Source organism: Micromonospora citrea (assembly GCF_900090315.1).
GTDB classification, from domain to species: Bacteria; Actinomycetota; Actinomycetes; order Mycobacteriales; family Micromonosporaceae; genus Micromonospora; species Micromonospora citrea.
The window spans coordinates 5114390-5227271 of the sequence record NZ_FMHZ01000002.1; the positions used below are offsets into that span (position 1 = coordinate 5114390).

General features: G+C 74.6%; 98 protein-coding genes, 1 tRNA gene, 1 other RNA gene, 5 pseudogenes and 1 riboswitch (2 of these 106 cut by a window edge). Of the genes and pseudogenes, 50 read left to right on the forward strand and 55 right to left on the reverse strand.

Going from position 1 to position 112882, the window contains the following annotated elements; translation table 11 throughout:
• Window positions 1–2147, forward strand: the 3' portion of a protein-coding gene (locus tag GA0070606_RS23480; protein ID WP_245724779.1) for a prolyl oligopeptidase family serine peptidase. It extends 10 nt beyond the left edge of the window; 2147 of the gene's 2157 nt are visible here — the last part of the coding sequence; its start codon lies off the left edge, out of view; its stop codon occupies window positions 2145–2147.
• An 18-nt stretch (window positions 2148–2165) separates the two neighbouring features.
• Here GA0070606_RS23480 and GA0070606_RS23485 read toward each other — a convergent pair whose 3' ends face one another.
• Both GA0070606_RS23485 and GA0070606_RS23490 read right to left on the reverse strand, forming a co-directional pair.
• Window positions 2166–3077 carry a L,D-transpeptidase gene (locus GA0070606_RS23485; RefSeq protein ID WP_091104291.1) on the reverse strand — a complete coding sequence of 304 codons (912 nt, stop codon included), beginning with the start codon at window positions 3075–3077 and terminating at the stop codon, window positions 2166–2168.
• Window positions 3078–3246: 169 nt separating this feature from the next.
• A complete protein-coding gene (locus GA0070606_RS23490; protein WP_091104294.1) occupies window positions 3247–4695 on the reverse strand; it encodes an alpha-amylase in 1449 nt (482 codons plus the stop codon).
• Window positions 4696–4984: 289 nt separating this feature from the next.
• On the opposite strand from GA0070606_RS23490, the gene GA0070606_RS23495 reads away from it, so the two are divergent.
• Both GA0070606_RS23495 and GA0070606_RS23500 read left to right on the forward strand, forming a co-directional pair.
• Window positions 4985–6919: a hypothetical protein gene (locus GA0070606_RS23495; protein WP_245724780.1), complete on the forward strand. Its 1935-nt coding sequence runs from the start codon at window positions 4985–4987 to the stop codon at window positions 6917–6919.
• Window positions 6916–8367: pseudogene (locus tag GA0070606_RS23500) on the forward strand (NADH-ubiquinone oxidoreductase-F iron-sulfur binding region domain-containing protein); the annotation flags it as partial. The gene GA0070606_RS23495 and the pseudogene GA0070606_RS23500, both read left to right, overlap by 4 nt.
• Window positions 8368–8520: 153 nt before the next feature.
• Here the strand turns inward: GA0070606_RS23500 and serS are convergent.
• From serS to GA0070606_RS23525, 5 genes and pseudogenes are all read right to left on the reverse strand, one after another.
• Complete coding sequence (serS, locus tag GA0070606_RS23505; RefSeq protein ID WP_091104297.1) at window positions 8521–9807, reverse strand: serine--tRNA ligase; 1287 nt, start codon at window positions 9805–9807, stop codon at window positions 8521–8523.
• 204 nt (window positions 9808–10011) lie between these two features.
• Window positions 10012–11088, reverse strand: coding sequence for a DNA polymerase III subunit beta family protein (locus GA0070606_RS23510; protein WP_091108080.1), 1077 nt, complete (start codon window positions 11086–11088; stop codon window positions 10012–10014).
• A 69-nt stretch (window positions 11089–11157) separates the two neighbouring features.
• Window positions 11158–12339 (reverse strand): saccharopine dehydrogenase family protein, encoded by a 1182-nt coding sequence (locus GA0070606_RS23515; RefSeq protein WP_091104299.1) that lies wholly within the window; start codon window positions 12337–12339, stop codon window positions 11158–11160.
• 77 nt (window positions 12340–12416) lie between these two features.
• Complete coding sequence (locus GA0070606_RS23520) at window positions 12417–13586, reverse strand: zinc-dependent alcohol dehydrogenase (RefSeq protein ID WP_091104302.1); 1170 nt, start codon at window positions 13584–13586, stop codon at window positions 12417–12419.
• Window positions 13583–14003 (reverse strand): annotated as a pseudogene (locus GA0070606_RS23525) (hypothetical protein). The gene GA0070606_RS23520 and the pseudogene GA0070606_RS23525 overlap by 4 nt, the downstream one beginning before the upstream one ends.
• A gap of 147 nt (window positions 14004–14150) precedes the next feature.
• On the opposite strand from GA0070606_RS23525, the gene GA0070606_RS23530 reads away from it, so the two are divergent.
• Window positions 14151–17144, forward strand: coding sequence for a winged helix-turn-helix domain-containing protein (locus GA0070606_RS23530; RefSeq protein WP_425413066.1), 2994 nt, complete (start codon window positions 14151–14153; stop codon window positions 17142–17144).
• Window positions 17145–17258: 114 nt separating this feature from the next.
• On the opposite strand, the gene GA0070606_RS23535 is transcribed toward GA0070606_RS23530, so the two are convergent.
• Window positions 17259–17807 carry a DsbA family protein gene (locus GA0070606_RS23535; protein ID WP_091104307.1) on the reverse strand — a complete coding sequence of 183 codons (549 nt, stop codon included), beginning with the start codon at window positions 17805–17807 and terminating at the stop codon, window positions 17259–17261.
• 101 nt (window positions 17808–17908) lie between these two features.
• On the reverse strand, window positions 17909–18595 hold the full coding sequence (locus GA0070606_RS23540) for a BON domain-containing protein (protein ID WP_091104310.1): 687 nt from the start codon (window positions 18593–18595) through the stop codon (window positions 17909–17911).
• Between the two features lie 287 nt (window positions 18596–18882).
• Here GA0070606_RS23540 and GA0070606_RS23545 point away from each other — a divergent pair, with 287 nt between their 5' ends.
• The gene (locus GA0070606_RS23545) at window positions 18883–21576 is read left to right on the forward strand and encodes a cellulose binding domain-containing protein (RefSeq protein ID WP_091104312.1); all 2694 of its coding nucleotides are present in this window, start codon (window positions 18883–18885) and stop codon (window positions 21574–21576) included.
• 83 nt (window positions 21577–21659) lie between these two features.
• On the opposite strand, the gene GA0070606_RS23550 is transcribed toward GA0070606_RS23545, so the two are convergent.
• Window positions 21660–22052, reverse strand: a complete 393-nt coding sequence (locus GA0070606_RS23550; protein ID WP_091104315.1) for a hypothetical protein — start codon at window positions 22050–22052, stop codon at window positions 21660–21662.
• A 157-nt stretch (window positions 22053–22209) separates the two neighbouring features.
• The gene (locus GA0070606_RS32655) at window positions 22210–22356 is read right to left on the reverse strand and encodes a hypothetical protein (RefSeq protein WP_176737397.1); all 147 of its coding nucleotides are present in this window, start codon (window positions 22354–22356) and stop codon (window positions 22210–22212) included.
• A gap of 328 nt (window positions 22357–22684) precedes the next feature.
• On the opposite strand from GA0070606_RS32655, the gene GA0070606_RS23555 reads away from it, so the two are divergent.
• Window positions 22685–23047 (forward strand): STAS domain-containing protein, encoded by a 363-nt coding sequence (locus tag GA0070606_RS23555; RefSeq protein ID WP_091104318.1) that lies wholly within the window; start codon window positions 22685–22687, stop codon window positions 23045–23047.
• A 21-nt stretch (window positions 23048–23068) separates the two neighbouring features.
• Here GA0070606_RS23555 and surE read toward each other — a convergent pair whose 3' ends face one another.
• Complete coding sequence (surE, locus tag GA0070606_RS23560; protein WP_091104320.1) at window positions 23069–23893, reverse strand: 5'/3'-nucleotidase SurE; 825 nt, start codon at window positions 23891–23893, stop codon at window positions 23069–23071.
• Entirely contained in the window at window positions 23890–24867 is a 978-nt protein-coding gene (locus GA0070606_RS23565; protein ID WP_176737398.1) for a 1-phosphofructokinase family hexose kinase, read from the reverse strand. The genes surE and GA0070606_RS23565 overlap by 4 nt, the downstream gene beginning before the upstream one ends.
• 184 nt (window positions 24868–25051) lie before the next feature.
• Here GA0070606_RS23565 and GA0070606_RS23570 point away from each other — a divergent pair, with 184 nt between their 5' ends.
• Window positions 25052–25510 (forward strand): SRPBCC family protein, encoded by a 459-nt coding sequence (locus GA0070606_RS23570; RefSeq protein ID WP_091104322.1) that lies wholly within the window; start codon window positions 25052–25054, stop codon window positions 25508–25510.
• 143 nt (window positions 25511–25653) lie between these two features.
• Here the strand turns inward: GA0070606_RS23570 and GA0070606_RS23575 are convergent, their stop codons facing one another.
• The 4 genes from GA0070606_RS23575 to GA0070606_RS23590 all read right to left on the reverse strand — a co-directional run bounded on the left by GA0070606_RS23575 (window position 25654) and on the right by GA0070606_RS23590 (window position 31224).
• Complete coding sequence (locus GA0070606_RS23575; protein WP_176737399.1) at window positions 25654–26721, reverse strand: coiled-coil domain-containing protein; 1068 nt, start codon at window positions 26719–26721, stop codon at window positions 25654–25656.
• A 13-nt stretch (window positions 26722–26734) separates the two neighbouring features.
• Window positions 26735–26866: riboswitch (cyclic di-AMP (ydaO/yuaA leader) on the reverse strand.
• A 153-nt stretch (window positions 26867–27019) separates the two neighbouring features.
• A complete protein-coding gene (locus GA0070606_RS23580) occupies window positions 27020–27937 on the reverse strand; it encodes a cation diffusion facilitator family transporter (RefSeq protein WP_091104328.1) in 918 nt (305 codons plus the stop codon).
• An 89-nt stretch (window positions 27938–28026) separates the two neighbouring features.
• On the reverse strand, window positions 28027–30144 hold the full coding sequence (locus GA0070606_RS23585) for a HelD family protein (RefSeq protein ID WP_091104332.1): 2118 nt from the start codon (window positions 30142–30144) through the stop codon (window positions 28027–28029).
• A 150-nt stretch (window positions 30145–30294) separates the two neighbouring features.
• Window positions 30295–31224 carry an alpha/beta fold hydrolase gene (locus GA0070606_RS23590; protein ID WP_091108084.1) on the reverse strand — a complete coding sequence of 310 codons (930 nt, stop codon included), beginning with the start codon at window positions 31222–31224 and terminating at the stop codon, window positions 30295–30297.
• A gap of 147 nt (window positions 31225–31371) precedes the next feature.
• Between GA0070606_RS23590 and GA0070606_RS23595 the strand changes: the two genes are divergently transcribed.
• Window positions 31372–32001 carry a carbonic anhydrase gene (locus GA0070606_RS23595; protein ID WP_091104335.1) on the forward strand — a complete coding sequence of 210 codons (630 nt, stop codon included), beginning with the start codon at window positions 31372–31374 and terminating at the stop codon, window positions 31999–32001.
• 164 nt (window positions 32002–32165) lie between these two features.
• On the opposite strand, the gene GA0070606_RS23600 is transcribed toward GA0070606_RS23595, so the two are convergent.
• A complete protein-coding gene (locus GA0070606_RS23600) occupies window positions 32166–32495 on the reverse strand; it encodes a hypothetical protein (protein WP_091104338.1) in 330 nt (109 codons plus the stop codon).
• Between the two features lie 307 nt (window positions 32496–32802).
• Between GA0070606_RS23600 and GA0070606_RS23605 the strand changes: the two genes are divergently transcribed.
• Together GA0070606_RS23605 and GA0070606_RS23610 are read left to right on the forward strand one after the other, a co-directional pair.
• Complete coding sequence (locus GA0070606_RS23605) at window positions 32803–33294, forward strand: DUF3145 domain-containing protein (protein WP_091104340.1); 492 nt, start codon at window positions 32803–32805, stop codon at window positions 33292–33294.
• A gap of 74 nt (window positions 33295–33368) precedes the next feature.
• A complete protein-coding gene (locus tag GA0070606_RS23610) occupies window positions 33369–35105 on the forward strand; it encodes a glycoside hydrolase family 3 protein (RefSeq protein WP_091104343.1) in 1737 nt (578 codons plus the stop codon).
• Window positions 35106–35191: 86 nt separating this feature from the next.
• On the opposite strand, the gene GA0070606_RS23615 is transcribed toward GA0070606_RS23610, so the two are convergent.
• Window positions 35192–36103 carry a helix-turn-helix domain-containing protein gene (locus tag GA0070606_RS23615; protein ID WP_091104345.1) on the reverse strand — a complete coding sequence of 304 codons (912 nt, stop codon included), beginning with the start codon at window positions 36101–36103 and terminating at the stop codon, window positions 35192–35194.
• A gap of 89 nt (window positions 36104–36192) precedes the next feature.
• Here GA0070606_RS23615 and GA0070606_RS23620 point away from each other — a divergent pair, with 89 nt between their 5' ends.
• Window positions 36193–36411, forward strand: coding sequence for a hypothetical protein (locus tag GA0070606_RS23620; RefSeq protein WP_091104347.1), 219 nt, complete (start codon window positions 36193–36195; stop codon window positions 36409–36411).
• Window positions 36412–36465: 54 nt separating this feature from the next.
• On the opposite strand, the gene GA0070606_RS23625 is transcribed toward GA0070606_RS23620, so the two are convergent.
• The 8 genes from GA0070606_RS23625 to GA0070606_RS23660 form a co-directional block, all read right to left on the reverse strand.
• Window positions 36466–37902 carry an acyl-CoA carboxylase subunit beta gene (locus GA0070606_RS23625; RefSeq protein WP_425413067.1) on the reverse strand — a complete coding sequence of 479 codons (1437 nt, stop codon included), beginning with the start codon at window positions 37900–37902 and terminating at the stop codon, window positions 36466–36468.
• A 10-nt stretch (window positions 37903–37912) separates the two neighbouring features.
• Window positions 37913–39139 (reverse strand): beta-ketoacyl-ACP synthase II, encoded by a 1227-nt coding sequence (fabF, locus tag GA0070606_RS23630; protein ID WP_091104351.1) that lies wholly within the window; start codon window positions 39137–39139, stop codon window positions 37913–37915.
• 2 nt (window positions 39140–39141) lie between these two features.
• Window positions 39142–39381 (reverse strand): acyl carrier protein, encoded by a 240-nt coding sequence (locus GA0070606_RS23635; RefSeq protein WP_007072348.1) that lies wholly within the window; start codon window positions 39379–39381, stop codon window positions 39142–39144.
• A gap of 83 nt (window positions 39382–39464) precedes the next feature.
• Entirely contained in the window at window positions 39465–40409 is a 945-nt protein-coding gene (locus GA0070606_RS23640; RefSeq protein WP_091104352.1) for a beta-ketoacyl-ACP synthase III, read from the reverse strand.
• On the reverse strand, window positions 40406–41575 hold the full coding sequence (locus GA0070606_RS23645; protein WP_091104353.1) for an acyltransferase domain-containing protein: 1170 nt from the start codon (window positions 41573–41575) through the stop codon (window positions 40406–40408). The genes GA0070606_RS23640 and GA0070606_RS23645 overlap by 4 nt, the downstream gene beginning before the upstream one ends.
• 78 nt (window positions 41576–41653) lie before the next feature.
• Window positions 41654–42973 (reverse strand): PucR family transcriptional regulator, encoded by a 1320-nt coding sequence (locus tag GA0070606_RS23650; RefSeq protein WP_425413068.1) that lies wholly within the window; start codon window positions 42971–42973, stop codon window positions 41654–41656.
• A gap of 90 nt (window positions 42974–43063) precedes the next feature.
• Complete coding sequence (locus GA0070606_RS23655) at window positions 43064–43732, reverse strand: response regulator (protein WP_091104355.1); 669 nt, start codon at window positions 43730–43732, stop codon at window positions 43064–43066.
• Between the two features lie 16 nt (window positions 43733–43748).
• Window positions 43749–44939, reverse strand: coding sequence for a sensor histidine kinase (locus GA0070606_RS23660; RefSeq protein WP_091104356.1), 1191 nt, complete (start codon window positions 44937–44939; stop codon window positions 43749–43751).
• Between the two features lie 346 nt (window positions 44940–45285).
• Here GA0070606_RS23660 and GA0070606_RS23665 point away from each other — a divergent pair, with 346 nt between their 5' ends.
• Window positions 45286–45627 carry a hypothetical protein gene (locus GA0070606_RS23665; RefSeq protein ID WP_091104357.1) on the forward strand — a complete coding sequence of 114 codons (342 nt, stop codon included), beginning with the start codon at window positions 45286–45288 and terminating at the stop codon, window positions 45625–45627.
• 200 nt (window positions 45628–45827) lie between these two features.
• On the opposite strand, the gene GA0070606_RS23670 is transcribed toward GA0070606_RS23665, so the two are convergent.
• Window positions 45828–46475 carry a hypothetical protein gene (locus tag GA0070606_RS23670; protein WP_091108085.1) on the reverse strand — a complete coding sequence of 216 codons (648 nt, stop codon included), beginning with the start codon at window positions 46473–46475 and terminating at the stop codon, window positions 45828–45830.
• 246 nt (window positions 46476–46721) lie between these two features.
• Here GA0070606_RS23670 and GA0070606_RS23675 point away from each other — a divergent pair, with 246 nt between their 5' ends.
• Window positions 46722–47321, forward strand: coding sequence for a copper resistance CopC family protein (locus tag GA0070606_RS23675; RefSeq protein WP_245724781.1), 600 nt, complete (start codon window positions 46722–46724; stop codon window positions 47319–47321).
• Between the two features lie 168 nt (window positions 47322–47489).
• On the opposite strand, the gene gltX is transcribed toward GA0070606_RS23675, so the two are convergent.
• The 3 genes from gltX to GA0070606_RS23690 are packed head-to-tail and all read right to left on the reverse strand — an operon-like array spanning window position 47490 to window position 51555.
• Window positions 47490–48899, reverse strand: a complete 1410-nt coding sequence (gene gltX / locus GA0070606_RS23680) for a glutamate--tRNA ligase (protein WP_091104365.1) — start codon at window positions 48897–48899, stop codon at window positions 47490–47492.
• Window positions 48900–48949: 50 nt separating this feature from the next.
• Window positions 48950–50227 carry an MFS transporter gene (locus GA0070606_RS23685; protein WP_091104366.1) on the reverse strand — a complete coding sequence of 426 codons (1278 nt, stop codon included), beginning with the start codon at window positions 50225–50227 and terminating at the stop codon, window positions 48950–48952.
• On the reverse strand, window positions 50224–51555 hold the full coding sequence (locus GA0070606_RS23690; RefSeq protein ID WP_245724782.1) for a GH1 family beta-glucosidase: 1332 nt from the start codon (window positions 51553–51555) through the stop codon (window positions 50224–50226). Before GA0070606_RS23690 ends, GA0070606_RS23685 begins: the two co-directional genes overlap by 4 nt.
• A gap of 186 nt (window positions 51556–51741) precedes the next feature.
• Here GA0070606_RS23690 and GA0070606_RS23695 point away from each other — a divergent pair, with 186 nt between their 5' ends.
• The gene (locus tag GA0070606_RS23695) at window positions 51742–52188 is read left to right on the forward strand and encodes an SRPBCC family protein (protein ID WP_091104367.1); all 447 of its coding nucleotides are present in this window, start codon (window positions 51742–51744) and stop codon (window positions 52186–52188) included.
• 149 nt (window positions 52189–52337) lie between these two features.
• Entirely contained in the window at window positions 52338–53039 is a 702-nt protein-coding gene (locus tag GA0070606_RS23700) for an MBL fold metallo-hydrolase (protein WP_091104369.1), read from the forward strand.
• Window positions 53040–53112: 73 nt separating this feature from the next.
• On the opposite strand, the gene aceE is transcribed toward GA0070606_RS23700, so the two are convergent.
• Entirely contained in the window at window positions 53113–55857 is a 2745-nt protein-coding gene (gene aceE / locus GA0070606_RS23705) for a pyruvate dehydrogenase (acetyl-transferring), homodimeric type (protein ID WP_091104372.1), read from the reverse strand.
• 294 nt (window positions 55858–56151) lie between these two features.
• Between aceE and GA0070606_RS23710 the strand changes: the two genes are divergently transcribed.
• Window positions 56152–56556, forward strand: a complete 405-nt coding sequence (locus GA0070606_RS23710) for a YjbQ family protein (RefSeq protein WP_091104373.1) — start codon at window positions 56152–56154, stop codon at window positions 56554–56556.
• A gap of 43 nt (window positions 56557–56599) precedes the next feature.
• Here GA0070606_RS23710 and GA0070606_RS23715 read toward each other — a convergent pair whose 3' ends face one another.
• The 5 genes from GA0070606_RS23715 to GA0070606_RS23735 form a co-directional block, all read right to left on the reverse strand.
• Window positions 56600–58273: an alkaline phosphatase D family protein gene (locus GA0070606_RS23715; RefSeq protein ID WP_091104375.1), complete on the reverse strand. Its 1674-nt coding sequence runs from the start codon at window positions 58271–58273 to the stop codon at window positions 56600–56602.
• Window positions 58274–58446: 173 nt separating this feature from the next.
• Window positions 58447–59244, reverse strand: coding sequence for an ABC transporter permease subunit (locus GA0070606_RS23720; RefSeq protein ID WP_245724783.1), 798 nt, complete (start codon window positions 59242–59244; stop codon window positions 58447–58449).
• Window positions 59231–60142: an ABC transporter ATP-binding protein gene (locus tag GA0070606_RS23725; RefSeq protein ID WP_091104377.1), complete on the reverse strand. Its 912-nt coding sequence runs from the start codon at window positions 60140–60142 to the stop codon at window positions 59231–59233. Before GA0070606_RS23725 ends, GA0070606_RS23720 begins: the two co-directional genes overlap by 14 nt.
• Entirely contained in the window at window positions 60135–60614 is a 480-nt protein-coding gene (locus tag GA0070606_RS23730; protein WP_091104379.1) for a GbsR/MarR family transcriptional regulator, read from the reverse strand. The genes GA0070606_RS23725 and GA0070606_RS23730 overlap by 8 nt, the downstream gene beginning before the upstream one ends.
• Window positions 60615–60786: 172 nt before the next feature.
• A complete protein-coding gene (locus GA0070606_RS23735; RefSeq protein ID WP_091104381.1) occupies window positions 60787–61374 on the reverse strand; it encodes an NADPH-dependent FMN reductase in 588 nt (195 codons plus the stop codon).
• A gap of 94 nt (window positions 61375–61468) precedes the next feature.
• On the opposite strand from GA0070606_RS23735, the gene GA0070606_RS23740 reads away from it, so the two are divergent.
• The 5 genes from GA0070606_RS23740 to GA0070606_RS23760 all read left to right on the forward strand — a co-directional run bounded on the left by GA0070606_RS23740 (window position 61469) and on the right by GA0070606_RS23760 (window position 65741).
• Window positions 61469–61951 carry a MarR family winged helix-turn-helix transcriptional regulator gene (locus GA0070606_RS23740; protein WP_091104384.1) on the forward strand — a complete coding sequence of 161 codons (483 nt, stop codon included), beginning with the start codon at window positions 61469–61471 and terminating at the stop codon, window positions 61949–61951.
• A 51-nt stretch (window positions 61952–62002) separates the two neighbouring features.
• Window positions 62003–64492, forward strand: coding sequence for a transketolase C-terminal domain-containing protein (locus GA0070606_RS23745; protein WP_091104386.1), 2490 nt, complete (start codon window positions 62003–62005; stop codon window positions 64490–64492).
• 110 nt (window positions 64493–64602) lie between these two features.
• On the forward strand, window positions 64603–65040 hold the full coding sequence (locus GA0070606_RS23750; RefSeq protein WP_091104388.1) for a DUF3052 domain-containing protein: 438 nt from the start codon (window positions 64603–64605) through the stop codon (window positions 65038–65040).
• An 83-nt stretch (window positions 65041–65123) separates the two neighbouring features.
• Entirely contained in the window at window positions 65124–65591 is a 468-nt protein-coding gene (locus tag GA0070606_RS23755; protein WP_091104391.1) for a peroxiredoxin, read from the forward strand.
• A gap of 78 nt (window positions 65592–65669) precedes the next feature.
• Window positions 65670–65741 (forward strand) — tRNA-Val (locus tag GA0070606_RS23760).
• A 268-nt stretch (window positions 65742–66009) separates the two neighbouring features.
• Here the strand turns inward: GA0070606_RS23760 and GA0070606_RS23765 are convergent.
• The 4 genes from GA0070606_RS23765 to GA0070606_RS32660 form a co-directional block, all read right to left on the reverse strand.
• The gene (locus tag GA0070606_RS23765; protein ID WP_176737400.1) at window positions 66010–67140 is read right to left on the reverse strand and encodes an ankyrin repeat domain-containing protein; all 1131 of its coding nucleotides are present in this window, start codon (window positions 67138–67140) and stop codon (window positions 66010–66012) included.
• Window positions 67141–67311: 171 nt separating this feature from the next.
• Window positions 67312–68202, reverse strand: coding sequence for a hypothetical protein (locus GA0070606_RS33465; protein WP_245724784.1), 891 nt, complete (start codon window positions 68200–68202; stop codon window positions 67312–67314).
• 144 nt (window positions 68203–68346) lie between these two features.
• Window positions 68347–68916, reverse strand: a complete 570-nt coding sequence (locus tag GA0070606_RS23775) for a DoxX family protein (protein ID WP_091104395.1) — start codon at window positions 68914–68916, stop codon at window positions 68347–68349.
• Between the two features lie 335 nt (window positions 68917–69251).
• Window positions 69252–70124 (reverse strand): hypothetical protein, encoded by an 873-nt coding sequence (locus GA0070606_RS32660; protein ID WP_176737401.1) that lies wholly within the window; start codon window positions 70122–70124, stop codon window positions 69252–69254.
• A 136-nt stretch (window positions 70125–70260) separates the two neighbouring features.
• Here GA0070606_RS32660 and GA0070606_RS23785 point away from each other — a divergent pair, with 136 nt between their 5' ends.
• Complete coding sequence (locus tag GA0070606_RS23785; protein ID WP_176737402.1) at window positions 70261–72129, forward strand: sigma-70 family RNA polymerase sigma factor; 1869 nt, start codon at window positions 70261–70263, stop codon at window positions 72127–72129.
• Between the two features lie 97 nt (window positions 72130–72226).
• On the forward strand, window positions 72227–73024 hold the full coding sequence (locus tag GA0070606_RS23790; protein ID WP_091104403.1) for an alpha/beta fold hydrolase: 798 nt from the start codon (window positions 72227–72229) through the stop codon (window positions 73022–73024).
• 79 nt (window positions 73025–73103) lie between these two features.
• Here GA0070606_RS23790 and GA0070606_RS23795 read toward each other — a convergent pair whose 3' ends face one another.
• Window positions 73104–73862, reverse strand: a complete 759-nt coding sequence (locus GA0070606_RS23795; RefSeq protein WP_091104406.1) for a hypothetical protein — start codon at window positions 73860–73862, stop codon at window positions 73104–73106.
• Window positions 73863–73978: 116 nt separating this feature from the next.
• Window positions 73979–74719 (reverse strand): SDR family NAD(P)-dependent oxidoreductase, encoded by a 741-nt coding sequence (locus GA0070606_RS23800; protein ID WP_091104409.1) that lies wholly within the window; start codon window positions 74717–74719, stop codon window positions 73979–73981.
• A 252-nt stretch (window positions 74720–74971) separates the two neighbouring features.
• Between GA0070606_RS23800 and GA0070606_RS23805 the strand changes: the two genes are divergently transcribed.
• The gene (locus tag GA0070606_RS23805; protein ID WP_091104411.1) at window positions 74972–76117 is read left to right on the forward strand and encodes a polysaccharide pyruvyl transferase family protein; all 1146 of its coding nucleotides are present in this window, start codon (window positions 74972–74974) and stop codon (window positions 76115–76117) included.
• A gap of 6 nt (window positions 76118–76123) precedes the next feature.
• Here the strand turns inward: GA0070606_RS23805 and GA0070606_RS23810 are convergent, their stop codons facing one another.
• Window positions 76124–76330 (reverse strand): hypothetical protein, encoded by a 207-nt coding sequence (locus GA0070606_RS23810; RefSeq protein WP_091104414.1) that lies wholly within the window; start codon window positions 76328–76330, stop codon window positions 76124–76126.
• Between the two features lie 83 nt (window positions 76331–76413).
• Here GA0070606_RS23810 and GA0070606_RS23815 point away from each other — a divergent pair, with 83 nt between their 5' ends.
• Window positions 76414–76935, forward strand: a complete 522-nt coding sequence (locus GA0070606_RS23815; RefSeq protein ID WP_091104418.1) for a DinB family protein — start codon at window positions 76414–76416, stop codon at window positions 76933–76935.
• 44 nt (window positions 76936–76979) lie between these two features.
• On the opposite strand, the gene GA0070606_RS23820 is transcribed toward GA0070606_RS23815, so the two are convergent.
• Both GA0070606_RS23820 and GA0070606_RS23825 read right to left on the reverse strand, forming a co-directional pair.
• Window positions 76980–77852 (reverse strand): carbohydrate kinase family protein, encoded by an 873-nt coding sequence (locus tag GA0070606_RS23820; RefSeq protein ID WP_091104420.1) that lies wholly within the window; start codon window positions 77850–77852, stop codon window positions 76980–76982.
• Between the two features lie 93 nt (window positions 77853–77945).
• The gene (locus tag GA0070606_RS23825) at window positions 77946–80129 is read right to left on the reverse strand and encodes a N,N-dimethylformamidase beta subunit family domain-containing protein (RefSeq protein WP_091104423.1); all 2184 of its coding nucleotides are present in this window, start codon (window positions 80127–80129) and stop codon (window positions 77946–77948) included.
• 232 nt (window positions 80130–80361) lie between these two features.
• Between GA0070606_RS23825 and GA0070606_RS34060 the strand changes: the two are divergent.
• From GA0070606_RS34060 to GA0070606_RS34065, 3 genes and pseudogenes are all read left to right on the forward strand, one after another.
• Window positions 80362–80896 (forward strand): annotated as a pseudogene (locus GA0070606_RS34060) (ATP-dependent helicase); the annotation flags it as partial.
• Between the two features lie 77 nt (window positions 80897–80973).
• Window positions 80974–83730: pseudogene (locus GA0070606_RS23830) on the forward strand (DEAD/DEAH box helicase); the annotation flags it as partial.
• Complete coding sequence (locus GA0070606_RS34065; protein WP_091104428.1) at window positions 83727–84782, forward strand: SWIM zinc finger family protein; 1056 nt, start codon at window positions 83727–83729, stop codon at window positions 84780–84782. The pseudogene GA0070606_RS23830 and the gene GA0070606_RS34065, both read left to right, overlap by 4 nt.
• 37 nt (window positions 84783–84819) lie before the next feature.
• Here the strand turns inward: GA0070606_RS34065 and GA0070606_RS23840 are convergent, their stop codons facing one another.
• Window positions 84820–85077, reverse strand: a complete 258-nt coding sequence (locus tag GA0070606_RS23840; RefSeq protein WP_091104431.1) for a DUF3040 domain-containing protein — start codon at window positions 85075–85077, stop codon at window positions 84820–84822.
• A gap of 453 nt (window positions 85078–85530) precedes the next feature.
• On the opposite strand from GA0070606_RS23840, the gene GA0070606_RS23845 reads away from it, so the two are divergent.
• From GA0070606_RS23845 to GA0070606_RS23875, 7 genes are all read left to right on the forward strand, one after another.
• A complete protein-coding gene (locus GA0070606_RS23845) occupies window positions 85531–87579 on the forward strand; it encodes a DUF1800 domain-containing protein (RefSeq protein ID WP_091104433.1) in 2049 nt (682 codons plus the stop codon).
• A gap of 20 nt (window positions 87580–87599) precedes the next feature.
• Window positions 87600–88967, forward strand: a complete 1368-nt coding sequence (locus GA0070606_RS23850) for a DUF1501 domain-containing protein (protein ID WP_245724785.1) — start codon at window positions 87600–87602, stop codon at window positions 88965–88967.
• A complete protein-coding gene (locus tag GA0070606_RS23855) occupies window positions 88964–90385 on the forward strand; it encodes a ferredoxin reductase family protein (protein ID WP_091104438.1) in 1422 nt (473 codons plus the stop codon). Before GA0070606_RS23850 ends, GA0070606_RS23855 begins: the two co-directional genes overlap by 4 nt.
• Before the next feature lie 9 nt (window positions 90386–90394).
• Entirely contained in the window at window positions 90395–90985 is a 591-nt protein-coding gene (locus GA0070606_RS23860) for an FMN-binding protein (RefSeq protein WP_091104440.1), read from the forward strand.
• Window positions 90986–91193: 208 nt separating this feature from the next.
• Window positions 91194–91940, forward strand: coding sequence for an FAD:protein FMN transferase (locus GA0070606_RS23865; protein WP_091104443.1), 747 nt, complete (start codon window positions 91194–91196; stop codon window positions 91938–91940).
• Window positions 91941–92079: 139 nt separating this feature from the next.
• Window positions 92080–93072 carry a GlxA family transcriptional regulator gene (locus GA0070606_RS23870; RefSeq protein ID WP_176737403.1) on the forward strand — a complete coding sequence of 331 codons (993 nt, stop codon included), beginning with the start codon at window positions 92080–92082 and terminating at the stop codon, window positions 93070–93072.
• A complete protein-coding gene (locus GA0070606_RS23875; protein WP_091104448.1) occupies window positions 93065–93862 on the forward strand; it encodes a DJ-1/PfpI family protein in 798 nt (265 codons plus the stop codon). Before GA0070606_RS23870 ends, GA0070606_RS23875 begins: the two co-directional genes overlap by 8 nt.
• 315 nt (window positions 93863–94177) lie before the next feature.
• Here the strand turns inward: GA0070606_RS23875 and GA0070606_RS23880 are convergent, their stop codons facing one another.
• Complete coding sequence (locus GA0070606_RS23880; RefSeq protein WP_091104451.1) at window positions 94178–94849, reverse strand: bifunctional DNA primase/polymerase; 672 nt, start codon at window positions 94847–94849, stop codon at window positions 94178–94180.
• A gap of 241 nt (window positions 94850–95090) precedes the next feature.
• Here GA0070606_RS23880 and GA0070606_RS23885 point away from each other — a divergent pair, with 241 nt between their 5' ends.
• The 7 genes from GA0070606_RS23885 (at window position 95091) to mctP (ending at window position 102026) form a co-directional block, all read left to right on the forward strand.
• Complete coding sequence (locus GA0070606_RS23885) at window positions 95091–96320, forward strand: helix-turn-helix domain-containing protein (RefSeq protein WP_091104454.1); 1230 nt, start codon at window positions 95091–95093, stop codon at window positions 96318–96320.
• Between the two features lie 16 nt (window positions 96321–96336).
• The gene (locus tag GA0070606_RS23890; protein ID WP_091104456.1) at window positions 96337–96909 is read left to right on the forward strand and encodes a flavoprotein; all 573 of its coding nucleotides are present in this window, start codon (window positions 96337–96339) and stop codon (window positions 96907–96909) included.
• A 229-nt stretch (window positions 96910–97138) separates the two neighbouring features.
• Window positions 97139–97969, forward strand: coding sequence for a Nif3-like dinuclear metal center hexameric protein (locus GA0070606_RS23895; RefSeq protein WP_176737572.1), 831 nt, complete (start codon window positions 97139–97141; stop codon window positions 97967–97969).
• Window positions 97966–98703 (forward strand): zinc ribbon domain-containing protein, encoded by a 738-nt coding sequence (locus tag GA0070606_RS23900; RefSeq protein WP_091104462.1) that lies wholly within the window; start codon window positions 97966–97968, stop codon window positions 98701–98703. Before GA0070606_RS23895 ends, GA0070606_RS23900 begins: the two co-directional genes overlap by 4 nt.
• A 3-nt stretch (window positions 98704–98706) precedes the next feature.
• Window positions 98707–99930 (forward strand): bifunctional RNase H/acid phosphatase, encoded by a 1224-nt coding sequence (locus tag GA0070606_RS23905; RefSeq protein WP_091104465.1) that lies wholly within the window; start codon window positions 98707–98709, stop codon window positions 99928–99930.
• A gap of 198 nt (window positions 99931–100128) precedes the next feature.
• Window positions 100129–100371, forward strand: a complete 243-nt coding sequence (locus GA0070606_RS23910; RefSeq protein ID WP_091104467.1) for a DUF3311 domain-containing protein — start codon at window positions 100129–100131, stop codon at window positions 100369–100371.
• A complete protein-coding gene (mctP, locus tag GA0070606_RS23915; protein ID WP_091104469.1) occupies window positions 100371–102026 on the forward strand; it encodes a monocarboxylate uptake permease MctP in 1656 nt (551 codons plus the stop codon). Before GA0070606_RS23910 ends, mctP begins: the two co-directional genes overlap by 1 nt.
• 104 nt (window positions 102027–102130) lie before the next feature.
• Here mctP and GA0070606_RS23920 read toward each other — a convergent pair whose 3' ends face one another.
• Entirely contained in the window at window positions 102131–102892 is a 762-nt protein-coding gene (locus GA0070606_RS23920; RefSeq protein ID WP_091104473.1) for a sulfite exporter TauE/SafE family protein, read from the reverse strand.
• Between the two features lie 268 nt (window positions 102893–103160).
• Between GA0070606_RS23920 and rnpB the strand changes: the two genes are divergently transcribed.
• The 3 genes from rnpB (at window position 103161) to GA0070606_RS23935 (ending at window position 105283) form a co-directional block, all read left to right on the forward strand.
• Window positions 103161–103577, forward strand: an RNA gene (gene rnpB / locus GA0070606_RS23925) — RNase P RNA component class A.
• Between the two features lie 996 nt (window positions 103578–104573).
• The gene (locus tag GA0070606_RS23930; protein WP_091104476.1) at window positions 104574–104900 is read left to right on the forward strand and encodes a hypothetical protein; all 327 of its coding nucleotides are present in this window, start codon (window positions 104574–104576) and stop codon (window positions 104898–104900) included.
• A 32-nt stretch (window positions 104901–104932) separates the two neighbouring features.
• Window positions 104933–105283, forward strand: a complete 351-nt coding sequence (locus GA0070606_RS23935; RefSeq protein ID WP_091104479.1) for a hypothetical protein — start codon at window positions 104933–104935, stop codon at window positions 105281–105283.
• A gap of 399 nt (window positions 105284–105682) precedes the next feature.
• Here GA0070606_RS23935 and GA0070606_RS34070 read toward each other — a convergent pair whose 3' ends face one another.
• Both GA0070606_RS34070 and GA0070606_RS23940 read right to left on the reverse strand, forming a co-directional pair.
• Window positions 105683–105913 (reverse strand): hypothetical protein, encoded by a 231-nt coding sequence (locus GA0070606_RS34070; protein ID WP_218106174.1) that lies wholly within the window; start codon window positions 105911–105913, stop codon window positions 105683–105685.
• Window positions 105914–106015: 102 nt separating this feature from the next.
• A pseudogene (locus GA0070606_RS23940) lies at window positions 106016–106768 on the reverse strand (aminoglycoside phosphotransferase family protein); the annotation flags it as partial.
• 150 nt (window positions 106769–106918) lie between these two features.
• Between GA0070606_RS23940 and GA0070606_RS23945 the strand changes: the two are divergent.
• Window positions 106919–107326 carry an Imm32 family immunity protein gene (locus tag GA0070606_RS23945; RefSeq protein WP_141721782.1) on the forward strand — a complete coding sequence of 136 codons (408 nt, stop codon included), beginning with the start codon at window positions 106919–106921 and terminating at the stop codon, window positions 107324–107326.
• Between the two features lie 85 nt (window positions 107327–107411).
• Here GA0070606_RS23945 and GA0070606_RS23950 read toward each other — a convergent pair whose 3' ends face one another.
• Window positions 107412–107762 (reverse strand): hypothetical protein, encoded by a 351-nt coding sequence (locus GA0070606_RS23950; protein WP_091104486.1) that lies wholly within the window; start codon window positions 107760–107762, stop codon window positions 107412–107414.
• 173 nt (window positions 107763–107935) lie between these two features.
• Here GA0070606_RS23950 and GA0070606_RS23955 point away from each other — a divergent pair, with 173 nt between their 5' ends.
• Both GA0070606_RS23955 and GA0070606_RS23960 read left to right on the forward strand, forming a co-directional pair.
• The gene (locus GA0070606_RS23955; RefSeq protein ID WP_176737404.1) at window positions 107936–109297 is read left to right on the forward strand and encodes a DUF7507 domain-containing protein; all 1362 of its coding nucleotides are present in this window, start codon (window positions 107936–107938) and stop codon (window positions 109295–109297) included.
• Window positions 109298–109530: 233 nt separating this feature from the next.
• On the forward strand, window positions 109531–110397 hold the full coding sequence (locus GA0070606_RS23960) for an AraC family transcriptional regulator (protein ID WP_091104492.1): 867 nt from the start codon (window positions 109531–109533) through the stop codon (window positions 110395–110397).
• On the opposite strand, the gene GA0070606_RS23965 is transcribed toward GA0070606_RS23960, so the two are convergent.
• The 3 genes from GA0070606_RS23965 to GA0070606_RS23975 form a co-directional block, all read right to left on the reverse strand.
• Window positions 110387–111292, reverse strand: a complete 906-nt coding sequence (locus GA0070606_RS23965; protein WP_245724786.1) for a nucleotidyltransferase domain-containing protein — start codon at window positions 111290–111292, stop codon at window positions 110387–110389. The genes GA0070606_RS23960 and GA0070606_RS23965 overlap by 11 nt on opposite strands.
• Window positions 111285–111782 carry an NUDIX hydrolase gene (locus tag GA0070606_RS23970; RefSeq protein ID WP_091104494.1) on the reverse strand — a complete coding sequence of 166 codons (498 nt, stop codon included), beginning with the start codon at window positions 111780–111782 and terminating at the stop codon, window positions 111285–111287. The genes GA0070606_RS23965 and GA0070606_RS23970 overlap by 8 nt, the downstream gene beginning before the upstream one ends.
• Window positions 111783–111958: 176 nt before the next feature.
• Window positions 111959–112402, reverse strand: coding sequence for a hypothetical protein (locus tag GA0070606_RS23975; RefSeq protein WP_141721784.1), 444 nt, complete (start codon window positions 112400–112402; stop codon window positions 111959–111961).
• A gap of 191 nt (window positions 112403–112593) precedes the next feature.
• Here GA0070606_RS23975 and GA0070606_RS23980 point away from each other — a divergent pair, with 191 nt between their 5' ends.
• Both GA0070606_RS23980 and GA0070606_RS23985 read left to right on the forward strand, forming a co-directional pair.
• Window positions 112594–112797 (forward strand): hypothetical protein, encoded by a 204-nt coding sequence (locus GA0070606_RS23980; RefSeq protein ID WP_091108094.1) that lies wholly within the window; start codon window positions 112594–112596, stop codon window positions 112795–112797.
• Window positions 112798–112873: 76 nt separating this feature from the next.
• A protein-coding gene (locus GA0070606_RS23985) for a hypothetical protein (protein ID WP_091104500.1) crosses the window boundary here: on the forward strand, window positions 112874–112882 show its start. It continues 858 nt past the right edge of the window; 9 of the gene's 867 nt are visible here — the first part of the coding sequence; the start codon lies at window positions 112874–112876; the stop codon falls past the right edge of the window.

Consider the following 112882-nt stretch of genomic DNA (forward strand, 5'->3'; position numbering starts at 1 on the left):
AGCGCGACGACCCGTACCTCTGGCTGGAAGATCTCGACGGCGCGGACGCCGCGCGGTGGGTGCGGGACCGCAACGCGGAGACCGTGGCCGCCCTGACCGGCGGAGAGGGGTTCGCCGCGCTGCGGGCCGAGCTTCGGCGGGTGCTCGACGCGGAGGACCGCATCCCCTACCCCGGGTGGCGCGGAGACCACCGCTACTACAACTTCTGGACCGACGCGGCGCACCCGCGCGGGGTCTGGCGGCGGACGACCCTCGACCAGTACCGCCGGGCGGAGCCGGAGTGGGACGTGCTGCTCGACCTGGACGCGCTGGCCGCCGAGGAGGGCGAGAACTGGGTCTGGGGCGGGGCGACGGTGCTGCGGCCGGGCTACGGGCGCTGCCTGGTGAGCCTCTCCCGGGGCGGGGGCGACGCGGTCGTGGTGCGGGAGTTCGACCTCGACCGTCGCGCCTTCGTCGCGGACGGCTTCACGCTGCCGGAGGCGAAGAGCGACGTCGGCTGGATCGACGCCGACCACATCTACGTCGCCACCGACTTCGGCCCCGGGTCGCTCACCTCCTCCGGGTATCCCCGCCTGGTCAAGCGGTGGCGGCGGGGCACGCCGCTGGCTGAGGCCGAGATCGTCCACGAGGGGCACGCCGACGACGTCGCCGTCTGGGCCTCGCACGACCCGACGCCCGGCTTCGAACGCGACTTCGTGGGTCGGAGGCTGGACTTCTTCCGATCCGAGCGACACCTGCTGACCGGTACGGGCGAGCGGATCCTGATCGCCGTGCCGGAGGACGCCGAGTGGGACGTGCACCGGGAGTGGCTGCTGGTCCGGCCGCGCTCGCCGTGGCGGGTCGGCGGGGTGGAGCACCCCGCGGGCGCCCTGTTGGCGACCCGGTTCGACGCGTTCCTCGCCGGCGGGCGGGAGCTGACGGTGCTCTTCCGCCCCGACGACCGTACGGCGCTGAGCGACCACTTCTGGACCCGCCACCACCTGATCCTGGCCACCCTCGTCGACGTGCGGAGCCGGCTGGAGGTGCTGACGCCCGACGGGGCGGGCTGGCGGCGGGAACCCCTGCCCGGGGTGCCGGAGTTCGACCACAGCGAGGTCGTGGACACCGACCCGGACAACGACGACGCCTACCTGCTCGCCTCGGAGGGGTTCCTCCAGCCGGCGACGCTGCGGCTCGGGCAGGTCGGCGGCGCGGTCGAGACGCTCAGGCGCGCGCCGGCGTCCTTCGACGCGGACGGCCTGGCGGTGCGGCAGTTCTTCGCCGCCTCGGCCGACGGCACCCGGGTGCCGTACTTCGTGGTGGGGGACCCGGACGCGCCCGCCGCTCCGACGCTGCTCACCGGCTACGGCGGGTTCGAGATTCCCCTGACCCCGCACTACAGCGGGGTCATCGGGCGGGGCTGGCTGGCCCGGGGCGGCACCTATGTGGTGGCGAACATCCGGGGCGGCGGGGAGTACGGCCCCGGGTGGCACCGGGCCGCGCTGCGGGAGAACCGGCCCCGGGCGTACGAGGACTTCGCGGCGGTGGCGGCGGACCTGGTGGCCCGGGGCATCACCACGCCGGAGCGGCTCGGTATCTCCGGCGGCAGTAACGGCGGCCTGCTGATGGGGGTGATGCTGACCCGCCACCCGTCGCTGTTCGGGGCGGTCGTCGCGCACGTGCCGGTGCTGGACATGCGGCGCTACCACCGGCTGCTGGCGGGCGCCTCGTGGATGGCCGAGTACGGCGACCCGGACGTGCCGGCCGACTGGGAGTTCCTGCGCCGGTACTCGCCCTACCACAACGTCGACGGCGACCGGCCGTACCCGCCGATCCTGCTCGTCACCTCGACCCGCGACGACCGGGTGCACCCCGGGCACGCCCGCAAGATGGCGGCCCGGCTGCGCGAACACGGCCACGAGGTGGCCTACTACGAGAACGTCGAGGGCGGGCACGGCGCGGCGGCGAACAACGAGCAGCGCGCCTTCGTCTGGGCGCTGACCCTGGAGTTCCTCTGGCGCAGGCTGGCCGTGCCGGCGCACGCCGTGCCGCGCCAGGCCGCCCCGGCCGACCCGGCCCGGCTCGCGGACGGGCCGGCTGTCGTGGCCGAACCGCCGGGCACCGGGCCGGCTGTCGTGGCCGAACCGCCGGGCAGCGCGCCGGCGTAGGCCGGTCGGCGGCGCCCGTCAGGCGGTCGGCGGCGGGGCGGGCAGCTCGTCGACCACCACCACCTCGGTGCCCGGGCGCACCTCGGCCAGCAGTTCCCGCTGCCCGCTCTTCGTCAGCCGGATGCAGCCGTTGGTGGTGTTCTCGCCCAGCTCGCCGTCGTGGTACCAGCTGTGTATGCCGATGTGCGCGCCGCGCAGGCCGGGCGGCACCGAGTCGGGGTCGTCGGGCACCGAGCCGAGGGCGAAGATGTCCACGCCCCCGTACACGCTCTCCGGGGGCGGGGTGCGGCCGAGGACGAAGGTCCGGCCCAGCGGGGTCTCCTGGCCGCGCTGGCCGAGGCTGACCTCCCAGGTGCGCACGGCCCGGCCGGACCGGTACCAGGTCAGCCGGTGCGCCCTGCGCTCGACCACGATCTGGTCGCGCAGCGCGACGGTGGTGAAGCCGCCGGGCGGCAGCCAGGCGAGGGTGCGGTTGGCCGAGGGGAGCAGCACCGCCGTCCAGCCGGCGCGCCGCTGGGCGATCGGCATGGTCAGCTCGACGCCGTTGATGGTGGGGGCGAGGAAGGCCAGCGGCCGGCCGCCGGGGGCGGTGTAGGCGGCGATCCGGCGGGTCGGATGCAGGCCCTCGGTCAGCGGCGTGGTGTCGAGGGCGCCCGGGTCGGCGGGGAACCCCTTGGGCGCCGGGTCGTAGTCGACCACCGGTAGGTCGTCGGGCGCGGGCGCGGCGACGGGCACCCGCTCCGGGGTGGGGGCCGCGCCGGTCGGGCTCGCGGCGGTCGGCGCGGGCGGACCGACGACCGGCGGCGCGGGGGGCGCGCCGTCCGGGGTCAGCGTCCAGCCGGTGACCCCGGCGGCGAGCAGCAGCAGGGGTACGCCGACGGCGGCGACCAGCCGGCCGGCCCGTCGCGTGGTGATTCGGTCAAAGTGCACAAATTCACTATAACGGGTATAGAACGCGTGAAGCGCCCGTCCCGGCCGGAAGGTCGGCCGGGACGGGCGTCCGTGGGGGTGGGGCGGCGTCCCGGGCACGTGCCGGGCGGAGCGCCAGCCGAACGCGCGGAGGGCGAGGCCTCGGCCCGGGCGCGTGCCGGGGCGGACTTCAGCTCAGGCGCGCTCCGGCGTGGATGGCGATCGCGTCGTGGGCGGGCACGTCCGCCGCGAACCAGCCGTTGCCGTCCACGGTGATCACCGGCCCGCTGCACGTGCCGTTGCCGAAGGTGCCGTGGATGACGTCGCAGTAGCGGCCGGCCGGCAGCCCGGTGTAGTAGGACCGGCCGGTGATCGCGTAATCCTCGTCGTTGACGGTCAGGTAGCCCCTGCCGGCCCGGCTGAAGGCGATGTGGTTGTTGCCGTTGTCGTACCAGTTGGCGACGCCGGCGCCCTCCGTGGCGTTGCGGAAGCCGACCATGTTGGCGATCGCCGGCCAGCGGTGCTCGCACTCCCAGCCGGAGTAGCAGGTGGCGTCGAGGGTCCGGCCCGAGCCGTCCTGCGGCGGGCCCTGGTCGCGCTGGCTGAAGGTGTAGCTCGACATGACCGTCGGGGAGCCGTACGGCCAGCCGAGCATGAACGCGTTGGCCAACGCGTAGACGCCCCGGTCGCGGTAGGTCAGGACGCCGCCCACGTCGCGCTGGGTGTCGTGGTTGTCCACGAAGACCGCGGCCGAGCCGCTGGGCAGGTGCCCCCAGCCCTCGCCGAAGTTGCGCAGGTAGGCGAGCTTCTCGGAGCGGAAGACCCGGGCCAGGTCCTTGCCGTAGCGGAACTCGTGCACGTCGCCGTTGCCGGTGTACTCACCCGGCTGGATCGGCTCGCCGGCGCCGTGGATGACCTCCTGCACAACGTACGCCGAGCGGGACAGCTTGCCCTTGATGGCGGCGATGTCGGCGGCCGGCATGTGCTTGCTGGCGTCCATCCGGAAGCCGTCGACGCCGAGCGAGAGCAGGTCGTTGAGGTAGCCGGCGATCCGCGTGCGGACGTAGTCCGACTCGGTCTTCAGGTCGGCGAGGTTGACCAGCTCGCAGTTCTGCACCTCCCACCGGTCGTTGTAGTTGGCGATGTCGTCGCCGCCGTTGCGGCCGCAGTGGTGGAAGTCCTGCGTCTGGTAGATCCCGGGGTAGTTGTAGTGCCCGTACGACGAGCCGGCCCAGCCGGTGCCGCCGTTGTCCTGGCCGGACATGTGGTTGACGACCGCGTCGACGACGACCTTGACGCCGGCGGCGTGGCAGGCGTCGACCATGGACTTGAACTGGGCGCGGGTGCCCTTGCGGGACTCGATCCGGTAGCTGACCGGCTGGTAGGCCACCCACCACTGCGAGCCGCGGACGTGCTCCTGCGGCGGGGAGACCTGGACCCAGCCGTAGCCCTTCGGGCCGAGGGTGGTGCGGCACTCGGACGCCACCGAGGTCCAGTTCCACTCGAAGAGGTTGGCGATGACCTTCTTGCTGCCGGCCGGCGCCGCGGCGGCCGGGGGTGCCGTCGCGGTGACGGGGACGATCAGGCTCGCGATCACGCCGAGGGCGGTGATCGCCGACAGACGCCGACGTCTCTGCATCGGGGACTCCTGACGGGGGTGTGGGGGACGGGTGGCGGTGCGGGCCGGGGGAGCCCGTTGCCGGGGTCTTGCATCCCGGCCTGAAAATTTCTGAAAGGTTACAAGCGTGTTGCAGCGGCTGTCAACGCATGGACATGCGTCACTGCAAGTGGCGCCACGACGGGCGTCCGGGCCGCCGGGCACGCGCGCGACGGCCGGGCGGTTCGACGCCGGTACGCGGAATTTCCGCGCGCCGGTGATCCGGCCGCCGCGTCGGTCCGTACTGGAGGGGGACGAGGGTCGGCCGGCGGTGCGCCGCCGCGAGACGATCGAGGAGCAGATGGCCCGGGCACAGCAGAACAGCAAGGCGGCCACCGTCCGGACCAGCAGCACCAGCCGGGGGGCCCGCACCCGCTCCCGGTCCGCGCTGGCCCTGCTGGGCGTCTCCGCGCTCGCCGCCGCGTGGGCCGGCACCATGCTCACCGGCGTCGGCCCCACGGCGTACGCGTACGGCTTCTTCTTCACCGAGTTCTTCGCGGGCGTGATCGCCCTGGTGGCGCTGAGCCTCACCGTGATGCTGGGGCTGCTCGCCACCGACCGGCTGGTCCTGCTGATCCGGCACCGGGTGCTGCTCCAGTCCGCGCACCGGGCCACCGGCGTCCTCGGCGTGGCCGGGCTGGCGTTCCACGTGCTCACCAAGGTCGCCACGGGTCGGGCGGCGAGCACCGACGCGGTGGTGCCCTTCGTCGGCGGGCGGGGGCTCTACGTCGGGCTCGGCACGGTGGCCGCGCTGCTTATGGTGAGCGTCCTCTGGACCGGCGTCGTCCGGGCCCGCTTCGCCGGCGTCGGTCCGAAGTGGCTGTGGCGGACACTGCACTCCGCCGCGTACCTCTCCTGGCCCTTCGCCATCCTGCACGGCCTCAACGCCGGGCGACCGGCCAGCGCGTGGGTGAGCCTGAGCTACCTCGCCTGTGTCCTGCTGGTCGTGCTCGCGCTGCTGGTCCGGCTCTCGGTGAGCCTCGGCCGGCGCAGCCGGGAACGGCACCAGGCCGCCGCCCTGAACGCGGCGCTGGCCGGCGGCCCGGCCGAGGACGCCCCGAGCCGGGCGCTGCTCAGGGGCCTGTTGCGGCGCGGTGCGGAGAAGCAGGACCGCCGGGGCTGGGCGGAGGCCACGGCCGCCGGCACCTGGCCGGCGTCGGCCGGGCGACGGCGCGACCCGGACCGGTTCGTCGTGCCGGTCGGGCGACGGCGCGACCCGGACCGGTTCGTCGTGCCGGTCGGGCGACGGCGCGACCCGGAGCGGTTCGTCGTGCCGGTCGTGCCCGAGGCCGGCACGCTCCACGAGCCGCTACGCCCCGGCCGTCGCCTGGCGGAGCCGGCGGCCGGGCGCGACGGGGCCCGGTCCCGCCGCCGCGCCGTGGAGCCGGCGACCGGACGGCGCCCCGTCGAGGAGCGGGAGCCCGTCGTGGCGCGCCCGCCCGGGCGGGGCCTGGACGAGCGGGAGCGCGTGACCGCGCGGCGGGGGACGGAAGAGCGGGAGCGCGTGGTGGCGCGGCGGGGCGTGGCGGAGGAGCGGGAGCGCGTGGTGGCGCGGCGGGGCGTGGCGGAGGAGCGGGAGCGCGTGGTGGCGCGGCGGGGCGTGGCGGAGGAGCGGGAGCGCGTGGTGGCGCGGCGGGGCGTGGCGGAGGAGCGGGAGCGCGTGGTGGCGCGGCGGGGTGTGGCGGAGGCCGCCTCGACCGGCCGGCGCCGCCGGTCCGCCGAGGACGGTCGCCGCCTGGCCGAGGCGGCGTCGGTCGGCCGCTACTCCGCCCCGACCGGTGGCGAGAGCCCCGAGGAGCCCTGGGACAGCCCGCTCCGCTGGGCGGGCAGCACGCCGGTCTCCGCCGGCTCCGTCTCGGCCGAGCCGGTCTCCGCTGGTCCCGTCTTGCCCGGGCAGGTCTCCGCCGGCCCTGCCTCCGCCGGATCGGTCTTCGGCGGGTCGGTCTTCGCCGGGGCGCGCGGCGCCAGGGGTCGACACAGCGTCGAGGACGAGCCGGACGTCGAGCCGGACTACTGGCGACCCCCGGCCCGGTACGTCCCCGAGGACGTCCCGCCGCCCGCCGACGACACCCCGACCCTGGTCGACCTCGCCTCCCGGCGGGCACGCCGGGCCGCCGGCGAGGGCCGGGCCGGGCGCCGACGCCGCGCCACCGCCGACGCCGTCGACGGGGCGTACTGGGCGGGGCTGCGGGGTGAGGCGAGGTGACGCGTACGACCGTGCCCCCGGTGGCCTGCCTCGGCGAGCCCCGGCTCACGGCGGGCTTCGCCGAGTTCGGACGGCTCGACCTGCCCGCTCACGAGGAGGTGCACGGGCCGCTCGGGCCGATGGAGCCGGCCGACCTGCTCCGGCTCGCCGAGGGCGCCCAGCTCAGGGGCAAGGGAGGGGCGGGATTCCCGTTCGCCAGGAAGCTCCGCGCGGTGCTGGAGTCCTGCGAGCGGCAGGACCTCCCGGCTGTGGTGGTGGTCAACGCCACCGAGGGCGAGCCGGCGAGCTGGAAGGACAAGGTGCTGCTCACCCGGGCCCCGCACCTGATCCTCGACGGCGCGGCGCTGGCCGCGTACGCGCTGGACGCCGACGAGATCGTCGTGGGCGTGGCCGACGACGGGGTGGGCCACGGCTCCCTGACCGAGGCGCTCCGGGAGCGTCGCATGCCGGTGCCCACCAGCATCGTCACCGTGCCGCACCGGTTCATCTCCGGCGAGGGCGGCGCACTGGTCAACGGGATCAACGGCCTGCCGCACATCCCGCCGGGCACCAAGAGACGGTCCAGCGACTCCGGCGTCGGCGGCCTGCCCACGCTGCTGTCCAACGCCGAGACGTACGCCCAGCTCGCGGTCGCCGCCCGGCTCGGCCCGTACGAGTACGCGGCGCTCGGCACCGACGACGAGCCCGGAACGGTGCTGCTGACCGTCACCGGCGCGGCGGGACGGCCGGCGGTGGTGGAGTGCGCCGCCGGCACCGGGCTGCGGGAGATCCTCGACCTGTGCGAGGTGCCGGACGGGCCGGGCGTCCTGACCGGCGGCTACCACGGCAGGTGGGTCACGCGGGAGGCGGCGGACCGGGCGGAGATCTCCCGCGGCGGGCTGGCCGCCGTGGGCGGCACCCTCGGCGCGGGAATCCTCGTCCCGCTCGGCGCGGACACCTGCCCGCTCGGCGAGGCCGCCCAGGTGGTGCGCTACCTGGCCGGCGAGTCGGCCGGCCAGTGCGGGCCGTGCCGGAGGGGCCTGCCCGACCTGGCCCGCGCGGTCGACCTGGCGGTGGCCGGTAGCGCCCCGGTGGAGGTGGTCCGCGCCGCCGCCGGCGACGTGCGGGGCCGGGGCGCGTGCAGCCACCCCGACGGCACGGCGAGGTTCGCGCTCTCCGCGATGGAGGTCTTCGCCGAGGACCTGCGGCTGCACACCACCGGGGACGGCTGCGGCCGGCGGGTGAGGGGCGTGCTGGGCCTGCCCGGCGCGCCCGACCCCGACCCGCAGCGGCTCACCCTCGACTGGTCCCGCTGCGACGGGCACGGGCTCTGCGCGCACGTCGTGCCGGACTTCATCCGGCTCGACGCCAACGGCTACCCCGCCTTCCCGCCCACCCCCGTGCCGACGTGGCTGCGGCAGGGCGCGCTGAAGGCGGTCAAGGTCTGCCCGGAACTGGCCCTGCGCCTGACCCCCCCGACTGACCCCGCCCTGCCCGCCCCGCCCATCGGCCGCGATCTTGCACTTGATGCCCCGACGAAAGCCGCGTTCCACGCGAATCGGGGGCCGAAAGTGCAAGATCGCCGGGCGGTGCGGCGGGGGGCGGGGTGGGGGCGGGTGGGGTCAGCGGAGGGGGGTGAGGCGGTCGGTGCCCAGGCGGTCGCGGAGGACCTCCGGTACCAGCACCGAGCCGTCGGGCTGCTGGAACTGCTCCAGGATGGCCGGGAGGAGTCGGCTGGTGGCCAGCGCCGACCCGTTGAGGGTGTGCACGAAGCGGGTCTGCTTGCCGCCCGGCTCGCGGTAGCGGATGGCCGCCCGGCGCGCCTGGTAGTCGCCGCCCCAGGAGACCGACGAGACCTCCTTGTACTTGCCGGTGCTCGGCATCCAGACCTCGATGTCGAGGGTCTTGCGCATCGCGGCGCTGGCGTCGCCGGCCGAGAGCAGGCTGCGCTGGTAGTGCAGGCCCAGCCCCTCGACCAGGCTCTCCGCGTGGCCGACCATCTGCTCCAGCGCGGCGTCGGCCTGCTCCGGCAGGGTGAACTGGAAGATCTCCACCTTGTTGAACTGGTGGCCGCGCACCGTGCCGCGCTCGTCGGAGTGCGAGCCGGCGGCCTCGCGCCGGTAGCAGGGCGTGTAGGCGAACACCTTCAGCGGCAGCTTCGTGGTGTCGAGGATCTCGTCCTGGTAGGCGCCGAGGATGGCCGTCTCGGCGGTCGGCAGCAGGAACTGCCCGCGCGGCGCGGACTGCTTGTCCAGGTGGTAGACGTCGTCGTAGAACTTCGGGAACTGCCCGGCGGCGAAGCCGGCCGTGTCCAGCAGCAGGTGCGGCGGGAGCAGGAACTCGTAACCGGCCTCGATGTTCCGCTCGATCAGCCAGTTGACCAGCGCCCACTCCAGCCGGGCGCCCATGCCCGTGTACATCCAGAAGCCGGAGCCGCCGAGCTTGACCCCGCGTTCGTGGTCGACCAGGCCGAGCGCGCGGCTCAGCTCCACGTGGTCGCGGACCTTCTCGATCACCGGCGGCTCGCCGAAGGTCTTGACGACCCGGTTGGCCTCCTTGCCGCCGGCCACGACGTCGTCGGCGGGCAGGTTGGGCAGCTCGCTCATCCGGGCGCGCAGCCGGGCCTGCACCTCGTCGAGCTGACTCTCCAGCTCGGCGAGCTGCTTGCGCTCCGCCTCCGGGGCGGTGACCTGCGGCTCGGTGCCGGCCCGCTTCGCCTGCGCGTACGCGCGCGCCTCGGCCTTGCGGCGCTGCCGCTCGGCGTCGATCTCGCTGATCAGGGCGCGGCGTTCCTGGTCGAGCCGCTGGATCTCGTCCAGGGCCCGGGTGACCTCGGCGGGATCCAGTCGCTTCGCCAGCGCGGTCGCCACCGCCTCGCGATCCTTCCGGATCAACTCCATGTCGAGCATGCTGCTCCGTACGCCTCCGTCCGGACGTCTGGTGGACCCACCGATGCTACCGTCGCGGCCCGTCGCGCCCCGGCCCGGTCCGGGCGACGCCCGCAGCCCGGGCCCGGCCCGCCCGGCGGTGGCCGCCACGCACCGGGCCGCACCGGGCCCAGGCCGCACCGAGCTCAGGTCGCACCCGGGCCCAGGTCGCACCGGAGGGCGGGCTCAGAGCCGGATCGGCATCAGGATCGAGAAGGCGTCGGCGTCGTCGGGGCGGCGCACGGCCAGCGGCGCGATGGGGCCGTCCAACTCCAGCAGCAACTGGCCCGGGCCGGCGGCGTCGAGGGCCTGGAGCAGGTACCCGCCGTTGACGCCGACCCGGAACGCGTCCTCCTCGCCAGGCAGCTCGTCCGCCCCGAACAGCCGCACCCCGCCCCTTCCGTCCGGCCCGAGCACCGTCACCGCCAGCGGCGCGCCGTCGTGCCGACGGGTGACGACGGGGGCGTCCGCGCTGGTGAGGGCCGAGCGCAGGGCGGCGGCGTCGACGGTCAGCCGGTGCGTCGGCGCGTCGTCGGGCGCCGACGGCAGCAGCCGGCGATAGTCCGGGAAGTCGTACGGCAGGGCGGCGGCGTCGACCGTCCGGCCGGCGACGGAGACCGCGATCGTCCCGCCGGCCACGGTCAGCCGCGCCTCGGGGGTGATCCCCGCGCCCGTGTCGAGCAGGGCCCGCGCCTCGTCGACGAAGGCGACCGGGGCGAGCACCCGCACCGCCGGTCCGTCGACCCGGCCCGCCGCCCGGCCCAGCGCCATCCGGTGCCGGTCGGTCGCCACCAGCCGTACGCCGTCGCCGTCGACGTCGAGCAGCACGCCGGTCAGCACCGGCAGGTCGGGGTCGGTGCCGACGGCGAAGCGGACCGCGTCCACGGCGGCGGCCAGGTCGGCGCGGGACAACACGATGCGGGTGGTCATGGGAAGCTCCTCGGAGTCGACAAGCGTACGGATCCGGGAGAGCTCGCGACGGGCGTCGGCGAGGCCGTCCTCCAGCCGGCGCAGGTGCGCGTCCAGCAGGCGGTGCACCTCCACCGGCTCCGACCGCAGCGCGGCGGCGATCTCGGCCACGGGCATGCCGATCCGGCGCAGCCCCGCCACCAGCCGGGCGGGCGCCACCTGGTCGCCGGTGTACCAGCGGTAGCCGGTGGCCGGGTCGACCAGGGCCGGCGTCAGCACCCCGGCCGAGTCGTAGAACCGCAGGGCGCTCACGGTCAGCCCGCTGGCCCGGGCCAGCTCGCCGATGCTGCGCAGGTCGCTCTCCACGGCGGTGATCCTGTCGTCTCAACCTGGTCGAGGGTCAAGCCGCCGACCGGGGCCCGTTCAGCGCGGGCCGTCCAGCACCCGGAAGGTCATGCCCGCCCGGACCAGCCGGTCCAGCAGCGCGTCGCCCATCGCGGTCACCGGGGTCACCTGGCCCGAGGTGGCCGGCAGCTCGTCGGTGGCCAGGCAGAGCGCCGACTCGGCGAGCATCTTCGCCGTCTCGTCGTAGCCGGGGTCGCCGCCGGCCACCTCGGTGAGCACCCGCCGGCCGCCGCCGGTGCCGACGAACCGGACCCGGAACCACGACTTCGCCCGCTGTTGCGGCGTCGGCCCCTGCCCGGCGGTGAGCCGGCCGAACAGCCAGCGCCGGGCCGGCGGCACCCGCACCAGGCCGACCAGGCCGCCCAGCCCGGCCCCGGCGGCCAGCACGGTCGGCAGCCGCTTGACGGCGGCGAAATGCCGGTAGCGGAAGTCGGGGCCGTACTCGGGGCGGGCGGCGGCCGAGCGGCGGACCACCTGCGGGTCGATGGTCGGCAACGGCACGGCCCACATGCCCAGCTCCTTCGACCGGGCGAGGCGACCGGGCACCGCGCGGACCCGCCGTCCGGTCGGCCGCGGCTCGACCCGCCGCCGCTCGCGCGCCGCCCGGGACGTCTCGGCCCGGCGGGAGAGGGCGAGCAGCGCCGAATGGTACGTGCCGGCGGAGAACCGCCCGCCCGCCCGCACGAAGCCGTCGACCGTGACCGGCCCGTCGGCCGGCAGGTGCCTGAGCGTGAACCAGACGCCCAGGTCGTGCGGGACCGAGTCGAAGCCGCAGGCGTGCACCAGCCGCGCCCCGGTGCGCACCGCCTCGGCGTGGTGGCGCACGTACATCAGGTCGACGAACTCCGGTTCGCCGGTGATGTCCAGGTAGTCGGTGCCGGCGCGGGCGCACGCGGCGACCAGCGGCTCGCCGTGGTGGACGTACGGGCCGACGGTGGTGGCCACCACCCGCGCGCTCTGCGCGACCGCCCGCAGCGAAGCGGGGTCGGTGACGTCGGCGGTGAGCAGGGGCAGCCCGGCCAGCGCCGGGTCGACCGCGGCCAGCCGGTCCCGGACGGCGGCCAGCCTGTCGGGGTTGCGCCCGGCGAGGGCCCAGCGCAGCCCGGGCGGGGCGGTGCGGGCCAGGTATTCGGCGGTCAGCCCACCGGTGAACCCGGTGGCCCCGAACAGGACGATGTCGTACGCCCGCTGCTCACGCATCCGCCGAGTCTGCCACCCGCGAGGGCGGCCCGCAGGAGTCGCGGAGGCACCGGTCACCCGGGCGGGCGTCGGCGTCCTCACCCCGGGGCGTCGGGGGTGAGGACGACGCGGACGCAGCCGTCGGCGCGGTCCCGGAACAGCGCGTACCCCTCGGCGCCCCGGTCCAGCGGCAGCCGGTGGGTGGCCAGGTGCTCGGTGCGCAGCTCGTCGCGGGCCATCCGCTCCAGCAGCATCGGGATGTAGCGCTGCCCGTGCTGCCGCGCGCCCCGCACGGTGAGCCCCTTGTTGGTCACCGTACCGAGCGGGAACGCGTCCACGACCCCGGTGAACTCCCCGAGCAGGAAGACCGAGCCGCCCTTGCGGCAGGCGTGCACCGCCTCGCGGACGGCGGCCGGCCGTTCCGCGCCGCCGGTGAGCCGGTCCGCCAGCGACCGAGGGCCGGACCCGTCCCAGGCCGCCCCGACCGCCTCCACGCAGACGTCCGGCCCCCGCCCGCCGGTGCGCTCGCGCAGCTCGGTGGGGACGTCGGCGAGTCGGTGGTCGATCGTCTCCGCCCCCGCGTACCGCTGCGCCATCCGCAGCCGGTCGTCCTCGGCGTCGACGACGATGACCCGCTCCGCGCCGAGCAGCCGGGCCGCCCGTGCGGTGAGCTGACCGACCGCGCCCGCGCCCCAGACCGCCACCACGTCGCCGGGGCGCACCCCGCCGAGGTCCGCGCCCATCCAACCGGCCGGTGCGGCGTCCGAGGCGAACAGGGCCCGGTCGTCGCTGACCGGCTCCGGCACGGTGAACGCGCCCACGTCCGCGTACGGCACGCGGACGTACTCGGCGTGGCTGCCGGCGAAGCCGCCCATCGCCCGGGGCTGGCCGAACGCCCCGCCCGTCGGGTGGCCCCAGACCGCCTCGGCGAGCGCCGGGTCAGCGCTGCCGTTGTCGCAGCAGGAGGGCAGCTCCCGCCGGCAGTACCAGCAGGAACCGCAGGAGACCGAGGAGCAGACCACCACCCGGTCGCCGACCCGGTGCCGGCGCACCTCCGGGCCGACCTCGACCACCTCGCCGAGGAACTCGTGCCCGAGCACGTCGCCGACGGCCAGGAACGGCACCCGCCCGGCGAGCAGCGGCAGGTCGCCGCCGCAGGTGGCGCTCTGCCGGACCCGGACGATCACGTCGTGGCCGTTGCGCAGCTCCGGGTCGGGCACCTCGCGTACCGCCAGCTCGCCGGCGCCCGCCCAGCACAGCGCCCTCATCGCGGCGGGTCGACCGGCCGGTCGACGGCGGAGCGGTCGGCGCGCAGCACCTCGCCGGTCTCGGCGAGCTGCTTGGCCTCCCGCAGCGCCCGGCGGATCAGCAGCCCCGGATCGTCGCCGACGAGGTGGGCGGCGAGCCCGGCGGGGGTCGCGCCGGGCAGCGGCCGGGCGGCCAGCTCGGTGCCCCGGCACCCGGGCGCCGGGCGCAGCTCCACCTGCACCGCGCCGCCGAGCCGGCGCAGCGGCTCCGGCCAGCACCTCGCCGGGCGCGCGGTCGACGGTCACCACCTGCCAGCGCGCGGGCCGCGGGTCGGCACCGGCCGCACGGGGCCGGGCCGCCCGGCGTACGGCCAACGCCCGCACCGCCGCCGCCCCGGCCGCCGCGCCGAGGGCGAGCCCGGCCCCGGCCGTCCCCACGATCCGTCCCACCGGTCCCTCCGTCCCCGTGCGCGCACCGCCGTCCTCCGTTCCGCGCGGCGCCGGAGCGCGCCGTCGCGCGCGGCCGGTCGCCCACGTGCCACCAGGGTCGCCGGGGCCGGGGTGAAGCCGGCTCCCCCCGAAGGGGTGAACCGGCCCCGGCCGGGTAACCGCCCGCCGCAGGGCCTGGGGGAGTGGACGCGTCCGTGGGGGTGGGGCCGGATGCCGGAGCAGGTACGGAACACCGGGGTCGTCGCGGTCACGGGCGGTCCGCTGCTGGCGTCCCGGCTGGCCCCGGCCGCGCCGCCGGAGCCGCTGGTGCTGCGGCCCCGGCTGCTGCGGGCGTTGGACGCGGGGACGGCCGGCCCGGTCACCCTGGTCCGCGCCCCGGCGGGCTGGGGCAAGACGACGCTGCTCGCCTCCTGGTTCCGGGCGGCCGGCGAGGCCGGCGCGCACCGGGGCCGGGTGGGGGAGGGACCGGTGACCGCCGCGGCCGAGGGCGCCCGGGACGCCGGCGCGGCCGGCGCGAGCCCGGGCGACTTCGGCGCGGCGGACGGGCCGGCGGACCGCGCCCGGCCCCAGGCGGCCTGGGTGTCGGTGGAGAGCGGCGACGACGGGGACCGGCTCTGGTCCTACCTGGCCGCGGCGCTGCGCGCGGCCACCGAACCCGCAGCCGACGCCCCGGGCCCGCCCGTGCCCGGCGGGTCACCCCGACCCGACCAGCTGGAGGTGCTGGCCGCGGCCCTCGCCGCGCGGGAGCGGCCGGTCCTGCTCGTCCTGGACGACCTGCACCGGATCACCGACCCGGCGGCGCTGACCGGGCTGGACTTCCTGCTGCGCCACGCCGAGCAGCGGCTGCGGTTGGTGGCCGGCGCGCGTGGCGGGCTGCCGCTGGCCGTGCACCGGCTGCGGCTGGCCGGCGAGCTGACCGAGATCGGCCCCGACGAGCTGGCCTTCACCGGCGACGAGGTCGCCGACCTGCTGGCCGCGCACGGGGTGACGCTGCCGGCGGCCGGGGTGCGCCGGCTCCGGGAGCGTACGGGCGGCTGGCCGGCGGCCCTCCGGCTCGCGGCGCTGGCGCTGCGGGGCCAGCCCGACCCGGCCCGCTGGGCCGAGCAGTTCGGCGGCGACCAGCCGGACGTCGCCGGCTACCTGCGCGAGGAGGTGCTCGCCGGGCTGGACCCGGAGTCCCGGGACGTGCTGCGCCGCTCCGCCGTCGCCGACGCCGTCTGCGCCGGGCTGGTCGACGCGCTCACCGGGCGCGCCGACGGCGAGCAGGCGCTGGCCGGCCTGGCGGGCGACGGCGGGCTGCTCCGCCGCGACGAGGGCCGCCCGCCCTGGTACCGCTGCCAACCGCTGCTGGCCGAGCTGCTCCGCGCCGAGCTGGGCCGGCTGCCCGCCGACGAGCTGCGCGACCTGCACCTGCGGGCGGCCGGCTGGTACGCCGGGAACGGGCGCCCCGCCGACGGCCTGCGGCACGCGCTGGCCGGCGGGGACTGGGACCGGGCCACCGAACTCTTCGTCGCCCACTGGCCGGAGCTGGTCCCGTACGACCGGGACGAGCCTGGAGGGCCGGCGCCCGCGTCCCCGCCGGCCGAGGCCGTGCGACGCGACCCGGAGCTCGCGCTCGCCTGCGCGGCCGAGCGGGCCCGGGCCGGGGACGCCGGCGCGGCCGCCGGTCACGTGGACAGCGCCGTGGCCGCCGCCCGGTCGCTGCCGGCGCCGCGACGCGACCGGTTCCGGCGGCTGGCCGCCGCGCTGGAGGTCACGCTGGCCCGGCTGGCCGGCGACCCGGCGGCGGTACGCGCCGCCGCCGGCCGGCTGCTCGCCGCCCGTCCCGCCCTCGGCCTGACCCCGCGACAGCCGCCCGGTGCCGCCGTGACGGGCCCGGCGGGGCCCGGGGCCGCGGCCGGGCTGCTCGCCTCCGGTCCCGCCGCGACGGCCGAGCCGCGCGGGGACGCCGCCGAGGACGCCGACGTGCGGGCGGTGGCCGGCGCCGCGCTCGGGCTGGCCGACCTGGCCGACGGCGACCTGCCCGCCGCCGGGCTCGCCTTCACGCGGGCGCTCGCGGCGGCCCGGGACGTCGGGCGTACGCGTACGGAGCTGGTCTGCGCCAGCCGGGCGGCGCTCCTGCACGCCGTGCGGGGCGAGCTGCGGGCCGCCGAGACGCTGGCCCGGGACGCCCTGGCGCTGCCGCCCTGCCGGGGCTGGTCGTGCCGGGAGGACTGCGCGCACGCGTACCTGGCGCTGGCCCTGGTCGCCCTGCACCGGGACCAGCCCGAGGAGGCGGAGGCGCACCTGGCCCTGGCCGGTCCGGCCACCGGCGAGCCGACCGTGGCGGCGACGGCGGCGCTGTGCCGGGCGTACCTGCTGCGGGACGCCGGCGACCTGGCCGGCGGGCACCGGGCGCTGGCCGAGGCGCGGGAACGGCTGGCCGACCGGCCCCGGGCCACGGAGCTGGCGTCCTGGCTGCTGGCCGCCGAGGCGGACCTGCGCGGGGCGCGGGGCGACCTGGACAGCGCTCGGCGCCTGCTCGCCGACCGGGTACGCGACACCGCCGCTCCGCCGCTCGCGATCGCGCTCGCCCGGGTGGAGCTGCGCGCCGGCGACGCCCGAGCCGCCGGGTACGCGCTGCCCGACTGGGACGCGCCGGAGGCGGCCGACTGGCCGCTGCCGGCACGCCTGGACGCGGCCGTGCTGGACGCGGTCCTGGCGCGGCGGGCGGGCGACGAGCGGCGGGCCGGTCGGGTGCTGGAGCGGGCCCTGGACCTGGCCGGGCCGGAGGGGTTCCGGCGGGTTTTCACCCGCGCCGAGCCCGGGGTCCGGGAGCTGCTCGCCGCCCACCTCGACGCGGGCACCGCGCACTGGCCGACGGTCAGCGACCTGGTCCGGGGCGCCGACGCGCCGGCCGAGGCGAACCCGGCGGACCGGGGCGCGGCGGGGCTCGACGAGCCGCTGACCGAGCGGGAGCTGACCATCCTGCGCTACCTGCAGAGCATCCTGTCCAACGTGGAGATCGCCGCCGAGCTGTCGCTGTCGGTCAACACGGTCAAGACCCACGTCCGCAACATCTACCGCAAGCTGGACGCCACCCGCCGCCGCGAGGCCGTCAGCCGCGCCCGCGAGCTGCGGCTGATCTGAGCCCGCCGCCGGGCAACCGTTCCGGGCGTGGGCCGCCGGTGAGGCGGAGGCCGAGGCCGAGCTCGGCGAGGCGGACGACGAGAAGGACGAGGCCGCGGCACGCGGGGCCGGCGCTCAGGCAGTGGCGGCGGCGTCGACCGCGGCCAGGAGGTCGGCCAGGTCGTAGCCGACGTCGTGGCGGATCCCGTTGACGAACAGGGTGGGGGTGGCGTCGACGCCGCTGCGGATGCCGCCGACGAAGTCCCGCCGCACCCGGTCGCCGTGCGCCTGCCGTTCCACCTCCGCGGCGACCTCCTCGGCGGGCAGCCCGAGCTGCGTGACGCCGAGCGACAGGTGTACCGGGTCGAGCTGGTCCTGGTGCTCGTAGAGCCAGTCATGCATCGCCCAGAACCGGCCCCGCCGCCCGGCCGCCTCGCTCGCCTCGGCGGCGTGCTCGGCGTACGGGTGCATGTTGACGATGGGGAAGTGCCGGTACGCCAGCCGGACCGTGTCGGCCCGTTGCCGCAGCACCTCCTGCAGGTTCCGGTACGCGGCACCGCAGAACCGGCACTGGAAGTCGCCGTACTCGACGATCGTCACCGGCGCGTCCAGGGGCCCGCGGACGTGGTCGTCCTCGGTCACCGGGGTCCGCAGGCGGGCGGTGACCTGCAGTGGCGTCGTCATCCGGTCGGCCCCTTCGGCTCAGTCATGTCTCCCAGGCTGCCCCGGGCCGGGGTGAGGGCGGCTCACCCCGCCCGGGTGGTCCGGCGACGCGGGCGGGCGCCTCAGCCGAGCACCGGGGCGACCGCGATGTGGTTCTGCACCTCGCGGATGCCCGGCGCGTTCCAGGCGGTGCGTTCGACCTCCGCCCGCTCCGGCATCGAGTGGACCAGCCCGCCGAGCACCACCGTGTCGCCGTGCACCCGGACGGTGATCCGCTCCGCCTCGGTGGCCCGGTTGCGGGCGAGCGCGTCGACGATCCGCTCGGCCAGGGCGTGCCCGTCGGGCCGGACGTCGGGGCGGACGGTGATGCCGTTGCTGACCCCGCGTACGCCGGTGAGCCGGGCAACGGACCGCTCGGCGGCGTGGCGCTGGTACTCCCAGTCGACCTCGCCGTGCAGCGTCACCCAGCCGTGCGAGACGGTCACGTCGAGCCCTTCCAGGGGGACGAACGCGTCCCACTCCAGGGCGTGTCCGGCGGCGGCGGCGATGTCCGGGTCGGCGCGTTCGGCGCCGGTGCCGAGGCGTACGGCCAGGTCGTTGGCGACCGCCCGGACGCGGGCGACCCGGTGCGCGGCCCGCTCGGCGGCCCACTTCTTGGCGTAGCTGTCGACCCGGCCGGTGAGCGTGACCACGCCCTCGGAGACGGTCACGCCGATCTCGTTCGGCCGTACCCGGGGCTCCCAGGTCAGCTCGTCGAGCACGGCGGACTGGATGTCCTGGTCGGTACGGCTGATCGTCGCGATGGCCATCTGTCCCTCCTCACGGGATGGCTGCCCGGGCGGACGCGGGCCCGCCCGGACCGATGCTGGCCCGGGCGCGGGTGACCTTTCCTCACCCGGACCGGACGAAACCACAGGCGCGATGGGAGCGCTTCCATTGGGCGGTGTGGACGAGCTAGGGTGGGGCCGATCCTCGGATGCGGGAGCCGTCGCATCGATGTCGGAGCCAGGGCAGCTCCGGTGCCTCGCACGTCACCCGTGCCGGGGCACGGACGTCGTCGACGTCCGCTCCCGGCGTCACCCGAGAGGACCCGCAGATGCGGAGAAGTCTCGCCGGCGCGGTCGCAGCCGTGCTGGCCGCCGCCACGGCTGTCGTGGCCGTCCTGTTCACCCTCGCACCGACCGGGTCGGCCGCCGCCGCCGCGGCGGAACCGTATTCCTGGAAGAACGTCCGGATCGACGGGGGCGGCTTCGTCCCCGGCATCATCTTCAACCCGACCGAGAAGAACCTCATCTACGCCCGCACGGACATCGGTGGGGCCTACCGGTGGGAGCAGGCCAGCCAGTCCTGGACGCCGCTGCTGGACTGGATCGGCGCGGACAAGTGGGGTTGGAACGGAGTGGTGAGCCTGGCCACCGACCCGGTGCAGACCAACCGGGTGTACGTCGCCGCCGGCATGTACACCAACGGCTGGGATCCGAACCACGGGGCGGTGCTGCGCTCGGCGGACAAGGGCGCCACCTGGCAGGTCGCCGAGCTGCCGTTCCACCTGGGCGGCAACGAGAACGGCCGGGGGATGGGGGAGCGGCTGACGGTCGACCCGAACCGCAACAGCATCGTCTATCTCGGCGCGCCGGGCGGCAACGGGCTGTGGCGCAGCACGGACCACGGCGCCACCTGGGCGAAGGTCGCCAACTTCCCCAACGTGGGCAACTTCCCGTCGACGGGGGCGAACAACCAGGGCATCGTGTGGGTCACCTTCGACCCGAGCACCGGCACGGCGGGCAACGCCACGAGGACCGTCTACGTCGGCGTGGCGGACAAGCAGAACCCGGTCTACCGCTCCACGGACGCCGGCGCCACCTGGCAGCCCGTCCCGGGTGCTCCCACCGGATTCATTCCGCACAAGGGTGTGGTGGACCACGTCGGCGGCTATCTCTACATCGCCACGAGCGACACCGGCGGCCCGTACGACGGTGGCAAGGGCGACGTGTGGAAGTTCAACCGGGCCACCGGTGGGTGGACCCGGATCAGCCCCGTGCCGTCCACGGACAGCGGCAACACCTTCGGCTACAGCGGCCTGACCGTCGACCGGCAGCGGCCGAACACCCTGATGGTGGCCACCCAGGTCTCCTGGTGGCCGGACGCGCAGTTCTTCCGCAGCACCGACGGCGGCGCCACCTGGACCCGGATCTGGGACTGGGCCTCCTATCCCCAGCGCAGCTTCCGCTACAGGATGGACGTCTCGTCGGTGCCGTGGCTGACCTTCGGCAACGACGACCCGAGCCCGCCGGACACCTCGCCGAAGCTCGGCTGGATGAACGAGTCGGTCGAGATCGACCCGCACGACAGCAACCGTTTCATGTACGGCACCGGCGCGACGATCTACGGCAGCACCGACCTCACCAAGTGGGACACCGGCGGCCAGTTCACCATCCGACCGATGGTCAGGGGCCTGGAGGAGACCGCGGTGCTCGACCTGATCAGCCCGCCCTCCGGGGCGCCGTTGGTCAGCGCGCTGGGCGACATCGGCGGCTTCCGGCACGCCGACCTGGACGCCGTACCGCCGATGATGTTCACCCAGCCGAACTTCACCAGCACCACCAGCCTCGACTACGCCGAGACGAAGCCGGGCGTGATGGTGCGGGCCGGCAGCTTCGCCGACGCGGACCGCCCGGGCGACAGCCACGTCGCGTTCTCCACCGACGGCGGGGCCAGCTGGTTCCAGGGCACCGAGCCGTCCGGCGTCGACAGTGGCGGCACGGTCGCGGCGTCGGCCGACGGCAGCCGGTTCGTCTGGGCCCCGGGGGACGCCGGCCAGCAGGTGGTTTACTCGGTCGGCTTCGGCACCTCGTGGGCCGCGTCGACGGGCGTTCCCGCCAACTCGACGATCGAGTCCGACCGCGTCAACCCGAACAAGTTCTACGCCTTCGGCGGCGGAAAATTCCACGTCAGCACCGACGGCGGGGTGAGCTTCACGGCCTCGGCCGCCGCCGGCCTGCCCACCACCGGCACCGTCAGGTTCAAGGCGCTGCCCGGCCGGGAGGGCGAGCTGTGGCTGGCCGGCAGGGGCGGGCTGTGGCGCTCGACCGACTCCGGCACCACCTTCACGAAGCTGCCGGCGGTGAGCACCGCCGGCAACGTCGGCTTCGGCAAGGCCGCGCCCGGCCGGACGTACCCGGCGCTGTACCTCTTCGGCACCGTCGACGGTCGGCCCGGCGTGCACCGCTCGGACGACACGGGCGCGACCTGGGTGCGGATCAACGACGACCGGCACCAGTACGGCAACGCGGGCGAGGCGCTGACCGGCGACCCCAGGGTCTACGGCCGGGTCTACCTCGGCACCAACGGCCGGGGCATTCTCGTGGCGGACCGGCTCGGCGGCGATCCCACCCCGACCCCGACCGGCCCTACGCCCACCCCGACCGGCCCGACGCCGACGCCCACCGGCCCGAGCCCGACGCCGACGCTCACGCCGCCGCCCGGCGGGTGTTCGGCCAGCTACCGGGTGATTGGCTCCTGGGCCGGGGGCTTCCAGGGTGAGGTGGTGGTGCGCAACACCCGCCCCACACCGATCACCGGCTGGACGGTGGACTGGGCCTTCCCGGACGGCCAGCGGATCACCCAGCTCTGGGGCGGTACGCACACCCAGACCGGCCCGGCGGTCACGGTCCGCGACGCCGGCTGGAACGGTGGACTCGGCGGGGGCGCCAGCACCACGATCGGCTTCCTTGGAAGCTGGACCGGCGCCAACGGTCCACCGCGCGCGATCACCTGCACCAGCCGCTGACCCTGGGGTGGGCGGTCCAGTCGGGCCGCCCACCCCAGGTCACGTGACCTGCATCAGCCGCCGGCGCTCGTGCCGGTGGGCGCTCAGCTGTCCAGGCCGACGGGGGAGTTCGGCCGGTCCACGTCGACGAACTCGATGTCGTCGGCGGCCCGGTCGCGGCTGCCGGCCGCCCGGGCCGCGGTGCCGGCGGCCCAGCCGATCGCGGCTCCGGCCAGCGCGGCGGCGACCAGCAGCGTCCAGGGCAGCGCCGGCCGCCGGCCGGCGAGCGCGTCGAAGGCCAGGGTCGCCCGGCGACGCGCCTCGTCCGCCGCCGAGCCCACCAGGTCGCCGGCCTCGTCGGCGAGGCCGGACCCGCCCCGGCGGGCCGACCGGACGGTGTCGCCGGCGGAGCTGACCGCCGAGACCAGGTGCTGCCACGCCTGGTCCGCGATCCGCTCGGGCTTGCTGCGGCGGTCCAGCAGGTTGGTTCCGAACATGGTGGTTACCTCCTCGGGGTGCCGAAGCCGACGGCCACTTCGGACTTCGACGGCGCACCGGCGGTCACGGTTCACTCGTCCCGCCTGTGCCCGGTCGGGCGGCTCCGCAAACCCCGCCCGTCGCGGGCGGACCGGGACCGCCGGGACGCCCGGTGCGTCAGCGGGGCGTGACGACCGCGGTCAGGCCGCGCGCGAAGTCGTCACCGTCGTCATCGTCGTCGTCCCCGCCGCCGCCGAACCCGCAGGCCAGCACGAGGGCCAGCAGCGCGCCGACACCGGCCAGCGCGGCAAGTCTCCTGATCATCGGTCGTCCTTCCGTCGAGGTCCCGTCCGTCGAGCCGATGCTAGGCAGCGCGGGCAACGCGCGGGGCGGAAGAGGCCGGGCCACGCCGGGAGGTCGGGTACCGGGCGGTGTCGACGGGGGACCGCTACCCTGGGTCGGCGACGCGTCAGCGCCAGCTGATCGTTGGGGGAAGAAGAAGTCAAAAGTCCGGATAAGGGCGACTTGAGGCGTCCTCGTCCGCGAATTGCTCATCCCGAGGGGTGGCGACCGAGGCCGTCGGAGGAATACTCTCGGTCGCGGCCCGCGTACTGATGAGGCGCCCGTCGGACGGGCGAGTGGAGGTGCTCGCGTGAGCCTGTCGATCGTGAAGTCGGTCCTGCCCGGTGGTGTCGTGGAGATCGCCCCTCGGGGCGAGATCGACGTCGACACCGCGTACGAGGTGCGTGAGGCGATCGCCGAGGTGCTGGCCAAGGGGCGCCCTAGCCGGATCGAGCTCAACATGAGGCTGGTCACCTTCATCGACTCGGTCGGCATCAGCGCGATGGTCGCCGGCTTCCAGACCGCTGAGGTGAGCGGCGTCAAGCTCGTCGTCACCGAGCCGAGCCGGTTCGTGCACCGGCAGCTCTGGGTGACCGGCCTGCTCGGCCTCTTCGGCGCCCCCGAGCCCTATTACGCTGGCGCGCCGACCCCGGAGGTCCTCCCCGGCGCCTGACCGGCCGGTGGCCGGGCCACTTCAGTCGCCGCCGAGGCCCGACAGGTCGACGTCCGCCACCTCGGTGACCGCGCGGATCGCCGTCACCGAGGCGTACCCGTCGGCCAGCAGGGCCAGGTCGGTGCCGGGCTGCACCGCCTGCCCGGGCTCCTCCAGGGACGTGCGCACGAAGCCGTGGCCGGACTCCGCCACCGTCATCTGCACCTGGCCGAAGCTGGCCAGCGTGCCCCGGCGCACCCCGCGCAGCCGGCCGTGCGGCAGGTCCGGCGCGTTGACGTTCAGCACGCTCTCCACCGGCCCGGCGGTGAGCCGGGGCAGCAGGTCCAGGGCGACCCGGGCGGCGGTCGACCAGTGCCGCTCGGCGTCGCGTACCCGGGCGGCGGCGGCCACGGCGGCGCCCCCGCTGGCGGCCGTCGCCTCCCCGGCCGAGAGCACGTCGAGGGAGACGGCCATCGCCCGGCAGCCGTTCGCCGCGGCGGTGAAGGCGGCGCCGACGGTGCCGGAGTGCAGCACGGCGCGGCCGGCGTTCGCGCCCCGGTTGATGCCGGAGAGCACCACGGTCGGCGGCGGCCCGAACGCGCCGTGCACCGCGATCAGCGCGATGAAGCCGGGCGAGCCCCCCACCCCGAACGCCGGCACCTCCGGCAGTTCCGGCAGCGGGTGCTCGTGGACCACCACGTGCCCGTTCCGCTCCACGGCGGTCATCGCGGCGCTGGTGCCGCTCGCCTCCTCCAGGGGAGCGGCGACGACCACGTCGAGACCCCGGTCCGCCGCCGCCCGGGCCAGCGCCTGGATGCCCGGCGCGGCGATCCCGTCGTCGTTGGTGACCAGCACGCGCAGCGTCATCGCTCGGCCGCCCGGTCGGCCAGCTCGTCGGGCGTCGTCCGCTCCTGCGGCCGGCTGCCGGCCGGCACGAGCCGCACCCGGTCGACCAGGCCGGTGATCGAGTCGAGCCGGCCGGTGCCCAGGCCGTGCCGGGTCACGTTCAGCGCGCCGGCCGCCGCCCCGGTCCGGATCGCGGTGCGCACGTCGCCGCCCCGGGCGACCACGGCGGCCACCCCGGCCGTCATCGAGTCGCCCGCCCCGCGCGGGTCGGCGGCCTGCAGGCGGGGCATCTCCACCTCGAACACCTCGCCGTCGACCAGGGCCAGCGCCGGCTCGTCGGCCCGGCTCACCACGACGTTCTCGGCGCCGCCCGCGTGCAGGTCGTACATCGCCCGGGTGAGCTGCTCCTCGTCGTCGCCGGCGGCCCGACCGTCAGCGATCAGCTCCTCGTGGCTGACCTTGAGGAAGAAGACGCCGCTGTCCAGCACCGCGGTGAGGTGCTCGCCGGCCAGGTCGACCACCACCCGGCCGCCGTTGGCGCCGAGGTCGGCGGCGAAGCGCCGGTAGAGGTCGGCGGGCACCAGCGAGGGCTCGTTCGGCCCGCTCAGCACGCTGACCGGGGCGCGCAGCCCTTCGCCGAGCGCCAGGTTGTAGAGCTCGTCCAACTCGTGCCGGCTGAGCGGTTGGCCCGGCACGTCCACGACCTCCCGCCGGGACCCCTCGCGCCGGTCGTGCACGTACCCGCCGCTGCCCGAGTCCCGCAGCACCACCTTGAGGTCGACCCCCTCGCTGACCAGCAGTGGCTCCAGCACCTGGCCGATCTCGCCGCCCAGGGCGGTGCAGAGGACCACGTCGACGCCGAGCGACATCACCATCCGGGCCTGCCAGACGCCCTGGCCGCCGGGGTGCAGGTGCAGCTCCGGGGCGTCGCTGGGCTGGTCGACGGTCACCGTCAGCCGGGGCGTGGGCGCGAAGACCATCACGTGCCCGCTCATCCGTCGTACCCGTTCATGCTCCCGCCCTCCGTCGACCGACACGCGTCGTGACCTGTCAGCAGCCGACGGTAGTCGCAGAGGTGGGTGAGCGGTCGACATCCGCGCGGGTGCCGGCGCGCCGTTGCCACGGTGCCGCGCGTGCGCGACGATCGGGCGACGGCGTCGGCGACGGTGGGGAGGCCGGGTGCTCAGGCGAGGTTCCTTCAGCTACACCGTCCAGGCGCGCTGCTCGCCGGCCGAGGCCGCCGGCCTGCTAGCGGACCCGGCCCGACAGGAGGAACTGCACCCGCTGATCGTCCGGGTCCGCCGGGTGGCGCCGCCCCGACCCGGCGCGCGGGCGAGCTATCTCATCACCGACCGGCTGGCCGCGGGGCCGCTGCGCCTGCCGGTCACCTACCGGGCCGACGTCCTGGCCGACGGGCCCGACGAGATCGTCACCGTGGCGCGGCAGTGGCCGGCCACCACCGTGCGCAACCGGACCCGGCTGCGCGCCGAGCCGGACGGCGTCGTCCGGATAGAGGTCGAGATCACCCTCGAGGCGCCCGCGCCGCTCTTCGGCTACGCCTTCCGCCAGGCGCGCGCCGCGCACCTGGGGCTGGCCGCCCGGCTCGGTGCCGCCCTGGACCGCCGCCCGCCCGACTGACGGCACGCCACCGGGCCGCCCGGCCCGGGACGCTCGGGCAGCCCGGACGGAACAGCCGGGCGCCCGGCCCGGGCCGGGGGGACCGGCCGTACGCGCGGCGCGGCCCCGGCGACCCGACGGGCGGGTCACCGGGGCCGGGTGCGTCAGTAGACCGACAGGTGCACGTGGTTGGTGTGGTCGCTGGACGGGTCGCCGTTGGCGCCGCTGTACGACTTCCACCCGCTGCTGGGCAGCCAGATCTGCCTGTACCAGATCACGTAGAGCACGGCGAGCCGGTCGGCGTTCTTCACGAAGTACGTCGCCAGGTTGTTGCCGTACGTCCGGTCGCCGCCCGTGGCGTCGCCGCCGAACCCGCTCTTCTGCGCGGCGAAGTCGCAGGCCCGGCCCTTCGGGTGCTCCCCGGAACCGCCGGGGCGGTAGCAGGAGACGTAGCGGGTGAAGCCGGCCGCCTTGGCCTGGTTGAGCGCGTGCAGGGTGCGCGGGGTGATGCAGCCGTTGGCGGGGGTGGGGTCGTTGACGCTGCACGACTCGGACGGCCAGGAGCCGTCGGAGTTGCGCGGCGCCGGCTTCGCCGTCGCGGTCGAGGTGCCGCGCGGCGCGCCGCCGCTCCCGCCGGACTGCTGCCGGTTGGCCACCGTCAGCGCCCGCTCGGCCTGCTCCTTGCGCTTGGCCATCAGCGTGACCTGCTTGCGCTGCTCGCGGATCTCGCCGTCGAGCGCGAGCTTGGTGCGGACGGCCGTGTCGCGGGTCTCCTGGAGTTCGCGCAGCGCGCGGTCCTCGTTGGCGGCCACCGCGTCGAGGGCGGCGGCCCGATCCATGAAGCCGTCCGGCGAGTTGCTGTTGAGCAGCGCGGACGCGGCGCCGAGCCGGCCGGTGCGATAGGCCAGCCCGGCGATCTCGCCGACCTTCTCCGACCGCTCGGCGAGCTCGGTCTCGGTCGTCTTGAGCTGCGCGGTGAGCTGCTTCTGCCGCTTGACCGAGGTGTCGAGGGCCCGCTTGGCGTCGAGGTAGCCCTTGCTGGCGGCCTCCAGTTGGGCCCGCAGGGCGGGCGTGCCGCCCTCCGCGTCCTGTCCGGGCGCCGCGGCCGGCAGGCCGGCGCGGGGGGTGGCCGCCGCGGGGGAGGCGGTGACCGGGGCGACCGCGGCGCCGAGGGCGAGCGTCGCGGCGATCAGGGCCGCCATCCGGGCGGCGCGTCGTCGTACAGGTGCCATCACTGGCATACACGTGTCCTTCCGTCAGCCGCCGACCGGGTTAGCTGACGGGTTCGGGACGGAAGATCCCTACCGCTGACGCGGATGCACCCCACGAACATGGTTCCCCGGTTCGCCCCGCCGGGCGATTAGGCGGCGGCCGTCGCCGGCACCGGTGGGTGCCGCCTGGCGAGGGCCGGGTCCGAGCCTACCGGTGCCGGTGTGACTGGTGCAGCGGGCGTTACCGTGGGTGCCTGTCCGCTTACCGTCAAATCCGACATAAGTCGACAATACTCTCCCAGATTTAAGGTTGTGCTCATTACCACTCAACCGACCCGCAGGCCCCGGGCGATGCTCCCGGCTCGATCTGCAACGTGGCGTGCTCGATCTGGAAGTCGTCGTGCAGGGCCGTCCGGGCCGCGCTGAGCACCGCGCCCACCTCCGCGCCAGGCTCGGTGGTCAGGTGGGCCGAGGCCACCTCCATCCCGGAGGTCAACGTCCAGACGTGCAGGTCGTGCACCTCGGCGACGCCGGGAACGGCGGCCAGTCGGTCGTGCACCTTGGTGACCTCGAGGTGCTCCGGGGCGGCCTGCACCAGGATGCGCAGCGCGGCGCGGCCGAGGCGCCAGGTGCGGGGCAGGATGAACGCCCCGATCGCCACGGCGACCACCGGGTCGGCCCACCACCAGTCGGTGACGGAGATCAGCAGGGCCGCGCCGATCACGCCGAGTGACCCCAGCAGGTCTCCCAGCACCTCCAGGTACGCGCCCCGCAGGTTGATGCTCTCCCTGGCGCCGGAGCGCAGCAGGGCGAAGGCCGCCACGTTGGCGAGCAGGCCGAGCACGGCCACGGCGAGCATCGGGCCGGCGAGCACCGCCGGCGGGTCGCCGAACCGGCGTACCGCCTCGACGACCACGTAGACCGCGACGCCGGAGAGCAGCACGGCGTTGGCGAGGGCGGCCAGCACCTCCAGCCGGTAGAGCCCGAAGGTGCGCTGCGGGTCCGCGTCGGCCCGCCGGGTGGCGGTGATCGCGGCGAGCGCCATGCCGATGCCGAGCACGTCGGTGAACATGTGCCCGGCGTCGCTGAGCAGGGCCAGCGAGCCGGTGCGGAAGGCGGCTGCCGCCTCCACCACCATCAGGGCGCCGAGCAGCCCGAAGGCGGCCCAGAGCCGGCCCCGGTGGCGGTGCGCGGCGTTCGCGACCGACCCGTGGTGGTGGTCATGACCTGCGCCCACGCGCCCACCCTCCGTCACTCGTCCGGATCCGCGTCCAAACTATGCTCACATCGCAATATGTGCAAGTGACTGGCCGGCCGGCCGACCCCTCAGCCGACCGGGTCGACGGTGGTCAGCCGCTGGGTGGCCCGGGACAGCGCGACGTAGAGCGTCCGCACGCCGGAGCCCGGGTCCGCCCGGATCTCGCCCGGCGCGACGAGGACCACCCCGTCGTACTCCATGCCCTTGGCCTCCAGGCTGGTCACCACCTGCAGGCGCGGCGCCCCCAGCCCGCCCAGCCACCCCGCCACCTCGTCCTGGCGGGGCACCGGGGTGATCACGCCGACCGTGCCCTCCACCTCGGCGAGCAGCGCCGTGGCCGCCTCCACCACCGCGGTCTCCAGCTCCGCCGCCGGCACCACCAGTTCGACCGGGTGGACGCCGGTGGAGCGCACGGCGGTGGGCAGCGGCAGGTCGGGGTGCAGCCGGCGGATCTCGGCCGCCGCCACCGCGAAGATCTCCGCCGAGTTGCGGTAGTTGGTGGTCAGGGTGAAGTGGTGCCGCCTGCGCCGGCCCAGCGCCTGGTCCCGGGCCCGGGCCAGCTCGTCGGGATCCCCGGTCCACGCCGTCTGCGCCGGGTCGCCCACCACCGTCCACGAGGCCAGCCGCCCGCGCCGGCCCACCATGCGCCACTGCATTGGTGAGACGTCCTGCGACTCGTCGACCACCACGTGCGCGTACTCCCGGTAGTCCTCGGGGCGCTGCCGGGCCGCCTCGCGGGCGGCGCGCTGCCGGTCGGCGTGGGTGCTCAGCTCGCGGACCCCCCCGGCCAGCTGGAACGGGTCGCGCCTCGGCCGGGCCGGCTTCATCGGCTTGCCGAGCAGCGCGTCCAGCTCGTCCAGCAGCGCGATGTCGGCGACCGTCAGCCCGGCGGAGTCCAGGCTCCGGTACGCGTCGCCCAGCAGCCGGATCTCCGCCCCGGAGAGGATCCCACCGGCGTACCGGCGCAGCCGGTCCGGGCGGGCCAGCCAGCCCAGCACGTGCCGCGGGTGCAGCCGCGGCCACCACGCCTTGAGGAACTCCCGGAACTCCGGCCGCTCGATGATCTCGTCCTCGAACGCGCGCTGTTCCGGCAGCCGGCCGATGCCCAGCCGGCGGGCCTGCGCCCAGAGCGCGGCGAGGACGCCGTCGAAGCCGGCGCGGCGCACCTCGTTGCGGCGGGCGCCCCGGGGCATCGCCCGGTCCCGGACGGCGTCCAGCTCGCGGCGGTCCAGCCGGAGCAGCTCGCCCCGGTAGAGCAGGCGCAGCTCGCCCGGCCCGCCCGGCACCGCGTCGCGGGCGGCCCGCTCCAGCACCCGGCGCATCCGCAGCGACCCCTTGACCGCCGCCACGGCCGGCGGGTCCGTCCGGGTCGCGCTCATCCCCGGGAAGAGGGTGCCCAGCGAGTGGAGGGTGGCGGTGTCCTCGCCGAGCGAGGGCAGCACCGAGGCGATGTACTCGACGAACACCGAGGACGGGCCGACCACGAGGATGCCGCCGCCGGCGTACCGGCTGCGGTCGGAATAGAGCAGGTACGCGGCCCGGTGCAGGGCCACCGCCGTCTTGCCGGTGCCCGGGCCGCCCGACACGATCGTCACGCCCGAGCCGGGGGAGCGGATCGCCTCGTCCTGCTCGCGCTGGATGGTGGCGACGATGTCCCGCATGCCCCGGCCGGTGGCCTTCGAGAGCGTGGCGAGCAGCGCGCCGTCGCCCACCACCGCCATGTCGGCGGGTGCGGCGGCCGGATCGAGCAGGTCGTCCTCGATCCGGGTGACCCGCTCGCCGGAGGACTGGATCGTCCGCCGCCGCACCACGCCCAGCGGCTGCGCCGGGGTGGCCTGGTAGAAGGCGGCGGCGGCGGGCGCCCGCCAGTCGACCACCAGGGTCGTCGCGTCCTCGTCCCGGATGCCGAGCCGCCCGACGTGCAGCACCTGCCGGTCGCGCAGGTCCAGCCGACCGAAGACCAGCCCCTCGTGCTCGGCGTCCAGCACGTGCCGCCGCTGCGCGGCGTGGAACACCATCGCGTCCCGCTCGACCAGCGCGCCGAAGTTGCCCACCCGGGCGAGCCGGTAGCCCTCCTTCTCGGCGCGCACCGCCGACCGGCGCAGCTCGGCCAGCCGGGCGTACACCCGGTCGAGGTGCCGCTGCTCGACGGCGGTCTCCTGCGCCAGGGTGGTCTGGTCGCTCAACGGTCGCTCCTCCTGACGTCGGCGGCGGGCGGCGCGAACCGCGCGAACCGCGCCAGGCCAACCGCAAGAGGGTACGGCTCCCGCGCAACCGGCCGCGCCCGAGGTGCGAGGAAACCCCTGCCCGGCGGTCCGGTGCGGGCCGACTACCGGTCAGCCGTTCGGGGCCGTCGCGGGCGTGGGGGCCCCGGCGAGTACCCGGCCGAGCACGCCGCCGAGCGCGGCGTTGACCTCGTCGGGGCGCTCCATCATCAGCATGTGCCCGGCACCCGGGCAGACGGTCAGTTCGGTGGCCGGCAGCGCGCCGGCGATCGACTCGGCGCAGGGCGGCGGGGTGAGCCGGTCCCGGTCGCCGACCAGCGCGGCGGCCGGCAGGTGGGCGAGCCGGGCGAGGGTGTCCAGGCGGTGCTGCGTCCCGATCGAGGCGCGGAACCCGCCGATGGAGCGCAGCGAGGCGCGGGCCACCGCCGAGGTGACCAGCCGGATGTCGTGCGGGTCGCAGCGGTCGCCGAAGAGCATCCAGCGGATGCTGGGGCGCAGGGCGCGCAACAGTGCCCGGGGCGGCCGCCAGGACCCGCAGCGGGCCAGCACGCCGGCCCCGGTGGTCTCGGCCAGCCGGATCAGGCGGGCGATCCGGGGCGAGAGGCCGTAGGCGGTGTGCGTGTGTCCCTCGGCCGTGGTGGAGACGAAGACCAGCCCGGCGGCGCGGGCCGCGAAGTGCTCGGGGTGCCGGTGCGCGTACTCCATGATCGTCATGCCGCCCATCGAGTGGCCCGCGAGCACCACCCGGCCAGTCGGGGCCACCTCGTCGAGCACCGCGGCGAGGTCGTCGCCGAGCTGGGCGAGGGTGGCGGTGGGCAGTGCCATGCAGCTCGACCTGCCGTGCCCGCGGGCGTCGTACGCCACCACCCGCACCGCGCCGTCGAAGCGTTCCCGCAGGTCGGCGAGCTGCTTGTGCCAGGCCCGCCCGTCGAGCGTCCAGCCGTGCAGCAGCACCACGGTGACCTCGGCGTCCGCCGGCCCGGTCGCCTCGACGTGCAGGCGTACGTCGTCGGGAAGACGTACCTCGACGTGTTCCGGCATCGCCACCTCCCCAGGCCGCGCTGGTCCGCAACACCGGGGATACCCGGTGGTAACACCGGCTACCCCCCATGACACCACGCCAACCGTGCCGGTGAGAAGATTCGCAACCCGCGTCCGCGCGCGGCCCCGGCCCGCCAAGCTGGGGGCATGGGGTCGCCGCAGGCACGACCGGGCGGACGCGCGGCCGGCGGCACGCCCCGCGCCGCGCTGGCGGAGCTGCTCGCCGGCAACCGCCGGTTCGTCAGCGGCCAGCCGGTCCACGGCCACGACGTCACCGCCGCCGCGGCGGCGGCCTCCGGCGACCAGCAGCCGTACGCGGTGCTGCTGGGCTGCATCGACTCGCGGGTGCCCCTGGAAGCGATCTTCGACCAGACCTTCGGCTCGATCTGCGTGATCCGCACCGGCGGGCACGTGCTCGACCGGGCGGTCCTCGGCTCCATCGAGTACGTGGTCGGCCAGCTGGGCGTACCGCTGGTGATGGTGCTCGGGCACGAGCGGTGCGGCGCGGTCGCCTCGGCGGTGGACGCGTTGCGCGCCGGTCGGACGCCGGGCGGCGCGCTGGCGCACCTGATCGACCAGATCGCCCCGGCGGTGACCGAGGCGGGCGTCGACGACCCCCGGGCGCACCCGATGGCGATCCGGCGGCACGTGCTGCGGACGGTGGCCACGCTGCGCGCCGACGAGGCGCTCGCCGGACCGGTCGCCGCCGGTCGGCTGGCGGTGGTCGGCGCCCTCTACGACCTGGCCACCGGCGAGGTCACCCTGCTGCCGGAGTGAAGAAGGGCGCCCGCCGGCCCTGCGAGGCTCAGCCGCACGTCGGCCCGGCGAGGCGCTCCGTGCGATCGCGGGGCCGGGCGGCGACGCCCGTCGGCGCCGGAGACGCGGAACCGCCCGTCGGGATCGTCCCGACGGGCGGTTCCGGTGTCGCGGAGGGAGAGCGCTCAGCCCTCGAAGACGCCGGCCTCGACCAGGCGCTTCTCGGTGGCGTCCCAGCCGTCGCCCGGGTGGGTGGCGTTCAGGGTGTTGAGCTCGGCCCGGATCTTGGCGGCGTGGCCGGCGGCGGCCAGCACCCGGATCTCCTCGACGAACGCCTCGGAGTCGGTGCGCAGGTGCGCGGTCTTGCCGTTGGTCAGGTTCCGCACGTAGGCGTGCTTGCCGCCGTTGAGCGGGATGAGGTACTTGAACTCGCCCAGCACGCTGAGGGCGCCACCCTGGCCAGCCTGGCCGGCCCGGACTGACGCGCGCGCGGTCTTAGAGGTGTTGCTCGCCACGGAGGTACTCCTTGCAAGACGTACGGGAGGACGGAACGTCCGGGGGCTGTGCGGGCGGCACCTGGTGGAGTGGGCCCGCGGAAGATGTGCGCGGCACAGGCCGCCGATGGAACTGTACACGACCACGATCCCTGGCTGGTCATCGCGTCCGTGCGAGTCAACGGCGGTCACCCGTCCGACTATTCCGTCGGCGAATTTTCCGATTCCCTGGCGCACCATCCGTCACAGCAGTCATCATGTGTTGCAGAAGACACCCGGTTGATCGAGGTCGTAGGGGAAGACGCACCTCGCTCTCCGGGAGGTCACCGTGCCAACGCGTGGCGTCGTATACGTCCACTCGACCCCGCTCGCCGTGTGCTCACACGTCGAGTGGGCGATCGCGCGCGTCCTCGCCGCGCCGGTCAACCTGCAGTGGACGGCTCAGCCCGTCGACCCCGGCGCCCGCCGGGCCGAGTGCGGGTGGACCGGTCGCCCGGGGACGGGCGCCGAGCTGGCTGCTGCCCTCCGGCAGTGGCCCATGATCCGTTTCGAGGTCACCGAGGAGCCGAGCCCCGGCGCCGACGGTGAGCGCTTCATGTACGTCCCGGGGCGCGGCCTGTTCCGAGCGACCGTCGGCGCGGCCGGCGACATCCAGCTCGGCGAGGACCGGCTGCGCAGCCTGATGGCGGGCGCGCGGGCGCCGGAGGCGCTCGCACACGCGCTCGACAAGGCGCTCGGCACCGCCTGGGACGCCGAGCTGGAGCCCTACCGGTACGCCGGCGACGGCGCGCCGGTGACTCTGCTCACCCGGGTCGGCTGACGCCCACGTCGGGAGCGCCCCCGGCCCGGCGCGGGCAGAGGTCAAGTTGCCCCGATAAGGGGTGAACTGGTGGGATGGGCCGCGTGTCGACTACCCCGCGACGTGCCGGCGTCGCGCTCGCCGTCCTGACCGCGCTGCTCGTCTCCGGGTGCACCGGGCCGACCGAGCGCCGCCCCGAGCCGGCGCCGACGAGTCCCGCCGCGCCGGCCGCCCCGACGCCGGGCGCGAGCGCCCCCGCCGGCGAGCCGGCCGCGCGGGCCGCCGCCCTGGTCGGCACGCTCGCCGACGAGGACCTGGTCGGTCAGGTGCTGATGCCCTACGCCTACGGCGACGCGGCCACCCGGGTCTCGGCCGGCTCCAAGGCCGGCAACCAGGCGCTGGCCGGGGTGGACACCCCCGCCGAGATGATCGCGAAGTACCGGCTCGGCGGGCTGATCCTGGTCGGCTTCAGCGCCGACGACCCCACCAAGGGCAACCAGGAGACGACCAACGTCGACAACCCGAAGCAGGTCCGCGAGCTCACCACCGGCCTGCGGGAGGCCGCCGGTCGGCTGCCCGCCGGTCAGGCCCCGTTCCTGATCGGCACCGACCAGGAGTACGGCGTGGTCACCCGGATCACCGACGGGGTGACCCTGCTGCCCAGCGCCCTCGCCGCCGGCGCGGCCGGCAAGCCCGAGCTGACCGAGGCCGCGTGGCGGGCCGCCGGCGCCGAACTCGCCGCGATGGGCGTCAACCTGGACTTCGCGCCGGTCGCCGACGTGCTCGCCACCCGCAGCACCGTGATCGGCTCCCGGTCGTACGGCGCGGACCCGAAGGCGGCGGCGGCGCAGGTGGCCGGCGCGGTCCGGGGGCTGCAGGCGGCGGGCGTCGCGGCCACCGTCAAGCACTTCCCCGGCCACGGGCACAGCGCCGCCGACTCGCACAAGGACCTGCCGGTGCTCGGCCAGTCCCGCAAGGCGCTGGAGACCGACGCCTGGCCGCCCTTCTCCGCCGGCATCGACGCCGGCGCGATGGCCGTCATGTCCGCCCACCTCGACGCGCGGTCGGTGGACCCGGGCACCGCGGCGACCTTCTCGCACAAGCTGCTCACCGACGTGCTCCGCGGCCAGCTCGGCTTCCAGGGCGTGGTGATCACCGACGGGATGAACATGCCGCCGGCGAAGCGCTGGTCGCCGGGGGAGGCGGCGGTGCGCGCCCTGAAGGCGGGCAACGACCTGATCCTGATGCCGCCGCACGTCGGTCAGGCGTACGACGGGCTGCTCGCCGCGCTCCGCGACGGCTCGCTGCCCCGGGCCCGCCTCGTCGACGCGGCCACCCGGGTGCTGACGATGAAGTTCAAGCTCGCCGACCGGCCCGCGCCCGAGCTGTCCACGCTGGGCGACCCGGCGCACCGGAAGGCGGCGGAGGACCTGGCCGCGGCGGCCGTGACCATGCTCCGGGGCTCCTGCGGCGGCGCGGTGCGGGGCCCGGTGACCGTCACGTCCTCCGGCGGGCGGGACCACACCCGGGCGGCGCTGACCGAGGCGCTCACCGCCGCCGGGGTGAAGGTGGTGCCCAGCGGCGGCACGGTGGTGCACCTGGTCGGGTACGGCGACGGGGCCGGTGACCTGCGCGCCGACGCCGCCGTCACGGTCGCCATGGACACCCCGTACGTGCTGGCGAAGGCGAAGTCGCCGACCCTGCTGGCCACGTACTCCTCCAGCCGGGCGTCGATGACCGCCCTCGCCGGGGTGCTGGCCGGCAAGGCGCGGCCGGGCGGCCGGTCCCCGGTGCCGGTGCCCGGCCTGCCCGCCACGACCTGCGCCGACTGACCGGGTCGGCCGCGTCCAGGATGCCGGCGCGCAGCCGCCGGCGACCCCGGCCACGCGCCGCACCCGGCGGAACCCGAGGCCGCCGGTCAGACCTGGGCCGCCGCGCGCAGGGCGGCGACCAGCCACTCCACCGCCGGAACCGCGGGCGGGAACGGTGGCCGCCGGTTGAGTACGCCGATGAGCTGCCAGTACCGCTCCACCCGTCGGTCGGTGAACGCCTCGATGTCGTCCGCGAGCGCCAGCCGCTCGCGCCGGGACAGCCCCGGATCGACCATCTCGTCGAGCACGGCCCGCGCCCGCGCCGAATCCGGCGCGATGCCGGCATCGAGCGCGGCGCGCGCCGACTCGATCGAGGACAGCGGCTGTGGGGGCGGGGTGGCGGCGCCCTCGGCGCCGGCGACCGCCATCGCGCGGACCCGTTGGCGGAAGGCCGGGTCGGCGACCAGTTCGGCCAGCTCGACCCAGGCGTCCACCTCCTCGTCGGTGGGCTCGTCCGGCAGGTCGGCCGGGAGCGTCCGCATCGCCCGGGCCAGCCCCTCGCCCTCGGGGCCGGGCTCGACGCCGGCGAACACCTCGGCGACGAAGTCGTCGATGATCTGCTGCCGCTCCCGGGCGGAGAGGCGGGCCAGGTCGTTCATCAGTCTCAACTCCTCGGTCGTGCTGCCACGTCGGGCGACCGACCGCAGCACCGCCCGGCGCAGGCGCAGCGCCCGGATCTCCGCGTCCAGGGCGCTGACGTGCGCCCGCGCCACCTCCCGGACGCTCGTCCGCCGGTGCAGGACGCGGCGGACGTCGTCCAGGCCGATGCCCAGCTCCCGCAGGCTGCGCACGAGGTCCAGCCGGGCCACGGCCGCCGCGTCGTAGAGCCGGTAGCCGCCGGCGGACCGGGCCGTCGGTGGCAGCAGGTCGAGGTCGGACCAGAAGCGGATGGTCCGGACCGACAGGCCGGTCCGCCGGGCGAGCTGCCCGATGGTGAACAGTTCGGTGCGGTCGTCCACGACGAAGAGCCTCCCGTCTCCAGCCGCTGGAGAGTCAACCCGGAAATCCGGATGGCGTCCGCCCGCCGCGCCTGGCACCCTCTGCGGACATGGGAACGGCACAGGGTTTCGCGTACGTCGAACGGTCGGACGGCACGGTGGTGATCACCCACAACGGGCGGGCGGCGGGCACGCTGCGCGGCGGCCGGGCGGCGGAGTTCCTCGCCGAGGTCGACGACGATCCGCAGCTCGTGATGGCCCGGTGGACCGGCAACTACCGTCGGGGCAACGAGCGGGCCGCCCGCCAGCACCCGCGCAACCGGGGCTGAGCGACGCGAGGGGCCCGCGCTCGGCGAGCGCGGGCCCCTCGACGGTACGTGCGGCTACAGCGGGATGTTGCCGTGCGCGCCCCGGGCCGCCGGTGCGGCGGCGAGCGCCTCGGCGATCCGGCGACGGGTCTCCGCCGGCGTGATCACGTCGTCCACCACGCCGATCTCCAGGGCGCGGTTGACGCCGCCCGCGACGCGGGTCTGCTCCTCGATCAACTGGGCGCGCAGCGCCTCCCGCTCCTCGGCCGGTGCGGCGGCGAGCCTCCTGCGGTGCAGGATGTTCACCGCCGCGCTGGCGCCCATCACCGCGACCTCCGCGTTCGGCCAGGCGAACACGGCCGTCGCGCCCAGGGAGCGGGAGTTCATCGCGATGTACGCCCCACCGTAGGCCTTGCGGGTCACCAGGGTCACCCGCGGCACCACCGCCTCGGCGAAGGCGTGCAGCAGCTTCGCGCCGCGGCGTACCACGCCGTCCCACTCCTGGCCGAGGCCGGGCAGGTAGCCGGGCACGTCGACGAGCACGATCAGCGGCACGCCGAGGGAGTCGCACATCCGCACGAACCGGGCCGCCTTCTCGGCGCTGGAGGCGTCCAGGCAGCCGCCCAGGCGCAGCGGGTTGTTGGCGATCACCCCGACCGTACGGCCGGCGAAGCGGCCCAGCGTGGTCACCACGTTCGGCGCCCACTTGGCGTGCAGCTCCACCCCGGGGGCGTCCAGCAGCGCCTTGACCACCGGCTTGACGTCGTAGGCCCGGTTGGGCTCGGCGGGCATCTTCGCGGTCAGGTCGTGCCCGCCGTCGCCGTCGGTCACGTCGTCCGGGGAGAGCCTGCCCTGCCGGCCGAGCAGCGCGGCGAGCCGCCGGGACTCGGCCAGGGCCGACTCGTCGTCGGAGCAGGTCACGTGGACCACGCCGGAGCGGCGGCCGTGCGGCTCCGGCCCGCCCAGCCGCTCCATGTCCACCTGCTCGCCGGTGACGCTGCGCACCACCTCCGGGCCGGTGACGAAGATCCGGCCCGCCCCGCTCATCACCACGATGTCGGTCAGCGCCGGCCCGTACGCCGCGCCGCCGGCCGCCGGGCCCAGCACCACCGAGATCTGCGGCACCCGCCCCGACGCGCGCACCATCGCGGCGAACACCTGGCCCACCGCGTCGAGGGCCACCACGCCCTCGGCCAGCCGGGCGCCGCCGGAGTGCCACAGGCCCAGCACCGGCACCCGCTCCCGCACGGCGGTGTCGATGGCGTCGACGACGTGCCGGCACCCCTCGGTGCCCATCGCCCCGCCCATCCTGGTGGCGTCGGTGGCGTACGCGATCGTCGGCGTGCCGTCGATCTCGCCCCGCGCCCACAGGACGCCGGACGTGTCCCGCGGCGCCATCAACCGCAGCGAACCGGCGTCGAACAGGCCCCGCAGCCGCGACTCCGGATCTCGGTAGTCCACGGCGGATGATGTGTCCACGCCAACGGCGGTGGTGGTCACGTGAGCCTCCAAGGCTGTGGTCTCAGGCCCGCGTGAAGACGAGAGCCACGTTGTGCCCGCCGAAGCCGAAGGAGTTGTTCAGCGCGGCGGGGATGTCCATGTGGCGCGCCTTGTTGGCGGCCACGTCCAGGGTCAGGCCGTCGTCCGGCTCGTCGAGGTTGATCGTCGGGGGGACGACGCCGTCGCGGATCGCCAGGATGGTGGCGATCGACTCCAGCGCGCCCGCCGCGCCCAGCAGGTGCCCGGACATCGACTTGGTGGAGGAGAGCACCGGGTGGTCGCCGAGCGCCTCGTGCAGCGCCTTGATCTCCGCGATGTCGCCGACCGGGGTCGACGTGGCGTGCGCGTTGACGTGCGTGATGTCGGTCCGGGCGACGTCCGCGTCGGCGATCGCCTTGGCGATGGCCCGGATCGCGCCCGCCCCCTCCGGGTGCGGCTGCACGATGTCGTAGCCGTCGCTGGTGATGCCGGCGCCGGCCAGCCGGGCGTAGACCCGGGCGCCCCGCGCGGCGGCGTGCTCGGCGCGCTCCAGCACCAGCACGCCCGCGCCCTCGCCGAGCACGAAGCCGTCGCGGCCCTTGTCCCACGGCCGGGAGGCCCGCTCCGGCTCGTCGTTGCGGGTCGACATCGCCCGCATCGAGCTGAAGCCGGCGATCGGCAGCGGGTGGATGACCGCCTCGGTGCCGCCGGCCACCACCACGTCCGCGCGGCCGGCCCGGATCATGTCCAGGCCGAGCGCGATCGCCTCGGCGCCGGTCGCGCAGGCGCTGGCCACCGAGTGCACCCCCGCCCGCGCGCCGAGCTCCAGGCCCACCCAGGCGGCGGGGCCGTTCGGCATCAGCATCGGGATGGTGTGCGGGGAGACCCGGCGCGGCCCGGACGCCTCCAGGACGTCGTCCTGGGCGAGCAGGGTCAGGGCGCCGCCGATGCCCGAGCCGACGCTGACGCCCAGCCGGTCCGGGTCCAGCCCGGAGTCGGCCAGGCCGGCGTCCGCCCAGGCCTGCTGCGCCGCGATGATGGCGATCGCCTCGGAGCGGTCCAGCCGGCGCAGCTTGACCCTGTCGAGCAGGCCGGTCGGATCGACCGCGAGCTGGGCGGCGATCCGGACCGGCAACTGCTCCGCCCACTCCTGGGTGAGCGTGCTCACCCCGGAGCGGCCGGCGACCATGGCGTCCCAGGTCGACGCGACGTCCCCGCCCAGTGGGGTGGTCGCGCCGAGCCCGGTGACGACGACGTCGGTGTGCGTCATGATCAGGACTGCGCCTCGATGTAGCTGACGGCGTCCCCGACGGTCTTCAGGTTCTGCACCTCGTTGTCCGGGATCTTGACGCCGAACTTCTCCTCGGCCGCCACCACGACCTCCACCATGGAGAGCGAGTCGACGTCCAGGTCGTCGGTGAAGGACTTCCCCTCGGCCACGTCGTCCGGGTTCACCCCGGCAACCTCTTCGAGGATCTCGGCGAGGCCGGCGGTGATCTCGTCACGGGTCATTGCGGTTGGGTTCCTCTCATCGGTTTCACTCGACGGCCGACGACGCCGGCCGTCACTCTCCGGCGCCGCGCGCCGGAGGGGCTTCAGGGGCAGCGGACGACCTGACCGGCGTACGTCAGGCCGCCGCCGAAGCCGAAGAGCAGCACCGGGGCGCCGGAGGGCACCTCCCGCCGCTCGACCAGCTTGGACAGGGCCAGCGGCACGCTCGCCGCCGAGGTGTTGCCGGACTCGACGATGTCCTTCGCGATGATCGCGTCCGGGATGCCGAGCCGCTTCACGATGCCGTCGATGATCCGGGTGTTGGCCTGGTGCGGCACGAAGGCGGCCAGCTCCGACGGGTCCACCCCGGCGCGCTCGCACGCCTGCCGGGCCAGCGGCGCCAGCTCCGTGGTGGCCCAGCGGAAGACCGACTGCCCCTCCTGCTGGATGTACGGCCGCCAGCCCTCGATGCGTACCGCGTCGCTCTTCTCCGGGGCCGAGCCCCACACCACCGGGCCGATGCCGGCGGGCTCGCCCTCGGCGGTGGCCGTCACCACGGCGGCGCCCGCGCCGTCGGCGAAGATGATGCAGGTGGAGCGGTCGGTCCAGTCGGTGATGTCGGAGAGCTTCTCCGCGCCGATCACCAGGGCGTTGCGCGAGGCGCCGGCCCGCACGGCGTGGTCCACGGTGCCCAGCGCGTAGGCGAAGCCGGAGCAGGCCGTGTTGATGTCGTACGCCCCGGGCGCGGTGATGCCGAGCTTGGCGGCGACCCGGCAGGCCACGTTGGGGCTGCGGTCCACGGAGCTGCAGGTGGCGACCACGACCAGGTCGATGTCGGCGGCGGTGAGGCCGGAGTTGGCCAGCGCCTTGCCGGCGGCGGCGGCGGCCATGTCGGCGACCGACTCGCCGTCGGCGATCCGCCGGGTGACGATGCCGACCCGGTCGCGGATCCACTCGTCGCTGGTCTCCACCAGTTGGGCGATCTCGTCGTTGGTGACCACCCGGGAGGGCTGGTAGTGCCCCAGGGCGAGGATGCGGCTGCCGGTCATGCGTGACCTCCGATGCGGACGAGCGGTTGGCCCGGCGCGACCGGGTCGTCGTGGTGGGCGAGCCACTCGGTGAGCACCCCGCTGCCGTGCGCGGTCACCTCGACCGGGCCCTGCCGGGTGGCGATGTGGCCGACGACCCGCCCGGCGTCGAGGGTGTCACCCTCGGCGAGGCCGGGCGCCGGCTCGAAGGTGCCGGCCGACGGGGACACCACCACGCGGAACTGCATGGTCGGCTCGTGGCTCGGCGCCATCCCGTGCCGGGCGACCAGGTCCCGCGCGGCGGGCAGGTCGTCCGGGGTGTTGAGGGTGACGATCTCCGGAAGGCCGCTCTCCTTGAGCTCCCGCTTGACCAGGCCCGCCAGGGTGCCCGCCGGGGGCAGCTCGATCACGCCGGTCACCCCGAGATCGGCCAGCGTGCGCATGCACAGGTCCCAGCGCACCGGCGCGGTCACCTGCCGGACCAGGCGCTGCAGCATGTCCCGCCCGTGGCCGACCGCGGCCCCGTCGAGGTTGGACAGCAGGATCCGGGTCGGGTCGGCGGGGGTGATCCCGGCGGCGACCGCGGCGAGCGCCGCCTCGGCGGGGGCCATGTACGGGGTGTGGAACGCGCCGGCCACCTTGAGGCGGATCACCCGGGCCTTCGCGGGCGGCTCGGCGGCGAGCTTGTCCAGCCCGGCCACCGCGCCGGCGGCGACGAACTGGCCGGCGCCGTTGCGGTTGGCCGGGTGCAGCCCGTGCGCGGCGATCGTGGCGAGCACCTCGTCCGGGTCGCCGCCCAGCACGGCGGCCATCCCGGTCGGCTCCAGCGCGCAGGCGGCGGCCATCTCCCGGCCGCGTACGCCGGCGAGGGTGATCGCCGCCTCCGCCGGGAGCACCCCGGCGAGCGCGGCGGCACCCAGCTCGCCGACGCTGTGGCCGGCGGTGACGGTGACGTCGTACATGGGCAGGTGCTCGGCGGCGAGCAGCGCCGCCGCGACCAGCAGTGGCTGGGTGCGGGCGGTGTCCTTGATCTCGTCGGCGTCGGCCGCGGTGCCGAGGTGCACCAGGTCGACTCCGGCCAGTGCCGACCACCAGCGCAGGCGCGCCTCGGCGCCGGTCAGGTCGAGCCAGGGAGTCAGGAAGCCGGGTTTCTGGGAACCCTGGCCGGGAGAGAGTACGGCGAGCACGCCTATGACTCTCCCGGATACGCGCGGGTAGCGCTGTGCGGCGCCCGACCAAACCGCACTAGGACCTTTGGAGGGTTCCTACAAAGATCGGCGGTGATCGTCACCTGACTGTGATGTTTTCCGGGCGGCTGGGGCCATTGTCTGGGTTGGGACCACCGGGACCACCGGGTCGAGCCGGCCGACGGTGAGCGCGACCTGGAGCGCGAACGCGTCCCGCGCGGCGAGCGGCGAGAAGCCGGTCACGTCCGCGACCCGCCGCAGCCGGTAGCGCACCGTGTTCGGGTGCACGAAGAGGGCGCGCGCGGCGCTCTCCAGCGTGCCGCCGGCCGCGAAGAACGCGTCCAGGGTCTCCAGCAGCTCCCCGCCGGCCCGCACGAGCGCGGCGTATACGTCGTGCCGCAGCCGCCGGCGCGCCTCCGCGTCACCGGCCAGCGCCCGTTCGGGCAGCAGGTCGCCCGCCGGCACCGGCCGGGGCGCGGTCGGCCAGGCGGGCGCGGCGCGGAAGCCGGCGAGCGCCGCCCGCGCCGACTCGGTCGCCTCGTCGAGGCTCGGCACGGCCGGGCCCACCACCACCGGCCCGTCCCCGAACGCGCCGAGCAGCTTGCCGGTGGCCGCGACCGGGTCGGCGGCGCCCCCGAGCACGATGACCAGTCGGTCGCCGTGCACCCCGCCGATCACCTCCGCGCCGATGCGCCGGGCCTGCCGGTGCACGGTGTGCAGCACGGCGGAGACCTCGCCGCCGGGGGAGCGGCCGACCGCCACCGCCACCGGCGGGGCGTCCGCCCAGCCGAGCGCCGCCGCCCGGCTGGCCAGCACGTCCGGCGAGTCGCCCCGCAGCAGCGCGTCCACCAGCAGCGCCTGCAACCGGGCGTCCCACGAGCCGCGGGACTCGGCGGCGCGGGCGTACACCCGGGCGGCGGCGAAGGCGATCTCCCGCGAGAACCGCAGCACCGCCTCACGCAGCTGCTGCTCCTCGCCGGGCGCGGCCAGGTGGGAGACCTGCTCCTCGACGACGTCGATCATCACCTTGATCAGCGCCACCGTCTGCTGGAGGCTGATCGAGCGGGCCAGCGCCTGCGGCGCGGTGGCGAAGACCTCGTCGGAGACCTCCTGGGTGCTGTCCGCCGTGCCGCCGCCGTCGCGCAGCCACTGCACCAGCGACCGGGCGCCGGCCTGGGCCACCAGCATCACCCACGAGCGGTGGTCGGCCGGCAGGTCGCGGAACCAGGGCAGGGTCTCGTCCATCCGGGCCACGCTGGCGGTGGCCAGCGCCCCCGCCGCCCGCTCGATCCGGCGCAGCGTGGCCGACAGCTCCGTACCGCCCGGTTCGCTCACCGCTCCAGCCTGACACGTCCCGACCTGCGGCTTCCCGCCGGGCGGCGCCCCGTCGGCCGCCACCGGCCGCCGACGGGGCCGGCCCGGTGGGCGGGGCGGGGCCGGCTCGGTGGGCGGGGGCGGGGGCGGGGCCGGCTCGGCGGGCGGGCCGGGTCAGGCCGGCGGGGGAGCGGGCAGGCCCAGCTCCTGGGCCAGGATGGCGGCCTGCACCCGGCTGCGCAGCTCCAGCTTGGCGAGGATCCGGCTGACGTGCGTCTTGGTGGTGCTCTCCGCCAGCGCCAGCCGGTCGGCGATCTGCTGGTTGGACAGCCCGAGCCCGAGGCAGGCCAGCACGTCGCGTTCCCGCGGGGTCAGCGCGTCCACCGCCGCCCGGGTCGCGCCGGAGGCGGCCGGCGCGGTCGCCGCGAACGCGGTGATCAGGCGGCGGGTCACCGCAGGGGCGATGAACCCCTCGCCCCGGGCGACCGTCCGCACCGCCGCCACCAGCCCCTCGGCGTCGGTGTCCTTCAGCACGAAGCCGGCCGCGCCGGCGCGCAGCGCCCCGAAGACGTACTCGTCGAGGTCGAAGGTGGTGAGCACCAGCACGTCGGCGAGCCGGTCGGCGACGATCTCCCGGGTGGCCGAGATGCCGTCCAGCCGGGGCATCCGCACGTCCACGACCGCCACGTCGGGGCGCAGCTCGCGGCAGAGCCGGACGGCCTCCACGCCGTCGTCGGCCTCGCCCACCACGGCCACGCCGGGCGCGCCGGCCAGGATCAGCGCCAGCCCCGCCCGCACCGCCGGCTGGTCGTCGGCGAGCAGCACCCGGATCACGTCGGCCATGCCACGTCCCGTCCCCTCACTGAGCCGCCCCCGTCGGCAGCTCCACCCGTACCCGCCAGCGGCCCCGCGCCGGTCCGGCCGAGAACCGGCCGTCGAGCAGCACCGCCCGTTCCCGCATCCCGATCAGGCCGGCGCCCGCGCCGGTCGGCGCGCCACCGGCGGCGCCGACCGGGTTGTCCACGTCCACCACCACCCCCGTCGGCTCGTACGCGACCAGCAGGTCTGCCTCGCCGGCGCCGTGCTTGAGCGCGTTGGTCAGCGACTCCTGCACGATCCGGTACGCGGCCAGGTCCACGCCGACCGGCAGGGGGCGGGGCTCGCCGCGCCGGGTCACCCGGACCGCCAGCCCGGCCGCGCGGGCCCGGTCGACCAGCCCGTCCACCTCGCTCAGCCGCGCCCGGGTCGACTCGTCCGTGGCGTCCACGGCCCGCCCGGGCTCCGCCGGCTCCCGGAGCAGGCCGATCATCTGCCGCATCTCGGCCAGCCCCTGCACGCTGTTCTCCCGGATCACCCGCAGCGCCGACCGGACCTGGGCCGGGTCGAGGCCCGGCACGGAGAGCGCGGCAGTGGCGTGGATGGCCACCGCGCTCAGGTGGTTGGCGATCACGTCGTGCAGCTCCCGGGCCATCCGGGCCCGTTCCGCGCTCACCGCCTGCCGCCGGTCCAGCTCCACCAGCCGGGCCGTCTGCTCGGCCCGGGCCCGCTCCGCCGCCGCCTGGTCCCGGTACTGCCGCACGCTGATCCCGGTGAGCACCGGCAGCACCCCGGCCAGCACCACCGGCGCCCCGAAGCCGACGCCCCGCCAGTCGCCGACCACCAGCACCCCCACCGCCGTGGCGAGCACGCTCAACCCGACCATGACCCGCAGCAGCCAGCGCCAGGTCCGCGCCGAACCGAACACGCACGCGTCGTAGAGCACCTGCGTGTAGACGAGGACCGTGGCCAGCGAGCCGCCCATCGCGAGGTCGGCGACCACCGCCACCGTGCCGAGCGTCAGGCTGGTCCGGGTGGCCACCCGGCGCAGGCCCACCGCCACGCAGGTCACCAGCAGCGGCAGCAGGAACAGCGGCTCGGGCACCGTCGGTTGCCAGGACAGCTGCGGCTGCGTGCCCAGGCCGTACATGACCCCGCCGCCGGCCAGGGACGCGGCGGCGAGCAGCAGGTCCCGGCCGGCCGTGCCGGGCCCGAGCCACGTCGGCGCTCGCATGGCCCGATCCCACCACATCCGCCGCCGGGCGGGCTCCGACCCGCGGACGACCCCGCCCCGCCCCACCCACACCCAAAGATGTACGCCGGCCCCGCGCCCGCCCGCGCCCGCTCCCCGGCCCCGCGCCCGCTCCCCGGCCCCGCGCCCGTGCCCGCTCCCCGGCCCCGCGCCCCGCGACCGGGCGGGTCGGCGAGGGCCGTCGGAGGGGGACCCTCCGGGAGACGATCTTCCCGCGCCGGGCGCGCCGCTGACCCGGGTCCGGCTGCACGGCCCGTCGGTGCCGGCCAGTACGGTGTCAGGGCACGTCGGGGCGACCCCGGCGGGCGTGCGAGCGTGAGGAGACCGGATGGCGCACGGGGAGGCCGAGCACGGCTGCGCCCAGGGCGAGCCCTGCCGGACGGGCCACCACGAGCAGCAGGGGGCCGCCAAGCACCACCGTCGACTGCCCGGCGGGTTCCCGGCGCACACGCCGGAGGCACCCGGCCGCGGGCCGGAGCGCGCCGACGACGAGGCCCCGGTGCCCCGGCAGCGCGCCGCCGAGGCGGCCCTGCCCGGCGAGTCCGAGCCGGCCGCGGCGCGGGGCTGCCGCAGTGACCTGCCCGGCTGGGCGGGCGCACACCGGCACGGCCCGGTCCGCCCCCGGCAGCGCGCCGTGCGCCGTGAGCGACCGCCACGGCGCTGGTGCTGACCACGGGGAGGCCGCCCGGCCGCTGACGCCTGGTCGACGCCGGACGGTCGGCCGTCCACTGTGGCGCGGACGCTGCCGCCGGCCCGGGCCGCCGACGCGCACCTACCGGTGGGGCGGGGCAGCCCGGGGCGGGTCGCCCTGGAGGGCTGACCCGCCGCCCCGCCCGCCGGAGGGTGGCGCGGCGGGCCGGGGGTCGCGGGTCAGCGGGTGCGGCGGCGGACCAGCAGGGCGATCCCGGCGAGGCCGGACGTGATCACCAGCACCACCGCCCCGTTGAGCAGCAGCAGCCGCTGCAGCTCGCCGAGGGCCTCGTCGATGTCCTTCGCCGGGTTGAGCGCATCCTCCGGGATGACCCGCTCACCGCCGCCGACGCCGCCGGTGACCGTGTCGAGCTGCCGCTCCAGCGGCACTCCGGCGGTGCGCAGCGTCTCCGACATGCTGAGCCGGCCGAGGAACCACCCCGCGGCGGTCTTGCGGGAATCCGGCTGCTTGGCCGGCCGGTAGACCCGCGGCCCGCCGACCGCCTTCGGGTAGAGGTCGTAGGTCTGCTTCGGCACGTCACCGGCGTACACCACGACCGTGTACTTCGGACCGAGGTCGGCCGCCTTGGGGCCGCTGGCCTGCCCGGTGCGACCGAGGAAGCTGACCTGGTCGATGATCGCCACCACGTGGGCCGGGTGGGCGTCGGCGCGCAGCCGCAGCGGCTCGGCGAGACCCTCGCCCGTGATCTCCACCCCTGCCGGCGGCTTCGGCGCCGCCTTCGCCGCCGTGGCGAGGCCGAGCGACAGCACCGTCGCCGCGAGCCCACCCGCCAGCCCCGCGACCAGTCGCCGCATCGTCCGGACCATCGCCGCCTCCTCGCCCCGTTCGATGGATGGCTTGCTGCAGGTCACGCGTTGACTGGCCGACGGAGTGACCGAATCCGCACGCGACGGGCGCCACTCTCAAGACTCCGCATTACGTCGATCTGTTGCAGCTCGTGGAACAGTAATTGGAACTATCTGCGATCCCGGCCCGACCAATGAGCGGCAGCCGTTGATCAGCGGGCGGATCGTACCTTTACGGAGGGGTTCATGGGGGGCAGGGTCCCACGAGTGGCGCGTACCTGGCCAGTGGTGGTCGGCGTGGCGCTCGGTGTGTCGTTGCTGCCGGCCGCGCCGGCCGCGGCGCACAACTCGCTGACCGGCAGCGATCCGCGCAACGGCGCCCGGGTGGCGCAGGCCCCCACCCGGATCGAGCTCCGCTTCCTGGCGAAGCCGGACCCGGGCACGACGAAGATCACAGTCACCGGGCCGGACGACGTGGTCGCCCTCGGCGGCGCGCCCACCTTCTCCGGCTCCCGGGTGAGCGTCCCGTTCAAGCCGGGCCCGGCGGGCCTGTACGTCGTCGGCTACCGGCTGGCGTCCAGCGACGGGCACCCCGTCTCCGGCGAGGTGCGCTTCACCCTGACCACCGGCACCCCCGCCGACCCCTCGGCGTCGGCCGGCGCCCCGGCCGCCGCCGTACCGTCGGGGTCGCCGTCGACGGCCGCGCCGGCCGCGCCGAGCGCGAGCCCCAGCGGCTCCGCGGCGTCGGCGGCCGACGAGCGCACGGCGTCGGGCGGGCGGGGCTGGCTCTGGGCGCTGGGCGGCGCGGTGCTGCTCGCCGCCCTCGCCGCCGGTCTCCTGCTGCGCCGCCGCGCCGGCCGCGGCTGAGGCGGCTGCCGCCGCGCCGGCCGCGGCTGGCGCGACCGCCGTCGGGCCGCGCGGCCCCGCCGGACCCCTTCTGCCCTGCCGCGTGCGCGGTGACAGGGCGACGTGACCCGGCGGAGGGGGCCCGGCCCGCCGACGCCGTCGGGGCGCCGCGACGCGGGCCGCCCGCGGTCAGACCAGGCGGACCCGGGCGGCGCGCAGCCGGCTGAGGGTGCGCTCGCGGCCGAGCACCTCCAGCGACTCGAACAGCGGCAGCCCGACGGTGCGGCCGGTGACCGCCACGCGCACCGGCGCCTGGGCCTTGCCGAGCTTCAGGCCGCGCTCGGCGCCCACCGCCTCCAGCGTCGACTTCAGCGTCTCCGCGTCCCAGGACTCCAGCGCCTCGAACGCCGCCGTGGCGGCGTCCAGCAGCTCCGCCGAGCCCTCCTTCATCGCCTTGGCCCAGGCGGCCTCGTCGATCAGCGGCGCGGCGAGGAAGAGGAAGTCGACGTTCGGCACGATCTCGCTGAGCAGCGCGATCCGGGTCTGCGCCAGCGGGGCCACGGCCGCGAAGGCGTCCGCGTCGAACTCCTCGGGCTGCCACGGCGGCGGGGCGATGGTGCCGGTTCCGGTCAGCCACGGCCGGCAGGCCTCGACGAACTCCTCCACCGGCAGGGCCCGGATGTACTCCCCGTTGAACGCGCGCAGCTTCTTCTCGTCGAAGAACGCCGGCGAGGGGTTCACCTCCTCCAGCCGGTACTCCTCCTCGACGACGGACCAGGGCACGATCTCCCGGTCGCCCGACGGCGCCCAGCCGAGCAGCATCAGGTAGTTGCGCATCGCGTCGGCCAGGTAGCCCTCGTCCCGGAACGCCTCCAAGGCCACCTTGTCGCGGCGCTTGGAGAGCTTCTGCCGCTTCTCGTTGACCACCACCGGCACGTGCGCCCAGACCGGCGGCTTGACGCCGAGGGCGTCCCAGAGGAGCTGCTGCTTGGGGGTGTTGGGCAGGTGTTCCTCGGCGCGGATCACGTGGGTGATCCCCATGGTCATGTCGTCGACCACGTTGGCGAGCAGGAAGACCGGCGAGCCGTCGCCCCGGGCGATGACGAAGTCCTCGATCAGCTTGTTCTCGAACGTCGGCTCGCCGCGGATCAGGTCGACCACCACGGTCTCGCCCTCGTCGGGCGTACGGAAGCGCAGTGCGCGACCCTCGCCGGCCGGCAGGCCCCGGTCGCGGCAGAAGCCGTCGTAGCCCTGGTACTGCGAGCCGGTGCGGGCCTGCACGGCCTCCCGGGTGCAGTCGCAGTAGTACGCCCGGCCGGACTCGTGCAGCCGCGCGGCGGCGGCCCGGTGCTCGCCCGCGTACTCGGACTGGAAGTACGGGCCCTCGTAGCTGCCGCGCTCGATGCCGATCCAGTCCAGCGCCGAGAGGATGCCCTCGGTCCACTCCGGCTTGTTGCGGGCCGCGTCGGTGTCCTCGATGCGGAGCACGAACACCCCGCCCTGCTGCTTGGCGTAGATCCAGTTCTGCAGCGCGGAGCGGGCGCCGCCGACGTGGAACATACCGGTCGGGGAAGGGGCGAAGCGTACACGTACCGTCACGTCCCCCAGCCTACGGCGGCGCGCGACCGGATTCGGCCAGGGGTGGGACCTCAGGGCACGGAGCGGATCTTCAGCACCAGCACGCTGCCCAGCACGGTGACCGCCGCCGTGGCCGCGTACAGCACGGGGTAGCCGCCGAGGTGCACCACGAGCGGGGCGGAGATCGCCGGACCGAGCACCTGCGGGGCCGAGTTGGCGATGTTGATCACGCCGAGGTCCTTGGCCCGGTCGGTCGCGGCTGGCAGCACCTGGGTGATCAGCGCGGCGTCAACCGACAGGTAGACGCCGTAGCCGGCGCCGAGCAGCAGCGCGGCGGCCACGGCCGCCGGCCAGACCGGCGCGACGGCGAGCAGCAGCGCGGCGACCGCCATGATCCCGCCGGCGGTTATCACGAAGACCTTCCGCCGGCCGCTGCGGTCCGACAGCCGCCCGGCGACCACCGTGGTGCCCGCCAGGCCGGCCGTGTAGAGCAGGATCAGCACCAGCAGGCCCCCTTCGGGGTCGACGTGGCGCACCTCGTCGGTGAGGAAGTAGAGCAGGTAGAGCGTGCCAAGCGCGTTGCCGAGCTGGACCAGGAACCGGGTGATCCAGGCCCAGCCGAAGTCGGGGTGGCGGCGGGGCGACACCCACATCGAGGCGAGCAGCGCGCGGGGGCGCAGCGCCGGCCGGTGCGCCCGGGGCAGCGGGTCGTCGGCGGTGAGCGCCGCGAACGGCAGCGACAGCAGCAGTACCGCGGCGGCCACCGCCAGGTAGCCGGCGGTGGTGCCGGTGACCAGGGCGGTGACCAGCACCACCCCCAGCACCAGACCCAGCGCCTGTGGGATGCCGACCCAGCCGGAGACGCCGCCGCGCTGGGCGACCGGCACCCGGTCCGGCACGGCGGCGGTCAGGCTGGCCAGCATCGCGTTGAGGCAGACCTGGGCGGCGACCCAGCCGAGCGCGACGCCGGCGACGGTGCGTTGCTGCGCGAGCAGCACCAGCGCCGCCGCGCCGAGCAGCGCCCCGCCGGCCGTCCAGGCGTGCCGGCGGCCGAACTCCCGCCCGGCCAGCCGCAGGCAGGTGCGGTCCGACAGGGCCCCGGCGAGGGGGTTGGCGAGCACCGCGGCCAGCGCGCCCACGCCGGTGACCACGGCGAGCGCGGCCTCCTTGTCGGCCGGCGCGATCCGTTCCACCTGCTGGGGCAGCAGCACCTGGATCGGCGTGAAGAACGCCATCCAGACCCCGAGGTTCGCGGCGGAGAGCAGCGCGACCCAGCCCCGCCGCACCGGCGCGGTCGGCTCGGCGAGCGCCGCCGGCAGCGACGCGGGCGTCGGGTCGACCGTGGTCACGGCCGGGAGATCAGGTCACGGAACCAGGCGTACGAGGACTTGGGGGTGCGGGCCTGGGTGTCGAAGTCGACGTGCACCAGGCCGAAGCGCTTGGTGAAGCCCTCCGCCCACTCCCAGTTGTCCAGCAGCGACCAGACGAAGTAGCCGGTCACGTCCACGCCGTCGGCGATGGCGGCGCGCACGGCCCGCAGGTGCCCGTCGAGGTACGCGATCCGCTCCGGGTCGTGCACCCGGCCGTCCGCGTCGGGGGCGTCGTCGTACGCGCAGCCGCTCTCGGTGACCTGGATCGGCGGCAGGTCGTCGGCGTACGTGCGGCGCAGCCAGCCGAGCAGTTCGCGCAGCCCGTCGGGGGCGACCGGCCAGTCGAACGCGGTGCGCGGGTAGCCGTCGAGCGGCACGAACTCGAACGGTAGCGGCGAGCCCTCGGCCGGGGCGCGTACGCCGGTCGGGTTGTAGTAGTTGACGCCCAGCACGTCGATCGGGGCGGCGATCACGTCGAGGTCGCCCGCGCGCACCACGGCGGTGTCGAAGCCCAGCTCGTCGGGGTAGCCCCGGCCGAGCAGCGGGTCGGTGAAGAGGCGGTTGTGCAGCGCCTCGTACGCCGCGGCGGCCGCCCGGTCGGCGTCGGTGTCCCCGGCCGGCCGGACGGGCGAGTAGTTGTTCGCGATGGCGACCGGGCTCGCGGTGCGCGCCCGCAGCGCCGCCACGGCGAGACCGTGGCCGAGGAGTTGGTGGTGGGCCACCGGGAACGCGTCGAAGAGCAGCGTGCGGCCGGGGGCGTGTTCGCCCGTGCCGTGGCCGAGGCTCATGTGGATGAACGGCTCGTTGAGGGTGATCCAGAGCTTCACCCGGTCGCCGAGGCGGGCGGCGGTCGCGTCGGCGTACTCGGCGAAGCGGTGGGCGGTGTCCCGGGCCAGCCAGCCGCCGGCGTCCTCCAGCGGCTGGGGCAGGTCCCAGTGGAACAGGGTGGCGACGGGGTCGACGCCGTGGGCGAGCAGGTCGTCGACGAGCCGGTCGTAGAAGTCCAGCCCGGCGGCGTTGACCGGGCCGTCGCCGGTGGGCCGCACCCGGGGCCAGGCGATCGAGAAGCGGTACGCCGAGACGCCCAGCCCGGCCAGCAGCGCGACGTCCTCGGCGTGCCGGTGGTAGTGGTCGCAGGCCACGTCGCCGGTGCTGCCGTCGGCGATCCGGCCGGGGGAGCGGGCGAAGGTGTCCCAGATGGACGGCCCCCGACCGTCGGCGTCGACGCCGCCCTCGATCTGGTAGGCGGAGGTGGACACTCCCCAGCGGAATCCGGCGGGGAACTCGGGCATCGCTGCGGTCGACATGCGCCCTCCCGGCGTACGTGAATCGTGTTCGCGACTCTAGAGCGCCGTCGATCGATGCGCCATAGGCCTTCCCGCCCGGCAGCGCAATGGATTTCGGCGTGTCTTTTCCGAACCCGTCCAGGTACGTCCGAATTTGCGCATAGAGTGCCGATATCGTGGGATGTCCTCACTGGAGGAAAGACGGAAATGATCCTCGTGGAACGCAGTGCGCACGTGATGGCGCCGGTGGAAGCGGTCTGGGACGTCGTGCAGCGGGCCGAGCAGTTGCCGGCCTGGCTGGCGGGGGTCCGCGCGGCCGAGGTGCTCTCGGGAGAGGGCTTCGGGCGCCGACAACTCGTCCAGGCCGGGCGTGGCGCGGCGCATGAGGCAGAGGTGATCGCCTACCAGGAGCCGACCCTGATCGGCTGGCGCGAACGCGCCAAGGGCGCCGGTGCACGAGCGGAGGCGCGCACCGAGATCTACGTCCAGCTCACCGCCGACGAGGAGGAGGGCGGGACGATCGTGCGGCTCATCGTCGTGCGCTGGCCCGCCGGCCCGGTCAAGGCCGCCCTGCTCCGCCTCGGCCTGCGCAGGGTCGGCGCCGACCTGGAGGAGTCGCTCGCCCGGCTGACCGATCTGGCCGCCGTCGGCTGACCGGGCCGGTCCTGGCGCCACCCGCGCGACGATGGTGGCCCGGTGTCCCCGCCAGGGACTCCGGGCCATCACCGGCTCCGCGTCATCCGGCGTTCTGCCGACAGCAGATGATCGTCGGAACGGCGGCCCCCGCTGCCTACGCTGCGAGGATGAGCAGCGAACGGCTCCGTCCCCGCCTGCACCGGATCCCCCTCGGCCGCTACCAGGCCTACCTCTGGGCGGACGAGGACGGCGCGACCCTGGTCGACGCCGGTCCCGCCGGGTCCGGGCCGGCGATCGAGGCGGCCCTGCGCGGCCTCGGCCTCGCCCCGACCGACCTGCGCCGACTGGTGCTCACCCACTTCCACGACGACCATGCCGGGGCGGCGGCGGAGGTGGCCGCGTGGGGTGACGTGGAGGTCGTCGCGCACGCCCGGGAGGCGCCCGTGCTGCGCGGCGAGCGGCCCGGCCCGCCGCCGAACTTCACCGACTTCGAACGCGGCCTGCACGCCCAGGTCGCCGCCGGGCTCCCGCCGGCCCCGCCGGTGCGGGTGGACCGGGAGGTCTCCGACGGCGACGTGCTGGACTTCGGCGACGGCGCGCAGGTGCTCGCCGTGCCCGGGCACACCGACGGCAGCATCGCGGTCCACCTGCCCCGCCACCGCGTCCTGTTCACCGGCGACGTGGCCGCCGGGCACGGCGGTGAGGTCGTCTTCGGGGTGTTCCACCTCGACCGGACCCGCACCGCCGCGGCGTTCCGTCGGCTCGCCGCGCTCGACTCCGACGTGGCCTGTTTCGGGCACGGCGAGCCGGTGCTGACCGGCGCCGGCGACCGGCTGCGGGCCACCGCCGCGACCCTCGCGGAGGGCTGACCGCTGCGTACGACGAAGGGCCCGGCACGGTGTCCACCGTGCCGGGCCCTCACCCGTCAGTCCCGGGCGTGACCTAGCTGTCGCCGCCGGTCTCGCCGACCGGGGCGGCGTTGACGTCCTCGATGGCGTACTTCTTGGCCGCCTCGGCGGGGACGTTCGCCGGCACCGCGCCGCGCAGGGCGAGCTGCCGCAGCGTCGCCACCACCACCGACTCGGCGTCGACGTGGAAGTGCCGGCGCAGGGCGTGCCGGGTGTCGGACATGCCGAACCCGTCCGTGCCCAGCGAGGTGTAGTCGCCCGGCACCCAGCGGGCGATCAGGTCCGGCACGGCGCGCATCCAGTCGCTGACCGCGACCTTCGGGCCCTCGGCGTCGGCCAGCTTCTGCTGGACGTAGGGCACCCGCTGCTCCGCGCCCGGGTTGAGCAGGTTGTGCTCCTCGCACTCCACGGCGTCGCGGCGCAGCTCAGTCCAGGAGGTCACCGACCAGACGTCGGCGGCCACGCCCCAGTCCTGGGCGAGCAACTGCTGCGCCTTGAGCGCCCACTGCATGCCGGTGCCCGAGGCGAGCACGTTGGCCTTCGGGGCGTCGTCACCCACCGACGGGGCGGGGGAGTAGCGGTAGATCCCCTTGAGCAGCCCTTCGACGTCCACGTCCGCCGGCTCGGCCGGCTGCAGGATCGGCTCGTTGTAGACCGTCAGGTAGTAGAAGACGTTCTCCTGCGCGTCCCCGTACATCCGGTGCAGGCCGTTCTCGAGGATGTGCGCGATCTCGAAGGCGAACGCCGGGTCGTACGCGACCACCGCCGGGTTGGTGGCGGCGATCAGGAGCGAGTGGCCGTCCTCGTGCTGCAGGCCCTCGCCGTTGAGCGTGGTGCGGCCGGCGGTGGCGCCGAGCAGGAAGCCCCGGGCCATCTGGTCGGCGGCGGCCCACAGCCCGTCGGCGGTGCGCTGGAACCCGAACATCGAGTAGAAGATGTACATCGGGATCATCGGCTCGTCGTGCGTGGCGTACGCCGAGCCGGCCGCGGTGAACGAGGCGACCGAGCCGGCCTCGTTGATGCCCTCGTGCAGGATCTGCCCGCCGACGGCCTCCTTGTACGACAGGAACAGCTCCCGGTCGACCGAGGTGTAGCGCTGGCCGTGCGGGGAGTAGATCTTCTGCGTCGGGAAGAGCGAGTCCATGCCGAAGGTACGGGCCTCGTCCGGGATGATCGGCACCCAGCGCTTGCCGAACTCCTTGTCCTTCATCACGTCCTTGAGCAGGCGGACGAAGGCCATGGTGGTGGCCACCTTCTGCTTGCCCGAGCCGCGCTTGACGTCGGCGAAGCGCTCCGGGCCGGGGATCGCCAGCCGCTTGCTCCCCGGCCGGCGCGACGGCAGGTAGCCGCCGAGCTGCTGGCGGCGCTCGCGCAGGTAGGCGATCTCGTCGGACTTCTCGCCCGGCGTGTAGTACGGCGGCAGGTAGGGGTTGTCCTCCAGCGCCTTGTCCGGGATGTCCAGGTAGAGGCGGTCGCGGAAGGTCTTCAGGTCCTCCAGCGTCAGCTTCTTCATCTGGTGCGTGGCGTTGCGGCCCTCGAAGTGCGAGCCCAGCGTCCAGCCCTTGATCGTCTTTGCCAGGATCACGGTCGGCTGGCCGGTGTGCTCCATCGCCGCCTTGTAGGCAGCGTAGAGCTTGCGGTAGTCGTGCCCGCCCCGCTTGAGGTTCCAGATCTCGTCGTCGCTGAGGTGCTCGACCATCTTGCGGGTCCGCGGGTCGCGGCCGAAGAAGTGCTCCCGGACGTACGCGCCGGACTCCGCCTTGTAGGTCTGGTAGTCGCCGTCGGGCGTGGTGTTCATCAGGTTGACCAGCGCGCCGTCGGTGTCCGCCGCCAGCAGCGGGTCCCACTCGCGGCCCCAGACCACCTTGATGACGTTCCAGCCGGCGCCCCGGAAGAACGCCTCCAGCTCCTGCATGACCTTGCCGTTGCCGCGCACCGGCCCGTCGAGCCGCTGGAGGTTGCAGTTGATCACGAAGGTGAGGTTGTCCAGCTCCTCGCGGGCGGCCACGCCGATCGCGCCGAGCGTCTCGGGCTCGTCCATCTCGCCGTCGCCGAGGTACGCCCAGACGTGCTGGTCCGAGGTGTCCTTGATGCCCCGGTGGTGCAGGTAGCGGTTGAACCGCGCCTGGTAGATCGCGTTGAGCCCGCCCAGGCCCATGGAGACCGTCGGGAACTCCCAGAAGTCCGGCATCAGCCGCGGGTGCGGGTACGACGGCAGGCCGCCGCCCGGGTGGGACAGCTCCTGGCGGAACCCGTCGAGCTGGTGCTCGGTCAGCCGGCCCTCGAGGAACGCCCGCGCGTACATGCCGGGGGAGGCGTGGCCCTGGTAGAAGATGTGGTCGCCGCCGCCCGGGTGGTCCTTGCCCCGGAAGAAGTGGTTGAAGCCCACCTCGTAGAGCGAGGCCGAGCTGGCGAAGGTGGAGATGTGCCCGCCGACGCCGATCTCGGGGCGCTGCGCCCGGTGCACCAGCATGGCCGCGTTCCACCGGACGTACGCCCGGATCCGCCGCTCCACGTGCTCGTCACCCGGGAACCACGGCTCGCGCTCCGGCGGGATGGTGTTGATGTAGTCGGTGGTGGTCAGCGACGGCACCCCGACCTGGCGCTCGCGGGCCCGCTCCAGCAGGCGCAGCATGACGTAGCGGGCGCGCTTGTTCCCGCGTTCGTCGATGACACCGTCGAGCGACTCGACCCATTCGCTGGTCTCTTCAGGGTCGATGTCCGGAAGCTGGCTCGGCAGACCAGCGGTGATCACCGGGCGCTTGCGTTCCGTAGCCACAGGCGTTCCCTCGGTTCTGTGTGGGATAGGTCTCTAGCGCCATCCTGCCCCCTGGTGGCACCCCCCGTCACGCCCACCGCCCCGAGACGCGACGCTCAACACAGGTACCCGCCGGTAACTTTCCGCGACCGGCGGCCCGGGCCCCGAACGGGCGCGGAACGCCTTGCCCCCGCCCTCCCGTGGCGCCGGCATGGACAGGCGGGTGGCGCCGCTCGGCGGGGACTCCGGGGGCGGCTGGTCCGGCGGCGGGGACTCCGGGGGCGGCTTCTGACCCGCTCGGGCAGAATGCGTCGTATGCGCAGTGAGCTGATCACGGTCCAGACCGGCTCCCGGCCGACCGTCCGGGACATCACCGCCGAGGCCGAGCGGTTCGTCGCCGGGCAGGGCGACGGCCTGCTGCACGTCTTCGTCCCGCACGCCACGGCCGGGCTGGCGATCGTCGAGACCGGCTCCGGCTCCGACGACGACCTGCTCACCGCGCTCGACGACCTGCTGCCGACCGACGACCGCTGGCGGCACCGGCACGGCTCGCCCGGGCACGGACGCGACCACGTGCTGCCGGCGTTCGTGCCTCCCTACGCGACGCTCCCCGTGCTCGACGGGCGGCTGGCGCTGGGCACCTGGCAGTCGCTCTGCCTGGTCGACACCAACGGCGACAACCCGACCCGCAAGGTCCGCTTCTCCTTCCTGCCCGGCTGACCGCCCCGCCTGGCGCTTGGGGCGGCGGGGCGGCCGGGCCGGATCAGGGCCGGACGGTCTCCGCCTCGACCGTCCGGCGGCCCGGGTCGCCCCCGGGCGCCGCGCCGCGCGCCGAGGCCGCCGGCAGCGGGTTGTCCGCCACCATGTGCAGGCCGGGCACGCGGTCCTCGATCACGAAGGTGGCCCGGGTGTGCGCCGGGGCTCCCGGTCGGCTGACGTACGGCAGCACGTCGAAGTCGGCGGTGAGCCGGTCCGGGGTGATCGTGGTGCGGACGTAGCCGCGCAGGTTGTTCTGGAACCGCAGGTGCGGGTTGAACGCCAGCCAGGGGTGCGAGCCGGTCGCCGAGTCGGCGCCGTCCCCGCCCGAGGTGATCGAGGAGCAGACCAGCTCGCTGCCGACCGTGCGGGAGGTCGGGTCGGCGTAGTCCAGCTTGAGGTCGCTGGCCCAGTGCGCGTGCACGTCGCCGGTCAGCACCACCGGGTTGCGCACGCCGGCGGCCAGCCAGCCCCGGGTGATCCGGTCCCGGGAGGCGACGTACCCGTCCCAGGCGTCCATGCTGGTGACCGTCAGCGGCCCGGCGTTGTTGTCCCGCTGGGCGAAGAAGACCTGTTGGCCGAGGACGTCCCAGCGGGCGTCGGAGCGGCGGAAGCCGTCCAGCAGCCACGCCTCCTGCTCCGCGCCCGTGATCGACCGGGCCGGGTCGGCGGCCGCCGCGCAGTTGCGGTAGCCGTCGCCGCAGGCCTGGTCGTCGCGGTACTGCCGGGTGTCGAGCATGTGGAAGGTGGCCAGCCGGCCCCAGCGCACCCGCCGGTAGAGCTGCATGTCGATGCCGCGCGGCACCGAGGTCCGGCGCAGCGGCATGTTCTCGTAGTACGCCTGGAAGGCCGCCGCGCGTCGGGCGGCGAAGTCCGGGTCCGGCGCCTCGGGCGTCTCGTCGGCCCAGTTGTTCTCCACCTCGTGGTCGTCGAAGACCACCACCCAGGGCGCGACGGCGTGCGCGGCCTGCAGGTCGGCGTCGGTCTTGTACTGGGCGTGCCGCTGCCGGTAGTTGGCCAGCGTCCGGGTCTCCGGGCCCTCGTGGTCGCGCGGGTTGCCGCCCGGGACGTTGTACGTGTCCTTCGCGTACTCGTACTGGTAGTCGCCGAGGTGCAGGATCAGCTCCGGCTCGGTCTCGGCCAGCCGCCGGTAGGCGGTGAACCAGCCGTGCTCGTACTGGGAGCAGGAGGCGAAGCCCATCGCCAGGGCGGCCGGCAGGCTCCACGGCGCGGGGGCGGTGCGGGTGCGGCCGACCGGCGACAGGTGGCCCTCGGCCCGGAACCGGTAGAAGTACTCCCGGCCGGGCAGCAGCCCGTCCAGTTCGACGTGCACGCTGTGCGCCGCCCCGGGCCGGGCCCACGCCACGCCCCGCCGGACGACGTGCCGGAACCGCTCGTCGGCGGCCAGCTGCCACTGCACCGGGACGACCCGGTCGGGCATCCCGCCCAGGCCGTCCTCGGCCAGCGGGCGTGGCGCCAGCCGGGTCCAGAGCACGAAGCCGTCGTGGTCGGGGTCGCCGGAGGCCACCCCCAGGGTGAACGGGTACGGCAGCCGCCGGGTGCCGCCGGACGGCGCGGGGCCGGCGGGCTCGGCGCCCGCCGGCCCGGGCAGGGCGGTGACCGCGCCGGCCGCGCCGACCGCCGCGCCGGCGAGCAGGATGGTACGTCGGGACAGGGCCACGAAATCCTCCCGGGAGTCCGGTTTCTCTCCTTGACTCCGGGAGCGTCCCGACCGCGGGTGACCGGCAGGTGACGTCGAGGGCCCGTGCCCGCCACGTCCAGCGGAACACGGGCCCTCGTCGCCTCGGACGGTGCCGTCGCGCGACGCCTCGGACGGTGCCGTCGCGCGACGCCTCAGACGGCGACGTCGCGGCGGGCGAAGGCGGCGGCGCCGGCGGCGACCAGCAGCGCGGTGGCGCCGGCCAGCAGCAGCGCGCCGACCGGCTGCACCCCGTCGACCAGCGGCGACCCGCCCAGGTACCAGTGGAACGGTGAGAGTTCGCGGGTCCAGGTCAGCCCCTGCGCCTGCGGAAAGACCGAGTTCGCCAGGTAGCCGAGGACCGCGACGCCGGCGCCGGCGCCGAGCGCGGCGGCCCGCCGCCCGGTGGCCCCCCCGACGGCGAAGGCGAGCGCGGCGAACGTCAGGCCGAACAGGACCAGGTGCAGCGTCATCGCGGCGAACCCGCCCGCGCCGATCCCGTCGAACTCGGCGGGGCCGCTCAGCGCCACCATCGCCACGCCGAGCAGGACGGCGACCCCCACGATGCCGACCGCCAGCGCGGCGAAGCGGAGCAGGACGAGCCGGACCCGGCCGACCGGGTGGGCGAGCACCAGGTCGAGCGTGCCGGCCTCCTCGTCCCCGGCCACCGCCCGGGCGCCGGCCGCGATCGCGAAGACCGCGACCAGCAGCGGCACCAGCAGCCCGTAGACGGCGCTGCCGAGGTAGCCGGCCGCGGTGGTGAGGTCGCTGTAGTTGAACGCCTCCAGCAGCCCCTCCGGGTACGCCGCCAGCGCCTCCTTCATCTCCGGTGTCTGCACCGTCGGCCAGAACGAGGCGTACATCGCGCCGACGGCGACGATCGCCACCGTCCAGCCGGCCAGCGACCGGCGCGCGTCGTGCAGCGCCTTGGTGAACGGGTCACGCAGCAACACGGGTGTCCTCCTCGCGGGAGTAGTAGCCGAAGAAGAGCTCCTCCAGGTCGGGCTCCTCGGAGAGCAGGCCGACCACGGTGTGCCCGGCGGCGGCCTTGACCAGCCCGTCGGCCCGGCCGTCCAGCCGGCAGCGCAGGGTGGTTCCGGTGACGGCGACCTCGCTGACCCCGGGCAGGCCGCTGAACTCGGCCTCGGTGACCGGGTCGTCGAAGTGGATCTCGACCCGGCGGACGGCCCGCTCACGCAGCTCCTCGACCCGGGCCACGGTGACCAGCCGGCCCTCGCGGATGATGCCGACCCGGTCGGCGGTCTGCTGCACCTCGCTCATCACGTGCGAGGACATGAAGACGGTCCGCCCGGCGGCCCGGGCCTCCCGCACCATGGCGAGGAACTCCTGCTGGAGGAACGGGTCCAGGCCACTGGTCGGCTCGTCGAGGATCAGCAGCTCCGGGTCGTGCATGAAGGCCTGGATCACGCCGACCTTCTGCCGGTTGCCCTTGCTGAGCCCTCTGATCCGGCGGCCCAGGTCCAGGTCGAGCCGGGCGGCCAGCTCGTCGATCCGCCCCCGGGGCACGCCGCCGCGCAGGTTGCCCAGGTAGGTCAGCAGCTCGCGGGCGGTCTGCCGGCCGTCGACCACGAAGTCGCCGGCCAGGTAGCCGATCCGGCGGCGCAGCGCCACCCCGTCGCGGCGGGGGTCGACGCCGAGGACGCTGACGCGCCCGCTGGTGGGCCTGATCAGGTCGAGCAGCAGCCGGATGGTGGTGGACTTGCCGGCCCCGTTGGGGCCGAGGAAGCCGTACACCTCCCCGGGCTCGACCCGCAGGTCCAGCCCGGTCAGGCCGCGGTTGCGGCCGTACGTCTTGACCAGGTCCTCGGTGTGGATGGCGGGCTCAGCCATCGACGTCTCCCTTCCCCGCGTATTCGGCCTCGAAGCGTTCGACGAGCCTGGGCATCTCGCGTTCGACGAACGCGTAGAAGTCGCGCATCACCCGCAGCCGCTCGGCACCCGGAGCGTCCTCGCCCCCCACGACGGTCAGGCCGCGGTCCATCAGCTCCCGGAACGCCCGGAACTTCGTGGCGTCGGCGGCGATCCGGATGACCGCGTCGGGTCTGACCTCGTACGCGTGACCGCGGTGCCCCGGCACCGGGACCCGGCGGGCCAGGCCGCTGGTCTCCAGCATCCGCATGCCGGTGCTGACGGAGCCCTTGGAGAGCCCGAGCGCCTCGGCGAGCTGCGCGCTGGTCTGCCCCGGCGGATCGCAGATCAGCAGCCAGCCGAGCAGCTTGCCGTACGCCGGGGGCAGGCCGAGCCCGCCGAGCACGACGGCGGCGTCCTCGGCGTAGCGGCGCTGGGTGGAGAGTTCCGTCATCAGGTACCCCGTTCGAAACGTTCAAGAAGTTCTGAACGCAGAGTACGCCGCCCGGCGCGTCGACGGAAGTCCCGCGCCGGTGGTCGTTTCCGCCCCCGGGGCCCCGGGAAGCCGGCCGGCGATGCGCCAGCGGGCGGCCGGATTCGCGGCCGACTTCCCGTGCCCGGCGCGGTCAGGCGGCGGCGGTGGCGAGCCGGGTGATCCGGGTGCGGGTGGCCAGGGCGTCGAGCAGCCCGCGCAGCAGGGCCTCGGTGGTCTCGTCCCGGATCGTGCCGTCCGGGCCGATCTTCTCGTGCGCGTTCGTCACGATGACCTCCGGCTTGCTGACCACTGCCGAGTCGGTCCAGAGGAAGAGCTGCCGGAGCTGGAGCTGGGCCCGTACGGTGCCCATGCCGGTGGGTGCCGCGCCCATGACGGCCACGGGCTTGTGCGCCAGAGGCGACACCCACGAGGTGATCGGGAAGCTCGGCCGGGACGCCCAGTCGAGCGCGTTCTTGAGCACGCCCGGCACGCCGTAGTTGTACTCCGGGGTGGCGATCAGCAGCGCGTCCGCCGCCGCGATCCGCTCCCGCAGGTCCGTCACGGGCGCCGGCGGCTCGGCCTCGACGTCCTCGTTGAACGGCGGGATCGCGCCGAGGCCCTCGTAGCGCTCGATGGTCATGCCCTCGGGGGCGAGGCGCCGGGCGGCGTGGATCAGCGCGGTGTTGAACGACGCGTCGCGCAGGCTGCCCGAGAGGGCGAGGACCGAGATGTCGGACATGGCGGGTCTCCTCCGTGTGGTGCTCTCCGCGATTTGCGTGAGCTGCTCAATAGTGAAGCTGCTCAACTATTGAACCGCAAGTACGATGTGAGACATGCCCCAGCCCAGCGCCCCCATCGGCCGACCGGATCCCGGCGACGGCTCCGGGCTGGCCGGCGACGTCGTGCGACGGATCATGCACGTCGCCTCGGCGCTGCGGCACCACCAGGCCGTGGAGATCGGCGCGCTGGGGCTCACCCCCGCCGCCGCCCGGGCGCTGCACGAGCTGGACCCGGACCGGCCGCTGCCCGCCCGGGAACTCGCCACGGTGCTGGGCTGCGACCGCTCCAACGTGACCGCGCTGGTCGACAAGCTGGAGCGGGCCGGGCTCGTCGAGCGGCGGGTCGACCCGGTCGACCGGCGGCAGAAGACGCTGGTCGTCACCGACGAGGGCCGGCGGATGCGGGCCCGGGTGCGCCAGGTCATGTCGGACTCCCGACTGCTCGCCGGGCTCACCGCCGACGAGCTGGCGACCCTGCGCGAGCTGGTGTGGAAGGTCTCCGACGGGGGCTGCCCCGAGTCGTGCGGCGACGACTGACCCACCCCGCGCGGTTCGTGTCCGAGTGGGCGAGCCGGGCGCTCGTCGGTAATGCTGTCCGACGTGACCACCCCGCAAGATCTCGACGACCGGTTCCGGGAGGCGCTGGCCGCGCTGGCCGCGCCGCAGCAGCGGCGTGACCCGGCACGGCCGGTCACCGACGACGCGACGCTGACCGGCGCGCGGGTGCTGGACCTCTTCGACGCCCAGGTGACCAGCCGGCAGCTCGACCTGGCCGGGCGCTGGCTGCGCAGCTTCGGCGAGGGGTTCTACACGATCGGCTCCGCCGGCCACGAGGGCAACGCCGCGGTCGCCGCCGCCCTGCGTGCCGGCGACCCGGCGCTGCTGCACTACCGCTCGGGCGCCTTCTACTGCGTCCGGGCCGGCCAGGCGGCGGAGGCCGCCCGCGCCGCCGCGCCCGATGAGGCCGTCCCGCCGGACCAGCCCGCCCCGCCCAGCCAGCCCGGCGCGCCCGACGCCGGAGGTCCGGCCGCCGACGGCGACGCCGCCGGAACGCACGACCCCGGCCCGGACCAGCCGGCCGCCGAGGACCGGCCGCTTCCCCCGGGGTACGCCGAGGCGGCCCGCGACGTGCTGCGCGGGATGGTCGCGTCCAGCCGGGAGCCGATCGCCGGCGGGCGACACAAGGTCTTCGGCCGGGCCGACCTGGCCGTCGTCCCGACCACGTCCACCATCGCCTCGCACCTGCCCCGCGCCGTCGGGATGGGTCTCGCGGTGGAACGGCTGCGCCGGCTGGACACCGCCGGCCGGCGGGCCGGTGACGCGGTGCGGGTCGGCAGCGGCGGGGGAGCGACGCACGCGCCCTGGCCACCGGACGCCATCGTGGTCTGTTCCTTCGGCGACGCCTCGGTCAACCACGCCAGCGCCACCGCCGCGTTCAACACCGCCGGCTGGTACGACCACACCGGCCTGCGCATCCCGGTGCTCTTCGTCTGCGAGGACAACGGCCTCGGCATCAGCGTCCGCTCCCCGAAGGGGTGGGTGGAGACCACGCTGCGGTCCAAGCCGGGGATCCGCTACTTCGCCGCCGACGGCGGCGACCTGGTGCGGGCGTACGAGGTGGCGGCCGAGGCCGCGGCCTGGGTGCGGCGGCACCGGCGGCCCGCCGTGCTGCACCTGTCGACGGTGCGGCTGATGGGGCACGCCGGCGCGGACGCCGAGACCGCGTACCGCGGCGCCGACGAGATCGCCGCGGACCTCGACCGCGACCCGCTGGTCGGCACCGCGCGCCTGCTGGTCGGCGCCGGGGTGGCCACCGGCGAGGAGCTGCTGGCCCGCTACGACGAGATCGGCTGGCAGGTGCGCCGCATCGCGGAGGAGGTGCTCGACGAGCCGAAGCTGGCGACGCCGGCCGAGGTGGTGGCGCCGCTGGCCCCGCGCCGACCGGCGCGGGTCGCCCGGGCGATCGCCGACGCGGCGGCGCGGGCCGGGGGGTCCGGCGCGGCCGCCCGCGCGGAGGCGTTCGGCGGCAAGCCGCCCGAGCTGGCCGGCCCGCTCACCCTGGCGCAGAGCATCAACGCCGCGCTCGCCGACGGGATGCTGGACCACCCGCAGATGGCCGTGTTCGGCGAGGACGTCGGGGTCAAGGGCGGCGTGTACGGGGTGACCAAGGGGCTGCGGGACCGCTTCGGCGCCGCGCGGGTCTTCGACACGCTGCTCGACGAGACCTCGATCCTCGGGCTCGGGCTCGGCGCCGGGCTGGCCGGGATGCTGCCCGTGCCGGAGATCCAGTACCTGGCGTACCTGCACAACGCCGAGGACCAGCTGCGCGGCGAGGCGGCCACGATGCGGTTCTTCTCGCAGGGGGCGTTCCGCAACCCGATGGTGGTGCGGGTCGCCGGGCTGGCCTACCAGGAGGGCTTCGGCGGGCACTTCCACAACGACAACTCGGTGGCCGTACTCCGGGACGTGCCGGGCCTGGTGATCGCGGTGCCGGCGCGGCCGGACGACGCCGCGCCCATGCTGCGCACCTGCCTCGCCAGCGCGGCGGTGGACGGCAGCGTCTGCGTCTTCCTGGAACCGATCGCGCTATACCACACCCGCGACCTCTACGCGGACGGTGACAACGAGTGGCTGTCCGACTACGCCGAGCCCGGCGCCTGGACCGGCGGGCACGTGCCGGTCGGCCGAGCCCGGGTCTACGGGGTCGGGTCCGCCGAGGACGTCACGATAATCACGTTCGGTAACGGGGTGCGGATGTCGTTGCGCGCCGCGGCGACCCTCGCCGACGAGGGGATCGGCACCCGGGTGGTGGACCTGCGCTGGTTGGCCCCGCTGCCGGTGGCCGACGTCATCCGGGAGGCCGCCGCCACCGGCCGGGTGCTGGTGGTGGACGAGACCCGCAGGTCGGGCGGGGTCGGCGAGGGCGTGATCGCCGCCCTGGTCGACGCCGGATATGTGGGCGCGGCGCGGCGAGTGGCCGGAGTTGACTCGTTTGTACCATTAGGTCCGGCGGCGCGTCAGGTTCTGGTCTCGGAGGAAGCAATTACCCAGGGTGCCCGTACGCTCCTGGCACGGTAAATTCCGTTCCACCCGGTGCGCCACTTGCGCGGGGAGCCACAACTGTGTGGACTTGCCTGACGGCGTCGCACGACGCCGCCGGCAGGGATGAGATGAGGAGGCACGCGACAGTGAGCGCGACCGCTGGTCAGGCCGCCGACGGGGTACGCAGCCTGGCGGACCGGTTCGGGATCGAGCCGGGGATGGTCGTCATGGAGATGGGGTACGACGACGACGTCGACCAGGATCTCCGGGACGCCCTGACCGACCGCTGTGGAGATCTGGTCGACGAGGACACCGACGAGGTGGTCGACGCGGTGCTGGTCTGGTACCGCGACGGCGACGGTGATCTCTTCGAACTCCTCGTCGACGCCCTCGGCCCGCTGGCCGACAACGGCGTCGTGTGGCTGCTCACGCCCAAGGCCGGGCGCGAGGGGCACGTGGAGCCGAGCGAGATCGCCGAGTCCGCGCCCACCGCCGGCCTCCAGCAGACCTCGACGGTCAACGCCGGCCGGGACTGGAGCGGCGCCCGCCTCGTCCTGCGTCGCGGGGCCAAGGGCAAGAAGTAGTCCCCTCAGCGGCGATCACCCGGCGGCGGTCGCCGCCGGGTGTGGCAGGCTGATGTCACCTGACCCCATCCTGAGGAGCTCGCATGCCGATCGAGGTTGGCGCCGAGGCGCCGGACTTCGTGCTCAAGGACCAGAACAACCAGGAGGTCCGGCTCTCGGACTTCCGTGGCAAGCGCACCGTGCTGCTGGTCTTCTACCCGCTCGCCTTCACCGGGATCTGCCAGGGTGAGCTGTGCGAGGTGCGGGACAACCTCAACGAGTACGTCAACGACGACGTCCAGGTGCTCACCGTCAGCGTCGACTCGGTCTACGCCCACAAGATCTGGGCCGACCGGGAGGGCTACCAGTTCCCGCTGCTGGCCGACTTCTGGCCGCACGGCGCGGTCGCCCAGGCGTACGGCGTCTTCAACGACGTCGCCGGCATCGCCAACCGGGGCACCTTCGTCATCGACAAGGCGGGCGTGGTGCGCTTCGCCGAGATGAACATGCCGGGGGAGGCCCGCGACCAGCAGGGCTGGCGCAAGGCGCTGGCCGAGGCCGTCGCCGCCTGACAACCGGGCACGCCGTACGACCGGGCCGGTGGCGGCAGGGTAAGCTTGCCAACCTCCGGCCCGCCGTACGGGCGTTCCGGGCGCGTAGCTCAGTGGGAGAGCACTCGCCTTACAAGCGAGGGGTCGCAGGTTCGAAACCTGCCGCGCCCACACTCTGACCAGCAACGAGAACGGGCCGCCGATCATCGGCGGCCCGTTCTCGGTTCAGTCGTCGTCTCGGTCAGCGTTCTCAGCCTGAGCTGTCCGGACAGTCCCTTGAGCGCTGTGCCGTCAAGGTATAGGTGGTCTTCGCGGGTCAGCGGCTGTGGGGATGAGGCGTTGCAGGGCAGCGTGGGCGGGTGGGGCCAGGTGGGCTTGCCGCGGGGCGGCCGTGGACGCCGGTGTCGCCGAGGGATGCCGCCGAGGACCGAGCCGTCGGTCAGGGGCAGCTCCAGACCAACGTGACCTGCTCGTGGTGCCGCGGGCACTGGAGGACGTAGCCAACGCCGCTGTGGTCCCCGTCCCGCCATTGGTGATCCTCCGTGTCGTGGAAGATCTGCAGGATCAGTTGCCGCATCGGCTCACCGTCCTCCGGGCAGGGCGGGTACCTCGAATCGTGCACCCAGCACGGCCAGCCGCCGAGTTTGTCGCCGGAGCGGTTGAGCTTGAACTTGGCGTCGCGCTCGTCGCGGGTCAGTGAAGCGTGGTCGATTGCCTCGTCGAACTCGTCCAGGTAGGTGGGATGGTCCTTGATCGGGCGATGCCAGCCGGTGACGGGGTGCGCGGGAATCACCTCGACAGAATCGGGCGCTTCCGCCGGTGCCGTCGGGCTGGCCGAATCGATGATCCGGATCAGGTTCCCACCGGGGTCGGTCGGATCGCATTCGAGGCAGTAGAACATCTGCAGCAGCCCGGAGCCGAAGCGATCGTCGTCGACGCTCGGCGCCTGACCGAGGTCGATCTGGCCGTGAAAGGTCAACGGCTCCTCGCAGTTCGTGCACACCGGCCACGGTTCTCCGGCGCGGAGACTCGGCAGCCCTCCCAGTTGCGACCGGGTGTCCGTCGTCGCGGCCTCGCCGTACTCGATGACGGGTTTCCAGGCGTCGCGTGCGCTGGTGGCCCACCGGTGCGCGAGCCGCTCGATGTCGGGCTCGTCCGTCGTGACAGACCTGGCCCCCCGATCGAGAAGCGACGCGATGACGGCGGTGTCGCCGAGGTCTTCCGCGATGTCCAGCGGGCGTCGTAGTTCCCAGGGCGAGGTCGCGTTCACGTCGGCCCCGGCGTCGAGCAGGACGGCGACGGCCGTGACGTCGCCGCCGCGGATCGCCTCGATCAGCGGCAGCCCGCCGTTCGAGTTCGGGTCGGCGCCGGCGTCGAGCAACGCGCGGAGCAGGGGCGTGCTGCCGGGCCGGGCGGCGGCGAGAGCCAGCGACGTGTCGAGGCTCCACTGCTCGGGATCGTGGCGCAGGACGCATTCGAGCAGGTCGAGGCGCCCCCGCTGGACGGTGACGTGCAGCGCTCGCTCGACGGCCTCTCCGTGGGCGTCGAGATAATCGGACAGGACGGTCACGTCGCCGAGATCGACGGCCCTTTCAAGATCCATGCGCGGATGCTACGACAGCCGTCACCGGAAGACCGTCCCTTGAGGACGGCCGTCGACCACGCGCACCGATCGGTGGCGCGAGGTGCCGGGTGCCGGAAACGGTCGGAGGCCGATCCGCCGCAGCCGCCGGGCCTTCCGTCAGGCCGGGCCGTTCAGTTGGCGGGCCAGGGAGCGCAGCCAGGGCTCGGCCAGCGCCGGCTCGCCGGCGATCGCCTTGGCGAGGCCGCGACGTCCGAGAGGGCTGCGGCCGTACCCCACCAGGGCGACCGCCTCGGCGAGTGCCTGGCGCGTCTCGTCCTCGCGGTTGGGGCCGTCGTCGGGCAGGTGCCAGCGGTCCGGCCGGAAGGATCGCGTGAGCTTCGTCTGGTGGTCGCCGAGGTACGACCACACGGTGCGGTCGAGGGAGACGTTCACCACCGCCCGGGCCGGGAGGCGACGAGCCCACCCCGCGTGCTGCTGCCACCGCCAGGTCTTGGGACTCGTCTTCAGACGTCGGGTGACACCGACGAAGCGGAGCTTGCGCCGGACGACGTCCCAGGGCTCGCGCGCCTCGATGACCCATTCGTCCAGCAGGTTGAACAACTCCGTGAACGTCGATCCTTCCCAGACCACGTCCACGAAGACCACGGGTCGGTTGCGCCGGGCCAGGGCCTGCGGCGTCACACCCAGCTCCGTCAGGACCCGACGTGCCGCCGCTCGCTGCCCGGCTGTCAGAGCCGGCAACCGCCACCTCTGCCCTCCCGCCTCGATCGGCCGCCGTGCGAACGAGAAAGGCAGCCGCGCCAGGCGCTGCTCGGTGGAGACGCCCGCCAGAGCGCCGCTGAGGAGGTCGAACATCGAGTCCAGCGACCGGCCGACGAACAGGAGGTCGCCGTTGCCGCTGCGGGCCAGCGTCCTGCCGGCGCACTCCACCAGGTCATCGACGAACCACAGGTTCGGCTCGGCCGTGCCGGCCAGCATCGAACCGAGCTGGTCGGGCGTCGCCAGGTCCCAGCGGAACGGCAGACTGGCCTCGACCCGCTCGCGCACGGCCACGATTCTGCCAACCGGCGCGGCGACCGGCGAGAGCAATTCGACGACCACCGTACGCACCGGGCCGGGCGGTGCCGCCCCGTGGCCGGGCGGTGCCGCCCCGTGGCCGGGCGACACCCGTCGGCCTGCGGACCCGAGCGGTCAGAACCGCACGTTCGTCATCGTGTACCAGGTCGGCGCGAACACCGTGACGGCCAGCACGCCGAGGACCGCGGCCGACGCGAGGATCCCCGAGGTGGTGAGGGGCGCGGGTGCGACGGGCCTGCGGTCCCACCGCCCGACCGCGATGAACGCCGCGACCCCGCCCAGCACGACATTGGCGGGCATCAGCGCGTACTCGCCGCGCGTGAGGTGGAAGCCGGCGGCGAGGACCATCGTCAGCGCCAGGCCACCGGCGGCGAGCGGCGTCAGCTTCGGCCTGACCCGGGTCATCGCCGGCAGGATCAGGCCGACGCCGCCGAGGACCTCACAGGCTCCGACGAAGACGATGATTGCCTGCGGCACCGCCGCGTACCACGCCACGGCCTGGGGGGCCGCCGCATACAGGGCCTCGTCGTACATCAGCACCTTGCCGAAACCGCTGCCGGCGAAGAAGAAGCCCGCCAGCACCTGCAGCAGCCAGAGGACGCCGTTGAGGGTGAGCCTCGCTCCACGAGCCTGTGCCGGCCGCTGCCCGTGCTCGGCCAGGTTCACCTCGGTGTGAGAGTTCATGTTCTGCGACTGCCTTTCTTCCGTCTGGCGGTGGATCGTGCTGACGGGAGTCAGTCGACCATCGGGGCGCCGAGGCGTGCGTCGTCCCTGGGACACCGCGGGACACGCGAGACGCGGCACACCAGCGGAAACATGCTTCCGATCCGTCGCGGTGGGCTGGGACGGGCCAGGTGGCCGCTCCCGCCGCGAACACGTCCGCCGGAGACACCAGCGGTCCACACCGCAGCGCGACCGGCACGCAGCGGCGGGCGCCGTCGACCGGCACGCAGCGGCGGGCGCCGTCGACCGGCGCCCGCCGCGTCCGCGTTCGTCGTACCGCCGGCCGGGTCGGTGGGTCAGCTCGCGCAGACGGCGTACGCGCGCACCTTCCAGTTGCTGCCGAAGCCGTCCTCGTCCTCCACCGCCGACACGGTGACGGTGGTCGACGTGGTGGCCCGCATCTGGGTCAGGCGCACCTGCCCGTCGCCGCCGAGGATCTCGCCGCCCACGCCGTGCACGCGGGTGCCGGGCGGGCAGGTGGCGACGACCGACCGGGTGGCGGCGGAGGTGTAGTCGCTGTCGTTTGTCACCCGCTGCTCACCGGGCAGCGGGTCGGCGCAGATCGCGGTGGCGTCCAGCCACCAGCTGTCGTCGAAGCCGGTGCCGTCCTCGGCGCCCGCCACCACGACGCTGTTCTGGTGGATGCGCAGGTCCTCCAGGACGACCTCGCTGTTCGGCGCCCCGACGACCGCGCCGCCGACCCCGATGGCGCGCTTGCCGAGGGGGCAGGACTTCTCGAACCAGTTCGAGGTGCCGAGGCTGGGCGCCGAGCTGCCGGACACCATCACCAGGCCGGCGGGCGGCCTGGCACAGATCGCGCTCGCCGTGACCGCCCAGTTGCCGCCGACCCCGTTCTCGTCCTCACGGCCGGTCACCGAGTACGCGTCGCCGCCGACCAGCGGCCGCATGATGTCCATGCCGACCTGCCCGAGGCCGGAACCGGTGATCGCGCCGCCGCCGCCGATGACCTTGGTGCCCGTCGGGCAGGGCGCGTTCTGCGACTTCGCGATGCTGTTGCTGGGGCCGGTCGTCGTCTGGATGCTCAGGCCGGGCACCGCCGCCACCGGCCCGGCGAGGGCGAGCTGGCCGAGCACGAGCGCGCTCAGCGTGGCCCCGCCCACGGCGGCCGTCCGGCGCGACCAACGGGTGAGCTTCGATCCTTCTCGCATGGTGTCTTCCCTTCCGGGGGTTGTTCGTTGCGATGACACCGGTAGGAGCGCGGTCGGGTCGGGATGCCAACAGAAAGCGCGAAGAAAAAAATTCCGCCGCTTTACTGGACCCGTCGACGAGCAGCGAGGGACACGGATGGACACGGCGGCACAGGACGACACCGCACTGGTCGAGGCGCTGCGGCGCGGCGAGCGGGCCGGGCTGGAGGGCATGTACCGGCGCTACGCCGACCGGCTGTACACGTACGCCCGGGCCATGCTGCGCGAGCCGGACGCCGCCGCCGACGCCGTCCACGACGCGTTCCTCACCGCCGCCCAGCGCATCGGCCAGCTCCGCGAGGCCGACCGGCTGCGCTCCTGGTTGTACGCGATCGTGCGCAACGAGTGCCTCCGACAGCTCCGGGAGCGGTCCCGTTCCCTGCCGCTGGAGGAGGCCGGCGAGCCGGCGGCCGACGTGGCCGACCCGGGCACGGGCGTCAACGCCGAGCAGGTACGCGACCTGGTGCACACGGCGGTCGCCGCGCTGAACCCGGGCGACCGCGAGGTGGTCCACCTGGCCATCCGCCACGACCTGTCGTCCGCCGACATCGGTACGGCCCTCGGGGTGCCCACGAACCACGCGCACGCCCGGCTGTCGCGCGCCCGCTCGCAGCTCGAACGGGCGCTGGGGGCGCTGCTGGTGGCCCGCACCGGGGCCCGGGACTGCCCGACCCTGGCCGGCCTGATCGACGGCTGGCAGGGCCGGCTCACCCCGATCCTCCGCAAGCGGGTCTCCCGGCACATCGAGAGCTGCGCCGTGTGCGGCCTGCTCCGACGGGAACAGCTCAGCCCGGCGGCGCTGTTGTCGGCGTACACGGCGCCGGCCTTCCTGGTCGTCGCGGACACGGTGTGGCCGAGGCTGGCCGGGGCCGGTGCGGCCGGCGGTCCGGCCGCCCACCCGGCCGGTCCGACCGGCCCGGCCGACCCGACGGTCGATCCGGCCCCGACGGCCGACGGACCCGCCGGGGCCGGGGACGCCGCGACGGCGGCCGGGCCGGCGGACGGAGCGACGCCGGCGCCCGGCGGAGGGACGGCCTCGGACGCCGCGGCGGTGGCTCCGGACGGCCCGACGGCGGCCGATGCGCCGCCACCCACCGACGGTGCGACGGCAGCTTCCGCCGGCCCGGAGACGCCCGCCGACGGCACGCCGCCCGCCGACGGCACGCCGCCCGCCGACGGCACGCCGCCCGCCGACGGCACGCCGCCCACCGGCGGTGGGACGACGACCCGCGCGGCGGCCGCGCCCCGCGCCACGGCGCACGCCGTGCGGGCGGCCCCACCGGCCGGCCGCGATCGGCGCCGTCGACGGCTGGCCGTCGGCACGGCTCTGCTGATCCTCCTCGCCGCGCTCGGCACCTGGGCGCTGGGGCAAGGTCGCCCGACCGCCGCGCGAGACGGCTCCGCCCGGCCGGCGGCCGAGACCCTCGGCGATCCGGCGACGCCCGTCGCCGCGCCGCCGCCGTCCGGCCCGGCGGGGGAGGCGGGCACCGGACCTGCCACCACCACGCCGCCGCAGCCCGCCGCCGGCCCGGCGTCCGGGACGGCAGCCGCGCCGGCGGGCGGCACCGGCACCGGCCGGACCGCCGCACCCGACGCCGCGCCGGGTGGCTCCGCAACGGCAACCTCCCGGCCCCCGGCCGTGCCCCGGCCGACCGCCTCGCCACAGCTCGCCGCGCCGTTCACGGTCTCCGCCACCGCGCGGGTGCGGTGCGGCGCGGACACGTACAGCCTCGTGGTGCAGGCCACCGGCAGCGCCAGGCTCGGCGACGCGGAGGTGCAGTGGACACCCGCCGGGGCGCGGACGTCGACCCGGGCCATGACGGTGGACGGTGCGACCGCACGGGAGACCGTCGGGCGACTGCGGGCGCCGTCGCTTACCTGGTCGGTGCGGGCGACCACCGTGGACGGTCGCACGGCGCGGAGCGCGACCCACACGGTCACCGACCCGTGCGTCCGGCCGGGATAGCTCCGCCGCCCGGCACGCCGCCCCGGACCGGGCGGAAGGCAGAGGGATCGCGCGCGGAACAGCCCGGGACAGCCGGCCGCCGGGGTTGGATGAGGGCGTGAGCTACGTGGAGGTCGACGGGCTGCGCCTGTGGTACGAGGAGCACGGCGAGGGCCGTCCGCTGGTGCTGCTGCACGGCGGCTTCGGTGCCGTCGAGACGTTCGGGGCGATCCTGCCGGCGCTGGCCGGGCGGCGCCGGGTGATCGCGGTCGACCTGCAGGGCCACGGGCGCACCGCCGACGTCGACCGTCCGCTGCGCTACGAGTCGATGGCCGACGACGTCGCGGCGCTGATCAGCCGGCTCGGCCTGACGGAGGTCGAAGTCCTGGGCTATTCGCTCGGCGGTGGGGTGGCGCTGCGCACCGCCGTCCAGCATCCGGCGTTGCTGCGCCGGCTGGTCGTGGTCTCCGCGCCGTGCCGGCGGCGGGGCTGGTATCCCGAGGTGCTGGCGGGCATGCCGGAGCCCGACGAGGCGGCGGGCGAGCGGATGCGGGGCACCCCACCGCACCAGCTCTACGCCCGGATCGCGCCCCGGCCCGGGGACTGGCCGAGACTCTGGGCGAAGACGGGGGAGCTGCTGCGGCGCGACTACGACTGGTCGGCCGAGGTGGCCGCCCTCACCGTGCCCACCCTCCTCGTCTTCGCCGACGGCGACTCGGTCACCACCGCGCACATGGTGGAGTTCTTCGGCCTGCTCGGCGGCGGCCACCGGGACGCCGGCTGGGACGGCACCGACCGACCTGCCTCGCGGCTGGCCGTACTGCCCGGGCTCACCCACTACGACATCGTGGCCTCGCCGGCGCTGCCGGCGGTGGTACTGCCCTTCCTGACCCGTCCGGCGCGGGCGCCCGGTTGACGGGAGGCGGCGGGGTGGGTTCGGGCGCCGGCCGGGCACGGCGGGTGCGGGCCGCTGCCGTGCCCGGCCGGGACGTCCGTCAGAGGAAGGCGTACGCCTCGTCGTCGGCGTCCTCGGTCTCGCCGGCGGGCGGAGCGGCCACCGACACCGGCTCGCCGAAGCCGCTCATCCGCATCTCGGTGACGAGATCACCCAGGCTCTTGGTGGCGATGGTGTAGGACAGCTCGGTGACCCGGCCGTCGGCGTCGACCGTCGCCTCGAACGGGATCGCCCTGGGGTCCTTCGCCAGCTTGGCGGACGCCTTGATGCCGTCGCGCATGCCGCTCTCGGTGCTGGCGGCCTCGGCCGCCTTCTCCAGGTCGGTGATGCCCCGGTAACGGCCCTCGCCCACCTGCTCGGCGGAGACGATGCCGCCGATGACGCCGGTCTGCGACTTGAAGTCGAAGGACTGGCGCAGCGTGCTGCCCGGCCGGAGCTTGGTCAGGTCGATCTTCATCCACGCCTTGCCGCCGTCCGACGGGTCCGACTTGACGTAGGCGGCGTCACCGATCAGCCGGGCCTCGATCGGTTCCGGGGCGTTGCCGGTGATGTGGAGCACGCGCGCCGCCGGGTCGACCTTGCCGTGCAGCTCGATCGACATCGGGCCGGCCTTCACCGAGGCGTCCATGGTGAGCGTGCCGGAGAGGCTCCGGTCCATGCCCTGCCGGACGACGGCGATCGGATCGGCCGCCGACGTGGCGGGGGCGGGGGAGCTCGCGGCGGAGCCGTCGGAGCCGGTGCCGCAGCCGGTTGCGAGCACGGCGAGGGCTGCCGCGAGGGCGGGGATCAGTCGACGCATGGTTGCGACCCTAACGGGCGGCGCCACCCGTTTTCGGCCGCCCGAACAGCCTCCGGTTCCCGGACCTGGGCGGGGCCGGGCGCGGCGGAGGAGTGCCGCCGCGCCCGGCTGTCGGGTCAGCCCGTGAAGCCGCCGTCGACGTTGACCACCGCGCCGGTCACGTACCCGGCCTCCGGGGCGGCCAGGTGCGCGACGGTGGCGGCGATGTCGGCCGGCGCGGCGAAGCGGCCGAGGGCGGTGAAGCCCGCGATCGCGGCCGCGTTCGGCCCGTCGGCCGGGTTGGTGTCGGTGTCCGTGGGCCCCGGGTTCACCAGGTTGGCCGTGATCCCGCGTGGGCCGAGCTCCCGGGCCAGTCCACGGGTCAGCCCGATCAGCGCGGTCTTGCTCATCGAGTAGAGCGACAGGCCGGGGAAGACGGCCCGCTCTCCGACGTTGCTGCCGATGCTGATGATCCGGCCGCCCTCGGTGAGGTGGCGGGCGGCGGCCTGGGCGGCGAGGAAGGGGGCCCGGACGTTCACCGCGAGCGTCCGCTCCACCTCGTCGTCGCCCAGCTCCGTGACCGGACCGACCAGGAACACCGCGGCGTTGTTGACCAGGATGTCGAGCCGGCCCAGTGCCGTGGCCGTCCGGTCGACGGCGTCGCGGACGGCGGCGGGGTCCGCGCTGTCGGCGCGGATCGCCAGCGCCCGCCGGCCGAGCGCCTCGACCTGCTTCGCCACCACCGCCGCGCGGTCGGCGGAGTTCTCGTACGTGATCGCCACGTCGGCCCCGTCCTGCGCCAGGCGCAGGGCGATGGCGGCGCCGATGCCCCGGGCGCCGCCGGTGACCAGGGCGACCTTTCCGTTGAGTGTCGTCATGCCACTGATCTTCCGAGGACCGGCGTCCAGGGTCTGGCGGTGATCGGACGCCTCGTTGCGGCCCGAAAAGGCGGTAGCCGCCCTCGTGTCCCGGACGGCCGGGTCCTGCGCTGCGTGGACGTGTCGGCGGCGGGACCGGCCCGACCCGGGAGGCGACCGCCGCCCGCCACCGGCCGGGGTGAGCCGCGGTCAGGAGTGTTCCCCGGCGCAGCGGGAAACCGTCCCCCCGACGCACCTGGGGAGGAGCGACGGATGACGCATGGCGGCGGACTGACGATCGGCGTGCTCGGCTCGTACGGGGGGCGCAACCTCGGCGACGAGGCGATCCTGACCGGCCTCCTGGCCGACCTTCGGGAGCAGGAGCCGAACGGGCGGATCATCGTCTTCTCCCGCAATCCGGAGCACACCCGGGTCGCTCACCCGGACGTGGAGGCGGTGCCCTGGGAGGGCGTCAGCCGCACCGACTCGGCGCTGGTGCTGGCCCAGCTCGACGTGCTGATCCTCGGCGGCGGCGGGATCCTCTACGACCGGGAGGCCCGCCGCTACCTGCGGGTGGTCCGGGTCGCCCAGGAGCGCGGGCTGCCGCTGCTGACGTACGCGGTGGGGGTGGGGCCGCTCAGCGAGGGCGTGGACACCGGCATGGTGCGGGAGACCCTGGCCAGCGCCGCCCAGGTGACCGTGCGGGACCAGGAGTCCCGGATGGTGCTGGAGGAGGCGGGGCTGCTGAACCCGATCACGGTCACCGCGGACCCGGCGTTCCTGCTCGAACCCGAGGACTTCCCGGCGGAACTGCTCCGCGAGGAGGGGGTGCCGGCCGGGAAGCGACTGGTCGGGATGAGCGTACGGGAGCCGGGCCGGGCCGCCGAGCGGCTCGACGTCGACGGCTACCACCGCCTGCTGGCCCAGATCGGCGACTTCCTCGTGCACCGGATCGACGCGTACGTGCTCTTCGTCCCGATGGAGCGCGACGACATCCGGCACTCGCACGGCGTGCTGTCGCACATGATCGCCGCCGAGCGGGGGCGCATCCTGCACGGCACCTACTCGCCCGAGCAGGTGCTCGGGCTGATGCGCCACTTCGACCTGGCCGTCGGGATGCGGCTGCACTTCCTGATCTTCGCCGCGATGGTCGGCACGCCGTTCCTGCCGCTGCCGTACGCCGGCAAGGTCTTCGACCTGGCCCAGCGGCTCGGCGTGCCGGCGCTGCGCGGCGTGGAGCGGGAGGTCGAGGGCCCCCTGCTCGCCGAGGTCGACCGGCTCTGGGACGAGCGGGAGCAGCGGGCCGACGCCACCGCCCGACGGGTGGCCGAGGTGTGCGAGCAGGCCCGGGGCACCTCGCAGGTCACCCGGGCGGTGCTGGAGAGCCTGCGCGCCCGCACCCTGAGCCGGGTGGGCTGAGCGCGCTCAGACGGCCGGCCCGCGCCAGCAGTAGCGCCACCCGTCCGCCCCGGCATCCACGGACTCCAGCTCGTAGATCTCCGCCTCGGCCAGCCCTTCGGGGCCGAGGTGGTGGTGGGTCAGCGGCGGGCGGCCGTTCGGGTCCAGCTCGACGGTGACCGTCTCGCCGTCGGCCGCGCCACCCACCAGCGGGATTTCTGCCGATGATGCCATGCGCCCATCCTGCCCCGGCCGGCTCGGCGCCGCAGCGGATAGCGGGGCAGCGGGCGGAGTGTCCGGGCGACTACCGTCGGCGGATGGCGGAGATTGCGATCGACCCCACGCTCGGGCCCGTGCTGGCCCGCACGGGCGACGAGCGGGCCGTGCTCGAGTCGTTCCTCGACTTCCACCGGGGCGTGCTGCTGCGCAAGCTGCGCGGCCTGTCCGACGCCGACGCGGCGCGCCGGCTGGTGCCGTCGGCCACCACCGTCGCCGGGCTCGTCAAGCACCTGACCCTGGTGGAGCGGAACTGGTTCCCCTGCCTGCTCGCGCCCGGTCCCGGCGACGTCTACCTCACCTCGGAGGAGGACGCCGTGGCCAGCTTCGCGCTCACCGGGGAGGACACCGTCGAGCGGCTCGCCGGGGCGTACGAGCGGGCCTGCGCCCGGTCGCGGGAGGTCGCCGGGCGGTTCGACCTCGACCACGTCGTGCCGCACCCGCAGCTCGGCGAGGTGTCGCTGCGCTGGATCCTGGTGCACATGATCGAGGAGACGGCCCGGCACGCGGGCCACGCCGACATCCTGCGCGAGCTGACCGACGGCTCCACCGGAGCCGTCTGACCGGCCTCCCCGCCTCGCGGCGGCGGGCGGAGCATCGCACGGGTTCAGGGGCGCGGCAGCAGACCGGCCGGATACTCCATGCCGTCGTGGGTGCAGGCCGTCGCCGCGACCCGGGCCGCGTACGCCGCCGCGTCGCCCAGCGGCGCGCCGCGCAGCCGGGCGGCGATCACCCCGGCCGCGAACGCGTCCCCGGCGCCGTTCGTGTCGACGACCGGGGCGGGCGCCTCGGCGGCTGCCACCCGGACCGGGCCGCCCCCGCCGGTGTGCAGGTCGGCGCCGTCCGCCCCGTGGGTCACCAGCACCGTGCGGGGCGCCAGCGCGGCGGCGAGCGCGCCGGCGTCCGCGCCCAGCCGGACCCCGCTGACGAAGACCAGGTCGGCCGCCTCGGCGAAGGGGCGGTGGTACGGGTTCCGGCCGTCCCAGTCGTGCAGGTCGGTGGAGAGCGCGGCGCCGTCGGCGAGCGCGGCGCGCAGGTCGGGCAGCAGCGGCGGCACCCAGTCCATGATCGACACATGCACGTGCGCCGCCTCGCGGACCAGCGCGGCCAGCTCGGTCGCCGGGAACGGGGCCGGCCCCCGCCAGGGACGCGGATCGTAGAGCGACATCCGCCGGCCGGCCGGGTCGACCATGTTCACCGACCGCCGGGTGCCGGCCGGGGCGTCGCGCAGCACGGTCCGCACACCGGTGCGCGCCAGCGCCGCCCGGACCACGTCCCCGGCCGGGTCCGCGCCGAGCACGTCGACCACCGTCACCCGGAGCCCCAGCGCGTGCCCGGCGAGCGCCACCCCGGCGCCGGTGTTGCCGATCCGCAGCTCGATCGGGTCGACGGTGACGGAGTCCGCCGCGGGCAGCGGGATCGCGGGCACCCGCACCCGCATGTCGACGCCGAGGCCGCCGACCACCAGAAGGTCGATCACGCTCCGACCCTAGCCGACCTCCTCGCCGCGCCCGAGCCGCCGGGTGGCGCGGGCGGGCCGGTGCGACACCGCCGGCCGACCCGCGCCCGGCGGTCACTCCAGCGGCCGGGGTTCGACCTGCTCGGGCGCGGGGGCGGTGCGCTGCCGCGGCGCCGTCGTCCGCCGGACCGCCGGCCCGTCGGTCAGCGCCAGGTCGAAGACGTTGCGGAAGAGCCTGGACATCGCCGCGTCGGTCGCCAGCGCCCCGGCGAAGGTGATCGAGGACGCGCTGAAGACGAACCCTCCGTTGGGCTTCCCCACCAGCACCATGGCCGCGCCGCCGCCGGTGTTCTGCCCCCGGGCGATGACCTCGCTCGGCTCGACCTCGCCGTCCAGGTTCAGCAGCGCGTCGGTCTCCCAGCCGCTGGCGGCGCCGTTGTAGCCGGCGAGGCCGAAGCGGCTGCCGACCGTCAGGCCGGTGCCGGCCAGCAGCTTGTGGTCACGCAGGACCGCGTACGGGGCGAAGGTGAACCAGCTCGCGCTGGTGTAGTTGACCCCGAGCAGTTGCGAGGCCGGCAGGCCCAGCGAGTTGTAGGTGTCCCGCCGCCCCTGCGGGGTGCGGAACGTGACGGCGCTGCGGTCCTCGCTGAACCGCACCCGCTCGTAGAGGCCGTTGCCGCCGGCGTAGATGACCCGGCCGCCGCCGGCCTGGTAGTCGGCGAGGTGCTGGCGCATCTGCTCCGACCAGTATTCCGGGTGGCTGCCCAGCACCAGCACCCGGTAACGGGTCAGCCAACCGCCGGAGACGTGCAGGTCGGTGTCGTCGTAGCAGTCGAACTCCAGCCCCTGCCGGGTCATCCAGCGCATCAGCAGCACGTCCGACCAGAGGGTGTGCTCCAGGTTGCCGGTCGCCTCGACGTTCAGCTCGGTCGACGGCCGGCGCAGGGTGAGGGTGCGTGCCCCCGCCAGGTCCCCGCAGTACTGGTAGTGCCCGCCCCAGGTGTTGTAGGCGTGGTAGGTGTTCGTCGGCAGCAGCATCGCGATGTCGTTGCGGGGCGCCGCCGGCTTCACCACGAACGGCACGTGCCGGCGCAGCGAGTGCGGGCCCTCCAGCCGGGCGGCGTACAGGCCCGACGGCCAGCTCGACGGGATCGACAGCGCCAGGGTGTCCGACCAGTCGCAGCCCGAGTGCAGGTAGCCGGTCGGGAGCACCTGAAGCCTGCCGGTCACGTCGGTCGGCGCCTTCACCACCTCGGGCGCGCCCTCGGCGGGCGCCACCCGCACGACCGAGGCGGTGAACGTCGGGAAGGTGGTGGAGACGGCGATCCGCGCGGTCGAGCCGGCGGTGACGGTCGGCGTGCGCGCGTACCCCTGGAGGGCGGCCTGGCTCTGGAGGGTGAAGCCGCTGCCGACGGTGCGGCCGGAGCCGCCGTTGGCCCAGCTCGCCCGCCGGTCGGCGCCCACCCTGTTCCAGTTGGTGATCCGGTAGGCGACCAGGCCGCCGGTGGCGCGCTGGGCCGGGGCGCTCGGCCGTACGCCGTAGAGGGTGCCCTGCCCGCCGCAGACCAGCCCGTTGATGGTCAGCTCCTCGAAGCCGGCGCCGATCCGCATGCCGGACCCGGCCGCCCACCGGCCGCCACCCAGGTGCTGGTACCAGTGGACGTTCCCGTGCCGGTACGCGTAGATCACCCCGGAGCCGTCCGCGACGCCCTGGTAGCTCTTGAAGCCGCGCGTGATCCGGCTGCCGCCGGTCCACGTCCCCGTCGACGGGGTGTACTGGTAGCCGTAAAGGTCGCCGTCGGCGTCGACCCCGTAGACGGCGCCGCCGAAGCCGAAGAGGCGGGGGAACTTCCCGAAGCCGCTGCCGATCTGCCTGCTGCCGCTCCAGTAGCCGGCCCCGGTGGTGTGGTTGGTGCAGACGTAGCGGTAGTAGTGGATGGTGCCGTCCGCGCGTACCCCGTAGAGCGAGCCGTCCCCGCTGCCGAGCACCGTGCGGAACTGGTGCCAGCCCGACCCGATCCGGCGGCCGGAGCCGCTCGCCCACCCGGTCACGCCGGTCTGCCAGCCCCAGTGCCGGTACCAGATCAGCGCCCCGTCGGCCTGGATGGCGAAGATGACCCCGTTGCCGCCCGGGACGAGCTGGATGAACCGCTGCTCCGGGTCGTAGGTGGGGTCGGCGGCCCGTGCCGGCTCGGCGGAAGCCGCGAGCACCGAGGGCGCGGCGGTGGCCGCAGCCAACGCGCCGCCCGAGGCCAGCACACGGCGCCGGGTGATCCGGCGGGGGACGCGCAGTGACATGTGTGAGCAACCTTCCCGTTATCGAGCCAGGGAAATCTAGCGACCCGCGAGGGCCGCCGAGGACCCGGATCGGAGGGTGGAGGGGAAGATGGCCGGAAGGGCGGGGGGAGATCGGCCGATCGGGGGACGGGTGCCGTCCGACGGTTTCGTCCACCCGGGGCGCGGTGTGCTGGCCGAGGCGGGCGCGCCCGGCCGGATATCCTCGCCGAGGTCGTCACGGGGAGGGGGACGCGTGCTGGTCGTCCACGGGGTGTGGCGGTGGGGTGTCGGGCTCGCCGTCTGGGCCGAGGACAGCACGCTGCCGGCCCGCGCGTCGCGTCGCGCCGGCCGACCGCCCCGGGAGCGGCCACACCCGTTCGCCGCGGACCACGCGACGCTGGCCGCCGCGCTGGCCGATGCCGCCGAGCCGGCCGACCTCGACACGGCGCTGCTCACGCTCCCCACCCGGGCCGGCGCGCCGCTGGACTCACCGGAGCTGGTCCGCACCGCCGTCGCCGACCCCGTCCGCGGGCCGGTCACCCTCGCCGGGTGGCGCGTTCCTGTCCTCCGGTACGCCCCGGACGCCGCCCTGCCCCTGCTGCGCGGGCTGGGCGGGCTGGCCGTCGTGCCCGGCGCGACCCTGCGGCACCTCGCCGAGCTGGCCGACTTCGCGGTCGACCTGGCGGCCCGGGGCCGGGTCCTGCCCGGCCTCGCCGCCCCGACGACTGCCGACTCCACCGCCGGCCCGACGGTGGCCGACTCCACCGCCGCCCCGCCGCGTCGCGGGGCCGCCGCTGGGCCGGCGACCGCCGGGCCCCGGCGGGACGACGACTGGTCCGTCGGGGACGGGCGGACGCGGGTGGCCGCCCGCGCGGTGTGGCGGCCCCTGCTGACCGGCACCGACGCCGCCTGGGCGCGGGCGCTCGCGCTGGCGCTGCCGCCGGCCGCGCGCGCCGCCGGGCCGGCCCACCCCGGCCCCGCCGTCACCGGTCCGGGCGGCTCGCCCGGCGTCACCGGTCCGGGCGGCTCGTCCGCCGTCACCGGTCCGGTCCACGCGGGCGCCGTCGCCACCGGGCCGGCCCGCCCGGACCCCGCCGCCACCGGTCCCGGCAGCGACGACGGTCCGGGCGGCGCCGACGGGCCCGGTGCGCTGGTCGCCGACGCGCTCGACGCGCTCACCGACGCCGCGGTCCGGGCGACCCTCGCGGAGACCGCGCTGGCCCGGGGCGTACGCCCGAACGGGGCGGTGCCCGCGTGGCTGGCCGCGCTCACCGGGCCGGTCCGGGACTTCGCCGCGGAGCCGGCCGCGCTGGACACCCTCCGTGCCGAGCTGGACGCCTGGCAGCGCGACGCGGCCGGCGGTGCGGTGCGGGCGAGCTTCCGACTGGTCGAGCCCCCCGCCGACGAGATCGCCGAGCCGGTCGTCGTGGTGCCGGCCGACCCCGCGGCCACGGTCGCGACGGCCGGGCGGTGGCGGGTCGAGTTCGGGCTCCAGGCCGCAGACGAGCCGAGCCTGCACGTGGACGCCGGCCAGGTCTGGCGGGCACCGGAGACCGTCGCCGGGCTCGCCGGTCGCGGGGGCGACCCGCAGGAGACGCTGCTCGCCGAGCTGGGCCGGGCCAGCCGGCTCTGGCCCGAACTGGACGCCGCCCTGCGCACCGCGACGCCCGAGGCGCTGGAGCTGGACGTCGAGGGCGCGCACCGGTTCCTCCGGGAGGGCGCGCCGGTGCTGCACGCCGCCGGCTTCGCCGTGCTGCTGCCCTCCTGGTGGCGGCGCCCGTCGTCCCGGCTCGGGGCGCGGTTGCAGGCCCGCAGCCGGACCGCCCCGGGCACCGTCGCCGGCGACGGCGGGGTCGGACTGGACGCGCTTGTCGACTACCGCTGGGAGGTGGCCCTCGGCGACCAGCCGCTGACGGCCGAGGAGCTGGCGTCGCTGGCCGCGCTGAAGACCCCGCTGGTACGGCTGCGCGGGCGCTGGGTGGAGCTGGACCCGAAGCGCCTCGCCGCCGGTCTGCGGCTGCTCCGCTCCGCCGGCGAGCTGACCGTCGCCGACCTGCTCCGTCTCGGCCTGGCCGACGACGAGCAGCCGGACGCGCTGCCCGTGCTGGAGGTCAGCGCCGACGGCGCGCTCGGCGACCTGCTGGCCGGGGCGGTGGAGCGGCGGCTCACCCCGCTCGACCCGCCGCCCGCCTTCCACGGCACGCTGCGGCCGTACCAGCGGCGGGGGCTGGCCTGGCTGGCGTTCCTGCAGTCGCTCGGGCTGGGTGGGGTGCTGGCCGACGACATGGGGCTGGGCAAGACGGTGCAGCTGCTCGCCCTGCTCGCCGGGGATCCGCCGCAGGCCGGCCCGACGCTCCTGGTCTGCCCGATGTCGCTGGTCGGCAACTGGCAGCGGGAGGCGGCCCGGTTCACGCCGGGGCTGCGCGTACACGTGCACCACGGCGCGGAGCGGGCGCGGGGGGCGGCGTTCACCACGGCCGTGCACGACGCGGACCTGGTCCTCACCACCTACTCGGTGGCCGCCCGGGACGCGGTCGACCTGGCCGGCATCGACTGGCACCGGGTCGTGGTCGACGAGGCGCAGGCGATCAAGAACGCCGCCACCCGCCAGGCGGAGGCGGTCCGGGCGCTGCCCGCCCGGCACCGGATCGCGGTCACCGGCACGCCGGTGGAGAACCGGCTGGCCGACCTGTGGTCGATCATGCAGTTCGCCAACCCGGGGCTGCTGGGGCCGGCGGCGAGCTTCAAGAAGGCGTACGCCGAGCCGATCGAGCGGCACGGCGACGCCGAGGCGGCCGAGCGGCTGCGCCGGATCACCGGCCCGTTCGTGCTGCGCCGGCTCAAGACCGACTCCTCGATCATCTCCGACCTGCCCGAGAAGCTGGAGATGGAGGTGGTCTGCAACCTGACGGCGGAGCAGGCCTCGCTCTACCGGGCGGTGGTCGACGACATGCTGGCGCGCATCGAGTCCAGCGACGGCATCGAGCGGCGCGGGCTGGTGCTGGCCACCATGACCCGGCTCAAGCAGGTCTGCAACCACCCGGCCCAGCTGCTGCGCGACGGCTCGGCGCTGCCCGGCCGTTCCGGCAAGCTGGCCCGGCTGGAGGAGATCCTGGACGAGGTCCTGGCGGCGGGGGAGCGGGCGCTGCTCTTCACCCAGTACGCCGAGTTCGGCGGCATGCTGCGCGGCCACCTGTCGGCCCGGTTCGGGCGGGAGGTGGTCTTCCTGCACGGCGGCGTCGGCAAGGCCGACCGGGACGCGATGGTCACCCGGTTCCAGTCCCCCGGGGGCCCGGCGATCTTCGTGCTGTCGCTCAAGGCCGGCGGCACCGGGCTCACCCTGACCGAGGCCAACCACGTGGTGCACGTCGACCGGTGGTGGAACCCGGCGGTCGAGGACCAGGCCACCGACCGGGCCTTCCGGATCGGCCAGCGGCGCCGGGTGCAGGTGCGCAAGTTCGTCTGCGCCGGCACGGTGGAGGAGAAGGTGGCGGCCCTGATCGCCGACAAGCGCACCCTCGCCGCCTCGGTCGTCGGCACCGGCGAGCAGTGGGTCACCGAGCTGTCCACCGCCCAGCTGCGGGAGCTGTTCACCCTGGAGGCCGGGGCGGTGGTGGAGTGAGCGGGCCGGTGGAGGGCGGCGGCGGGGCGGACGGCCGGTTCGCCGACTACGGCCGGCCGCGCCGGGTCGACGGCGGGCTCAAGGCGCGCAGCACCCGGGGCGCGATCGGGCGGTCCTGGTGGTCGCGGCGCTTCCTGGAGGTGCTGGAGTCCTTCGCCCTCGGCACCCGGCTCACCCGTGGCCGGTCGTACGCGCGGGCCGGCCAGGTGGTCAGCCTGGACGTCGCCCCCGGCACGGTCACCGCCGTCGTGCAGGGCTCCCGCGCGCAGCCGTACGAGGTGGGCATCGCCCTGCCGGTGTTCCCGGAGGCGCTGTGGGCCCGCGTCGAGGCGGAGCTGGCCGCCCAGGCGTTCTTCAGCGCCCGGCTGCTCGCCGGCGACCTGCCCGCCGAGCTGGAGGAGCTGTTCGCGGCGGCCGGCGCCCCGCTCTTCCCGGGCGGGGTGGCGGACCTGCGCCAGCGGTGCAGCTGCCCCGACTTCGCCGTGCCCTGCAAGCACCTCGCGGCCACCTTCTACCTGCTGGCCGAGGCGTTCGACGCCGACCCGTTCCAGCTGCTGCACTGGCGGGGCCGGGGCCGGGCCGAGCTGCTCGACCGGCTGCGCGCCCTGCGGGCCGAGGCGGCCACCGGCGTCGACGCGCCGGCGGGTCCGACCGGAGTGCGGCCGGACGGCGCCGGCGACGGGCCGCCCGACGCGGAGCGGGGCGGTGCCGGCGACGGGTCTTCCGGTGGCGGCTCCGGTGGCGTTGCGACCGGCCTGCGGCACCACGGCCCCGGCGACGGCTCGTCCATGATGGACGGCGACGGTCGGGACGCCTCGGTGGACGTCGCGCCGGCCGGGGCCGCGCGGGCGCTCGCCGGCCTGCCGCCGGCACCCCTGGCCGACGCGGTCGACCGGTTCTGGCTGCCGCCCGTCCCGCTGCCCGACCGGCCGCCCAGCCTCGCGACCGGGCCGGACCTGCTGTTGCGGCAGCTCGGCGCGCCGGCTCCCGCCATCGGCGGGCCCGGCCTGGTCGAGCGGCTGCGGCGGGCGTACCGGCTCCTGGGCCGGTGAGGGCGGCCGGTCGCGCGCCGCGAGTGCCCGCGCCCGCTCACAGCCAGCGCCGGCGGAACCGCCACATGAGCGCGGCGTTGGCCACCAGGACCACCGCGCAGACGGCCCCGGCCAGTCGCCCGGCCAGCACGGTCATCGCCGGGAGCGAGGCCCACAGCACGATGGTCAACAGCATCAGCCACCGGCCGCGGCGGGCCCGGGCCCGGTGGTCGAGCCGGGCGAAGAACGCCGGGTCACTCTCCCGGAGCTGACGGGTGATCTGCTCGAACCTGCGCTGATCCTCTTTGCTGAGCATGTGCCTTCCCCTCACGTGTTCAGCGGTTCGGCGGCATACCCGCTGCGGCGGCGGCTCACGCCGCCGGCCTGCCGCTACTTTGCGGCCCGCCGGTCGGCGGCGTACCCCGGCCCGGGGGGCGGCGCCTCAGCGCAGGCTTATCCGCGCCTTAAGTTTGCCTGTGTCGATGAACGCGGCGATCGGCGTCGGAAGGCCGGAAATCGTCACGTCCGGGGCCTGGCGTGTCGCGTACGCCCTGCTCGGGAGGTCCGTGCCGGGGCGGGTGGAATTCCACGACCGCCGACGGGTGCTGAGGGCCGCCTTAAGTGCCCTCGCGGGTGGTTTCCGCGCTGCTTGATGGCACCTGGGGCCTTGGTTACCTTCCCGTAAACCCCCCTCAGGCACGAGTCGCCGCACCTGCACCCCCATGCCCGGTCGCAGTCGTCGCGGCGCGTGGAGAAACGGATTTGGTACATGGCCGACCAGAATGTGCCACCACGCCGACCGCGGGACGACCGCGGCTGGGCCGGGCACCAGCGCCCCGCCTCCGACGGACACCGCGACACCTGGACCCCCGCGCCGTACGGCTACGCCGCCCCCGCCCAGACCTCGGCCGACCCGCGCGGTCCCCACGCCCACCACGGGGCGCGAGGCCCGCAGTGGGTCGGCCCGGACGGCTTCGCCCGGCAGGGCGCCGCGCCCTCGGGCGGCCCCGGACTGCCCAACCTGGACGACGACGAGCCGGGCCGCCGGGTCGGCCGGCGCAAGGCCCTCGCGGCGCTCGGCGGCACCGCGGCCGTCGTCGCCGGCGGCGCGGCCCTGGCCATGACCCCGCAGGTCCGCGGCCTGCTCGGCGACGACGTGGTGGCCGGCGACGCCACCGGCACCACCGTGACCGACGGCGCCCCCACCCGGCCGAGCGGGCAGCAGCCGAGCACGGTACGCACCTACACGGAGCAGAACGAGAGCTACATGGGCTCCCGGGCCGGCGAGGCGCTGAAGAAGAACAACCCGGCCGGTGGTCGTACCTTCTCCGGGCCGGCCGCCGCCGCCGCGGAGACCAGGGTGACGGTCAGGACGGTGCTCGCCAAGGACCCCGTCCTGCACCTGGCCCGGCGGGCCACCTTCGGCGTGACCCCGCAGGTCGTCGCCGACATCTCCGAACGCGGCATCGACGGCTGGCTGCGCTGGCAGCTCGACCCCGAGAAGATCGCCCCGACGAGGGCCGAGCTGAAGCTCGCCGACCTGCCGACGCTGAAGCTCGGCACGGCGCAGCTGCGCGAGCAGCGCGAGCAGCTCAACGAGCGGGGCGCACACCCGGAGAAGGAGATGGTGGACGCCACCATCGCCCGGCAGATCTGGTCGAAGCGGCAGCTCTTCGAGGTGATGGTCGACTTCTGGAACGACTTCCTGCACGTCGCCGCGGACTTCGACGGCGGCGAGGTGCACCGGGCCTCCTTCGACCGGGACGTCGTGCGGGCGCACGCCCTCGGCAGCTACCCCGAGATGCTGCTCGCCGCGAACCGGCACCCGGCGCTGCTGCTCTACCTCAACCAGAACGACTCCCGCGCGGACGCGGTCAACGAGAACCTGGCCCGGGAGAACCTGGAGCTGTACTCCGTCGGCGTCGACGGCGGCTACACCGAGAAGGACGTCCGGCAGGCGGCCCTGTTGCAGACCGGCCGGGGCGTCAGCGACGGCAGGTACGTGTTCCGCCCCGAGCGGCACTACGTCGGCAAGGTGAAGATCCTCGGCTTCACCCACGCGAACAACTCCAAGGACCCGAAGAAGGCCGAGGCGGCCATCGACGCGTACCTGACGTACATCGCGCTGCACCCGTCGACCGCGAAGTACGTGGCGCAGAGCCTCGCCACCCGGTTCGTCTCGGACACCCCGCCGAAGTCCCTCGTGGACCGGCTGGCCCGGACGTACACCGCCAACAAGGGCATGATCAAGCCGGTGCTGATGACGCTGTTCAGCTCCTCGGAGTTCTGGGCGGCGGTGGGCCAGAAGGTGCGCCGGCCGATGGAGTACCTGGTCGCCACGTACCGCGCCCTGGGCGTCGCCCCGGACGCCTCTCCGAGGCACGACAACGGCGACAGCAAGCGCACCCCGTACGCGCGGGGCCTGCGGCAGATCCACGACAAGATGCGCGAGCTGGGCCAGTACCCGATGGGCCAGCCCACCCCGGACGGCTACCCCGACGTCTACGTCGCCTGGACCTCCGCCGGCACCATGGTCAACGGCTGGAACGAGGCGGGCGACCTGCTCGCCGGCCGGCGCACCGTGTTCACCTACACCCCGGCCGAGCGGTTGGTGGCCAGGCCGCCGGCGACCGCCGGGGCGTACGTCGACGCGCTGGCCCTGCGACTGGTCGGCCAGAAGCTGAGCGCCAGGGAACGGACGCTGATCCTCGGCGTGGCCGGCGTGCCGGCCGGCGCCCGGGTCGACGCCACGTTCAACGGGGCCGTCACCGCCGTCGCGCGGGCGATCCTCGCTTCCCCCCAGCACCACCTCCGGTGAGGCACCCGATGGAGAAGACTGTGCACACGTTCCCTCTGCACCCCGAATGCCCCGACCTGCGGCGGCTGGCCGACGACCCGGCCGAGGCGCTGCTCCGGGCCGAGGCCGACATCGTCGCCGCCGAGAACGCCGCCGAGGCCGACCGCTACCGGCGGCTGGAGGACCTGGAGGAGGCCCAGCAGGACGGTCGCGGCGTCACCCGGCGGACGTTCGTGGCCGGCGCCGCCGCCACCGCCACCGCCCTGGCCACCGCCCAGTTCGTCACCACCTCGGCGTCGTTCGCCGCCACGAAGACCGGCACCCTCATCCACGTCTTCCTCTACGGCGGGCTGGACGGGCTGAGCCTGGTCGCCCCGGCGGACGACCCGGTGCTGGCCAAGGCCCGTCCCGACCTGCTGCTCGCCGACGACTCCCTGGCGGTGGGGCGCGGCTTCAAGCTGACCAGCGCGTTCAAGCCGCTGGAGAAGTGGCTGCGCAGCGGGAACCTCGGCTTCGTCCCGGCGGTCTCCGACGAGCGGCTGTCCCGCAGCCACTTCCAGGCCGCGGACGCCTGCAACCTCGGCGGCCTGCCCAGCGAGACCGGCGGCCGGGGCTGGCTCGACAGTCTGGTCGACACGCTCGGCACGGGCACCGCGTTCCGCAGCGTCGGCATCGGCAGCACGCTGCCCCGCTCGCTGGTCGGCACCAACGGCGCACTCTCCCTCAACAGCGTCGGCTCGCTGCGGCTCAACGGCGACGACCGCTACCGGGCCGCGACCGAGAAGGCGATCAAGGGGCTCTTCACCGGGATCAACCACCCCGTCCAGGAGGCCGTGCAGGACGGCCTGGGCGCGCTGGCCACCGCGCAGCGCCTCGCCGCCAAGCCGTACGAGCCGGCCGCGGGCGTCGAGTACCGGGGCGTCGGCTACGCGTTCCAGCAGCTCGCCCAGCTGATCAAGGGCGGCGCGAACGTGCGCGTCGCCACCGTCGGGATGGGCGGCTACGACACCCACGAGAACCAGGGCACCCGCGACGGCGGCCAACTGCACCGGCGGCTCAACGAGCTGGCCGGCGCGATGGCGGCGTTCTTCACCGACCTGGGGGAGCGCTCCGCCGACGTGACGATCATGGTGTCCAGCGAGTTCGGCCGGCGGGTCGCCTCCAACGGCGGCGGCACCGACCACGGCCACGGCGGGGTGGTCACCCTGCTCTCCGGCCGCAAGCTCGCCGGCTCGCTGCTCGGCACCTGGAACGGACTGAGCGACCTGGACTCCGGCGACGTGCCCGAGTACAACAACATGTTCGACGTCTACGGTTCGGTCGCCCAGGGGCGGTTCGGGCTCACCAACGCGCAGGTGGACAAGATCTTCCCGCGCCGGAAGTACACCCCGATGAAGCTGTACGCGTGACGTACCCCCGCACCCACGCCGCCGGCCGCCGCGGCGGGACGACACCGTCCCGTCGCGGCGGCCGGCCGGCTGCCGACGTACGCCTGCTGGTGCCGCCGCGACGCGGACCCGGCGGCCGGCGGCTACTGGCCGGCCTGCTCGTCGCCGGCCTGCTCGGCAGCGTGCTGCCCTGGTGGCTGGACACCCCCGCCGGCTCGCTGCGCAGCACCGCCGCCACCGTCACCGCCGCCGGGCGGATCACCGGCCTGGTCGCCGGCTACCTGCTGCTCGTGCAGGTGCTGATGATGAGCCGGCTGCCCGTGCTGGAGCGGTGGGTCGGCGGCGAGCGGATCGCCCGCCTGCACCGCGACGTCGGCGCCACCCTGCTGGTCGCGGTGCTCGCGCACGCGTCGCTGATCCTGGTCGGGTACGCCGACCTGGAGGACAACTCCGTGCTCACCGAGGCCGGGGTGCTGCTGCGCGACCACGAGGACATGGTCTCCGCGTTCGCCGCCGCCGGCATCCTGGTGCTCGTCGGCCTCACCGGCGTCCGGGCGATCCGCACCGCGCTGCCCTACGAGCTGTGGCACGCCCTGCACCTGTCGAGCTACGCGGTGCTGCTGCTCGGCTTCGCCCACCAGTTCAGCAACGGCGCGCAGCTGTTCCGGCCCGGCCCCGTGCGCACCGGCTGGATCGCCGCGTACGCGCTGGTGGTCGCCGCCCTGCTGTGGGGCCGGGTGCTCGCGCCGCTGGCGTTCAACCTGCGGCACCGGCTGCGGGTCGCCGACGTGGTCGCGGAGAGCCCGGACACGATCTCCATCTACCTGACGGGCGACCGACTGGAGCGGCTGGACCTGCTCGGCGGTCAGTTCTTCCGCTGGCGCTTCCTGACCCGGGGCTGCTGGTGGCAGGCGCACCCGTTCTCCGTCTCCGCCGCCGCCAACGGCCGGTGGCTGCGGCTCACCGTCAAGGTCGTCGGCGCGCACACCGCCGACCTGCGTGACCTGGACCCGGGCACCCGGGTCTGGGCCGAGGGGCCGTCGGGCACCTTCACCGCCGCGCACCGCACCCGGGAGAGGGCGCTGCTGATCGCCGGCGGCAGCGGGATCACCCCGATCCGGGCCATGCTGGAGGAGTTGCCCCCGGGCGCCGCGCTGATCTACCGCGCCCGCACCCCGGCCGACGTGCTGCTGCAGCGGGAGCTGGACTGGCTCGCCGAGGCCCGGGACACCTCGATCTGGTACGTCGTCGGTTCCCGCCACGACCCCGGCCCCCGCCAGGTGCTGAGCCCGGAGGGGCTGCGCCGCCTGGTGCCCGACGTCGCCCGCCGCGACGTCTACCTCTGCGGGCCGCCCGGCCTGGTCGAGGAGGCGCTGCGGGCGCTCCGCCGGGCCGGCGTGCCCGGCCGGCAGATCCACCTCGCCACGTTCGAGCTGTAGGAAGGTCTCATGCGCCGCGCACTGCTCGCGATCACCGGCCTGGCGGCCAGCACCACCGTCCTGGTGGTGCTGAAGGGCTCGCCCGGCGCCACCGGGGTCGCCCAGGACCTGCCGGCCGAGCGGCCGCCGGTCGTCCCCGCCCCGGCGGGCCCGACCCCGACCGGCGGCGACGCCTCCGCCGCCCCGTCGCCCAGCGGCTCCACCGCGTCCCCCCGCCCCGGGCGCACCGCCACCCGGGCGTCGTCGGTCCGGCCCGGTGCCACCACCCGGGCGCCATCGGCCCCGCGCACCAGCAGCAAGCCGCCACCGGCGCCGACCACCCGCACGGTGACGGGCCCAGTCGTGGAGAACGAGTACGGCAACGTCCAGGTGCAGATCACCCTCTCCGGGACGCGGATCGTCGACGTGGTGGCGCTGGAACTGCCGGAGGAGACGGCCCAGTCCGACCAGCGCAGTGAGCAGGTCGACGGCCGCTACAGCGGCAGCTCCGGGCTGGTGGTGCAGCGGCAGAGCGCCGACGTGGACACCGTCTCCGGGGCGACCGCCACCAGCGACGCGTACAAGCAGTCGTTGCAGGCCGCGATCGACCGGGCGAACTGACGTGCGGCCGTCATCCCCAGCTTCGTCCTCGGTCGCGGCGTCGTTCTTCGCGTCATCCACGGCTTCGTCCTCGGTCGCGGTGTCGTCCTTCGCGTCATCCCCGGCTTCGTCCTCGGTCGCGGTTTCGGTCTCGTGCCCGGGGGCGGAGCGTGGTCGGGGCGGGTCCCTGCCGGCGACCAGGCCCGGTTTGCGCAGGGTCGAGCAGGTGATGGGCACGGCGATCAGCCTCGACCTCGCCGACGACCTGCCCGTCGCCGAGCTGGACGAGCTGGCCGGGGGCGTGTTCGCCTGGCTGCGCGAGGTGGACGCGCGGTTCAGCACGTACCGGGCCGACAGCGAAGTGCGCCGCCTCGACCGGGGTGAGCTGCCGCTCGCCGAGGCCAGCGACGACCTGCGGCACGTGCTGGCGCGCTGCGCCGACCTGTGGGCCGCCACCGACGGCTTCTTCGACGCGTACGCCACCGGCCGGCTCGACCCGTCCGGGTACGTCAAGGGCTGGGCGGCGCAGGTCGCCTCGGACCGGCTGCTGGCGGCCGGGGCGGCGAACCACTGCCTCAACGCCGGTGGCGACGTGCGGGCACGCGGCCACTCGTCGTCCGGGCGGCCCTGGCGGATCGGCGTCCGGCACCCGTGGGACCCGATGTCCACCTGCCTGGTGCTGGCCGGCACCGACCTGGCCGTGGCCACCTCGGGCGTCTACGAGCGCGGCCACCACGTGCGGGATCCGCGCCGGGGCGTGCCGGCCGTGGGGCTGCGCTCCGTGACCGTGGTCGGCCCCGACCTCGGCCTGGCCGACGCGTACGCCACCGCCGCCGTGGCGATGGGTGCCGCCGGCATCGGCTGGCTCGACAACCTTCCCGACCACCAGCACGCGGTCGTCACCGACGACGCCCGCCTCGTTCTCCCCGCCACCCTCCAGCCAACGCCAACGCCAACGCCAACATCGACGGTCTGAGTGCCGACGCCGGCCCCGCCGGTCCTGGCGCCCGTGACCCGGGTCGTCCGGCGAACGGCCGTGGTTCCGGACGACCATGGCCGGATCTGTGGGGCGGCCGTCGTTGCCGCGGCGCGGCGCGCGCTTCGATACTCGCTGCATGACAGCTCCGCATCCGCGCGCTGACGGCTCACGCGACGTGGTCGTCGCGGCGGGCGACGGCGCGGTGCTGCTGGACGTCACCGGGCCGTTGCAGGTGTTCGCACTCGCGGCGAAGTGCGGCGGGCACTACCGGGTCCGACTGGCATCGCCCGACGGTCGGCCGGTCGACACCCAGGAAGGGGTGCGGCTCGGCGTCCACACGGCCCTGGACGCGGTGACCGGCCCGGTGCACGTCCTGCTGGTGGCCGGGTGCGACACCGCGCCGGCGGGCACCGCGTTGGTGCCACTCGCCCAGGCGGTGCAGCGGGTGAGCGGGCGGTGCGCGGTGGTGGCGTCGGTGTGCATCGGCGCGTTCGTGCTGGCGGAGGCCGGTCTGCTCGACGGCCGGCGGGCAACCACCCACTGGGCCTCCTGCCGGGACCTGATCGTCCGCTACCCGCGGGTCATCGTCGAGTCCGACGGCATGTACGTGCGCGACGGCGACGTGTACACCGCCGCCGGGGTCACCGCCGGCATCGACCTCGCCCTGGCGCTTGTGGAGCGCGACCACGGCGCCGCGCTCGCCCGTCAGGTCGCCCAGTGGCTGGTGCTCTTCCTGCAACGGCCGGCCGGCCAGTCGCAGCTGTCGGTACGCGGCCGCGCCCGGCCGTCACGCCAACCGGCGTTGCGGGCGGTGCTCGACGCGGTCGCCGAGCAGCCGCACGCGGACCACTCGCTGGAGGCGATGGCCGCCCGCGCCGCGGTGAGCCCTCGTCACCTGTCCCGCCTGTTCACCGAAGTGTTGGGCACCACGCCCGGCCAGTACGTCCAGCGGATCCGCGTCGAGGCGGCCCAGCAGCTCCTCGAAGCCGGCGACGACCCCGTCGATGTCGTGGCCAGGCGCTGCGGCTTCCGCAGCGTCGAGACCATGCGGCAGACCTTCCACCGGGTCCTGGGGATGGCCCCGACGAGGTACCGCCACCAAGTGCAGAAAGGTGCGACAGATGCCTGACAACCCGAACCGGCGGCAGTTGCTGACCCTCGGCGCCGCGCTCGCCGCGACCGGCCTCACCGTGGGCGACGCCGCCCCGGCCGCGGCCCGCCACAGTGCCCCGGCGGGCGGTGAAGAGCCGCTCGACATCGCGTTCCTGGTCTTTGACGGGCTCGTCCCGCTCGACCTGGTCGGTCCGCTGAGCGTTCTCGGCGCCACCGGGCGCGCGGGCGGACCACCGGCCCGGCTGCACTTCGTCGGCCCGGACCTCACGCCGATACCCGGCGGCGGTGGCCTGCAGTGGGTGCCGACCGCCACCTACGACACGCTGCCCCGGCCCGACGTGCTCGTCGTGCCCGGGCCGGGGCAGCCGAGCATCCTGATGCGGGACCGCCGCCTCCTGGACTACATCCGCGCCGCGCACCCGCACACCCGCGTTACGTTCGGCATCTGCACCGGCGTGCTGCTGCTGGCCGCCGCGGGCATCCTGCGGGGCCGCTCGGCGACCACCTACTGGGCGTTCGCCGACGAGCTTCCCCTGTCGGGCGCGCGGTTCAGACGGCGCCGCTGGGTCGTCGACGGGCGGATCGTCACCAGCGCCGGTGTCAGCGCTGGAATGGACGCCGCCCTGGTGGTGGCCGCGCGCCTGTGGGGGGAGCGGGCCGCCGGCCGGGGGCAGGCGTTCCTGGAGTACGACCCCGAGCCGCCGTTCGACTACGGCCGGGTCGAAAACCTGCCGGACGCGGACGAGGACCACATGTGGAGCCTGTTCCAGGCGGAGCGTGCGCGGGTCCGCGAGGTGCTCACCTGAGCTTCTGCGCCGGCCACCGCGGTCAGCGGAAGGGGCGGTGGGTGGCGGGGCGGGAGCCGAGGGGGCGTGGGCGGCCCGGCCGGGAGCCGGCGGGCCGGGTGGCCGCCCAGCGGCGGTGCGGACGATGGTGGCGGGGCGGCGGTTCGGCCCCGCCCGGCTGACGCGTCGTGTCGTCGGTGGACATCTAACCCCCCGCTCCCGGCGCGGACGCGCCGTCGCCGTGCTCAACGAGCACCGACCCCTGAGCGTCGCGTCGCCACCTGCCCGCCCGCCACCTGCCCGCCCGCCCCCGGGCCCTGCCCCGGCGACCGGAGTTCACATGCCCCGGCGGGGGAGCGGCAGGTGGCCGGGGAGTAGGTCGGAGGTGAGCGTGACGCCGGTGGCCCGCAGGGCGTCGATCAGGGCGTTCTGCACCAGATAGGAGTCCGGCAACTGCCAGCGTGCCTGCTCGGGCGCGACCGCCCAGCGGACGGTGCCCTCGGGCAGCCGGGTCGGCGGGGCCGGGATCCACGAGCCGGGGCCGTGCCGGACGACGTGGAAGCAGTGGTCCAGTTCGGGGCGGAGCGGGTCTCCGGGACGGACCAGGAACATCCAGCGGCCGGTGGGGGTCACCAGCACCGGGCCGCGTACGCCGACGCCGGCCGGGTGGGTCTGCACCGCGTCCAGGACGTGCCGACCGAGGTGCGTGGGGACCTCCAGCACGTCGAACGCCCGGCCGGTGGGCAGCAGCACCCCGTGCGGGCGGGTGCGCCACCAGGTCGCGACCCGGGCCGGGTCGGCGCTGGCCGCGTGCTCCCAGTTCTCCAGCGCGGGGTGGCAGCCGACCGTGGGGCAGCCGGCGCGCCCGCAGACGAAGCGGCTGCGGGCGAGGCAGGCACCTGGGGTCACGTCCCAGCCGTGCAGCGCGTACCGCACGGCGACCCGGCGCAGGCGCACCCGTTCCAGTGGCGACAGTTGCACGACGCGCGGACCGACATTCCCCCACATGTGCCATCTCCCTCCGCCGGACCCGGTCGGCATCCAGGTCGCATGTCGAGCACCGTCACTGCCGTAACCCGCGATCGTTGAGCTGACGAACGGCTGATGCAACTTGCACGAAAATTACGAGAACTGGCTGTACGGCTGACGTACACGCTGTGCGACCGGCGAAAACCTGAGACGTACCGCGCGCCCGCAACCGCGTAGCCAATCGGCCGCCGGCCGGCTCAGGCAGGGGAGGGGTGGGAAGATGGACGAGTTACCCATCGGGCGGCGGGTGGCCTACTGGCGCGGGCGGCGCAAGATGTCGCAGCAGGTCTTCGCCGATCGGCTGGGCAAGTCGAAGAGCTGGGTGGACAAGGTCGAGCGCGGGGTGCGCCGGCTCGACAAGTTCTCGGTCCTCTACGAGATCGCCGACATCCTCCAGGTCGACGTGCAACTGCTGCTCGGCAAGGACCCGGAGCGGCGTACGGACGCGTTGAACTGCATCGACCAGGTCGAGGTGCAGGAGATCCGGGCGGCCCTCGAGCGGTACGACTCGATGAGCGCGTACTTCGACGCCGCGCCCTTCCCGCCGCCGCTGGCCGACATGCGCAAGGCCGTCAACCACGCCTGGCTGACCTACCAGTACGGCCGCTACGGGATGCTCACCCGGGCGCTGCCGAAGCTGCTGCGCGACGCCCAGGCCGCCGACGCCGGCTACCGCGGCGACGAGGGCCGGGAGGCCGCCCACCTGCTGGGGCAGGTCTACCAGATCGCCTCGTCGGTGCTGCGCAAGTTGGGCGAGTGCGAGCTGGCCTGGCTTGCCGCCGACCGCTCAATGGCGGTCGCCCAGCGCGCCGACGACCAGCTCCTGGCCGGCATCGCCACCACCCGGGTGTGCAACGCGCTGGTGGCGATGGGCCGGCCCCGCCCCGCCCTCGAACTCAACGTCACCATCGCCAACCGGCTCGCCCCCGGCGGCGGCAACGAGGCGTCCCCGGCCCGGCTCTCGGTCTACGGGATGCTGCTGCTCCAGGGCGCGATGGCCGCCGCGCGGATCGGTGACTCGGCCACGGTCGGCGACCTGATCAACGGCGCGCAGGAGGCCGCCACCCTCCTCGGCGGCGACCACAACCACTACTGGACCTCCTTCGGGCCGACCAACGTGGAGCTGCACCGCGCGGCGGCGGCGGTCGAGCTGGGCGACGGCGGCCGGGCCGTGGAGGTCCACCGGCAGCGCATCCAGGAGCCCGCGTTCAACGCGCTGCTGCCCGAACGCCGCGCCCACCACCTGCTCGACATCGCCCGGGGCTTCGCCCAGATCGGCGACGTGGCCAACGCCGGCGAGATGCTGCTGCGCGGCGACCGCCTCGCCCCGTCGGAGATTCGTTGCCGGCCGATCGCCCACGAGGCGATGTCGGACATCCTGCGTCGCACACGGGGTGCGCCGCCTTCTCTGATCGCGGAGTTGGCTGAGCACATGGGAGTAGGGGTATGAGCACGGAGCCGGCCTGATGACCGGCCCACGCCCGAGCAGCGAGCGCCGCGAGGTGCTCTACGTCATCGCTTGCGGTTCGCCGCTGGCCCGCGACGTCGGTCGGCTCGTCGAGCTGGCCCAGCAGGACGGTTGGGACGTCTGCGTGGTGACCACGCCGGACGGCGCCAAGTTCGTCGACCGGGCCGAGCTGGCCCGGCGGACCGGGCACCCGGTCCGCACCCACTACAAGAACCCCGGCGACCTCGACGTGCTGCCGCCGGCGGACGCGATGATCGTCTGTCCGGCGACGGTCAACACGGTCAACAAGTGGGCGGCCGGCATCACCGACACGCTGGCCCTCGGCCTGCTGGTGGAGGCGCAGGGGTTGGGGGTTCCGCTGGTGGCCGTGCCGTACACCAACGCGGCGATGGCGGTCCATCCGGCCTTCCGGGCGGCCCTCGACCGGCTCGCCGAGTGGGGGGTGACGGTGCTCTTCGGCGACCACGTCGTCCCGCTGCACCCGCCCGGCACCGGCGAGCGTCACCTGCACGCCTTCCCGTGGGCCATGGGCCTGGCCGCCGTCCGGGACCGCCTCTGCCCCGCCGCGTGACGCCCGGTGGGGGACCCTGCCGCGATCGGCGGGCCCGCTCGCGGGCCGACGCGTCGAGGCGGCGGGGTCCCCTTGCCGCGCCGCCACGGACGGTGCAGCGGCGACGCGACGCGACCCACCGCCCCGCGGACACTTCCGTCGCGTCGGTGGGCGACGCCCCCCGCCACGGCCCGCGCCGGTAAGCTGGCCCGCCGTGAGCACCAACGCGGTCCCGCCGACCGTCTCCGACGTGGTCGCCGAGCTGGAGCGGCGTTACCCGCCCGCCTGGGCCGAGGAGTGGGACCGGGTCGGGCTGGTGCTGGGCGAGCCGTGCGCCCCGGTGCGCCGGGTGCTCTGCGTGGTCGACGTGGTGCCCGAGACGGTCGCCGAGGCGCTCGACGCCGGCGTCGACATGATCGTCGCCCACCATCCGCTGCTGCTGCGCGGCGTCTCGTCGGTGGCCCCGACGACGTACAAGGGGCGGATCGTCCACCGGCTGATCAAGGCCGACGTGGCGCTGTACGTCGCGCACACCAACGCCGACGTGGCCGACCCGGGGGTGTCCGACGCGCTCGCCGCCCGGTTCGGGCTGACCGGCCTGCGCCCGCTGCACCGGCCCGCGCCCGGCTCGCCGGCCCACGGCGCAGGCCGGGGGATCGGCCGGATCGGGGAGCTGCCGGAGCCGATGACCCTGGCGGAGCTGACCCGGCACGCCGCCGCCGTGCTCCCCGCCACGTCCTGGGGGGTTCGCGCCGCCGGGGATCCCGGGCGTATGGTTCGTACCCTCGCGGTCAGCGGCGGCGCGGGGGACGGCTTCCTCGCCGACGCGACCGCCGCGGGGGTGGACGCGTTCCTCACCGCCGACCTGCGGCACCACCCGGCCGGCGAGCACCTCGCCGCCGACGGCCCGGCACTGCTCGACGCCGCCCACTGGGCGACCGAACGACCGTGGCTGGACGACCTGGCCGCCATCCTGCGGGAGGCGCCGGGCGTCGAGACGCTGGTGTCCGACCTGGACACCGACCCGTGGACCGTACACGCCGCCCCACCCGCGGTGGACGACAAGGAGCCCCGACCGTGAAGGCTGACCCGCAGGTCCAGCGCCGCCTGCTCGACCTCCAGGCGATCGACACCAACCTCGCCCAGCTCGCCCACCGCCGCCGCACGCTCCCGGAGCGGGCCGAGCTGGAAGGGCTGGCCCGGGAGCTCTCCGCGTTGGAGGACGAGCGGGTCCGCGCGCAGGTGGCGGTCGACGACCTCGACCGGGACATCGCCCGGCTGGAGAAGGACATCGACCAGGTGCGGGCCCGCAAGGCCAAGAACGAGGACCGGCTGGCCGCCGGCACCGGCCCGGCCCGGGAGCTGGAGGCGCTCCAGCACGAGCTGGTCTCGCTCAACCGCCGCCAGGGCGACCTGGAGGACGCCGAGCTGGAGCTGATGGAGCAGCGGGAGACCGCCCAGGGCGTGCTGGACGGCATCGAGAAGCGGCTCGCCGAGGCGCGGGAGAAGCGGGACTCCGTCGAGCGGCGCCGCGACGACGCCCTGGCCGAGATCGCCAAGGAGGAGGAGTTCAAGCGCGGCGCCCGTCAGCCGCTCGCGGCCGACCTCCCCGCCGACCTGGTCCAGCTGTACGACCGGATCCGCGAGGACTCGGGGCTCGGCGCGGCGCTGCTCACCGCCGGCCGGTGCGGCGGCTGCCGGCTGGACCTCTCCGGCGCCGACCTGGCCCGGATCCGCAAGGCGGCGCCGGACGACGTGGTCCGCTGCGAGGAGTGCCGGCGGATCATGGTCCGCACCAACGAGTCCGGCCTGTAGCCCGTGGCACCGCGCGTGGTCGTCGTCGAGGCCGACGGCGGGTCCCGGGGCAACCCCGGCCCGGCGGGCTACGGCGCGGTGGTCCGCGACCCGGGCACCGGCGAGGTGCTGGCCGAGCGGAGCGAGTCGATCGGCGTCGCCACCAACAACGTCGCCGAGTACCGGGGGCTGATCGCCGGGCTGGAGGCCGCCGCCGAGCTGGGCGCGGCCGAGGTCGAGGCCAGGATGGACTCGAAGCTGGTGGTCGAGCAGATGTGCGGTCGCTGGCAGATCAAGCACCCGGGGTTGCGCCCGCTCGCCGCGCGGGCCGCCGGCCTGGTGGAGCGCTTCGCGGCGGTCCGGTTCAGCTGGATCCCCCGGGAACGCAACCGGCACGCCGACGCCCTCGCCAACGCCGCCATGGACGCCGCGGCCGCCGGCCGGGCCCCGGCCTCAGCCCCGGTCGAGCCGCCCCGCGTGGTGGAGCCACCGCGCGAGGTCGCCGCGCCCGACTCGGCCGCCCGGGCGAGGGCCCGTGAGGTGGCCACCCGTGCCGCGTCGGCGACGAGCACCGGTACCGACCCGGCGACCGCTCCCGCCTCCTGGGAGCCGCGGCCGAGCTTCACGGCCACCCGGCTGATCCTGGTCCGGCACGGCGAGACCGCGTACACCGAGCAGCGCCGCTACTCGGGTCGCGGCGACGTGCCGCTGTCGGAGCGGGGCCGGGCCCAGGCCCGGGCGACGGCCGCCCGGGTGGCCGGGCTGGCCCCGTCCGTCGCGGCCGTGGTCAGCTCCCCCCTGTCCCGGTGTACGGCGACCGCGGAGGCGATCGCCGGGGCGCTCGGCGGGGTGCCGGTGCGCCGCGAGGACGACCTCGTCGAGTGCGACTTCGGGGCCTGGGAGGGGCGCACCTTCGCCGAGGTCCGCGAGGGCTGGCCGGGGGAGATGGACGCCTGGCTCGCCTCCACCCGGATCGCCCCGCCGGGCGGCGAGTCGTTCGTCGACGTCGCCGAGCGCAGCCGCCGCGCGGTCGACGGCCTGTGCCGGGCGTACCCCGGGGAGACCGTCGTGGTGGTCTCCCACGTCTCGCCGATCAAGCTGGTGCTGCGCGACGCGCTGGCGGCCGGCGACGGGTTCCTGCACCGGCTCTTCCTCGACGCGGCCGGCATCTCGGTGCTGGACACGTGGCCCGACGGCGGCGTCGCCGTGCGCACGGTGAACGACACCGCGCACCTCGCCGCGATCTGAGCCCCACGGTCTGAGCCCCGCCGGTCCCCGGCCGCAGGGGCTCGGCCAGTGCCCCCGCTCGCCCGGTGCCGGCAGCCGTTCGGCGCACGCCGCCGCCCGTTCGGCGCATCGGCGCTCCCCGGCAGAACGTGACCGGGCTCACAGGGTCGTAGCCTCCGGCCGTCATCCTGTCGATCTACGACACCGGAGGTGTGTCACATGGCAGCACCCGAACCGGAGGCGCCGACAGCGGCGCGGTCCAGGGCGAAGGACCACAGCCCCTGGAACTGGTTGCTCTTCATCCCCATCGTGGTGCCGCTGATCCCGGTGTTCTTCAACGCGGACTCGCCCCGGATTCTCGGCTTCCCGCGCTTCTACTGGCTCCAGCTCGCCTACATCCTGCTCGGCGTGGCCACCACGACGCTGGTGTACCAGATGACGAAGAAGCGGGGTGGCCGCTGATGTGGCGCGACCATCTCACCGAGATCATCATCTTCTCGCTGCTCTTCCTGCTGGTCAGCGGGATGGGCTTCGTGGCCGCCCGGTGGCGCGCCCCGAAGGACATGGCCCACCTCGACGAGTGGGGGCTGGGCGGGCGTAACTTCGGCGGCTGGATCACCTGGTTCCTGGTCGGCGGCGACCTCTACACGGCGTACACCTTCGTGGCGGTGCCGGCGCTGATGTTCGGGGCCGGCGCGGCGGGTTTCTTCGCCGTCCCGTACACCATCGTGATCTACCCGTTGGTGTTCCTGGTGCTGTGCCGGCTCTGGTCGGTCTCGCACCGGCACGGCTTCGTCACCCCGGCGGACTTCGTCCGCAGCCGGTTCGACTCGCCGGTGCTGGCGCTGCTCGTGGCGATCACCGGCATCGTCGCCACGATGCCCTACATCGCGCTGCAACTCGTCGGCATCGAGGCGGTGCTCAAGACGATGGGGGTCACCGGCGAGAGCGCCCTGGCCCGGCACCTGCCCATCATCGTCGCGTTCGCGATCCTGGCCGCGTACACGTACCAGTCGGGGCTGCGGGCACCGGCGCTGATCGCGTTCGTCAAGGACACGCTGATCTACATCGTGATCCTGGTGGCGGTCATCTGGCTGCCCTACAAGCTCGGCGGTTGGGGCGAGATCTTCGACGCCGCCGACGCGAAGTTCGACGCGTCGCCGAACCCGAACGACGGGGTGCTGCTGGGCGCCAACAACCAGCTCCAGTACGTCACGCTGGCGTTCGGTTCGGCGCTGGCGCTGTTCCTCTACCCGCACAGCATCACCGGCGTGCTGGCCAGCCGGAACCGGGACGTGATCAAGCGGAACATGTCGGCGCTGCCCGCGTACAGCCTGCTGCTGGGGCTGATCGCGCTGCTCGGCTTCATGGCCATCGCGGCCGGGGTGAAGCCGCTGCCCGGGGCGAAGGAAGGCTCCGTCGACAGCAACACCGTCGTGCCGGTCCTGTTCGACCAGCAGTTCCCCGACTGGTTCGCCGGCGTCGCCTACGCGGCCATCGGCATCGGCGCGCTGGTGCCGGCGGCGATCATGTCCATCGCGGCGGCGAACCTGTTCACCCGCAACATCTACAAGGAGTACCTGAAGCGGGACGCCTCCCCGGCCCAGGAGGCGAACGTCTCGAAGATCACCTCGCTGGTGGTGAAGGTCGGCGCGGTGGCCTGCATCGTCTTCCTCGACCCGCAGTTCTCCATCGACCTCCAGCTCATCGGCGGCGTGATCATCCTCCAGACGCTGCCGGCGGTGGCGCTGGGCCTCTACACCCGCTGGTTCCACCGGGGCGCGCTCGTCGCCGGCTGGGCCGCCGGCATGGGGCTGGGCATGTGGATGCTCTACCAGATCCCCAACGCGGCCACCGGGCGCAAGCACTTCGGCGGCTCGGCGTTCCCGCTGTCGGACTTCGGCTTCGACACCCCGAAGACGATCTACGTCGGGATCGTGGCGGTGCTGGTCAACCTGCTGGTGGCGGCGCTGCTGACGCTGGTGCTGCGGGCGGCCAGGGTACGCGACGGCGTCGACGGCACCACGCCGGACGACTACTTCGCCGACGAGGGCGACCCGCGCGTCGTGCCGGGGCAGCGCCGCGACGCCGACGCCGCACCGGAACCGGTCGCCTGACGAGGAAGGGCCCCTTGTCGCATCTCGATGTGCGGGGGCCCTTCCCCACACCTCGACCGATGTGCGGGGCCCTTCCCCACAGCTGGACCGGCGGCCCGGCGGGCTCAGCCCACGGCGCGCCAGAGCAGGTACAGGCCGATCACCGTGCCGAAGGCCACGATCAGCGTCTTGAGCACCACCGACGGCAGCCGGCGGACCAGCCGGGCGCCTGCGTACCCGCCGACCAGCGTCGCCGGCGCGACCAGCGCCACCGCCGCCCAGTTCACCGGGCCGAACAGCGCGAACACCACGAGCGTGGTCAACCCGACCAGGGCGGAGAGCAGGTTCTTGATCGCGCTCACCCGGGCCAGTGTCGCGTCCAGCACCAGAGCCAGGCCGGCGACCAGCATCACCCCGAGCGCCGCGCCGAAGTAGCCGCCGTACACCGCGCCGACCGCGACCATCGCCTGCACACCGACCGTACGGCGGCGGGGCGACAGGTCGCGCGGATGCCCGACCAGCCGGCGCAGCGGATCCTGGAATGCCAGCACCGCCGTCGCCCCGAGCACCAGGAAGGGCACCACCAGCTCGAACGCCCGCGCCGGGGTGGCCAGCAGCAGCAGGGCCCCGGCGATCGTGCCGACGATGGTGGTCGGCACCAGCGTGGCCAGCGCCCGCCCCCGCGGCAGGTCGGTGCGGCTGCCCGCCACGCTCGCCACGTACCCCGGAAAGACCGCCACCGAGTTGCTCACGTTGGCCGGCACCGGCGGCAGGCCCACCGCGATCATCGCCGGGAAGGTGATGAGCGAGCCGCCGCCGGCCACCGCGTTGACGGTGCCCGCGGCGAGACCGGCGGTGAGCAGCAGCGCGGCGTCGGAGAGATCCATGGTCCCCAGAGGCTAGTAAGCGCCCCGCCCGGCCGCCCGCGACGGTGAGCCCGGCCGCCAGCTCTGCCCGCCCGGCCCCGCCTCGCCGTGCCTGGCCGGCGCGGCGGGGCGGGCCTTGGCGGCGTTTTCAGGTCGGTGCTGCCTCGCGAGGCGGGGAGGCGGCAGTTTCCCTGAAGCAGCGCGATCGGCTCCGGTGTCGCGCTCGGGCGGCGGGGCCGGGGTGGCAATAGACGCGGCGGTGGCGTCGTTAGGATGGGTGCGCGACGGACGAGTCGACCGGGCGGTCGCGTCGGCGGGCTCCGGCCCGCCGCCGAGGAACGTCCGGACTCCACAGGGCAGGGTGGTTGCTAACGGCAACCCGGGGTGACCCGCGGGACAGTGCCACAGAAAACAGACCGCCGGCCCCATCGGGGACGGTAAGGGTGAAACGGTGGGGTAAGAGCCCACCAGCACCCCGGGTGACCGGGGTGGCTCGGTAAACCCCACCCGGAGCAAGGCCAAGAAAGGGCCGTCGGCCAGCAGGACGACGACCCGCGCAGACGCTTGAGGACGGCCCGTCCGATGTCTGCGGGTAGGCCGCTTGAGCCTGCCGGCGACGGCAGGCCTAGATGGATGGCCGCCGCCGGCGCGAGCCCTTCGGGGCGCGCGCCGGTCACAGAATCCGGCGTACAGGTCGACTCGTCCGTCGCCCACCTGCTGGCGGGGCTGATCAAGCCTCTGACCTGGCTCTATCGTCGGGTGTCTATGGTCGTTGTCGGTCGACTTTGGTCGGCGTTTGACGCCCTGGCGACGCCCTGATCTTGGACTTGTTTCGCCTCGCTGGCCGGTCTGGTTGGCGGGGTTTCGTCGTGTCCGTCGGCAGGCGTCCGCGGTGCGGCTGACGGCGTCTCGCGGCTGGCCGGGGGAGCTGGTTGCCGGCGGCCGGGTGAGTCGGTGGCAAGCCAGTCCCGGGGTTGGACTGGCGCGGCAGTCGGAAGCCCCGACCCGTCGACCAGGCCGCCTCGGCGGCTTCCGTCGCGGCCTCGTCGGGCCCGGTGCTGCTGGCTGGTTCCTGGTCACCCTGGGGGCGGCGTCCCGGCGGGTGTCGGTGGCTCACCGCCCCGGCGCCGGAGGCGTCCGGGGCGGCTTGCCGCCGGCCGGGCTTGCCGGCCCCGCGCCGCGCTTGCGCGGCGCCTTGATCCATAACAGAGGAATTCGGCAAGGCCATGCGGACTGACGTGGCGGGTCTGACCAGTGCCCTCGACTGTGCCACGTCCAAGCCTAGTACTCCAGCAGGGGATCCGTTTCAGGGCTCGGTGAGGGCTTGTCGGGCGTAGTGGCTGATCTTGCCTTCGGCTTGGTATTGGCGTCGGAAGATGAGTTCAGAGCGGGTCCGCACCGTGCGGTGCAGCAGGGTCTTCCCGACGCCCAGGCCCCAGGTCCGATGACGGTCCTCTGCATCTTCTTGGCCTTCGTGCGCCGGTCGACGAAATATCGCAAGACAGGGCTGCGGAGATCGCACTACCGGCGCGGGAATATACCAATCATGGGCCACTCCGATACGCAGTTCGAGATATTCGGTCTCCAAAGTGTGGCAGCCCCTACTCTGAAGGGCGATAGGCCGGTCGACCCTGCACGGGATTTCCATTGCCGACTGCGGAGCGGACCGGGCTCTTGTGTGGCGGACCCATCGAGGAGAGCTGTGGAGAACGTTGGCAAGATTCGCCTGCATCAGAACGCGTGGGTTGTGGCAAAGCTGCAATTCACCTATTTGGATGGCGGCAAGATGATCCACACGGACGGCAGTCCTGGCGTCGCGCTAGGGAACTCGGTCACCTTGGACCCGAGTGAGTTCGGCGTGCCCGAAGGAGCGTCCGTCTCTGCGTACATTTTCGTGGTGTGGGGGAACGACAACCATGGGAAGGAAATTTTCACTATGGTTCACGGCAGTCCGAACATTGCGGACTACACCCTTGAGGGCACGACCCTGGGGAATACGCTCACGTACAACGGCATGAAGCAGAAATAACAACGCACGGCCGATCGGGAAGGACGTTCGCCATGGATTATGAGACCGTCGGCAAGATTTGTCTCCAGCAGAATGCTTGGGTTGTCGCGCGTGTCGAGTTTGTCGTTCTTCACAATGGAGAGATGGTGCACATCAAGTGCGATACCGGTGACGTGCGACTCGGGCAAAAGATTGTCGTTGACCCAGGAAAGCAGTGCAAGATGTCCGACGGCTCGCTCATGCCCACCGGGGCGTTGTTCTCTCTGTACGTGTTCGTGGTCTGGGGAAATGACGTGCAAGCGCATGAGATCTTCAAGTATGAGTCGGGCAATTCCCGTACGGCGAATTACACTCTGACGGGGACAACCCTCGATTCTCACCTGCAGCTCACGGGCATCAGTTGAGTTGGGAGTAGCTAGTACTCCAGCAGGAGATTATCTTCAGGGCTCCGTCAGGGCCTGTCGGGCGTAGTGGCTTGCTCAGGCCGACCGAAGCACGACCCGACCACGTCCATCAGCTCGTCGAACAGCCCAGACCATCGCTGGACGTCTCTGGTCTGCAGGCGGCAGCCACCGCCGAATCTTTGATCCACAGAACCACGAGACTCAGCGGTGACTGCTCCATGCCCACGGACAAAACCGCACAGCTCCAGCAGGTCCGAACGGATCCCTGCTGGAGTACTAGTCAGGACGTGCTATTGAGCTACGGAAAGAAGAGACTTGAGGTCTAGTTGTCCGAGAGCGAAGGCAATCACCGCTAAAGCGATAACCACTGCTTGCCACCGGCTTTGTAACCATACGAGGCTACGGTCGACGTAGCGGGCCGCGATGCGGACGGTTCGTGCCTGCTTTGAGAACGTAGAGCTCTCTGCGCGCCACCGCCTCGCCTCGTTCGTTCAGCTGGTAGCCGTCCAGCCAAGTCCACCCGCTGTAGGTATGCAGATCAGCGCGGATCTTGATGAGGCGGAAGAGGATCGGTCGCGCGAACTGGGGGCTTGCGGCGCGGGTTAGGTGCAGTACGTCACCGGCCTTCACGTCGGCTCTTCCTGTCTCGCCAGGCCCGTAGGGTCTCGCCGAGTCCCACAGGTCCGCCAGCCAGTAGAGCGAGACCGACAGCATCCAGGCCCACCCGCGCACCCAGGTCGCCTCGTCGAACCCGAGCGCCTCCCGGTAGGCGGCCCGCGCTCGGGCATCGAACAGGCTCCAGCCCGGCCGCACCTCGACCGCCGGATCGCCGCGGCCGAGACCGCCGAAGTCGATCACCCCGACGAGCCTGCCCTGGTTCACCAGCAGGTTGCCCGCCAGGAGATCACCGTGCAGCCATACCGGCGGTCCGGGCCACTCGCCCGCCGCCATCGCCTCGTCCCACGCGGCAGTCACCGCCCGCCCGTCGATCCGGTCGCCCAGCGCCGCGATCGACCGGCGGGTCAGCTCGTCCCGCTGCACCAGTGGTACGCCGCGCTGAATCCCCTCCTTGACCGGCCCGCCCATCGGGTCGATGGCGATCATCGCGCGCACGAAGCCGGCGAGGTCGACGGCGAGGTCGACGAGGTCCTGCCCGGCTTCCGGGTTGCGCCCGGGCAGCCACGGGACGACCGTCCACGGCCACGGATAGTTTCCGCCCGGCCGGCCGACAGCGACCGGCACCGGTACCGGCACCGGAAGGTACGGCGCCAGCCGCGGCAGCCAGGTCGCGTCGGTCGCCACCTGGTCGACCGCCCACTGCGCCCGCGGTAGCCGTGCCGTGAGGGAATCACCCAGCCGGAACAACGCGTTGTCGGTGCCGTTCGACGGCTGCCGAACGAGCGGCAGGTCCGACCATTCGGGGAACTGCTCGTCGACCAGGGCGCGTACCTGCTCGACAGTGACGACGATCTCTCCAGGGCGCATCCGCGCGAACGTAGGACCGGCTCGGTCATCCTGTCAATCGAAATCGGACCACGCCGCACCGCGCGCCGGATCGACCGCCCGCCGTCGGCTTCGACGGGACGCCCGGACCAGCAACCGTTCCTGGTGCTCGGTGTGCTACCGATCGCAGCGGTGAAGGACAATGTGCCGATGGTTGATCACCGCCTCTGTCGTCTCTCCGTGCGCGACGACGAGTTGGAGCTTGCCGGTCCGCCGGCTGCGCTCCGTGCACTCAGCCGGCTGCTACGCCAGCATGCTGCGCCCGTTGAGGTGGCGGTCACCGGCGGGGTCGTCAGTCAGAAGGTGACGGCGGGCCCGCTGCTCGTCAGTCTGGAAGGCGGGACCACGCTGCGTCTCACCGGCGGGCGCGAGTGTCTCGACATCATCTGGGGCGCGCTCGATGGCCTGGCGGAGCAAGCCGAGACCGCCGATGACCGGACGGTCCACCGGCATCTGCACATCGAGCACTCTCCTGGTGACGAGTACCGGTCGCCGGACTCGGTCCCATTGATCATCGTGGCCGACTGGCCAGAAGTGTAGGTGCACGACTGCCGCGCGGCGAGCGGGGTGAGTGTGACCGAACCGTCCCGACGCGTCCGGGCAGGTGCATGGCGTAACACGACCTCTAGGGCCAGGGCTCCCAGGGCAGCGCGTCCCGCCAGCCTTGGCGGCCGGCGGCCCAGTCCGCGACGACCCTCGCCACCGGATCGACCCCGATCACGACCGGTTGGGCCGGCACGTGGGCCTGGAAGTGCCTGTCCTCGCCACCCTCGCGGTATTCCACCTGGTAGCTCAGGTCGTCGTTGAGATAGACCTGCATGTAGTGCTGCCCGGCGGGCTCCAGGTCGAGTCGCTCGACGATCACGAAGCGCCACGTCAGGTTCATGTCCGCCAGGGCGTCGTACAGAGTGGTCTCGGACGGGTCGTCCCAGGCCTGCCCGCTCGCCTCTCGCGCCCTCACCACGGGTCCGGTCACGACCCGACCCTACCGAAGTGTCGGACGGCAACCGGAGTCGGTGACTCGACCCCGACTCACGGCAGAGAAATGCCCAATATCTACCTTTTCGGATGGTTGACGTTATCTGGCCGTGACACACCGCCTTGGTCGTCGTTGCCTGGATGTCAACTGTCCACAACACGGGGGATTACATGAGCAGGACCTCTACGCGGCGCCGATGGGGCGGTGCCTACGCACGACTGGCGGCGCTCGCGCTGCTGGCCGGTGCACTGTTGCTCGCGGGCGGCTCGCCGGCCAGCGCCGCATCCACGATCAACATCAATCCGGGGAACGTGCCGACCACGGCGGCGAACTTCACCCAGGACTGTGACCCCAACCTCGGCGGTGGGCCTTTCGCCAACGAGGACGTGTGGGTGTTCAACCTGCCGGGCAACCAGGACACCACCGGCGTCTTCCAGACGATCACGGCGACGTTCAGCACGCCGACCGGCGACGTCACGAGGACGATCCCCGGCCCGGACAGCGCCATCGTCAACAACCTGGGTACCAGCAAGGCGTGGATCCGGGTTCCGGCCGGCTGGACGTTGACCGGCGCCACCGCGGTGATCTCGGGAACCGCGGACTTCTTCGTGCTCACCCACACCTGCGCGGCGTCGAACCCACGGGTGAACCCGAAGCTGCACCTGACCAAGACCGGTTCCCCGGCCACCGGTGTGAAGGCCGGTGACGTGGTCACCTACACCTACACGGTGACGAACCAGAGCACGGGCACGACCGACCCGATCACCAACATCACCGTCACCGACAACGTGGTCACCGGCATCACCTGCGAGGACACGTCGCTCGCGCAGGGGGAGAGCACCACCTGCACCGGCACGTACACGGTCAAGAGCAGCGACGTGAAGAACGGTAAGATCGTCAACACCGCCCAGGCGAGCGGGTTGTTCCTGCAGCAGACGGTTCCGTCGAACCAGGCGACGTTCACGGTGACCACCAAGCCGGCCCCGCCGAAGCAGGTCAGCCTGTCGATCGACAAGAAGGCGCGGGTCGACTCGGACTGCCGCGACAAGTGCGCGAACGACGGCTACGCCGCCAAGGGTGACAAGATCTTCTACACGTACCGGGTGACGAACACGGGCACGGTCACCATCACCGACGTGGGCGTCGACGACCCGAAGGCCGGCGAGGTCGTCTGCAACAGCACCACCCTGGCGCGGGGCACGAGCACCGACTGCCACGCCGTCGAGCCGTACGTGGTCACCAAGGCCGACGTCAAGGCCGGAAAGGTGGTCAACACGGCCCGGGCGACCGGCAGGTACGACGGCAGGTCCGTGGTCTCCGACCCGGACACCGTCACCGTCTGCATCCGGGGCGGCAAGTACGACCACCGGCACGACGGCAAGCACGACAAGGACGGCAAGCACCACAAGGAGTTGCCGGTCACCGGCGACGACTCCTCCGTGGCGCTCTCCCTGGGCGGTGGCCTGCTGGCCGCCGGTGGCCTCCTGATCGGGGCCAGCCGGATCCGCCGTAAGGCGGGCGTCCAGGCCTGATCCGGCACGACAGACACTCCGGGCACCGCCGCGAGGCGGTGCCCGGAGTGCTTCCTCCGTCCCCTGCGGCCCTTCCGGTGCCCCACTCGTCGCACGCTTCGCAGGCCGTCGGCATCGCGGGCTGGAAGGATCACCAGGGCAACTCTCGGGCCGACCGATCCGGGCACGACATGTCGGGTCCGGCACCCCCTCGCGCGCCTAGCGTTGCTCCTCGAACAGGGAAGGGGAAATGGGTGCTGGAGCGGCTCAACCAGGCCATGGAGCACATCGAGCGGCACCTCGACCAGCCGATCGAGGTGGCCGAGCTGGCGCGGATCGCGGTGACGTCGGAGTACCACCTCCGGCGGATCTTCTCCGCGCTGGCGGGCGTCGGCCTGTCCGAGTACATCCGCCGCCGGCGGCTCACCGTCGCGGGCGCCGAGGTGCTCGCGGGGGAACGGACGCTGCTCGACGTCGCGGTGCGCTACGGCTACGGCTCCACCGAGGCGTTCGCCCGGGCGTTCCACGCCATGCACGGCGTGGGCCCCGGCGAGGCCAGGCGTACGGGGGCGGCGCTGCGCTCCCAGCCCCGGATGTCCTTCCGACTCGTCGTCGAAGGGAGCAGCAGCATGCGATACCGGATCGTGCACAAGGAGGAGTTCCGGCTGGTCGGCCGCAAGGCCCGGGTACCGCTCGTGCACGAGGGGATGAACCCGGCGATCGTGGCCTTCGTCAGGAGCATCGAGCCGGAGACGGTACGCCGGATCGAGGCGCTGTCCGACCAGGAGCCGCGCGGCATCGTCAACGTCAGCGACAAGGTGGCCGACGACCGCGCGGAGGGCACCGAGTTGGACTACTGGCACGGCGTGGTGACCGGCGAGGACGCGCCGGCGGACCTCGACGCGCTCGCCGTGCCGGCGGGCACCTGGGCGGTCTTCGAGACCTCCGGGGCGTTCCCCCAGGCGGTGCAGTACCTGTGGCGGGACGTGTTCACCCAGTGGTTCCCGTCCAACCCGTACCGCAGCCGGCCGGGGCCGGAGATCTCCCGCACCCGGCTCTCGGCGGACGGCGCCGAGGCGGAGGCCGAGCTGTGGATCCCGGTGGAGCCGGTCAGCCGCTGATCTCGGCGAGGACGCGGCGCTGGAAGGCCCGGGCCTCCGGGCCGCCCGGCGGCGGCCCGCCCTCCCGCGCCGCGATCGACCGCTCGATCAGGTCGGCGTCCCCGCCGTCGCCGCCGGTGGACGCAGCCGCAGCCGAACCGGCGACGCCGCCGAGCGACCCGCCGGCAACGGCGCCGGGTGTCCTACCGGCATCGGCGGCGAGGGACCGGCCGGCGACAGCGCCGATCGGCCGGCCGTCGGCGATCAGCCGGCGGCCGGCGTCGGCCTTCGACAGCCAGACCCCGTGACGGACCTTCACCAGGGACCGGCAGGCGCCGAGCACCGCGTCCTCGGCGCCGGGGGCGGGACCGTCGCCGGGCGGCGTCGGCAGGGCCAGCCACCAGCGCAGCGCGTCGGTCAGCAGGCGACGCAGGTCGGTGGCGGAGAGGTCGGCGAAGGTGTCGGCGGCCGGCGGCCCGAGCAGGGCGTACCCGCACTGGTGCAGGATGCTGCGGTCCAGCCCGTACCAGAACAGGCCGTCCTCGGCCGCCCGCTCGGCGGCGGCCCAGGTGGCCCGGAACGCCATCCGCGCGCCGGTGTTCAGCTCGACCTCGAATCCGGGTTCCGGCGTGCCGGAGCAGGCGACCGCCCGACGGTAGACGACCAGTTCCAGCCCGCGCGCCGGGCAGGGCAGCGACTCGTGCCGCAGCCGCGCCACCAGTTCCCGCTTGCGCGCCGGGTCGAGGGCGTCCGCGCAGACCAGCGCCACGTCGACGTCGCTGCGCCCCGGCTGGTACGCGCCCAAACCCACCGAGCCGGCCGCGTACGCCCCGACGAGGTCGTCGCCGAGGACGTCGCGGGCGGCGGCGAGCAGGTCGACGAGGTAGCGGCGCAGGGCGGGGTCGAGGTCAGTCATCGGACTCCGTCCAGACCGTGCCGGCGGGCAGGAACCAGGCGGTGGCCTCGGCGCCGAGGGCGTGCGCGATGACCAGCCGGGCGTGCCGGTCCAGCGGCGGCAGCCGGTCGGGCGGGAACCACTCCACGGCCACCGACTCGTCGTCGTTGACCCGCGCGGTGCTGCCCAGCAGCCGGCACTCGAAGCCGAGGTTCAGGTATTCGCAGCGGTCGCCGTTGGGATAGGTGTGCGGGTGGGTGAGGACGCTGCTCAACCGGACCGGCTCCACGTGCAGGCCGGTCTCCTCCCGTACCTCGCGGACCACCGCCGTGGCCGGCTGCTCGCTCGGCTCGACGACGCCGCTGGCGACGGACCACCGGCCGTCGTCGGCGCGCCTGCCCAGCAGCAGTTCCCCGGCGTCGTTGCGGACCACCGCGCTCACGCTCGGCAGCCAGAGCAGGTCGTGGCCGACGTGCTCGCGGATCCGCAGGATGTAGTCCGATGCGCCCACCCGGCGACCCTAACCCGCCCTCCGCCCGGCGGCCCGGCCGGAGCCCGGCGGCCCGGCCCGCGAGCACGTAGGTCCGGCCGGAGCACGGCGGCCCCGGCCCCGAGTGCCCACGGCGCGGCACGGGCACGGCGGCGCGCCGTGCGGGCGGCGGAGCGGGGAGGCCCGTGCCGGCGGGGTCAGTCGGGGCAGGGCAGCCGTTCCAGGGCGGCCGGTCCGGCGTCGGTGTGCACGACCTGCGCGAAGCAGGCCGTCGAGTCGGCCCGCTGCCAGCCGAAGACCGACGACGCCGTCTTCGCCACCCGCACCCGGAACACCAGTCGGACGGCGGGCCCGGAACCCGGCCCGTCGCTGCGTACGGTCAGCACCTCGACCCCGTCGACCCCGCCGGCGGCCTGTCGCAGCGTCGACTCCCCGACGGCGGGGGCGGCGAGCAGTCGCGCGCGGGCGAGCTGCGCGGTCGCGGTCACCTCCCGATCGGCCCGCTGCTCCAGCCGCTGCTGCGACCTGTCCCGCAGCAGGGGCAGCCCGGCGGCCACCCCGACGGCGGCCAGCAGGCCCGCCACCGCCGCCGCGACCAGCCCGCGCCGCAACCGCACCGGTGTTCTTCCCCCGCGTCGCACGGGGGGATTGTGCGACACCGGCGCGCCCCGCGGCTGCCCCGTCGGGCCGGCGCCGGGCCGTTCCCGAACGCCCGATCGCCCTGTTTTCGCAGTTCCAGCCCCTGCGGCCGACAGCACGTCTACTGTGGAGAACATCGGCGACTTGTGGTGTTCCGGTGGCGGCCGGGTGGTTCGCGGTGCACAGTGATCCCATGAGCGACAGCGGAAGCGGTGGGCACCACTACTGGTGCACCCGACACCACCGGGTCGAGACCGATGCCGACGTGTGCCCCGCCAAGCACGTTCTCGGGCCGTACGCCTCGGCCGCCGACGCGGAGAACGCTCTGCAACAGGTGCGGGAGCGCAACGAGGCGTGGGACGCCGAGGACGCCCGCTGGGCCGGGGAGGACAGATAGGCGGCGCGGGACGGTCCGCGTCGAGATGCTCCGTGCTCCGCGAGGGCGAGAGCACGTCCCCAAGGAGGGAACCGAGATGGCCGAA

Bases quoted from the DNA above. Each gene is read 5' to 3' on its own strand.
- GA0070606_RS23700 (WP_091104369.1), top strand. From the start codon at position 52,338: ATGAGCAGCGAACGGCTCCGTCCCCGCCTGCACCGGATCCCCCTCGGC.
- GA0070606_RS23955 (WP_176737404.1), top strand. From the start codon at position 107,936: ATGAGCAGGACCTCTACGCGGCGCCGATGGGGCGGTGCCTACGCACGA.
- GA0070606_RS23805 (WP_091104411.1), top strand. From the start codon at position 74,972: ATGACGCATGGCGGCGGACTGACGATCGGCGTGCTCGGCTCGTACGGG.
- GA0070606_RS23880 (WP_091104451.1), bottom strand. From the start codon at position 94,849: ATGTGGGGGAATGTCGGTCCGCGCGTCGTGCAACTGTCGCCACTGGAA.
- GA0070606_RS23635 (WP_007072348.1), bottom strand. From the start codon at position 39,381: ATGACCCGTGACGAGATCACCGCCGGCCTCGCCGAGATCCTCGAAGAG.
- GA0070606_RS23595 (WP_091104335.1), top strand. From the start codon at position 31,372: ATGGGGTCGCCGCAGGCACGACCGGGCGGACGCGCGGCCGGCGGCACG.
- fabF (WP_091104351.1), bottom strand. From the start codon at position 39,139: ATGACGCACACCGACGTCGTCGTCACCGGGCTCGGCGCGACCACCCCA.
- GA0070606_RS23665 (WP_091104357.1), top strand. From the start codon at position 45,286: ATGGCGCACGGGGAGGCCGAGCACGGCTGCGCCCAGGGCGAGCCCTGC.
- GA0070606_RS23575 (WP_176737399.1), bottom strand. From the start codon at position 26,721: ATGGCACCTGTACGACGACGCGCCGCCCGGATGGCGGCCCTGATCGCC.
- GA0070606_RS23875 (WP_091104448.1), top strand. From the start codon at position 93,065: ATGCCTGACAACCCGAACCGGCGGCAGTTGCTGACCCTCGGCGCCGCG.
- GA0070606_RS23520 (WP_091104302.1), bottom strand. From the start codon at position 13,586: ATGAGGGCGCTGTGCTGGGCGGGCGCCGGCGAGCTGGCGGTACGCGAG.
- GA0070606_RS23690 (WP_245724782.1), bottom strand. From the start codon at position 51,555: ATGTCGACCGCAGCGATGCCCGAGTTCCCCGCCGGATTCCGCTGGGGA.
- GA0070606_RS23730 (WP_091104379.1), bottom strand. From the start codon at position 60,614: ATGACGGAACTCTCCACCCAGCGCCGCTACGCCGAGGACGCCGCCGTC.
- GA0070606_RS23840 (WP_091104431.1), bottom strand. From the start codon at position 85,077: ATGCTCAGCAAAGAGGATCAGCGCAGGTTCGAGCAGATCACCCGTCAG.
- GA0070606_RS23825 (WP_091104423.1), bottom strand. From the start codon at position 80,129: ATGTCACTGCGCGTCCCCCGCCGGATCACCCGGCGCCGTGTGCTGGCC.
- surE (WP_091104320.1), bottom strand. From the start codon at position 23,893: ATGACGCTGCGCGTGCTGGTCACCAACGACGACGGGATCGCCGCGCCG.
- GA0070606_RS23735 (WP_091104381.1), bottom strand. From the start codon at position 61,374: ATGTCCGACATCTCGGTCCTCGCCCTCTCGGGCAGCCTGCGCGACGCG.
- GA0070606_RS23980 (WP_091108094.1), top strand. From the start codon at position 112,594: ATGAGCGACAGCGGAAGCGGTGGGCACCACTACTGGTGCACCCGACAC.
- GA0070606_RS23965 (WP_245724786.1), bottom strand. From the start codon at position 111,292: ATGACTGACCTCGACCCCGCCCTGCGCCGCTACCTCGTCGACCTGCTC.
- GA0070606_RS23845 (WP_091104433.1), top strand. From the start codon at position 85,531: ATGGCCGACCAGAATGTGCCACCACGCCGACCGCGGGACGACCGCGGC.
- GA0070606_RS32660 (WP_176737401.1), bottom strand. From the start codon at position 70,124: ATGCGAGAAGGATCGAAGCTCACCCGTTGGTCGCGCCGGACGGCCGCC.
- GA0070606_RS23935 (WP_091104479.1), top strand. From the start codon at position 104,933: ATGGATTATGAGACCGTCGGCAAGATTTGTCTCCAGCAGAATGCTTGG.
- GA0070606_RS23775 (WP_091104395.1), bottom strand. From the start codon at position 68,916: ATGAACTCTCACACCGAGGTGAACCTGGCCGAGCACGGGCAGCGGCCG.
- GA0070606_RS23885 (WP_091104454.1), top strand. From the start codon at position 95,091: ATGGACGAGTTACCCATCGGGCGGCGGGTGGCCTACTGGCGCGGGCGG.
- GA0070606_RS23540 (WP_091104310.1), bottom strand. From the start codon at position 18,595: ATGGCCATCGCGACGATCAGCCGTACCGACCAGGACATCCAGTCCGCC.
- GA0070606_RS23660 (WP_091104356.1), bottom strand. From the start codon at position 44,939: ATGCGAGCGCCGACGTGGCTCGGGCCCGGCACGGCCGGCCGGGACCTG.
- GA0070606_RS23800 (WP_091104409.1), bottom strand. From the start codon at position 74,719: ATGACGACACTCAACGGAAAGGTCGCCCTGGTCACCGGCGGCGCCCGG.
- serS (WP_091104297.1), bottom strand. From the start codon at position 9,807: ATGCTCGACATGGAGTTGATCCGGAAGGATCGCGAGGCGGTGGCGACC.
- GA0070606_RS23860 (WP_091104440.1), top strand. From the start codon at position 90,395: ATGCGCCGCGCACTGCTCGCGATCACCGGCCTGGCGGCCAGCACCACC.
- GA0070606_RS23515 (WP_091104299.1), bottom strand. From the start codon at position 12,339: ATGCGTGAGCAGCGGGCGTACGACATCGTCCTGTTCGGGGCCACCGGG.
- GA0070606_RS23910 (WP_091104467.1), top strand. From the start codon at position 100,129: ATGGCAGCACCCGAACCGGAGGCGCCGACAGCGGCGCGGTCCAGGGCG.
- GA0070606_RS23815 (WP_091104418.1), top strand. From the start codon at position 76,414: ATGGCGGAGATTGCGATCGACCCCACGCTCGGGCCCGTGCTGGCCCGC.
- GA0070606_RS23920 (WP_091104473.1), bottom strand. From the start codon at position 102,892: ATGGATCTCTCCGACGCCGCGCTGCTGCTCACCGCCGGTCTCGCCGCG.
- GA0070606_RS23545 (WP_091104312.1), top strand. From the start codon at position 18,883: ATGCGGAGAAGTCTCGCCGGCGCGGTCGCAGCCGTGCTGGCCGCCGCC.
- GA0070606_RS23550 (WP_091104315.1), bottom strand. From the start codon at position 22,052: ATGTTCGGAACCAACCTGCTGGACCGCCGCAGCAAGCCCGAGCGGATC.
- GA0070606_RS23620 (WP_091104347.1), top strand. From the start codon at position 36,193: ATGGGAACGGCACAGGGTTTCGCGTACGTCGAACGGTCGGACGGCACG.
- GA0070606_RS23695 (WP_091104367.1), top strand. From the start codon at position 51,742: ATGATCCTCGTGGAACGCAGTGCGCACGTGATGGCGCCGGTGGAAGCG.
- GA0070606_RS23745 (WP_091104386.1), top strand. From the start codon at position 62,003: ATGCTGTCCGACGTGACCACCCCGCAAGATCTCGACGACCGGTTCCGG.
- GA0070606_RS23865 (WP_091104443.1), top strand. From the start codon at position 91,194: ATGGGCACGGCGATCAGCCTCGACCTCGCCGACGACCTGCCCGTCGCC.
- GA0070606_RS23710 (WP_091104373.1), top strand. From the start codon at position 56,152: ATGCGCAGTGAGCTGATCACGGTCCAGACCGGCTCCCGGCCGACCGTC.
- GA0070606_RS23785 (WP_176737402.1), top strand. From the start codon at position 70,261: ATGGACACGGCGGCACAGGACGACACCGCACTGGTCGAGGCGCTGCGG.
- GA0070606_RS23890 (WP_091104456.1), top strand. From the start codon at position 96,337: ATGACCGGCCCACGCCCGAGCAGCGAGCGCCGCGAGGTGCTCTACGTC.
- GA0070606_RS23725 (WP_091104377.1), bottom strand. From the start codon at position 60,142: ATGGCTGAGCCCGCCATCCACACCGAGGACCTGGTCAAGACGTACGGC.
- GA0070606_RS23640 (WP_091104352.1), bottom strand. From the start codon at position 40,409: ATGACCGGCAGCCGCATCCTCGCCCTGGGGCACTACCAGCCCTCCCGG.
- mctP (WP_091104469.1), top strand. From the start codon at position 100,371: ATGTGGCGCGACCATCTCACCGAGATCATCATCTTCTCGCTGCTCTTC.
- GA0070606_RS23610 (WP_091104343.1), top strand. From the start codon at position 33,369: ATGGGCCGCGTGTCGACTACCCCGCGACGTGCCGGCGTCGCGCTCGCC.
- GA0070606_RS23870 (WP_176737403.1), top strand. From the start codon at position 92,080: ATGACAGCTCCGCATCCGCGCGCTGACGGCTCACGCGACGTGGTCGTC.
- GA0070606_RS23565 (WP_176737398.1), bottom strand. From the start codon at position 24,867: ATGAGCGGGCACGTGATGGTCTTCGCGCCCACGCCCCGGCTGACGGTG.
- GA0070606_RS23740 (WP_091104384.1), top strand. From the start codon at position 61,469: ATGCCCCAGCCCAGCGCCCCCATCGGCCGACCGGATCCCGGCGACGGC.
- GA0070606_RS32655 (WP_176737397.1), bottom strand. From the start codon at position 22,356: ATGATCAGGAGACTTGCCGCGCTGGCCGGTGTCGGCGCGCTGCTGGCC.
- GA0070606_RS23535 (WP_091104307.1), bottom strand. From the start codon at position 17,807: ATGACGACGCCACTGCAGGTCACCGCCCGCCTGCGGACCCCGGTGACC.
- GA0070606_RS23810 (WP_091104414.1), bottom strand. From the start codon at position 76,330: ATGGCATCATCGGCAGAAATCCCGCTGGTGGGTGGCGCGGCCGACGGC.
- GA0070606_RS23795 (WP_091104406.1), bottom strand. From the start codon at position 73,862: ATGCGTCGACTGATCCCCGCCCTCGCGGCAGCCCTCGCCGTGCTCGCA.
- GA0070606_RS23670 (WP_091108085.1), bottom strand. From the start codon at position 46,475: ATGGTCCGGACGATGCGGCGACTGGTCGCGGGGCTGGCGGGTGGGCTC.
- GA0070606_RS23755 (WP_091104391.1), top strand. From the start codon at position 65,124: ATGCCGATCGAGGTTGGCGCCGAGGCGCCGGACTTCGTGCTCAAGGAC.
- GA0070606_RS23490 (WP_091104294.1), bottom strand. From the start codon at position 4,695: ATGCAGAGACGTCGGCGTCTGTCGGCGATCACCGCCCTCGGCGTGATC.
- GA0070606_RS23655 (WP_091104355.1), bottom strand. From the start codon at position 43,732: ATGGCCGACGTGATCCGGGTGCTGCTCGCCGACGACCAGCCGGCGGTG.
- GA0070606_RS23590 (WP_091108084.1), bottom strand. From the start codon at position 31,224: ATGCCGGAACACGTCGAGGTACGTCTTCCCGACGACGTACGCCTGCAC.